The organism is Aeromonas sp. 102P (genome assembly GCF_051920345.1).
Lineage (GTDB): Bacteria > Pseudomonadota > Gammaproteobacteria > Enterobacterales > Aeromonadaceae > Aeromonas > Aeromonas veronii.
This window is the reverse complement of sequence record NZ_JBQBCZ010000001.1, coordinates 2,471,515-2,586,857: the sequence shown is the minus strand read 5'-3', so window position 1 is coordinate 2,586,857 and position 115,343 is coordinate 2,471,515. Positions and strand designations below refer to the sequence as shown.

The 115,343-nt window shown below is 60.0% G+C and carries 95 protein-coding genes, 4 pseudogenes and 1 riboswitch (2 of these 100 only partly in view); of the genes and pseudogenes, 55 read left to right on the top strand and 44 right to left on the bottom strand.

Annotation, left to right across the window (positions count from 1 at the left end; translation table 11 throughout):
* From ACTG1K_RS12215 to ACTG1K_RS12205, 3 genes are all read left to right on the top strand, one after another.
* Positions 1-487: the 3' portion of a DsbE family thiol:disulfide interchange protein gene (locus ACTG1K_RS12215; protein WP_440005512.1), read on the top strand. The gene continues 140 nt to the left of window position 1, outside the view; the window shows 487 of its 627 coding nt (coding positions 141-627); the start codon falls outside the window, past its left edge; its stop codon occupies positions 485-487.
* A complete protein-coding gene (gene nrfF, locus ACTG1K_RS12210) occupies positions 484-1,689 on the top strand; it encodes a heme lyase NrfEFG subunit NrfF (protein WP_440005510.1) in 1,206 nt (401 codons plus the stop codon). The genes ACTG1K_RS12215 and nrfF overlap by 4 nt, the downstream gene beginning before the upstream one ends.
* Positions 1,690-1,812: 123 nt before the next feature.
* Positions 1,813-2,265 carry an NUDIX hydrolase gene (locus ACTG1K_RS12205; protein ID WP_429147824.1) on the top strand — a complete coding sequence of 151 codons (453 nt, stop codon included), beginning with the start codon at positions 1,813-1,815 and terminating at the stop codon, positions 2,263-2,265.
* Positions 2,266-2,363: 98 nt separating this feature from the next.
* On the opposite strand, the gene phnX is transcribed toward ACTG1K_RS12205, so the two are convergent.
* Genes phnX through phnW form a run of 3 tightly spaced genes read right to left on the bottom strand, consistent with a single transcriptional unit; the run spans position 2,364 to position 5,759 of the window.
* Complete coding sequence (gene phnX / locus ACTG1K_RS12200) at positions 2,364-3,203, bottom strand: phosphonoacetaldehyde hydrolase (protein WP_440005507.1); 840 nt, start codon at positions 3,201-3,203, stop codon at positions 2,364-2,366.
* On the bottom strand, positions 3,196-4,620 hold the full coding sequence (locus ACTG1K_RS12195) for an aspartate aminotransferase family protein (protein WP_440005506.1): 1,425 nt from the start codon (positions 4,618-4,620) through the stop codon (positions 3,196-3,198). The genes phnX and ACTG1K_RS12195 overlap by 8 nt, the downstream gene beginning before the upstream one ends.
* A complete protein-coding gene (gene phnW / locus ACTG1K_RS12190) occupies positions 4,620-5,759 on the bottom strand; it encodes a 2-aminoethylphosphonate--pyruvate transaminase (protein ID WP_440005504.1) in 1,140 nt (379 codons plus the stop codon). The genes ACTG1K_RS12195 and phnW overlap by 1 nt, the downstream gene beginning before the upstream one ends.
* A 265-nt stretch (positions 5,760-6,024) precedes the next feature.
* Here phnW and phnR point away from each other — a divergent pair, with 265 nt between their 5' ends.
* The 6 genes from phnR to ACTG1K_RS12160 all read left to right on the top strand — a co-directional run bounded on the left by phnR (position 6,025) and on the right by ACTG1K_RS12160 (position 13,374).
* Positions 6,025-6,732 carry a phosphonate utilization transcriptional regulator PhnR gene (gene phnR / locus ACTG1K_RS12185; RefSeq protein WP_219263784.1) on the top strand — a complete coding sequence of 236 codons (708 nt, stop codon included), beginning with the start codon at positions 6,025-6,027 and terminating at the stop codon, positions 6,730-6,732.
* A 120-nt stretch (positions 6,733-6,852) separates the two neighbouring features.
* Positions 6,853-7,872 (top strand): putative 2-aminoethylphosphonate ABC transporter substrate-binding protein, encoded by a 1,020-nt coding sequence (locus tag ACTG1K_RS12180; protein WP_440005502.1) that lies wholly within the window; start codon positions 6,853-6,855, stop codon positions 7,870-7,872.
* A 272-nt stretch (positions 7,873-8,144) separates the two neighbouring features.
* On the top strand, positions 8,145-9,239 hold the full coding sequence (locus ACTG1K_RS12175; protein ID WP_440005500.1) for a putative 2-aminoethylphosphonate ABC transporter ATP-binding protein: 1,095 nt from the start codon (positions 8,145-8,147) through the stop codon (positions 9,237-9,239).
* Positions 9,236-10,972: a putative 2-aminoethylphosphonate ABC transporter permease subunit gene (locus ACTG1K_RS12170; RefSeq protein WP_440005498.1), complete on the top strand. Its 1,737-nt coding sequence runs from the start codon at positions 9,236-9,238 to the stop codon at positions 10,970-10,972. The genes ACTG1K_RS12175 and ACTG1K_RS12170 overlap by 4 nt, the downstream gene beginning before the upstream one ends.
* 18 nt (positions 10,973-10,990) lie before the next feature.
* Complete coding sequence (locus ACTG1K_RS12165; RefSeq protein WP_440005497.1) at positions 10,991-12,397, top strand: FAD-dependent oxidoreductase; 1,407 nt, start codon at positions 10,991-10,993, stop codon at positions 12,395-12,397.
* 278 nt (positions 12,398-12,675) lie between these two features.
* Positions 12,676-13,374, top strand: a complete 699-nt coding sequence (locus ACTG1K_RS12160) for an SDR family NAD(P)-dependent oxidoreductase (protein WP_440005495.1) — start codon at positions 12,676-12,678, stop codon at positions 13,372-13,374.
* A 107-nt stretch (positions 13,375-13,481) separates the two neighbouring features.
* On the opposite strand, the gene ACTG1K_RS12155 is transcribed toward ACTG1K_RS12160, so the two are convergent.
* The 9 genes from ACTG1K_RS12155 to sdhC form a co-directional block, all read right to left on the bottom strand.
* Complete coding sequence (locus tag ACTG1K_RS12155) at positions 13,482-14,072, bottom strand: PIN domain-containing protein (protein ID WP_376887987.1); 591 nt, start codon at positions 14,070-14,072, stop codon at positions 13,482-13,484.
* Positions 14,073-14,327: 255 nt separating this feature from the next.
* Positions 14,328-15,200, bottom strand: coding sequence for a succinate--CoA ligase subunit alpha (gene sucD, locus ACTG1K_RS12150; RefSeq protein WP_005346088.1), 873 nt, complete (start codon positions 15,198-15,200; stop codon positions 14,328-14,330).
* Positions 15,200-16,366: an ADP-forming succinate--CoA ligase subunit beta gene (gene sucC / locus ACTG1K_RS12145; RefSeq protein ID WP_005361097.1), complete on the bottom strand. Its 1,167-nt coding sequence runs from the start codon at positions 16,364-16,366 to the stop codon at positions 15,200-15,202. Before sucC ends, sucD begins: the two co-directional genes overlap by 1 nt.
* Before the next feature lie 171 nt (positions 16,367-16,537).
* The gene (gene odhB, locus ACTG1K_RS12140) at positions 16,538-17,728 is read right to left on the bottom strand and encodes a 2-oxoglutarate dehydrogenase complex dihydrolipoyllysine-residue succinyltransferase (protein WP_101531334.1); all 1,191 of its coding nucleotides are present in this window, start codon (positions 17,726-17,728) and stop codon (positions 16,538-16,540) included.
* 35 nt (positions 17,729-17,763) lie between these two features.
* Positions 17,764-20,571, bottom strand: a complete 2,808-nt coding sequence (sucA, locus tag ACTG1K_RS12135) for a 2-oxoglutarate dehydrogenase E1 component (protein ID WP_335854254.1) — start codon at positions 20,569-20,571, stop codon at positions 17,764-17,766.
* Between the two features lie 115 nt (positions 20,572-20,686).
* Positions 20,687-21,403 carry a succinate dehydrogenase iron-sulfur subunit gene (locus ACTG1K_RS12130; protein WP_005333549.1) on the bottom strand — a complete coding sequence of 239 codons (717 nt, stop codon included), beginning with the start codon at positions 21,401-21,403 and terminating at the stop codon, positions 20,687-20,689.
* Between the two features lie 16 nt (positions 21,404-21,419).
* A complete protein-coding gene (gene sdhA / locus ACTG1K_RS12125; RefSeq protein WP_013723668.1) occupies positions 21,420-23,186 on the bottom strand; it encodes a succinate dehydrogenase flavoprotein subunit in 1,767 nt (588 codons plus the stop codon).
* 1 nt (position 23,187) lies between these two features.
* A complete protein-coding gene (sdhD, locus tag ACTG1K_RS12120; RefSeq protein ID WP_005333558.1) occupies positions 23,188-23,532 on the bottom strand; it encodes a succinate dehydrogenase, hydrophobic membrane anchor protein in 345 nt (114 codons plus the stop codon).
* Entirely contained in the window at positions 23,526-23,903 is a 378-nt protein-coding gene (gene sdhC / locus ACTG1K_RS12115; RefSeq protein WP_021231296.1) for a succinate dehydrogenase cytochrome b556 subunit, read from the bottom strand. The genes sdhD and sdhC overlap by 7 nt, the downstream gene beginning before the upstream one ends.
* A 442-nt stretch (positions 23,904-24,345) precedes the next feature.
* Between sdhC and ACTG1K_RS12110 the strand changes: the two genes are divergently transcribed.
* A complete protein-coding gene (locus tag ACTG1K_RS12110; RefSeq protein WP_005333572.1) occupies positions 24,346-25,632 on the top strand; it encodes a citrate synthase in 1,287 nt (428 codons plus the stop codon).
* Between the two features lie 92 nt (positions 25,633-25,724).
* A complete protein-coding gene (locus ACTG1K_RS12105) occupies positions 25,725-26,045 on the top strand; it encodes a DUF4377 domain-containing protein (protein WP_005352532.1) in 321 nt (106 codons plus the stop codon).
* Between the two features lie 77 nt (positions 26,046-26,122).
* Here the strand turns inward: ACTG1K_RS12105 and ACTG1K_RS12100 are convergent, their stop codons facing one another.
* Together ACTG1K_RS12100 and ACTG1K_RS12095 are read right to left on the bottom strand one after the other, a co-directional pair.
* Complete coding sequence (locus ACTG1K_RS12100; RefSeq protein WP_425855289.1) at positions 26,123-26,563, bottom strand: acetyltransferase; 441 nt, start codon at positions 26,561-26,563, stop codon at positions 26,123-26,125.
* A gap of 58 nt (positions 26,564-26,621) precedes the next feature.
* Entirely contained in the window at positions 26,622-27,467 is an 846-nt protein-coding gene (locus ACTG1K_RS12095) for a DUF5718 family protein (RefSeq protein WP_425855287.1), read from the bottom strand.
* Positions 27,468-27,766: 299 nt separating this feature from the next.
* On the opposite strand from ACTG1K_RS12095, the gene ACTG1K_RS12090 reads away from it, so the two are divergent.
* The 3 genes from ACTG1K_RS12090 (at position 27,767) to ACTG1K_RS12080 (ending at position 30,341) form a co-directional block, all read left to right on the top strand.
* A complete protein-coding gene (locus ACTG1K_RS12090) occupies positions 27,767-28,345 on the top strand; it encodes a class IV adenylate cyclase (protein WP_019446106.1) in 579 nt (192 codons plus the stop codon).
* Positions 28,342-28,734, top strand: coding sequence for an NUDIX hydrolase (locus ACTG1K_RS12085; RefSeq protein ID WP_019446107.1), 393 nt, complete (start codon positions 28,342-28,344; stop codon positions 28,732-28,734). The genes ACTG1K_RS12090 and ACTG1K_RS12085 overlap by 4 nt, the downstream gene beginning before the upstream one ends.
* A 488-nt stretch (positions 28,735-29,222) precedes the next feature.
* The gene (locus tag ACTG1K_RS12080; protein WP_421349623.1) at positions 29,223-30,341 is read left to right on the top strand and encodes a glycerol dehydrogenase; all 1,119 of its coding nucleotides are present in this window, start codon (positions 29,223-29,225) and stop codon (positions 30,339-30,341) included.
* A gap of 107 nt (positions 30,342-30,448) precedes the next feature.
* On the opposite strand, the gene pdxY is transcribed toward ACTG1K_RS12080, so the two are convergent.
* The 3 genes from pdxY to ACTG1K_RS12065 form a co-directional block, all read right to left on the bottom strand.
* The gene (pdxY, locus tag ACTG1K_RS12075; RefSeq protein ID WP_076491907.1) at positions 30,449-31,312 is read right to left on the bottom strand and encodes a pyridoxal kinase PdxY; all 864 of its coding nucleotides are present in this window, start codon (positions 31,310-31,312) and stop codon (positions 30,449-30,451) included.
* A gap of 172 nt (positions 31,313-31,484) precedes the next feature.
* Complete coding sequence (locus ACTG1K_RS12070; RefSeq protein ID WP_440005492.1) at positions 31,485-32,261, bottom strand: DUF429 domain-containing protein; 777 nt, start codon at positions 32,259-32,261, stop codon at positions 31,485-31,487.
* Between the two features lie 84 nt (positions 32,262-32,345).
* Entirely contained in the window at positions 32,346-32,909 is a 564-nt protein-coding gene (locus tag ACTG1K_RS12065; protein ID WP_005333596.1) for a VC2662 family protein, read from the bottom strand.
* Between the two features lie 260 nt (positions 32,910-33,169).
* Between ACTG1K_RS12065 and ybcJ the strand changes: the two genes are divergently transcribed.
* Positions 33,170-33,403, top strand: a complete 234-nt coding sequence (ybcJ, locus tag ACTG1K_RS12060) for a ribosome-associated protein YbcJ (protein WP_005361116.1) — start codon at positions 33,170-33,172, stop codon at positions 33,401-33,403.
* Between the two features lie 33 nt (positions 33,404-33,436).
* On the opposite strand, the gene ACTG1K_RS12055 is transcribed toward ybcJ, so the two are convergent.
* From ACTG1K_RS12055 to ACTG1K_RS12040, 4 genes and pseudogenes are all read right to left on the bottom strand, one after another.
* Complete coding sequence (locus tag ACTG1K_RS12055; RefSeq protein WP_429187893.1) at positions 33,437-33,910, bottom strand: DUF4442 domain-containing protein; 474 nt, start codon at positions 33,908-33,910, stop codon at positions 33,437-33,439.
* Positions 33,911-34,077: 167 nt separating this feature from the next.
* Positions 34,078-35,828 (bottom strand): annotated as a pseudogene (locus ACTG1K_RS12050) (ABC transporter transmembrane domain-containing protein).
* Positions 35,825-37,561 (bottom strand): ABC transporter transmembrane domain-containing protein, encoded by a 1,737-nt coding sequence (locus tag ACTG1K_RS12045; RefSeq protein WP_157160663.1) that lies wholly within the window; start codon positions 37,559-37,561, stop codon positions 35,825-35,827. The pseudogene ACTG1K_RS12050 and the gene ACTG1K_RS12045 overlap by 4 nt, the downstream one beginning before the upstream one ends.
* 166 nt (positions 37,562-37,727) lie before the next feature.
* On the bottom strand, positions 37,728-40,532 hold the full coding sequence (locus ACTG1K_RS12040) for a hybrid sensor histidine kinase/response regulator (protein ID WP_267517253.1): 2,805 nt from the start codon (positions 40,530-40,532) through the stop codon (positions 37,728-37,730).
* Positions 40,533-40,720: 188 nt separating this feature from the next.
* On the opposite strand from ACTG1K_RS12040, the gene trxC reads away from it, so the two are divergent.
* Both trxC and ACTG1K_RS12030 read left to right on the top strand, forming a co-directional pair.
* Positions 40,721-41,155 carry a thioredoxin TrxC gene (gene trxC, locus ACTG1K_RS12035; RefSeq protein WP_139429789.1) on the top strand — a complete coding sequence of 145 codons (435 nt, stop codon included), beginning with the start codon at positions 40,721-40,723 and terminating at the stop codon, positions 41,153-41,155.
* Positions 41,156-41,316: 161 nt separating this feature from the next.
* Entirely contained in the window at positions 41,317-42,699 is a 1,383-nt protein-coding gene (locus ACTG1K_RS12030; RefSeq protein WP_236095742.1) for an SLC13 family permease, read from the top strand.
* Between the two features lie 172 nt (positions 42,700-42,871).
* Here ACTG1K_RS12030 and ACTG1K_RS12025 read toward each other — a convergent pair.
* A pseudogene (locus ACTG1K_RS12025) lies at positions 42,872-43,865 on the bottom strand (IS5 family transposase).
* Between the two features lie 232 nt (positions 43,866-44,097).
* Between ACTG1K_RS12025 and ACTG1K_RS12020 the strand changes: the two are divergent.
* From ACTG1K_RS12020 to ACTG1K_RS11985, 8 genes and pseudogenes are all read left to right on the top strand, one after another.
* Complete coding sequence (locus ACTG1K_RS12020) at positions 44,098-44,547, top strand: hypothetical protein (RefSeq protein WP_139411427.1); 450 nt, start codon at positions 44,098-44,100, stop codon at positions 44,545-44,547.
* A gap of 4 nt (positions 44,548-44,551) precedes the next feature.
* Positions 44,552-47,554, top strand: coding sequence for a YncE family protein (locus ACTG1K_RS12015; protein WP_440005487.1), 3,003 nt, complete (start codon positions 44,552-44,554; stop codon positions 47,552-47,554).
* Positions 47,554-48,393 carry an FTR1 family iron permease gene (locus ACTG1K_RS12010; protein ID WP_236317319.1) on the top strand — a complete coding sequence of 280 codons (840 nt, stop codon included), beginning with the start codon at positions 47,554-47,556 and terminating at the stop codon, positions 48,391-48,393. The genes ACTG1K_RS12015 and ACTG1K_RS12010 overlap by 1 nt, the downstream gene beginning before the upstream one ends.
* 102 nt (positions 48,394-48,495) lie before the next feature.
* Entirely contained in the window at positions 48,496-49,920 is a 1,425-nt protein-coding gene (locus ACTG1K_RS12005) for an NAD(P)/FAD-dependent oxidoreductase (protein ID WP_440005485.1), read from the top strand.
* A 34-nt stretch (positions 49,921-49,954) separates the two neighbouring features.
* Entirely contained in the window at positions 49,955-50,515 is a 561-nt protein-coding gene (locus tag ACTG1K_RS12000; protein ID WP_421266772.1) for a hypothetical protein, read from the top strand.
* 158 nt (positions 50,516-50,673) lie between these two features.
* Positions 50,674-52,043, top strand: a pseudogene (locus tag ACTG1K_RS11995) (hypothetical protein).
* A gap of 58 nt (positions 52,044-52,101) precedes the next feature.
* Positions 52,102-53,796: a hypothetical protein gene (locus ACTG1K_RS11990; protein WP_440005483.1), complete on the top strand. Its 1,695-nt coding sequence runs from the start codon at positions 52,102-52,104 to the stop codon at positions 53,794-53,796.
* A 113-nt stretch (positions 53,797-53,909) separates the two neighbouring features.
* A complete protein-coding gene (locus ACTG1K_RS11985) occupies positions 53,910-55,121 on the top strand; it encodes a Bcr/CflA family multidrug efflux MFS transporter (protein WP_216953832.1) in 1,212 nt (403 codons plus the stop codon).
* A gap of 82 nt (positions 55,122-55,203) precedes the next feature.
* On the opposite strand, the gene nhaD is transcribed toward ACTG1K_RS11985, so the two are convergent.
* Together nhaD and ACTG1K_RS11975 are read right to left on the bottom strand one after the other, a co-directional pair.
* On the bottom strand, positions 55,204-56,628 hold the full coding sequence (gene nhaD / locus ACTG1K_RS11980) for a sodium:proton antiporter NhaD (protein ID WP_421385929.1): 1,425 nt from the start codon (positions 56,626-56,628) through the stop codon (positions 55,204-55,206).
* 107 nt (positions 56,629-56,735) lie between these two features.
* Complete coding sequence (locus ACTG1K_RS11975; RefSeq protein ID WP_005333716.1) at positions 56,736-57,203, bottom strand: DUF4357 domain-containing protein; 468 nt, start codon at positions 57,201-57,203, stop codon at positions 56,736-56,738.
* Positions 57,204-57,400: 197 nt separating this feature from the next.
* Here ACTG1K_RS11975 and ACTG1K_RS11970 point away from each other — a divergent pair, with 197 nt between their 5' ends.
* The 7 genes from ACTG1K_RS11970 to ACTG1K_RS11940 all read left to right on the top strand — a co-directional run bounded on the left by ACTG1K_RS11970 (position 57,401) and on the right by ACTG1K_RS11940 (position 63,425).
* Entirely contained in the window at positions 57,401-58,081 is a 681-nt protein-coding gene (locus ACTG1K_RS11970) for an ABC transporter ATP-binding protein (RefSeq protein WP_201905569.1), read from the top strand.
* 30 nt (positions 58,082-58,111) lie between these two features.
* Positions 58,112-60,535 (top strand): FtsX-like permease family protein, encoded by a 2,424-nt coding sequence (locus tag ACTG1K_RS11965; RefSeq protein WP_440005481.1) that lies wholly within the window; start codon positions 58,112-58,114, stop codon positions 60,533-60,535.
* Entirely contained in the window at positions 60,532-61,605 is a 1,074-nt protein-coding gene (locus ACTG1K_RS11960) for a lipocalin-like domain-containing protein (protein WP_440005479.1), read from the top strand. The genes ACTG1K_RS11965 and ACTG1K_RS11960 overlap by 4 nt, the downstream gene beginning before the upstream one ends.
* Before the next feature lie 227 nt (positions 61,606-61,832).
* Positions 61,833-62,027 (top strand): hypothetical protein, encoded by a 195-nt coding sequence (locus tag ACTG1K_RS11955; RefSeq protein WP_440005477.1) that lies wholly within the window; start codon positions 61,833-61,835, stop codon positions 62,025-62,027.
* Entirely contained in the window at positions 61,999-62,502 is a 504-nt protein-coding gene (locus tag ACTG1K_RS11950; RefSeq protein ID WP_440003232.1) for a hypothetical protein, read from the top strand. Before ACTG1K_RS11955 ends, ACTG1K_RS11950 begins: the two co-directional genes overlap by 29 nt.
* Positions 62,503-62,505: 3 nt before the next feature.
* Positions 62,506-63,141 (top strand): hypothetical protein, encoded by a 636-nt coding sequence (locus ACTG1K_RS11945; protein ID WP_440005475.1) that lies wholly within the window; start codon positions 62,506-62,508, stop codon positions 63,139-63,141.
* Complete coding sequence (locus ACTG1K_RS11940; protein WP_440005473.1) at positions 63,135-63,425, top strand: nucleotidyltransferase domain-containing protein; 291 nt, start codon at positions 63,135-63,137, stop codon at positions 63,423-63,425. The genes ACTG1K_RS11945 and ACTG1K_RS11940 overlap by 7 nt, the downstream gene beginning before the upstream one ends.
* A gap of 230 nt (positions 63,426-63,655) precedes the next feature.
* Here the strand turns inward: ACTG1K_RS11940 and ACTG1K_RS11935 are convergent, their stop codons facing one another.
* Positions 63,656-64,444, bottom strand: coding sequence for an alpha/beta fold hydrolase (locus ACTG1K_RS11935; protein WP_440005471.1), 789 nt, complete (start codon positions 64,442-64,444; stop codon positions 63,656-63,658).
* Between the two features lie 118 nt (positions 64,445-64,562).
* Between ACTG1K_RS11935 and ACTG1K_RS11930 the strand changes: the two genes are divergently transcribed.
* From ACTG1K_RS11930 to ACTG1K_RS11920, 3 genes are read left to right on the top strand one after another with little or no spacing between them, the layout of a single operon-like run.
* A complete protein-coding gene (locus ACTG1K_RS11930; RefSeq protein ID WP_440005469.1) occupies positions 64,563-64,946 on the top strand; it encodes an MmcQ/YjbR family DNA-binding protein in 384 nt (127 codons plus the stop codon).
* Positions 64,943-65,431 (top strand): GNAT family N-acetyltransferase, encoded by a 489-nt coding sequence (locus ACTG1K_RS11925; RefSeq protein WP_100645627.1) that lies wholly within the window; start codon positions 64,943-64,945, stop codon positions 65,429-65,431. The genes ACTG1K_RS11930 and ACTG1K_RS11925 overlap by 4 nt, the downstream gene beginning before the upstream one ends.
* Before the next feature lie 57 nt (positions 65,432-65,488).
* Positions 65,489-65,824, top strand: a complete 336-nt coding sequence (locus ACTG1K_RS11920; RefSeq protein ID WP_005333735.1) for a DUF3802 family protein — start codon at positions 65,489-65,491, stop codon at positions 65,822-65,824.
* 261 nt (positions 65,825-66,085) lie between these two features.
* On the opposite strand, the gene msrA is transcribed toward ACTG1K_RS11920, so the two are convergent.
* Entirely contained in the window at positions 66,086-66,718 is a 633-nt protein-coding gene (gene msrA, locus ACTG1K_RS11915; protein ID WP_005352745.1) for a peptide-methionine (S)-S-oxide reductase MsrA, read from the bottom strand.
* Between the two features lie 268 nt (positions 66,719-66,986).
* On the opposite strand from msrA, the gene argA reads away from it, so the two are divergent.
* Together argA and lysC are read left to right on the top strand one after the other, a co-directional pair.
* The gene (argA, locus tag ACTG1K_RS11910) at positions 66,987-68,315 is read left to right on the top strand and encodes an amino-acid N-acetyltransferase (protein ID WP_005345063.1); all 1,329 of its coding nucleotides are present in this window, start codon (positions 66,987-66,989) and stop codon (positions 68,313-68,315) included.
* A gap of 107 nt (positions 68,316-68,422) precedes the next feature.
* A riboswitch (Lysine riboswitch) is annotated at positions 68,423-68,646 on the top strand.
* Between the two features lie 90 nt (positions 68,647-68,736).
* Positions 68,737-70,089, top strand: coding sequence for a lysine-sensitive aspartokinase 3 (lysC, locus tag ACTG1K_RS11905; RefSeq protein ID WP_136502320.1), 1,353 nt, complete (start codon positions 68,737-68,739; stop codon positions 70,087-70,089).
* An 82-nt stretch (positions 70,090-70,171) separates the two neighbouring features.
* Here the strand turns inward: lysC and ACTG1K_RS11900 are convergent, their stop codons facing one another.
* Complete coding sequence (locus ACTG1K_RS11900) at positions 70,172-71,257, bottom strand: hypothetical protein (protein ID WP_136502321.1); 1,086 nt, start codon at positions 71,255-71,257, stop codon at positions 70,172-70,174.
* 255 nt (positions 71,258-71,512) lie between these two features.
* Here ACTG1K_RS11900 and ACTG1K_RS11895 point away from each other — a divergent pair, with 255 nt between their 5' ends.
* Complete coding sequence (locus ACTG1K_RS11895; RefSeq protein WP_136502322.1) at positions 71,513-73,768, top strand: LTA synthase family protein; 2,256 nt, start codon at positions 71,513-71,515, stop codon at positions 73,766-73,768.
* A gap of 64 nt (positions 73,769-73,832) precedes the next feature.
* Here ACTG1K_RS11895 and ACTG1K_RS11890 read toward each other — a convergent pair whose 3' ends face one another.
* A complete protein-coding gene (locus ACTG1K_RS11890; protein ID WP_136502323.1) occupies positions 73,833-74,849 on the bottom strand; it encodes a S66 family peptidase in 1,017 nt (338 codons plus the stop codon).
* Positions 74,850-75,114: 265 nt separating this feature from the next.
* On the opposite strand from ACTG1K_RS11890, the pseudogene ACTG1K_RS11885 reads away from it, so the two are divergent.
* The 5 genes and pseudogenes from ACTG1K_RS11885 to cysG all read left to right on the top strand — a co-directional run bounded on the left by ACTG1K_RS11885 (position 75,115) and on the right by cysG (position 80,667).
* A pseudogene (locus ACTG1K_RS11885) lies at positions 75,115-75,956 on the top strand (patatin-like phospholipase family protein).
* A 200-nt stretch (positions 75,957-76,156) separates the two neighbouring features.
* Entirely contained in the window at positions 76,157-77,215 is a 1,059-nt protein-coding gene (asrA, locus tag ACTG1K_RS11880) for an anaerobic sulfite reductase subunit AsrA (RefSeq protein ID WP_440005465.1), read from the top strand.
* 1 nt (position 77,216) lies between these two features.
* Positions 77,217-78,056: an anaerobic sulfite reductase subunit AsrB gene (asrB, locus tag ACTG1K_RS11875; RefSeq protein WP_440005463.1), complete on the top strand. Its 840-nt coding sequence runs from the start codon at positions 77,217-77,219 to the stop codon at positions 78,054-78,056.
* An 11-nt stretch (positions 78,057-78,067) separates the two neighbouring features.
* Positions 78,068-79,078, top strand: a complete 1,011-nt coding sequence (asrC, locus tag ACTG1K_RS11870) for a sulfite reductase subunit C (protein ID WP_040066440.1) — start codon at positions 78,068-78,070, stop codon at positions 79,076-79,078.
* Between the two features lie 197 nt (positions 79,079-79,275).
* On the top strand, positions 79,276-80,667 hold the full coding sequence (gene cysG, locus ACTG1K_RS11865; protein ID WP_440005461.1) for a siroheme synthase CysG: 1,392 nt from the start codon (positions 79,276-79,278) through the stop codon (positions 80,665-80,667).
* A 100-nt stretch (positions 80,668-80,767) separates the two neighbouring features.
* Here cysG and ACTG1K_RS11860 read toward each other — a convergent pair whose 3' ends face one another.
* The 9 genes from ACTG1K_RS11860 to ACTG1K_RS11820 all read right to left on the bottom strand — a co-directional run bounded on the left by ACTG1K_RS11860 (position 80,768) and on the right by ACTG1K_RS11820 (position 91,050).
* Positions 80,768-81,370: a hypothetical protein gene (locus tag ACTG1K_RS11860; protein WP_440005459.1), complete on the bottom strand. Its 603-nt coding sequence runs from the start codon at positions 81,368-81,370 to the stop codon at positions 80,768-80,770.
* 251 nt (positions 81,371-81,621) lie between these two features.
* A complete protein-coding gene (locus ACTG1K_RS11855) occupies positions 81,622-81,939 on the bottom strand; it encodes a heavy metal-binding domain-containing protein (protein ID WP_005333757.1) in 318 nt (105 codons plus the stop codon).
* Positions 81,940-82,110: 171 nt separating this feature from the next.
* A complete protein-coding gene (gene dedD, locus ACTG1K_RS11850; protein WP_005352757.1) occupies positions 82,111-82,911 on the bottom strand; it encodes a cell division protein DedD in 801 nt (266 codons plus the stop codon).
* 74 nt (positions 82,912-82,985) lie between these two features.
* Positions 82,986-84,245, bottom strand: a complete 1,260-nt coding sequence (folC, locus tag ACTG1K_RS11845; protein ID WP_440005457.1) for a bifunctional tetrahydrofolate synthase/dihydrofolate synthase — start codon at positions 84,243-84,245, stop codon at positions 82,986-82,988.
* Between the two features lie 2 nt (positions 84,246-84,247).
* Positions 84,248-85,111, bottom strand: coding sequence for an acetyl-CoA carboxylase, carboxyltransferase subunit beta (gene accD, locus ACTG1K_RS11840; protein WP_440005455.1), 864 nt, complete (start codon positions 85,109-85,111; stop codon positions 84,248-84,250).
* Positions 85,112-85,230: 119 nt separating this feature from the next.
* Complete coding sequence (gene truA / locus ACTG1K_RS11835; RefSeq protein WP_440005453.1) at positions 85,231-86,040, bottom strand: tRNA pseudouridine(38-40) synthase TruA; 810 nt, start codon at positions 86,038-86,040, stop codon at positions 85,231-85,233.
* A 201-nt stretch (positions 86,041-86,241) separates the two neighbouring features.
* On the bottom strand, positions 86,242-88,446 hold the full coding sequence (locus ACTG1K_RS11830; protein WP_440005451.1) for a FimV/HubP family polar landmark protein: 2,205 nt from the start codon (positions 88,444-88,446) through the stop codon (positions 86,242-86,244).
* A gap of 271 nt (positions 88,447-88,717) precedes the next feature.
* Positions 88,718-89,734, bottom strand: coding sequence for an aspartate-semialdehyde dehydrogenase (locus ACTG1K_RS11825; protein ID WP_425855238.1), 1,017 nt, complete (start codon positions 89,732-89,734; stop codon positions 88,718-88,720).
* Between the two features lie 194 nt (positions 89,735-89,928).
* Positions 89,929-91,050 (bottom strand): 4-phosphoerythronate dehydrogenase, encoded by a 1,122-nt coding sequence (locus tag ACTG1K_RS11820; protein ID WP_440005448.1) that lies wholly within the window; start codon positions 91,048-91,050, stop codon positions 89,929-89,931.
* 249 nt (positions 91,051-91,299) lie between these two features.
* Here ACTG1K_RS11820 and ACTG1K_RS11815 point away from each other — a divergent pair, with 249 nt between their 5' ends.
* The 3 genes from ACTG1K_RS11815 to ACTG1K_RS11805 all read left to right on the top strand — a co-directional run bounded on the left by ACTG1K_RS11815 (position 91,300) and on the right by ACTG1K_RS11805 (position 94,416).
* Positions 91,300-92,043: a phosphatase PAP2 family protein gene (locus tag ACTG1K_RS11815; protein WP_440005446.1), complete on the top strand. Its 744-nt coding sequence runs from the start codon at positions 91,300-91,302 to the stop codon at positions 92,041-92,043.
* 99 nt (positions 92,044-92,142) lie between these two features.
* On the top strand, positions 92,143-92,820 hold the full coding sequence (gene rnt / locus ACTG1K_RS11810; protein ID WP_005333780.1) for a ribonuclease T: 678 nt from the start codon (positions 92,143-92,145) through the stop codon (positions 92,818-92,820).
* Between the two features lie 273 nt (positions 92,821-93,093).
* The gene (locus ACTG1K_RS11805) at positions 93,094-94,416 is read left to right on the top strand and encodes a Na+/H+ antiporter family protein (protein WP_204381859.1); all 1,323 of its coding nucleotides are present in this window, start codon (positions 93,094-93,096) and stop codon (positions 94,414-94,416) included.
* Positions 94,417-94,550: 134 nt separating this feature from the next.
* Here ACTG1K_RS11805 and ACTG1K_RS11800 read toward each other — a convergent pair whose 3' ends face one another.
* From ACTG1K_RS11800 to ydiJ, 6 genes are all read right to left on the bottom strand, one after another.
* Positions 94,551-96,467, bottom strand: coding sequence for a putative bifunctional diguanylate cyclase/phosphodiesterase (locus ACTG1K_RS11800; protein ID WP_058056667.1), 1,917 nt, complete (start codon positions 96,465-96,467; stop codon positions 94,551-94,553).
* A gap of 1 nt (position 96,468) precedes the next feature.
* Entirely contained in the window at positions 96,469-96,951 is a 483-nt protein-coding gene (locus ACTG1K_RS11795) for a molybdopterin-binding oxidoreductase (protein ID WP_058058505.1), read from the bottom strand.
* Positions 96,952-97,283: 332 nt separating this feature from the next.
* Positions 97,284-99,185 (bottom strand): DEAD/DEAH box helicase, encoded by a 1,902-nt coding sequence (locus ACTG1K_RS11790; RefSeq protein WP_005337260.1) that lies wholly within the window; start codon positions 99,183-99,185, stop codon positions 97,284-97,286.
* Positions 99,186-99,365: 180 nt separating this feature from the next.
* On the bottom strand, positions 99,366-99,827 hold the full coding sequence (locus ACTG1K_RS11785) for a hotdog fold thioesterase (RefSeq protein WP_236361358.1): 462 nt from the start codon (positions 99,825-99,827) through the stop codon (positions 99,366-99,368).
* A 168-nt stretch (positions 99,828-99,995) separates the two neighbouring features.
* Positions 99,996-100,484, bottom strand: coding sequence for a hypothetical protein (locus tag ACTG1K_RS11780; RefSeq protein WP_139411404.1), 489 nt, complete (start codon positions 100,482-100,484; stop codon positions 99,996-99,998).
* Positions 100,484-103,555, bottom strand: a complete 3,072-nt coding sequence (ydiJ, locus tag ACTG1K_RS11775) for a D-2-hydroxyglutarate dehydrogenase YdiJ (protein ID WP_440005442.1) — start codon at positions 103,553-103,555, stop codon at positions 100,484-100,486. The genes ACTG1K_RS11780 and ydiJ overlap by 1 nt, the downstream gene beginning before the upstream one ends.
* 167 nt (positions 103,556-103,722) lie before the next feature.
* Between ydiJ and ACTG1K_RS11770 the strand changes: the two genes are divergently transcribed.
* The 4 genes from ACTG1K_RS11770 (at position 103,723) to ACTG1K_RS11755 (ending at position 108,936) form a co-directional block, all read left to right on the top strand.
* Positions 103,723-104,649, top strand: coding sequence for a cation diffusion facilitator family transporter (locus ACTG1K_RS11770; RefSeq protein WP_058056662.1), 927 nt, complete (start codon positions 103,723-103,725; stop codon positions 104,647-104,649).
* A 300-nt stretch (positions 104,650-104,949) separates the two neighbouring features.
* Positions 104,950-106,485 (top strand): TerC family protein, encoded by a 1,536-nt coding sequence (locus tag ACTG1K_RS11765; RefSeq protein WP_058056661.1) that lies wholly within the window; start codon positions 104,950-104,952, stop codon positions 106,483-106,485.
* Between the two features lie 196 nt (positions 106,486-106,681).
* Positions 106,682-107,803, top strand: a complete 1,122-nt coding sequence (locus ACTG1K_RS11760; protein WP_058056660.1) for an alkene reductase — start codon at positions 106,682-106,684, stop codon at positions 107,801-107,803.
* Between the two features lie 146 nt (positions 107,804-107,949).
* Positions 107,950-108,936: a zinc-binding dehydrogenase gene (locus ACTG1K_RS11755; RefSeq protein ID WP_440005439.1), complete on the top strand. Its 987-nt coding sequence runs from the start codon at positions 107,950-107,952 to the stop codon at positions 108,934-108,936.
* A gap of 111 nt (positions 108,937-109,047) precedes the next feature.
* Here ACTG1K_RS11755 and ACTG1K_RS11750 read toward each other — a convergent pair whose 3' ends face one another.
* Positions 109,048-110,112, bottom strand: coding sequence for an adenosine deaminase (locus ACTG1K_RS11750; protein WP_440005437.1), 1,065 nt, complete (start codon positions 110,110-110,112; stop codon positions 109,048-109,050).
* A 197-nt stretch (positions 110,113-110,309) separates the two neighbouring features.
* On the opposite strand from ACTG1K_RS11750, the gene ACTG1K_RS11745 reads away from it, so the two are divergent.
* From ACTG1K_RS11745 to ACTG1K_RS11725, 5 genes are all read left to right on the top strand, one after another.
* Positions 110,310-111,059 (top strand): HAD-IIA family hydrolase, encoded by a 750-nt coding sequence (locus tag ACTG1K_RS11745; protein ID WP_440005435.1) that lies wholly within the window; start codon positions 110,310-110,312, stop codon positions 111,057-111,059.
* 54 nt (positions 111,060-111,113) lie between these two features.
* Positions 111,114-112,688: a cation:proton antiporter family protein gene (locus ACTG1K_RS11740; protein ID WP_088869592.1), complete on the top strand. Its 1,575-nt coding sequence runs from the start codon at positions 111,114-111,116 to the stop codon at positions 112,686-112,688.
* Positions 112,689-112,818: 130 nt separating this feature from the next.
* A complete protein-coding gene (locus ACTG1K_RS11735) occupies positions 112,819-113,187 on the top strand; it encodes a cupin domain-containing protein (RefSeq protein ID WP_440005433.1) in 369 nt (122 codons plus the stop codon).
* Positions 113,188-113,379: 192 nt separating this feature from the next.
* A complete protein-coding gene (gene asnB, locus ACTG1K_RS11730) occupies positions 113,380-115,044 on the top strand; it encodes an asparagine synthase B (RefSeq protein WP_440005431.1) in 1,665 nt (554 codons plus the stop codon).
* A gap of 246 nt (positions 115,045-115,290) precedes the next feature.
* Positions 115,291-115,343: the start of an acyloxyacyl hydrolase gene (locus ACTG1K_RS11725; protein WP_047438955.1), read on the top strand. The gene runs 472 nt beyond the window's last position; 53 of the gene's 525 nt are visible here — the first part of the coding sequence; the start codon lies at positions 115,291-115,293; the stop codon falls past the right edge of the window.

Here is a 115,343-nt window from a genome sequence, read left to right as displayed (position 1 = left end):
CAATCTGCTGGATGGGAGTCCGATCCAGACCGCCAGCCTCAAGGGTGAGCCCTTTGTGCTTAACGTCTGGGCCAGCTGGTGCGTCAACTGCCGCGCCGAGCATCCTCTGCTCAGCGAGCTCGCAGGCACCGTCCCCCTCTACGGTCTCAACTACCGGGACAAGTGGGATGCCGCCCGCGCCTGGCTTATCCAGGCGGGCAACCCCTATCGCGCAGTGCTGGCCGACCCCGACGGCAAACTGGCGCTAGAGCTCGGTGTCTATGGCACGCCGGAAACCTATCTGTTTGACGCCGATGGCGCCCTGCTTGCCCGCCACACCGGCGAGCTCACCAAAGGGATCTGGCTGCGCCAGTTTGCCCCCCTGCTGGACCAGGCTCGCGCAGACGCGCAGATGAGGGCTGCCACGGCTGCACCATCTAGAACGCCAGCTATTGCACCATCTATTGCGCCATCTGTTGCAATATCAGCTCGGGAGACACAGCCATGATGCGCCGTTCTCTTGCCTGCACCCTGCTGGCCCTCGGCATACTGCTGAGTGCAACTGCATATTCCAGCGGGGTCGATACCTATCAATTTCGCCACCCCGAGCTGCAAAATCGGGCGCAAGAGCTGGCCCGAGCCCTGCGCTGCCCCCAGTGCCAGAACCAGAATCTGGTGGAGTCCAACTCCCCCATCGCGCGGGATCTGCGGCTCGAGGTCTACCGCTGGGTGGACGAGGGGCAGAGCGATGAGCAGGTGATCGCCCGCATGACGGAGCGCTTCGGCGATTTCGTCCGCTACGCCCCCCCCTTCAAGAGCAGCACAGCGCTGCTGTGGGGCGGTCCCCTGCTGCTGTTGGGGCTGGCGCTGTTGACCCTGTTTCGCCGCCTGACGCGCATGAAAGCGCAGGCCATCCCTGTCGTTAAGGCAACTGTTGAGGCAATCCATCAACCCGCTGCCGATCCGCGCAGCGAGTTGAATTGGTTGATCATGCACGGGGAACAGGCGGGCCTTTCGCCAGACCAACCGCTCTACAGTGAGCTGAGCGCCGCCCGTTTGGCCAATGCCATCCCGGCGGCTGAGCTGGCCCTGCGCGCACAACTGGCCAGCCAGCATAACAATCGCGGCCGCAATAGCCGACACGGGCGGGCCTTGTTGCTGCTTGCCCTCCTGGCCATCGCGGCCGTTGCCGCTGTCTATCTGAGCAGCGGCCGTTATCAGGCATGGCAGGCTTATCAGTCGCGCCCCGACCCGCTAGCGGGGTTGAGCCCGCGAGATCTGCAGGACAAGGAGCTGGGGAATCTGCATCAGAAGCTTCAGCGCAGCCCCGCCGATCTCGACAGCTGGGCGACGCTCGGTCAGCTCTATCTCTATCGGGGCGAATATGACAACGCCCTGCTCGCCTACCAGCGTCTCGCCCTGCTGGAGGGGGGCGCCAGCGCGGCAACCCAGGCCGCGCAAGCCACCGTGCTCTACTATCAGGCGGACCAGCAGCTGACTCCCGAGGCAACCCGCCTGCTGGAGAACGCCCTCAAGCAGGATGCGGGGGAAGTGAGCGCCCTGATGCTGCTCGCCTCCGATCACTTCCTGCATGGTCGCTACAGTCAGGCCATTGCCCTGTGGCAGCAACTGCTCGATGGCGAGCGCCCTCGCATCAACCGGGCCGCGCTGATCGAGGCGATCCAGACGGCAAGCATAATGGGGGGCTGACCGCCTCCTGTCACTTTGGCCCTCCCCGTCGGCACAGACCAGTGCCGACCGTAAAATCACTTGCCACTCTGACTCGTCCGCCAAACAATACGGCTCTCTTTGGCCAACCTCTGGAGTCACATCATGATCCCCATTCGCTGCAAGGCCGTCTCTGGTGTTGCCCTTACCACTGTCGATGGCGAAACCAAATTGCTGGTGATGAAACGGGTCAAGGGGGGCTTCTGGTGTCATGTGGCGGGCACGGTGGAGGCGGGTGAAACCGGCTGGCAGACCATTATTCGGGAGTTTGGCGAAGAGACGGGGATCAGGGTCACCGAACTCTACAACGGCCAGTATCTGGAGCAGTTTTACGAGGCGAGCTTGAATACGGTGGAGGTGGTGCCGGTCTTTGTGGTCTATTGTCCGCCCAATCAGGCGGTGACCCTCAACGACGAGCACACCGACTATCGCTGGTGTTCCCTGGCCGAGGCCAAGGCGCTGGTGAGTTTCCCCGGCCAGAAGGCGCTCTACGACCATATCTGGCAACACTTTGTCGACAACGCCCCCTCTCCCCTGATGCGGGTCGATATCCGCTGACCGCGCACAACTTCCCCCTTTAGATACAACACGCCCCCGGATGGGGGCGTGTTGTATCTAAAGCCAGCCAAGCGCTTTTGTTAGACCAAGCAGATGGCCTACGGCCGCTCGCCAGCGGCCAGACGGCGGTTGATATCGGCGATAACCGGGGCGATGTCGGCCAGGGTATCAATCACATAGTGTGCCCCCGCCGCCCGCAGTTTGGCCTCGGCCGGTGCGCGCCGGGCGGCGATCTCCGCCTCGCTCATGGCGGCAAACTCTTCCCAGGTGGCACCAAATTCGTTGCCGGAAACCGACAATCCCACCGTCCACATGCCCGCGTTAAGCCCTTCGCTGATGCCGGGTACGGCGTCATCCACCTTGATGCAACGATACACGGCGCTCACTCCGAGCTCAATTACGTTGGCCAGCGCCATCCAGGGGCCGGGGCGACCACCAGCCTTGAGATCGTCGGTGGCGACCCAGTGATCCGGGCGGTAGCCGTGATCGGCCGCAGCAGGTACCAGCGCCACCATCACAGGACGGGGATAACCGGAGCAGGAGCCGATTTTCATCCCCTGCACCCGCAGAGCGTCCAGCACCGGCAGCACACCGGGGATGGGGGTGGCGAAGCGGGTCACGGCGGCAATCTGCAGCGGCATAAAGGTGTGATAGAGGTGGTCCACCTCGGCGTGGCTCATAGGATGGCCGAAGCGAGCCTGCCAGCGCGCATCCACCGAGGGCAGACGGCCCAGCGCGGCGATATGATCCCACTTGCCAAGGCCCATGGGCTGGCGTGCTTCGTCCAGGGTCACTGGAAAGTCATAGGCGCGGGCGAAGGCCTCGACGAAGATGGAGGTGGGGGCGAAGGAGCCGAAATCGACGACGGTGCCGGCCCAGTCGAGGATCAGCGCCTCCACGTCGGTGGTCGGGTGGATGGCAGTCTGCAAGTCAGTCATGGTGATGTTCCTGTTTCGGTGAAAGTGCGATCTCGCCAAGGGCGCGATCGAGAATGGTGATGGCGCGCACCAGATCGGCGCGGGTGATATTGAGTGGGGGCGAGAGCTGGATGACGTTCCCTTGGGAGACCTTGAAGCTGAGCCCCAGTTCCAGACAGCGATAGAGCAGCCGCTCGGCGGCCTGGCTGTTGCGGGTGCGACTCTGGTGATCGACCACCAGATCGAGCGCCCAAAGCATACCGATACCGCGCACCTGCCCGATCAGCGGGTGACGTTCGGCCAACTTGCCGAGCTCGGCCGCCATAAAACGGCCATCCTCCTGCGCTTTTGCCAGCAACCCCTCTTCGCGGATGGTCGCGATGGTAGCGAGCGCCGCCGCGCAGCCGATAGGGCTCTTCTCGTGGGTGTAGTGACCGAGTGAAATAGCTGCGGCCTGATTGAACCGGTCGCGGGTGATGAGCGCGGCAAACGGCACCACCCCGCCCCCCAGCCCCTTGCCCAGACAGATGATGTCGGGTTCGATGCCGAACTCTTCAAAGCTGAACCAGTGGCCGGTGCGGCCCAGGGCATTGGGGATTTCGTCGACGATCAACAACACCTTGTGGCGATCGCAGATCTCCCGCACCCGCTGCCAGTAGGCCTTCGAGGGCACCTGCACATCGGTGTTGCGGATAGGTTCGGCGATAAAGGCGCCGATCCCTCCCTCCTTCTCGATGACGTACTCCAGATAATCGGCGTAGTGCAGGTCATCCCCCTCCCCGCGATACCAGACGCCGCGATAACGGGTGGGCGGCGGGATGCGCTCCACTCCGGCCATCAGCGGGCCCATACCGGCGCGAAAACAGGCCTCGCCACCAACTGAGATAGCATCAAGGGAGGCGCCGTGAAAGGCATCCCAGAGGGACACCACCTTGCTGTTGCCGGTGATGAAACGGGCAAGCTTCAGGGCAATCCCCACCACCTCGCTGCCGCCGGGGGCAAACAGCACCCGGTTGAGATCGCCGGGGGCCAGTTCGGCAAGGGTTCGGGCACAATCGATAGCAACCTGATGGGTGTAGCGGCGGGGTGCAAACGGCAGTTCGGCGAGTTGCTGCTGCACCGCGGCCACCACGTTAGGATGACCGTGGCCCAGCTGATGGACGCTGTTGCCGTGAAAATCGAGATACCGTTTGCCCGATACGCTGGTCAGCCAGCTCCCCTGAGCGCGATCAAGCAGATCGAGACAGGGGGTGGAGAGGGCCTGATGGAGAAAGTAGCGGCTATCCTCCGCCAATCCGGCCTGTACCTCTTCGCTCTGGCCCGCCCACCAGAACGCCCGCCCCTCGCCAAGGTTGATATCCCCTTCGCTGTCGGCGCGGCCGCTGCCGTGCAGCTTATGGTCGTGCTGAACGCAACCGTGAGGCGCCATGCTGGTCATCACGCAGCCCCCTGCCAGTAGCAGGCGCTGGCCATGGCGGCGAGCAGATCGCGCACCCGCTCAGGGGTCACATCACCGATATTGCCGATACGGAAGCAATCGGCTTGCGAGACTTTGCCTGGATAGATGACAAAGCCCTGCGCCTTGAGCCGCTGGTAGAAGTCGGCGAAGCGGTAGTCCGGGTGGGTCGGAGAGTAGAAGGCGGTGATGATGGGAGATTGCCACTGCTCGGGCAGCAGCGGCGCAAAGCCGAGGGCAGCCATCCCCGCCACCAGGGTGCGCTGGTTCTCGCTGTAGCGCTGATGACGGGCAGCAATGCCCCCTTCCTCGTCCAGCTCGCGCAGGGCCTGGGCAAAGGCAAGCACGGTATGGGTGGGCGAGGTAAAGCGCCACTTGCCCCCCTGCTGCTCCATGGTCTGCCACTGGGCGTGCAGGTCGAGGGAGACCGAGCGAGCACGACCGGCGCAGGCCGTCAGTGCGGCGCGGCGGGCGATGACAAAGCCAAAACCCGGCACCCCCTGAATGCACTTGTTGGCAGAGCTGATAAGAAACTCGATGCCAAGACGCCCCATGTCGATGGGGATGCCGCCAAAGCTGCTCATGGCATCAACGATCAGGCGGATGCCGCGGCGCTGGCAGAGCTCAGCCACCTCGTCGAGCGGATTGAGCATGCCAGTGGTGGTCTCGCAGTGCACCATGGCCAGATGGGTGATCTCGGGGTGGCGCGCCAGCATCGCCTCGATGGCGGCGGGTTCGGGGCGGGTGGTCTCGCCGCAATCGAGCTCATAGTGACGCAGGCCAAGACAGCGGGCCATCTCCCCCATGCGGGCTCCGTAGGCGCCGTTGTTGATGATCAGCAGACACTCGTCGGCGCCGATCGCCGAGCCCAGCACGCTCTCCACCACATAGCTGCCACTGCCCTGCAGCAAGACGACGCTGTAGTCACTTTGATATTCCGGGCCGGTGGCGAGGCGCACCAGCTCGCGGCGGATGGGCTCCACCACGCCCTGGTTGTAGTCCGCATCCCAGGTGCAGCTGTCTTGCAGCATGGCGGCACGCACAGTCGCGGTGGTCGAGAGGGGGCCCGGGGTCAGCAGCAGGTAATCAACGGCGGCGGGAGCCGCAGGGATATGGGTCATGACTTCGCTCCTTTTGGTATATACCAGAATGAGCGCATTGTGGGTAACTACCCCGCCAAGGTCAAAGGGGTGGCGCTACGTGCAACAAAAAATTCATTTTCAGCGTCGGGATCGCGATAATCTAGGAGGCCTGAACAGCAGGGGCGATGCTGGTATCTACCAATACATGTTGATGTTGCCGTGTAACGACCGGGCAGATGACCTGCCCTGTGCCCAGCCCATTGCCCAACTCATTGCACAACTTATTGCAAAACCAGGGATTTTCATGAGCAAACCGCAATATCTGCAGATCAAGGATGCCCTCGCCAACCAGATCCTGGCGGGGGGGCTGGCCCCCAACGACAAGCTCCCCTCCGAGCGGCTGCTGGGGGAACTCTATGGCACCACCCGGGTTACCATCCGCGAGGCACTGGTGCAGCTGGAGGCGAACGGCCTTATCTATCGGGAGGATCGCCGCGGCTGGTTCGTCACCCCGCCGCGCTTTCGCTTGAACCCCAGACGCACCTCCAACTTTCACCAGATAGTGCGGGAGCAAGGGGGTGAGCCGCGCACCGAACTGCTGGAGAAAAGCCGTCAGGCGGTACCGCCCGAATTGATGGCACAACTGCAGCTCAAGCCGTTCGACAGCCTGTTTCTGCTAAAACGGCTGCGCTACGCCAACGGGCGCGCCATCTGCTACTGCGAGAACCACTGCCTGCCAGAGCGGGTGCCCGGCCTGCTGGAGCTGGATCTCAACGGCAGTCTGACCGAGATCTACCAGGCCCATTACGATCTCCACTACGCCCGCATGCAGGTGCGCTTCTTCCCCACCGCCCTGCCGGACGAAGTGGCCAAGGCGCTGGGGGCCACCGCCGGCCTACCCGCCCTGCGCCTCGAGCGGCTCAACTTCGATCAGCACGGCCGGGTGCTCGACTTCGATCTGGAGTACTGGCGCCACGACAGTCTGGAGATCGAGGTGGATACCCAGGATTAGTCACGGATAAATCAGGAACGGCAAAACGTCACGGGGCTGTCACGGTCACGTCATAAAGATCCCCTAGCCTCTCTCTCGACCAATCTGGTTTATACCAAATCAATTTAACTGGAGAAGAGGATGAAACAGGGAACCCATCTGCTGGCCGTCGCCGTGCTGGCTGCCATGACCACCCCGGCACTGGCCGCGACCGATCTCACCGTCTACACCGCCTTCGAACCGGAGCAGCTCAACGAGCTGAAAACCGCGTTCGAGCGCCAGCATCCGGACATCAACATCAAGTGGGTGCGTGACTCCACCGGCGTGGTCACCGCCCGCTTGCTGGCAGAAAAAGCGCAGCCCAAGGCGGATGTGGTGTGGGGACTGGCCGCCACCAGCCTGATGCAGCTCGATCAGCAGCAGATGCTCAATGCCTATGCACCGAAAGGACTGGAGAAGCTCGACAGCCGCTTTCGCGACAGCAAGGCCGAGCCGCACTGGATCGGTCTGGACGCCTTCTTCAGCGCCATCTGCTTCAATAAGGTAGAGGCGGAGAAACAGGGGATCCCGGCCCCCACCAGCTGGGCCGACCTCACCAAGCCCATCTACAAGGGCAAGGTGATCATGCCCAACCCCAGCTCCTCCGGCACCGGTTACCTGAGCGTTGCTGGCTGGCTGCAGACCATGGGCGAGCAGCAGGGCTGGCAATTCATGAACGGCCTGCACCAGAACATCGACCGTTACACCCACTCGGGCTCCGCCCCCTGCAAGCTGGCCGCCAGCGGTGAAACGGTGATCGGTATCTCCTTCGACTTCCCGGCTACCAGCCTCAAAGCCAAGGGTGCCCCCATCGAGGTGGTGTTCCCGAAAGAGGGGTCGGGCTGGGATATGGAAGCAGCCGCCATCATCAAGGGCACCCCCAAGCTGGAAGCCGCCAAACAGCTGCTCGACTTTGCCGCCACCGAACAGGCCAACGCCCTCTACAACAAGTCGTTTGCCGTGGTCGCCATCCCCGATGTGGCCCAACCGAGAGCGGGCTATCCGGCGGATATCAAAGGCCAGATGATCGACAACGACTTTAGCTGGGCCGCCCGCGAGCGCAACACCATCCTGGCCCAGTGGAGCGCCAGCTTCGACGGCAAGACCGAAGCCAAGCAGTAAGCGTGAAGGTCGGCGGTTTGTTCACGCCAGACACACCGCTGCCAATAAACTGCCAGTCGAAGGCCAACAGCTGTTGGCCTTCGCTTTTTGGTTTTAACTTCCCGAGTTTGCATTGCCTTCAATTAGCGATGCTTAGTCCATTCGCACAGTGCCCAGCCACTTGCTGGCGACCCGATCTCATTTGACTGTCATCAAGCTGTCATCCCCCGATCACCTGACCGTCACACTTCACCCGCAAACTGGTATATACCAAATCAGTAGTGAGTCGAACCATGACCCAGCCCTATCTGGACATTCAACATCTCAACAAGCAGTTCGGTGCTTTTCAAGCCCTCAAGGGGATCTCTCTGACCATTGAGCCGGGGGAGTTTATCTGCTTTCTCGGCCCCTCCGGCTGCGGCAAGACCACCCTGCTCAGAGCCATCGCCGGGCTGGATCTGCCGGACAGCGGCGAGATCTGGCAAGGGGGGCGCAATATCTCCCGCCTGCCGCCCCAGGAGCGCGATTTTGGCATCGTGTTTCAGTCCTATGCTCTCTTCCCCAACCTGACGGTTGCCCAGAACATCGCCTTCGGCCTTGAGAATCAGGGGTTGGCGCGGGATCTCATCAAGGAACGGGTGGACCACTGGCTGGGGCTGGTGGATCTCACGGCCCAGTCCCACAAATACCCGAGCCAGATCTCCGGCGGCCAGCAGCAGCGGGTGGCGCTGGCCCGGGCGCTCGCCCTCTCCCCTGGCCTGCTGCTGCTGGACGAACCGCTCAGCGCCCTAGATGCGCTGGTGCGCACCCACCTTCGCAGCGAGATCCGCGCCCTGCAGCAGCGCCTTGGCATTACCACCATCATGGTGACCCACGATCAGGAAGAGGCGCTGACCATGGCCGATCGCATCGTGGTGATGGAGGGTGGCCGCATCGTGCAGGTGGGCACCCCGCAGGAGATCTACCACCAGCCTGCCAGCCGTTTCGTGGCAAGCTTCGTCGGCACCATGAACTTCCTCGACACCCTGGTGCTGAGCCCCACTCAGGTGCGCCTCAACGAGCAGCCACTGCAACTCGCCAACCGGGCCGTGGCCGGTAGCAAATTGCAGGTGGCGATCCGCCCCGAGGCGATCACCCTGAGTGCGCCGAGCGAGCTGTCTCTTGGCCAACATGGCATTGAAGCAACCATCGATCAGGTGGAGTTTCTCGGCGCCGCCCAGCGTCTTATCTGCACCGCCGACACCTATCTGGGCCCACAGCAAATTCTGGTGGAGCGCCCGACCCACGAGCTGCCCCGCCACGAACAGGGTGGCTGGCGCAGCGGCATGCGCTGCTCGCTGCACTGGCCCGCCGCGGCGATGCAACTGTTTGAGGGAGAGCGCCCATGACAGCCCCCTTCGCAACCTCCTCCCTGCTGCCACCAGCGACAGCCCGCCAAGACTCTCGCTGGCAGCGGCTCTGTCGCGGCTGGAGCCGGGATCAGCTGCTGCAACTGATCCTGCTGGTGCTCGGCATCGCCCTGCTCACCGGCGGCTTGCTGCTGCCGCTGCTCACCATGCTGCAAAAGAGCCTGCAGGATGAGAACGACCTCTGGGTGGGCCTTGCCAACTTCAGCGCCTACTTCGACTCCCCTCATCTGGGGCGCACCATTGGCAACACCCTCTGGCTCGGGGTGCTGATCACCGCGCTGGTGGTGACCATCGCCTTTGGCTACGCCTATGCCCTCACCCGCACCTGCATGCCGGGCAAGCCCCTGTTTCGCCTCATTGGCCTTATTCCGCTGTTGATGCCCTCCCTGCTGCCCGCCATCAGTCTGGTCTACTGGTTTGGCAATCAGGGGATCGCCAAGGGGCTGCTCGGCGGGGAGAGCATCTACGGTCCTATCGGCATCGTCATTGGTCTGGGCTTCTGGTGCTTCCCCCACGCCCTGATGATCCTTATCACGGCGCTCGGTCAGAGCGATGCCCGCCTCTATGAAGCCTCCCGGGTGCTCGGCTGCAGCGGCTGGCGCACCTTTGTCACCGTCACCCTGCCTACCGCCCGTTATGGCCTGCTCAGCGCCGCCATCGCCGTCTTCACCCTCACCATCTGCGACTTCGGGGTAGCCAAGGTGATTGGCGGCCAGTACAGCGTGCTGGCCACCGACATCTACCGGCAGGTGATCGGGATGCAGAACTTCTCGCTGGGCGCCGTTGCCAGCGTCACCCTGCTGCTGCCGGCACTCTTGAGCTTTGCGCTGGAACACAGGGTGCGCAGCAAGATGCAGGAGCAGAGCAGCACCAAGGCGGTGCCCTATCAGCCCAAACCCCATCGGCTGCGGGATCTGCTCGCGCTCGGCTGGTGTACCCTCTGGGCCCTGCTGTTTCTGGCGCTGGTGGGGATGGCCGTTTACGGATCCTTGGTGCAGTTCTGGCCTTACAACCTTGGGCTGACGCTCGATCACTACGCCTTTGACAGCAACAGCGTCTATGGCTGGCAGCCCTTTACCAACACCTTGCAACTGGGCCTCTATACCGCGCTGATCGGCACCGTGCTGGTGATGGTGCTGGCCTGGGCGCAGGAGAAGGGACGCCACTTCGCGCCGCTGCGCCAGCTGCTGCATCTGCTCGCCATGCTGTCGCTGGCGGTACCCGGGATGGTGCTGGGGCTGGGTTACATCTTCTTTTTCAACGGCAATCCGCTCTTTGGCAGCCTCTATGGCACTCTGCCACTAATGGTGCTCTCCTGCGTCATCCACTACTACACGGTGGGCCATATGACGGCGCTGACCAGCCTCAAGCAACTGCCCAAGGAGCTGGAGCTGGTGGCCATCTCATTGCGCATTCCGCTCTGGAAGGCGTTCTGGCGGGTCACCCTGCCCGCCTCCCTGCCAGCGCTCTTGGAGATCTTTATCTATCTGTTCGTCAACGCCATGACCACCACCTCGGCGGTGATCTTCCTCTATTCGAGCGACAGCGTGCTCGCCTCCATCGCCGTGCTCAATATGGAAGATTCCGGCGATACCGCCGCGGCCGCCGCCATGGCCACCCTGATCCTGCTGGCCGCCGCCACCGTCAAGCTGCTCCAGCTCTTTTTGAGCCGCGCCCTGCTGGATCGCACCCAGCGCTGGCGCCACCAATAACCTTATCGAGGAGTCATCATGTCCACTCTCCCCTTCTGGCTGGCCGAAGCCCTCGCCGCCGAACAGCCCGCGCCCCCCATCCCCCTGGTCGGCCACCACGAGGTCGATGTCTGCATCGTCGGTGGCGGCTTTACCGGGCTGTGGAGCGCCATCGCCCTTAAACAGGTCGAGCCCCACCTGCACGTCATAGTGCTGGAAAAAGATCGCTGCGGCAGCGGCGCCTCGGGGCGCAACGGCGGCTGCCTGCTCACCTGGTCGGCGAAGTATTTGACGTTAAGGCGCCTCTTTGGCGAGCAGCAGGCCGCCTGGCTGGTACAAAGATCCGAGCAGGCGGTACACGAGATCGCCCACTTCTGCGAACAGCACAACATAGAGGCGCAGCTGAGGGTCGAGGGCACCTGCTACACAGCCACCAGCGAGGCCCAGCGCGGCCTGATGGAGCCGGTATTGCAGGAGCTACAGCGCGCCGACCTTAACCAGTGGCAGGCGATTGCAGAGGGTGAACTGGCGAGCCAGAGCGGCTCCCACGTTCATCTGGAGGGGCTCTACAGCCCCCACGCCGGTTCGGTGCAACCGGCACTGCTGGTGCGTGGCCTGCTGCGAGTGGCGCGGGAGCTGGGGGTCGAGGTCTATGAGCACTCTCCCATGCAGCGCCTTGAGGCGGGTCAGCCGGCACGGGTGCTGACACCGCAAGGTGAGGTGCGTGCCCGCAAGGTGGTGCTGGCCCTCAACAGCGCCATGGTGCAGCACTTTCGCGAGTTTCGCCGCAGTATCGTGCTGGTCTCCTCCGATATGGTGATCACCGACCCCGCGCCGGATGCCCTTGCCGCCCAGCAGCTTGAGCACGGCCGCTCCGTGGTGGATGGCCGCACCTTCGTCCACTACTACCGCTCCACCCCGCAAGGGCGGCTGATGCTGGGCAAGGGGGGCAACACCTTCGCCTTTGCCAACCGCCATCTGGCCGAGTTCGATGCGCCGAGCCGTTATCTTGCCCCCCTCACCCGCACCCTGCGCCGCTTCTTTCCGGCGCTCAAAGAGGTGCCCATCGCTGCCAGCTGGTGCGGCGCCTCCGACCGCTCGGTAGATGGCCTCCCCTTCTTCGGCCACTGGCGAGGGCAGCCCAATATCGTCTATGGCCTCGGCTACTCCGGCAACGGGGTGGCGCAAAGCTGGATCGGCGGCCAGATCCTGGCAACTTTGGTGCGCGATGAAGTGCGGGAGGAGGACAAGCCGTGGCGTGACTGCGCGCTGGTCAGCGGCCCGCGTGGCTATTTTCCGCCCGAGCCGTTTCGCTGGCTGGGGGCCATGGCGGTGCGCAACGCCATCCGGCGCAAGGAGCGGGCGGAAGATGAGAACCGCCCGGTGGCCTGGTATGACAAACAGCTGGCCAAACTTGCCGATGCGGCGGGCAAGGCGGATAAATAGTTCGGCGATAACGGACAAACATTACCCATATTGCTCACACCTGATCCCACTTATTCAAAAGCCGACCAGAGGGTCGGCTTTTGAATTACGAGGCTTACTCGCGATATACAGTGATACCGCATCATCTAAATTGGTTGCTACGGCATAAGAATCTTGACACCACCAATAGCTGATAGCAGGCAACCCATGTGGCATACTCGCCACCAAACGCTCGAATACGCATCGCTACTCGAAACTGAGGATAGTGATAAATGACAATGTGCAAAATGGGACGAGTGATGAAAACTGTGTTGATAACAGGTGCCAGCAGAGGATTGGGGTTAGCGCTGGTTCAGACTTTTTACGAGCGCGGATATCAGGTTTATGCCGTGGTCAGAACCACTAGCGCTTGTGACATGCTCACTACTATCTACCCTGCCGTCTCTGTGCTGATAGCCGATGTCAGCCATGAAAATTATGAAAAACAGCTAATTGGTTTTATCCAAGACAGAGCAGTAGATATCGTCATAAATAATGCAGGCTCTGCTGGCACTCCGGGGATCGACACAAGGCATAGCACCGGCGACCAGCTGGTTTATGAATTTAAGACCCACTGTGTCGGTGCGCTATCAACCGTTAATGCCGTATTGCGCAATGAAAATTCATTACCCCCATCCTTAATCGTAAATATCAGTTCAAGGAGAGGTTCATTAAATATGCAAGCGGCAGGCGCAGCCAAAGGAGTCAAATGTTCTTTCTCCTATCGTATAGCAAAGGCTGCTCAAAACATGCTGTCGCTGTGTATGGCCGATGATCTTGAGAGCATGGGCATAAAAGTTATCTCCGTTCACCCCGGAGCATTACTTACCAAAATGGCACCTGCTGATGCGACACTGACACCAGAGCAGTCAGCAAATAAGTTGGTTGAAATGATAGAAGGCAATAATTTTAATACACGGGATTTTGTCTGTTTGGAGACAGGAAAACTGCCTTGGTAAATAGAATGTGAAAAAGCAACAGGTTAATCATGCAAAAAACCGACTAATCAACAATTTGGTATTTGCGCAAACCTTAGACCACTCCTTATAAAATATTAAATAATCAATTACTTTAAGTATGAAATCTTGACCCCATTAACTACAATAAATCCCTCTGATACCAAACTGTCAACTATATGTCCGATGTCTTGGTCAGTTAGCTTTTTCTGAAAAAGTGATGAGATTGTACTATTTAAAGTAGCAAGAGTGCTTGGCCTTGATGTTTTTAGTTGTCGAAGTTTATTAATGACAACCGACATACGTTCCATTGGCGTTATTGAATTTTGGTTTTTTATAATTGGAATATCCAGTACGTTACTCACTCTCGCAGCAAAAATCTTCTTATCCTTGAGGTGCTGAATTAAAGGATCAAATCCCTTGTCTTTAGATATTATATGAAAGAAGCCTTCAGGATCAGATGATGCAAGCTGCCCAATATAGTATGCAATATGAAAATCCAATGCATTAGGACCTGTGCCTGCTATCTTGATGTACTGAGCTCTGTCACCCAGTTGTTGAATTACTGATACCGTTTCGAAAGAAAGCCTTGACTGGTTTGCACCTACAAAGACAAATAATTTAAAGCACTCTTTATTTAGAACAATTAATTTTTCCGGCTGAACACTTTCAAAGTCGACTAGAACGTAATTTTTTCGCATATAAATGCCTTAACATTAATTCGGTAGCTTACCTCTGAGTTTCATTCCCCACTATTGATTCAAGGCATACCACAAAAAAATAGTAAATATAGATCTGAATCTCACTCCAATATGCCATATGTCTTTAACGATGAATAGACTAAAACTCGAAGCTATACAACTCACAGTTCTATTTTTGTGAAACAAAACACTTAGAATCCATTAAAAAGCCGCCCATCGGGCGGCACTTTTATTAGAGATAACGGGCTAAAGGAATTACCAGCCGGTCACTTCGCGCAGGGCCTTGCCGATATCGGCCAGGGAGCGGACGGTTTTCACGCCAGCATCTTCCAGCGCGGCAAACTTCTCGGCGGCGGTACCCTTGCCACCGGAGATGATGGCGCCAGCATGGCCCATCCGCTTGCCGGGAGGCGCGGTAACACCGGCGATATAGGAGACCACCGGCTTGGTGACGTGGGCCTTGATATAGGCGGCAGCGTCTTCCTCGGCGTTGCCGCCGATCTCGCCGATCATCACGATCGCTTCGGTCTGCGGGTCGTTCTGGAACATCTCCAGAATGTCGATAAAGTTGGAGCCCGGGATGGGGTCACCACCAATACCGACGCAGGTGGACTGGCCAAAGCCTTCGTCAGTGGTCTGCTTGACCGCTTCGTAGGTCAGGGTGCCGGAGCGGGAGACGATGCCCACCTTGCCCGGCTTGTGAATGTGGCCCGGCATGATGCCGATCTTGCACTCACCCGGAGTGATCACGCCCGGGCAGTTGGGACCGATCATCCGCACGCCGGTCTCTTGCAGCTTCACTTTCACATCCAGCATATCCAGCGTCGGGATACCTTCGGTGATGGTGACGATGAGCTTGATGCCCGCGTCGATCGCTTCCAGGATCGCGTCCTTGCAGAACGGTGCCGGAACATAGATGACGGTGGCGGTGGCGCCGGTCGCTTCGACCGCGTCACGGACAGTGTTGAACACCGGCAGGCCCAGATGGGTGGTGCCGCCCTTGCCCGGGGAGACGCCGCCCACCAGCTGGGTGCCGTAGGAGAGCGCCTGCTCGGAGTGGAAAGTACCCTGACCGCCGGTAAAGCCCTGGCAGATGACTCGGGTGTCCTTATTGATCAGTACGCTCATCAGTTGGCCTCCGCTGCTTTGACGACTTGCTGCGCGGCATCGGTCAGACTCTTGGCCGCAATGATGTTGAGGCCGCTCTCGGCCAGCTTGATACCACCCAGCTCGGCGTTGTTGCCTTCCAGACGGACCACGACGGGCACCTTGACCCCCACTTCCTTGACCGCACCGATAATGCCTTCCGCGATCATGTCGCAGCGCACGATGCCGCCGAAGATGTTGACCAGCACCGCTTTGACGTTGCTGTCGGAGAGGATGATCTTGAACGCCTCGGTTACGCGCTCCTTGGTGGCACCGCCGCCAACGTCAAGGAAGTTGGCTGGCTTGCCGCCGTGCAGGTTGACGATGTCCATGGTACCCATGGCCAAACCTGCGCCGTTGACCATGCAGCCGATGTTGCCATCGAGGGCCACATAGTTCAGCTCCCACTGGGCAGCGTGCGCTTCGCGGGGGTCATCCTGTGACGGGTCGTGCATTTCGCGCAGCTTGGGCTGACGGTACAGGGCGTTGGCGTCGATGTTGATCTTGCCATCCAGGCAGTGCAGGTTGCCCTGCGCGGTGATCACCAGCGGGTTGATCTCCAGCAGCGCGAAATCACAATCCAGGAACATCTGGCCCAGACCCATGAAGATCTTGGTGAACTGTTTGATCTGATCGCCGACCAGACCCAGTTTGAAGGCCAGTTCGCGGGCCTGATAAGCCTGCGGACCCACCAGCGGATCGATGGCCGCCTTGTGGATCAGATGAGGGGTTTCGTGGGCGATCTTCTCGATATCCACGCCACCTTCGGTCGAGGCCATGAAGACCACGCGGCGCGAACCACGGTCAACCACGGCGCCCAGGTAGAGCTCTTTGGCGATGTCGGTGCAAGATTCCACCAGGATCTTGGTGACCGGCTGGCCGTTGGCATCGGTCTGGTAGGTCACCAGATTTTTGCCAAGCCAGTTCTGGGCAAAAGCACGGATCTCATCCTTGCTCTTGGCCACTTTCACGCCGCCCGCTTTACCGCGGCCACCGGCGTGTACCTGGCATTTGACGACCCAGGTATTGCCGCCAATCTTGTCGGCCGCTTCGGCCGCTTCTTGTGGGGTAGCACAGGCATAACCTTCGGAGACCGGCAGGCCATACTCGGCAAACAGCTGTTTTGCCTGATATTCATGCAGATTCATAGATGCTCTATCCGTGTTGTAGGTATTTCCGTCCGGGGCTGGTGTTTCTCAATCCCCTGTGAATGGGGGCCTGGGCGGCCCCTCGTTATCTTTCAATCGCTCGGGTATTACTCAAACGTCCAGCAGCACGTTCGGCTCGGGGCGCAAACCCCTTGCCCGGGTGCCACGGGCTTAGACGTCCAGCAACAGACGGGTCGGGTCTTCCAGCAGTTCCTTGACGGAGACCAGGAAGCCTACCGATTCGCGTCCGTCGATGAGACGGTGATCGTAGGAGAGCGCCAGATACATCATCGGCAGGATCTCGACCTTGCCGTCAACGGCCATCGGGCGATCCTGGATCTTGTGCATACCCAGAATAGCGCTCTGGGGCGGGTTGATGATCGGGGTGGACATCAGGGAGCCGAACACGCCACCGTTGGTGATGGTGAAGTTGCCGCCAGTCAGTTCATCCACGGTCAGCTTGCCGTCACGGCCCTTGCCCGCCAGATCCTTGATGGCCTTCTCGATGTCCGCCAGGCTCATGTTGTCGCAGTCGCGCAGCACCGGCGTCACCAGACCACGGGGGGTAGAGACGGCGATGCTGACGTCGAAGTAGTTGTGGTAAACCACGTCATCGCCATCGAGCGCCGCGTTCACTTCCGGATAGCGCTTGAGGGACTCCACTACCGCCTTCACGTAGAAGGACATGAAGCCGAGCTTGATGCCGTGCTTCTTCTCGAAGATCTCGCCGTACTGCTTGCGCAGATCCATGATGGGCTTCATGTTGACCTCGTTGAAGGTGGTCAGCATGGCGGTGGTGTTTTTCGCTTCCAGCAGACGCTCGGCAATGCGCTTGCGCAGACGGGTCATCGGTACCCGCTTGTCGGTGCGACCACCCAGCGGGGCAACCTTGGCTGCCAGGGCTGCAGTTGCGACCGGTGCGGCTGCCGCAGGCTGGCTCTTGGCCTTGATGAAGGCTTCCACATCATCCTTGGTGATACGACCGCCCTTGCCGGTACCGGTCAACTTGGTCACGTCGATGTCGTGCTCGCCAATCAGGCGGCGCACCGAGGGGCTCAAGCCATCGGCGCCATCATCGGCCACCGCTTCAGCGGGTTTCTCTTTGGTCTCTTCACCGGCCACCGGGGCGGCGGTGAGGATGGCAATCAGTTGACGGGACAACACAGTCGCCCCTTCCCCTTGCAGAATATCCCCCAGCACACCGGCTTGCGGTGCCGGCACTTCCAGCACCACCTTGTCGGTCTCGATGTCGACCAGCACTTCGTCACGGGCGACCAGATCGCCAGGTTTTTTGTGCCAGGTGGCGATAGTGGCATCGGCCACTGATTCCGGCAGATCCGGTACCTTGATTTCGATAGTCATCCAATCAGTTCCTTTTTACTTCTATGCCAGAGGCTTTACAGGGTAAGGGCATCTTCCACCAAGGCTTTTTGCTGCTTGGCGTGGACAGACATGTAACCGACGGCCGGTGAGGCTGACGCGGGGCGACCGGCATAACGCAGGGTGGCTCCGGCTGGCAGCACGCCATCGTAGTGGTGACGGGTGCAGTACCAGGCGCCCTGGTTCTGCGGCTCTTCCTGACACCAGACAAAGTCGGTGACATGGCTGTAATCGGCCAGAATGGCGCGCACTTCCTCTTCCGGGAAGGGGTAGAGCTGCTCAATTCGCACCAGAGCCACATCTTGCTGCTCGGCCTTGCGACGGGCATCGAGCAGGTCGTAGTAGACCTTGCCGGAGCAGAAGACCACCCGCTTGACCGCTTTCGGATCCAGCGCATCGATCTCGCCGATGGCGTTCTGGAAGGTACCTTCCGCCAGCTCTTCAAGCTTGCTCACCGCCAACGGGTGGCGCAGCAGGGATTTGGGGGTCATCACGATGAGCGGACGGCGCATCGGACGTACCACCTGACGACGCAGCATATGGAACACCTGCGCCGGGGTAGAGGGCACGCACACCTGCATGTTGTGCTGGGCGCACATCTGCAGATAACGCTCCAGACGGGCGGAGGAGTGCTCCGGCCCCTGCCCCTCGTAACCGTGCGGCAGCAACATGGTCAGGCCGCACATCCGGCCCCACTTCTGCTCACCGGAGGAGAGGAACTGATCCACCACTACCTGGGCACAGTTGGCGAAATCGCCGAACTGGGCTTCCCAGATGGTGAGGCCAGCCGGCTCGGCGCTGGCGTAGCCATATTCAAAGGCCAGAACCGCGTTCTCGGTCAGCACAGAGTCATACACCTCGAACGGGCCTTGCTCGTCGTGCAGGTTGCACAGCGGGGTATAGGTGCTGGCATCGGTCTGGCTGTGGAGTACGGCGTGGCGGTGGAAGAAGGTGCCACGGCCGGAGTCTTCACCGGTAAAGCGGATACGGGACCCCTTGTCCACCAGAGTGGCGTAGGCCAGAGTCTCGGCAAAGCCCCAATCCACCAACTTCTCGCCAGCGGCCATCAGACGGCGGTCTTCGTAAATCTTCTCGACCTGACGCTGCAGCACGTGGGTCGCCGGATACTGGCTCACCCGCTCGCCGAGGCTCTTGAGGAGATCCATCGGCACGGCACTCTCATAGGCCATGTTCCAGTCGTGGCCCAGATAAGGGGTCCAGTCTACAGAGTGCAGCTCCATCGGCCGCCACTCCTTGCTCACCCGCTCGCCGCGATCCAGCGCTTCGCGATACTCGTTGACCAGTTCGGTCGCCCGCTCCTGGGCGAGGCTCCCCTCGGCCACCAGCTGATCGGCGTAGATCTTGCGCGGGGTCGGGTGCTGCTTGATCTTCTGGTACATCAAAGGCTGGGTGGCGCTCGGCTCATCCGCTTCGTTGTGACCGTGACGACGGTAGCAGACTAGCTCGATCACCACGTCGCGTTTGAAGGTATTGCGGTAATCCAGTGCAATCTGGGTCACCAGCACCACAGCCTCCGGATCATCCCCGTTGACGTGCAGCACCGGCGCCTGCACCGCCTTGGCGATGTCGGTGCAATATTCGGTGGAACGCAGGTCACGGATATAGGAGGTGGTGAAACCAACCTGGTTGTTGATGACGATGCGCACCGTCCCGCCGACGCCATAGGCACGGGTCTGGGACATGTTGAAGGTCTCGGCCACCACGCCCTGACCGGCCATGGCCGAGTCACCGTGAATGGTGATGGGCAACACGCTGGAGCCATCTTTGTCACCGCGACGATCCATACGGGCACGGACCGAGCCGATGACCACAGGGTTGACGATTTCGAGGTGAGAGGGGTTGAACGCCAGCGCAAGGTGGACGTTGCCACCCGGGGTGGCGAAGTCGGAGGAGAAGCCCATATGGTACTTCACATCACCGGTCCCCCAGGATTCACCATGCTTGCCGGCAAACTCGTCGAACAGATCCTGAGCGCGCTTGCCCAGCACGTTGATCAGCACGTTGAGGCGACCGCGGTGGGCCATACCGATAACGGCCTCTTTGCAGCCCTGCTCACCGGCGCGACGGATCAGCTCCTTGAGCATGGGGATCATGGCGTCGCCACCTTCCAGCGAGAAGCGCTTGGCTCCCGGGAACTTGGCACCCAGATATTTCTCCAGCCCTTCGGCGGCGGTCAGGCTCTCGAGGAAACGGGTCTTCTCTTCGAGGGTGTAACTCCCCTTCCCTTCAATGGATTCGAGACGCTGTTGCAGCCAGCGCTTCTCTTCCGTGGAGGTGAGGTGCATGTAGTCGGCGCCGATGGAGCCGCAATAGGTCTTCTTCAGCGAGGCGTAGAGGTCGGAGAGCACCATGGTCTCGCGACCGATGGCGTAGGAGCCCACATTGAAGGTGGCCTCCATATCTGCGCCCTGCAGGTTGTGGAATGCAGGATCCAGTTCGGCAACGGTTTCACGCTGCCACAGGCCCAGCGGGTCCAGATTGGCATTCTGGTGACCACGGAAACGGAAGGCGTTGATCAGCTGCAATACCCGCACCTGCTTGGCATCCACTTGCGGATCGGATACGGGGGCACTGTAGCGAGAGGGATCCTTGGCCAGACGACGGAAATAATCGCGGACCTGGGAGTGGGGTTGTTCAACCGCATGGCCATTGACCTGGGGCAGCTCGCTAAACAGGCTGCGCCACTCATCGGACACGGAGTCAGGATTTTCCAGGAAGGATTCGTACAAATCCTCGATATAGCTTGCATTCGCACCAGCCAGGTGAGATGACTCCAACCAGGCCTTCATCACGCCGTTATGCATTTCTATCCCTTGTACTTCTTGTTACTGCTGCGCAGCTTGTAGGGGTCAAATAGCCATCCTGCCACGGGTGGGATGGCTATCCAGAGGTCGGGCCAGCACCTGGCCGGCCCTGATACTAAACAGCCCGATTGAGCAACATCGACTTGATCTGGCCAATCGCCTTGGTCGGGTTCAAGCCTTTCGGACAGACGTTCACGCAGTTCATGATGCCATGGCAGCGGAACACGCTGAATGCGTCGTCCAGATTCCCCAGTCGTTCGGTGGTCGCGGTGTCGCGGCTGTCAGCCAGCCAGCGGTAGGCGGCGAGCAGCCCGGCCGGACCGATGAACTTGTCGGGATTCCACCAGAAGGAGGGGCACGAAGTGGAGCAGCAGGCACAGAGAATGCACTCGTACAGGCCGTCAAGCTTGGCGCGCTCTTCGGGGGATTGCAGGTGCTCACGCACCGGCGGCAACTTGTCATCATTGATGAGGAAGGGTTTGACCTTCTCCCACTGGGTGTAGAACTGGGTCATGTCGATCACCAGATCACGGATCACCGGCAGGCCGGGCAAGGGGCGGATAACGACGTTATTGCCCTTCTTCAGCAGGTCGGAGAGCGGGGTGATACAGGCAAGACCGTTCTTGCCATTCATGTTGAGACCATCTGATCCACAGACCCCTTCGCGGCAAGAGCGGCGGAAGGCGAGCGTGGGATCCAGCTCTTTCAACTGGATCAGTGCGTCGAGCACCATCATGTCGGAACCTTCAGGAATATCAAGACGATATTCCTTCATATGGGGGACGTTATCAACATCCGGATTGTATCTGTAGACAGAGAATGTGACGTTCATAGGGCTGGCTCCGCAATCAGTAAGTCCGGACCTTGGGCGGGAACGCCTCACGGGTCTTGGGTGACATGTTGACAGCGCGACGGGTCATGGACTCGGTGTCCGGATGATAGAGGCTGTGGCACAGCCAGTTCTCATCGTCGCGATCCGGGAAGTCGAAGCGGCAGTGAGCACCGCGACTCTCGGTACGGAAGTTGGCGGCAACCGCCGTGGCAAACGCCGTCTCCATCAGGTTGTCCAGCTCCAGGCACTCGATGCGCTGGGTGTTGAACTCTTTGGAGGTGTCATCCAGACGGGCTGACTTGAGGCGTTCGCGGATAACCTTGAGCTCGGCCAACCCTTCTGCCATCGCCGCACCTTCGCGGAATACGGAGAAGTTGTTCTGCATGCAGCGCTGCAGGTCTTTGCGGATCTGCACCGGGTCTTCACCGTCACGGCAATTTTCCCAGCGGTTGAAGCGGGCCAGTGCGGCATCCAGATCCGACTCGGAAGCATCACGACCGTGCTCCATCTCGCCCAGGGTGTTGACCAGATGCATGCCGGCAGCGCGGCCGAACACCACCAGGTCAAGCAGGGAGTTGCCACCCAGACGGTTGGCGCCGTGCACGGAGACGCAGGCAATCTCGCCCACCGCAAACAGACCGACCACCGGTACATCGTTGCCGTTCTTGTCCTGGGTCAGGCACTGGCCATTCACGTTGGTCGGCACGCCGCCCATCATGTAGTGGCAGGTCGGGATGATCGGGATCGGCTCTTTGACCGGATCCACGTGGGCGAAGGTGCGAGAGAGCTCGCAGATCCCCGGCAGACGGGATTCCAGCACCTCTTTGCCGAGGTGATCCAGCTTGAGCTTGATGTGCGGTCCCCAGGGACCATCGCAGCCACGGCCTTCACGGATCTCGATCATGATGGAGCGGGCCACCACGTCGCGACCGGCCAAGTCCTTGGCGTTTGGCGCGTAACGCTCCATGAAGCGCTCGCCATCTTTATTGAGCAGATAGCCGCCTTCACCACGGCAGCCTTCGGTTACCAGCACCCCTGCCCCGGCGATGCCGGTCGGGTGGAACTGCCACATCTCCATATCCTGCACGCCGACGCCGGCACGCAGCGCCATGCCGACACCGTCACCTGTATTGATGTGGGCGTTGGTGGTGGACTGGTAGATACGACCGGCACCGCCAGTCGCCAGCACGGTGGCCTTGGCCTTGAAGTAGACCACTTCACCGCTCTCCATATCGATGGCGGTACAACCCACCACATGGCCATCCTGGTTTTTCACCAGATCCAGCGCATACCACTCGGAGAAGACGGTGGTCTTGTTCTTGACGTTTTGTTGGTAAAGGGTGTGCAGCAGGGCGTGACCGGTACGGTCGGCGGCCGCTGCGGTACGAGCAGCCTGCTCGCCACCGAAATTCTTGGACTGACCACCAAACGGACGCTGGTAGACAGACCCGTTGTCGAAACGGGAGAAGGGCAGCCCCATGTTCTCCAGCTCATAGATAGCCTCGGGACCGGTTTTGCACATGTACTCGATGGCTTCCTGATCACCGATGTAATCGGAACCTTTTACCGTGTCATACATATGCCACTGCCAGTTGTCGTCGTGGGCATTGCCCAGCGCAACCGTGATCCCGCCCTGGGCGGAGACAGTGTGAGAACGGGTTGGAAAAACCTTGGACAACAGAGCGCAGCTCTTGCCGGACTGGGCAATCTGCAGCGCGGCGCGCATACCGGCACCACCGGCACCAATCACCACCGCATCAAATTCACGAGTTGGAATAGTCACCTTACACACCCCACAGCACGACGAAACCCGTCATCAGATAGACAAACAGCACCACGACCAGGGCAAATTGCAGCGCCCCGCGCAGCCCTACCGGCTTGATATAGTCAGTCAGCACCTGCCACAGACCAATCCAGGCATGGATCAGTACGCAGAGCAGGGTCAACAGGGTGAATACCTTGGTGAATGTTTTGGCGAAGAAGCCTGCCCACACCTCGTAGGTGATGTCGTTGAACGCGACAAAGCCCACCAGATAGAGGACATAACAGGTCATGATGAGGGCGGTGGCGCGGATCAGGATGTAATCGTGAACGCCGCTGCGCCCGAAGGTTGCAGAATTGGTTACCATACAAGCACTCCCGCCAATACAGCCAGGATCGCGGTGATCACGAAGGCCACGCGGGCGCTCTGATTGCCGGATTCCAGCTCTTCCCAATAGCCCATATCCATGACCAGATGACGCAAGCCGCCCACAATGTGGTATGCCAGCGCAGTCAGGATCCCCCACAGCACGAGTTTGACCAGGAAGTTGTCCATGATGGCAACCACGGTTGCAAACCCTTCGGGAGAGGCGAGTGAAGTACCAAGCATCCACAGCAAGATGCCCAGTGCAACAAAGGTAATGACCCCTGAAACACGGTGCAGGATGGATGCAATGGCAGTGACAGGAAAGCTGATCGTCTGTAGGTCGAGGTTGACCGGTCTCTGTTTGTTTTTCACGCTTGCCCACTCAGCTCCATTGAGCACGTTAGTTATTGTTTTAACTCACACTTGAGGGCACGGAATGGTGATTGTTGGTTTTTTGTTACCAAAACACTCTGAAAAAGCCAAAACGCGAGTTTTCGGTTTCACATCAGGCTTTGCCAAAGCGTTTCAAACACCCGCAGCCATGACCCACGTGGCGCAGTATATCGGCGGCCTTAACCGAAGACAATCAATTAGCTACAAAGAAAACACAAAACCGCAAACTCGATCGCATATTTAATTTAACATTTCATTAATGCCATTAATGGGGTTCCAGCAAAATTGACATTGATAAGGAACTCTGTTTCAAATAAGGCGCTCCAGCCACTTCGGTATGGGTAACAACCTTTGCCAGCGTCATAAAAGTCGTAATAGAGTAGGACTGGAACCAAATTATAAAGAGCAAAGGAGACGTGCTATGGCTGATAAGATAGCCACCCTACACCTGCCCGGAAAAGATCCGGTCGAACTGCCGATCCTCTCCGGCACCATCGGCCCGGATGTCATCGATGTCAGAAAATTGGGATCACAGGGGTATTTCACCTTTGACCCCGGTTTTATGGCCACCGGTTCTTGCAAATCTGCCATTACCTACATTGACGGGGATCAGGGTGTCTTGCTGCACCGTGGTTACCCCATCGCCCAGTTGGCCACCCAGGCCACCTATCTGGAAGTCTGCTATATCCTGCTGTACGGCGAAGCGCCGACCAAGGCCCAATATGCCGAATTCGAACGCCTGGTCACCCGCCACACCATGGTGCACGAGCAGATCGCCTTCTTCTTCCGCGGCTTCCGTCGCGACTCCCACCCCATGGCCATCATGTGCGGTGTGGTCAGCGCCCTCTCCGCCTTCTATCACGATGCCCTCGACATCAACAACGAGCAGCATCGCGAGATCTGTGCCTTCCGTCTGCTCTCCAAGATGCCGACTCTGGCAGCCATGTGTTACAAGTACTCCATCGGCCAGCCGTTCATGCAGCCGCGTAACGCCCTCTCCTATGCCGGTAACTTCCTGCACATGATGTTTGGCGTGCCGACCGAAGAGTACAAGGTCAATCCCATCGTTGAACGTGCCATGGATCGTATCTTTACCCTCCATGCGGATCACGAGCAGAACGCCTCCACCTCCACCGTTCGTCTGGCTGGGTCCTCCGGTGCCAACCCGTTCGCCTGTATCGCCGCGGGGATCGCCTCCCTGTGGGGACCGGCCCACGGTGGCGCCAACGAAGCCTGCCTGCGCATGCTGGAAGAGATCGGCTCGGTGGATCGCATCCCCGAGTACATCGCCAAGGCCAAGGACAAGAATGATCCGTTCCGCCTGATGGGCTTCGGTCACCGCGTCTACAAGAACCACGACCCCCGTGCCACCGTGATGCGCGAAACCTGCCACGAAGTACTAACCGAGCTGCAGATCAAGGATCCGCTGCTGGACGTGGCCATGGAGCTGGAGCGTATTGCGCTCTCCGACCCCTACTTCGTCGAGAAGAAACTCTACCCGAACGTGGACTTCTACTCCGGCATCATCATGAAGGCGATCGGCATCCCGATGAGCATGTTCACCGTGATCTTCGCCATCTCCCGCACCATTGGCTGGATTGCCCACTGGAACGAGTTCCACTCAGACCCGGACAGCAAGATTGGTCGTCCACGCCAGCTCTACGTGGGCCACCCGCTGCGCGAGTTCACTCCGCTCGAGCAACGCTAACCACTGCGCTGATATGGTTTGTTACAAAGGCGGTCATTGACCGCCTTTTTGTTTGCCGCTCTAATGCCCCCTTTCGCGTTAAGGAGTCCATTATGAAACCACTGTTTATCAGCGCAGCCTTGCTGCTGACCGCCTGCCAGAGCGCCCCCGCCCCGTCACAGGGGGAGACCCTCTATATCAACAGCCAGCTGGTCGATTGCGTCGGAGTTGGCCCGATGCAGTGCATGCAGGTTCGCAGCGATGAGCAGCAGCCCTGGACGCTGTTCTACCAAAATATTGAAGGTTTCCAGTTCGAGCCTGGCTATCGCTACCAGCTCACAGTCAGCAAGGAACAGCTCACCGATGTGCCGGCCGATGCCCCCTCCGTGCGCTATCAGCTGATCAAGGTGGTGAACAAGGTCGCCAGCAAGTAACAAACACGATCAAAAAACGGGGGATGGCTGATGCCATCCCCCGTTGGTTTATGGGTACTGCGCCTCATCAGGCACGATCAGGTCGGCGCCAGCGCCATATGCAGCAGCGGATAGGGCTTGCCCTGACCATCCAGCGGCGAACGACCCGTCACGGTGAATCCCATCTTCAGATAGAAGCCCACCGCCTGTTCGTTCTGCTCGTTGACGTCAACTTGCGTCGCGCCGCCCTGCGTGATGGCATGTGCCACCAGCAAACGCCCCACGCCACTGCCGCGCGCCTCGGGAGCCACAAACAGCATCTCCAGCTTGCCCTCGTGCACTCCGCTAAAACCCGCAATATTCCCCTCTTCTGTACGGGCACAGTGCAGTGTCACCGCATCGAAGTAGTGCTCCAGAATAAGCGGTTTGAGCGCGAGGATCTCGGCCTCCGGCAGGAAGTGGTGGGTCGCCCGCACCGAAGCCTCCCACAGCGCGATCAGGGCCGGATAATCGGCCCGCGTTGCAGTATCAATCTTCATCAATGACTCTTTGTTGCAGCCCGCAGGATGGCTGTGGCCTCCCTGCGGGCCCATCTGATTAGCGTGCCTGCACCGCTTGCAGCAGCACCGACACATCGGCACCAAAACTGCGGGTACGGATCGCTTCGCGGATATCCGCTTCGCTGTAGCGGCTGCCCGGATAGACCACCACACAGGAGGTGTCGCCGGGCTTGAGGAAGTGGGTCTCGCCAAACGGGGTATAGCGAGTGGCACCGATACTGATGAGCGCATGGGGAGGATGTCCCGCCTGCGCCAGCAGTCCCTGAATGTGCTCCGCCGGCCCTTCATCCTGCTGATGATTGAACTTGTCGATGGCCCAGTCGAGCAGCTTGCCGTGGAAGTAGCTGTAGTCGATGGCGGCGCTGTCTACCCCGTAGGCGTGCAGCTCGCCATCGCGCTCCAGATAGCAAGCGATGCGATAGTCATCGAGCTCGCAACCGGCGACAAAACCGGAAAGCGGCAGCAGCTTGGCCGCCAACCCCTTGCTCTCTTCGCCCCAGTTCTTCTTCTCGCTGATCTTCTTGGCGTTGGGACGGCGGATGGAGCAGTCGTTATAGGCACCAAAGGCGCGGGGATGGATCGCCACCACCTGCTTGTCGGCATACTCCAGCTCGCACCAGAGGGCTACTTCCGGCTCGATCTGCACCTTCTCATCACCGCTGACCGCCGCTTCCGGCAGGAAGATGGCGTTATTGCTCAGCGGAAAGACCCCGAGCTGACCCGGATGACCCGGCACGAAGAAGGGGAACAGCGCCTTGGGCGCTGTGGTGTCGCGCACGACTACGGCTACGAAGTCCGATGCTTCACCCGCCTGCTCCAGATGACCGGCGAAATTGCCCGCTACCCCGAGTCCGATAAACTTGCTCTCTGCTGTCACTTGCATCTTGCTCACCTGCATCTTGCCCACTCAAGGTAGCAGGCTCGTCGCCCACTACCGCTAAAGTGGCAAGATTAAACCACAAGGACCCCGCCTTCGCCCAGTCCGGCCCTGTCGTGATGTGCGCCAGTCCGCTTTTTTAGGGACGAGAAGGCTGTGGCGAACCAGCCATTGCGCACTCATTCAGCTACGCGGTCACCGCGCTGGAAACAGTGCGTTTCCGGCATCTCCCCTCTTTCTCCTTGGGACTCAACTTCATCTTTGTTAGGCTGCCTGCCACACAGGCTCACAGAGGGATCTTCTTGATGTCACAGGCGCACTTTCAGGGCCGCTTCGAAGTCGAGTTCAAATATCAGCTGACGGATCGCCCCGCCTTCCTCAAGGCACTGCTCGCCCTCAATCCGGAGATCATGCTGGAGGATAATCTGGAGCAGGATCGCTACTTCGACACCCCGGACGATGCCCTTGCCCAAGCTGGCAAAAGTCTGGCTATCCGCACCATGCAGCCCTCCGGCATCCAGCTCTGGATCGTCAAGGGGCCCGAGACGGATCGCTGCGAGGCGGTCGCTATCAATGATGCGGACAAGGCCGTCAGCATGCTCTTGACCATGAACTACCGGCAGATTCTCGTGATCACCAAAAGGCGCAGCATCTACTTCATTGGCCCGTTTCACGTCACCCTGGATCATCTGGCCGGGATTGGCGACTTCGCCGAGCTCGCCATCATGACCGATGACGAGGAACGCCTCCCTGCGTTTCGCCAGCAACTGCTCGCGCTGGCAGATCAGTTGGGACTTTCTCCCGATGCGCAGGAGCCTCGCTCCTACCGCACCCTGCACATGCAGGCAATACACACCACACAACCAGAGGATGCAACTCAATGATCGACAAACTCGCCTGGCTCACCTTTAAAGATCAGCAGCTGCTCTGCGCCCGCTCCCACGGCAAGGACATCTATTACATCCCAGGCGGCAAGCGGGAACCGGGAGAGAGCGACGAGGCGGCGCTGATCCGCGAGATTGAGGAGGAGCTGGCTGTCACCCTGCAGCCCGATACCCTGCGCTTTGTCTGCGAGTTCAGCGCTCAGGCCGATGGCAAGCCGGCAGGAGTCGAGGTTCGACTGCGCTGCTACACCGGCGAAGCGAGCGGCACCCCGATCGCCTCGGCAGAAATTGCCGAGCTGCGCTGGCTCGACAGCTCTCACCTCGATGAGCTCTCCCCCGTCTCCCGCCTGCTGTTTACCTGGCTCGTTGAGCAGGGGCTGATCCGCTGACAAGCCGTACTCGCGGCGAGCATAAGTACCTCCCTCATATGAACCAACGGTGGCAATCAGCCACATAACAGCGCAACGACAAGGATGTCAGATGGACATTGTGGAAGTTAATAGCGCAGCAAACTACCAAAGTGCACGCAACTCAGATGGCACTCTTGCTGCGACCGTCATCTTCTACAAACTGCTCTGACTATCTCCTATGCCTTATCCAAATACAGCAGGGCCGCACCAAGCGGCCCTGCTTGTTGCCAGCGTGACTGTTTGTTGCAGCAGTATGGCTTGCGACGGATTGCCACAATACGGCCATTGCGCCTGTATGCCTCAACACCGCCAATTGCTCGCCCCAAAATACAACCAAACAAACAGAAAGATTAATTAATGATTAAAACGCCCCCCTTTTCTTCTTCATCTATTGCCTCATCAGGCGTATCGTGAGAGACCCATTTGATAATCAAATCTATGTTGTTCACTGCCTTGAGGAATAATGGATGCCCACTTTGCCCCGTACAGTTACCTCCCCCAAAAAGTTCATCATCGGTCAGCACCTTCTCCCGCAACTCCATGAGCACGTTAAAGATTTTGGTGACTATGCGTTGCTCATCAGCGATGAGTTCATTCTGGAGCGGGTACGGGAAGAAGCTTTGGCGGGGCTCTTGCAGGCAGGCCTCAGGGGAGTGGTCGACAAGTTTCGCTACGAATGCACCGAACAGGAGATCCACCGCCTGACCCACCTTGCAGAGCAATATGGTGCGAATGTGATTGTCGGGATCGGCGGCGGCAAGACGCTTGATGTCGCCAAGGCCGTGGCCTTCTATCTGCGCCGTCCGGTTGTACTGTTCCCGACGATTGCCTCCACGGATGCCCCCTGTACGGCGCTGGCGGTGATCTACAACCAGGCGGGTGAATTTGAACGCTATCTGTTCCTGCCGCAAAATCCGGACGTGGTGCTGGCTGACACTGCCATCATTGCCGCCGCCCCTCCCCGCTTCTTTTCCGCAGGCGTCGGCGATGCCCTGGCCACCTATTTCGAGGCGCGCGCCTGCTATCGGGCGGACGGGCTCAATCTGGTCGGCAAGCGTCCTTCACGCACTGGCCTTGGCCTGGCACAGCTCTGTTACGAGCTGCTTGGTGAGAACATCGAGCTGGCCATGGATGCGATACGCCACCATGTCTCGACTCCGGCGCTGGAGCAGGTTATCGAGGCCACCATCTACCTCAGCGGGGTCGGCGCCGAAGCCGGTGGACTGGCCGCCGCTCATGCAATCAACAATGGCATGTCACTGATCTCGGAGCTCCATCGTGCCCAGCATGGCGAGAAGGTGGTCTTCGGCCTGCTGACCCAACTTGTGCTTGAGCGCGCCCCGCAACATGAACTTGATGAGGTGTTTCGCATCATCGACTGTGCAGGTCTGCCCATGACGCTGCAAGAGCTGGGGCTCACCCACTTTGATGAAAGCGAGTGGCGCAAGGTGGCGCAGCTGGCCTGCGATCCCCTAGATACCATGGGCAACATGCCGATGACAGTGAGTGAACAGGATGTCTACGCCGCCATGGTAGCGGCCAATGCCATGGCTGAGCGTTATCGCCTCCGCCATCCCCGCATCTGATTGCTTGCCGCACTAAATAGGCAAACAGTAAAAAGGCTTGCCCATTGGCAAGCCTTTTTCATCTGCATCCCACCCCCTTGTCGGGATAGACGAAAGTCCGCGTTGACTCAGGGCAGTTTCACCGCTCGCACTGCAACCTCTGGCAGGGCGAAGGCATCTTGCGCGGCGATGAGTTGCAGCTCGTAAGCCTGCTGGCGCCAGGTCTCCTGCAGTACCGCATCCACCGAGGCGTTGGTGCGCTCGAACGCGCTGACCGCATCGTGACCGGCCAGCAAATTCGCCAGCATCAGGGCGCTGATAAGATCGCCAACCCCCACCGGCTGGCGGGCAAAGTCATAAAGCGGACGGGCAATCAGGTAATCCCCTTGCGGGGTGGCCAGCAGCATCTCGAAGCGGCTGGAGTCCTGCGCCGCACGACCGAGATGCTTGACCAGCACCAGCTTGACGCCGCGGGCCAGCAGCTGATGGGCAGCCGCGCGGGTCTGATCCAGATCCGCCAGATGGGTATCACAGAGGGTCTCCAGCTCCAGCAGGTTGGGGGCCATCATGTCGGCCACCGGCAACGCCTGCTCGGTCAGGAAACGGGTAACGCCGGGAGCGACGATACACCCCTTCTCCGGATGACCCATCACAGGGTCGCAGAAGTAGATGGCATCGGGGTTGGCCGCCTTGACGGCGTTGACCACAGTCAGGATCTCGTCTCCCTGTTCGGCGGAGCCAAGGTAACCGCTCAGCACGGCATCACACTGGCTCAACACCTCGATATTGCCCAATCCGTTCACCAGTGCACTGATATGGCCCGCCGGCATCGCCATTCCCTGCCACCCCTGGGCATATTGGGTGTGGTTGGAAAACTGCACCGTGTTGATGGGCCATACATCCATGCCGAGGCGACGCATGGGGAAGACAGCCGCGCTGTTGCCGGCACAACCAAAGACCACGTGGGACTGAATAGAGAGAACGGATTTCATCGGGAATACCACAGCAAAGGATCAGCAAGGTGGGCAATATATCGGATGAAGATAACGATGCGCCACCTTGGCGCGGGATGAACAGGCAATTTCCTGACTAAAGACAGGTTTTTTACGCCATTTGCCCCGCATCGACAGGATGAGCGGCGCCATGATGCGCCGCGTCCGTCCGTCACATCCCGTTGCGTTCAACAGCATGACGGGCAAAGTGATAGACCCATCCCTCATCACACGGCATGTCACTGGGTGGCGAAATCAGCTCAGGCAACACAGTCACCTTGCCACCAGCGGCATATTGCAGCGCCATCAGGGCACAGAGCGCCGCATCATAGCGATCGGTGCCGACCAGCACGTCCGCAGGCAGCAAGGCCGCCAGCTCGGGCCGTGCCGGGGAGGCCTTGCCGCCCACTTTGGCCAATGCCGGATAGACCTCCAGCACGGCGCGACTGGCCTTCGGGGCAACGGTCGGCACCAGTTGCAGATCCGAGAGTCGCGGCAGCATGGAGAGCGCCAGGGTCGCATTGTTACCGAGCCGGTCGAAGGTGGCCGAGAGCGGCTTCTTGCCGTACTGCTGATACAACCAGCGCTCGCAGTCACGATAGGCGTAGGGGTTGTCTATCTCCCGCTCGGGAGCGGCGCAGCTATGTGGCTGGCCGTTGAGCAGATCCCGCAAGGCGCGGGGAAAGGCGAGCGGCGCATCGATACCGAGCGCCAGTTGCGGGCAGGCTTCTACCTGCACCTGGGTCAGCTCATTTTGCAAGGCGGGACGCAACAGGGCGGCCAGATCCGGCGCCACCCGCGAGCTCAGGCGAAACAGCGGCGACACCCCGAGCCAGTGCAGGCGGTTGGATTCGGCCTGCCAGCCCACCACAGCCACCGCCTGGGCACTGCCCTGCCAGCCACGCACATCCCAGCCGATCCCGATTGCACTCATTTGCCCTGCCGTCATCAATTACCTCTGTTCGCCTATCACAAGTTGCAAGAGGCACAGGGTAATCAGCAGAGGCCCTTAACGCAAAGCGAACTGCCTTGGTCAGAACGATTTCTGGAAGTTCACCAGCGGCAGAATGGGGAACACGCCGTTGGCGGCATAGTTGGCCAGCCCGATCTGCAAGCCGTCGAGGTGCTTGGTCGCATTGATAAAGCCAATCTGGAAGGTGGTACGCTCGGCATAGTTGACGAAGCCGACGTTGGCCAGCGCATTGCCCTTGGCGATATTGACCGCCCCCCAGTTAAGCCCCTGTACATTGTTGGTCAGGTTGACCAGCCCCAGATTGACGCCGGTATCCTGCCCTTCGTGCCAGTTGATGGCGTTGATAGCGACCCCGCCAAACTGGTGACGCACCCGACCAGCACCGAGGAAAATCCCGAGCTGCAGACCGCTGAACTGATCCACATCGGAGAGGGCGAAGATCGGCAGATCAATGCCCTTCACCTGACCGGTCCGACCGTAGAGCAGCGAGGCGCGCGCCCCTTCCACCTGATGGGACGCGGGCAAATTGACCCCGGGCAGCGAGACCTGCACCGGAGTACTGGCCTGCGCAACACCGCACAGAGTAAGGGCGCTGCATGCCAGCAGCAGGCGGGAGAGTGTCATGGAAAGTTCCTTGGGCCATTGAGAGTGGCCCGATCCTAACAGTCAGGGGCGAGTGTGGGCACACCAGCAGGGACGAGGTGCGTCACGATACGTCACGGGTGGCCCTCTCACCTCTCCATCAGGTCTTGCGAAAGCGCCACCTCAAGGACAATCGGCCACTTTTTCGCAGCGAGTGGCCCCTCTTCCTTTCTTTGCCTGAGCGAACTGCCTAAAATAGTCGCCCTGCTGTATCCGGCATTCATCCATCTAGAGGATTTCCCATGGAGACGTTTCTGCTCGAAGGTCACCCCTTCGTTGCCTTGTGTGACCTTATCAAACATCAGGGGTGGGCCGATTGTGGCGGCGCCGCCAAAGCCCTCGTTGCCGAAGGGCTGGTCGAGGTGGACGGTCAGGTGGAGACCCGCAAGCGCTGCAAGATCGTGGCCGAACAGGTGGTCAACTTCAACGGCATGAAGGTCGTGGTGAAAGAGGGCGTCAGCCCGGAGATTGGCTAAACCCGTTTCGGGGAGCCACTCTCCGGCAACCCGCTAGCTGGCCTTGATCGACAGGGTCAGCACAAAACGCGCCATCGCCTCATCCCCGTTCAATGACGGACAGGTTGCCACCACTTGGATGGGGCGATTGATGCGCTGACCGCTTGCCAGCGATTCGTTGATCATGGCGTCAATCTCCTCCCCCGCTGCGCAGTCGAACTGCACATCCCCCTCCGGTCGTTTCAAAAACTCCCCCTGCACATCCTTGAAGGCGAAGTGCACCTTCTTGCGCCGCTGCCGCCCCTTCTCCATCACCAGTAGACCACCCACCAGATCGGCGCCGGTCGCCAGCGCGCCAAAATACATGCTGCCCAGGTGGTTGCGGGTACGCCAGCCAAGGGGAATGCGAATGCGCAGCGCCTTGGCGTTCATCTCTTCGATGATCGGGGCACAAAACCCGATGACGGGAATATAGCGCCAGGCAAACAGCCGAAGTGCCAGATTGGCTTTGAAGCGTTGCAAATCCATATGCGAACTGATCCGATGAGTTAATGTAAACAACATGTTGCCTGCATCTGCGCCATTCGACAAGCACAGGGATCACGGTTACGACCTTTTGCCCAACCCAAAAAAACAGAGGGAACCGCACCGGTTCCCTCTTTTCGCTCATGTCGCTGTTACAGCAAATGTGCCGATCAGGCGCGCTTCTCTTCGAGCCAGGCCCCCTGACTCTGCATCTCGAACAGCTGGGCATAGTGACCGCCGAGGGCCATCAACTCACCATGGGTACCCCGCTCGCTCACCTGACCGCGGGAGAGCAGCAGGATCTCGTCCGCATCGACGATGGTCGAGAGGCGGTGGGCGATGGCGATGGTGGTGCGGCCACGACGGGCAGCAGAGATCGCCTGCGACAGCGCCAACTCGGTCTGGGAGTCCACGCTGGCCGTCGCTTCATCCAGAATGAGGATACGCGGATCTCCACCAGTGCACGGGCAAAGGAGAGCAGTTGCCGCTGACCGGCGGAGAGGTTCTTGCCACCCTCCTCCATCAGGGTGTTGATCCCCTGTGGCAAGCTGCGCACAAAGTCGGCCAGCTGCACCTCGCTCAGCGCCTGCCAGAGCCGCGCGTCATCTATGCCGGCGCGGCCGAGACGCAGGTTCTCCGCCAGGGTGCCGACGAAGATAAAAGGATCCTGCTGCACCAGCCCGATGCTGCGGCGCACCGCCGCCAGCGACAGGGTATCCAGTGCGTGATCATCGAAGCGGATCTGCCCCTGATCCAGCGGATAGAAGCCCATCAGCAGGCTGATAATGGTGGACTTGCCGCTGCCGGTATGGCCCACCAGCGCCAGCATCTGGCCCGGTTTTGCGGCAAAACTGACCTCCCGCAGCACCTGCTGCTCACCATCGTAGGAGAAGCTCACCCGCTCGAAACTGACCCGCCCTTCCAGCGGGCGCAGCTCGCCCTCGGTGCTCTCGCGGGTTTCATCGAGCAGGGCAAAGACCCGCTCCCCCGCCACCATCGCCTGCTGCAGCTGGTTGAGCTGGTTGGTCATCTCGATGAGCGGCTCGATCATCCGCCCCAGATAGCTGATAAAGGCGTAGAGCACCCCTACCTGAATAGCACCCGCGTGGCTCCCCCCCTCATGGGCAAACAGCGCCAACAGGCCGATCAGCACCATCATGTAGAAGAGATCGATGAGCGGACGCAGCAAAATGCCGTTGATCTTGAGGCTCTTGATCCGTGCCGACCAGTGTTGCTGGTTCACCTCGGCAAAGGCGTTGGCAAAGTGGCGCTCCTGCACCATCGCCTGGATCACCGGCATCCCCTGCAGCGACTCGTTGAGGCGGCTGTTGATGTCGGAGAGCAGGCTGCGAGTCGCTCGCACCACCGGCACACTCAGTTTCTGGTAGAGCCACATCACCCCGCCCACGGCGGGCAGCAGCAGGGAGCAGACCAGCATCAGCCGCAGATCCAGCAGCGCCATGGAGATGAGGATGCCGCACAACAGCACCACCTTTTGCACCAGCAAGCCGATCACCTGCACATAGAGGTTCATGATCGCCTCGGTGTCGTTGGTGATGCGGGAAATCAGCGAGCCGGAGCGATGCTTGTCAAAGTAGCGGGCCGGCAAACGGATGGCGGTAGCAAATACCTGCTCGCGCAGGGTTTGCACCACCGCCTGAGCAATGCGATTGAAGCGCAGGGATTGCAAATAGAAACCCGCCGCCGACAGCACCTGCAAGCCCAGATAGCCCGCAGCAATCAGGGCTATGGTGGGCAGCACGATATTGCGAGGCGCCAGATAGTCATCGATAAAGAGCTTGATCAGCAGCGGCCCGGCCACTTCGGCGCCGGTGGCAAGCAGCAAACAGATCCCCGCCTGAATAAGCCAGCGAGGATACTGGGCGCAGTAAGCGAGCAGTCGTTTAATGGTCGGATTCACAGGCTCTCCTCCACCGCTTCTTCGAGACGCTGATAACGCACCATATCTGCATACCAGCCATTGTGTGCCATCAGGGCACCGTGATGACCCCGTTCGCTAACGGCCCCCTGCTCCAGCACCAGGATCTCGTCGGCCTGCTCCACCGCCGTCATGCGATGGCTGACCAAGATCAGGGTGCGACGATGGGCTTTGAGAGCGTGCAGAATTTGCTGCTCGGTGTGGGCATCCACCGCCGAGAGCGCATCATCGAGCACCAGAATGGGCGCATCCAGCAGCAGGGCGCGGGCAATGGCCAGCCGCTGTTTCTGACCGCCGGAGAGGGTCACCCCTTTCTCCCCCACCTCGGTCTCATAGCCTTTGGGGAAACGCACAATATCATCGTGGACACAGGCAATGCGCGCCACCCGTTCGACCTCCTCGCGGCTCGCATCGGGTTTGCCGAGGGCGATATTGGCGGCGATAGTGGTGGAAAACAGGAATGGCTCCTGCGGCACATAGGCAAACTGGCTGCGCAGTGTGGCGAGCGGCAACTGGTCAATCGGTACGCCCCCCATGACAATCGAACCGTGAGTCGGATTGGCAAGGCGCATCAACAGCTTGAGCAGGGAGCTCTTGCCTGCCCCGGTGCGCCCCACCACCCCGAGCATCCCCCCTTGCTTGAGGGTAACGTCGATATCCGCAAGCAGGATGCGCTGCTCAAGTTGATAGCTCACCCCTTTGATCTGCAAAGGAAAGGCAGAGGTAAACACCGCCGGCTGGGCGGGCTCTTCGATATCGCTGCGCTCCCCCAGCAGGCTTTCGATACGGGAGTAGGCGGCGCTACCCCGCTCGATGATGTTGAACAGCCAGGCGATGGCAAACATCGGCCAGATCAGCTGGCCGAGGTACATGGTGAAGCTGGTGAGCTCACCCAGAGTCAGCTCACCCTGCAGCACCAGCACACTGCCCCCCGCCACCGCGAGGAAGTAGGAGCAACCGATACAGAGGTAGATGACCGGATCGAATTTGGCATCGATGCGGGCCACCGCCATATTGCGCTCCCCCGCCTGTTTGGTCAGCTCGGCAAAGCCTTCATCTTCCAGCGATTCAACCGCATAGGATTTCAACACCCGCACACCGGAAAGGGCCTCCTGGGTCTTGTTGTTGAGCCTGGAGAAGGCCCCTTGCGCCGCCTTGAACTGGGTGTAGATCTGGGTGCCGAAGCGGTTCATGAAATAGGCCATCACCGGCAGCGGCAGCAAGGAGACCAGCGTCAACTGCCAGGAGTACTGGCTGCACATGATGGAGAGCACCAATACCCCGACCATGATGGAGTCCACCAGAGTCAGCACCCCTTCGCCAGCGGTCATCTCTACAGCCTGAATGTCATTGGTGGCATGGGCCATCAAATCGCCAGTACGGTGGCGCTGATAAAAATCGGGGCTCATCCGGGTGAAATGGCTGAAAAGGCGATTGCGCAACACATAGGCCAGACGGTAAGAGGCACCAAATAGCATCACCCGCCAAACGTAGCGCAGCAGATAAATCAGCACACCCAGACCAAACAGCCCCGCCAGATAGCGCATCAGGGTACCATTGTCGAGACCGCCCTTGGTGATGCCATCCACCACCCAGCCCACCACTTTGGGCGGAATCACGGTCAACAGGGCCACCATCAGCAGCAGGGAGATGGCGGCCAGATAACGGGGCCACTGCTCCTTGAAAAACCAGCTCAATCGTAGAAATACGCTCACACCACCAACCTTTAGCGCTCTCTGCCCGTGACCGCTCCAAGGAGCGGCCATCAGAGAAGCCACGCAGAAATAGAAGAATGAAAACAATCGCCTCCGGCTGGAGGCGATTCGAACGAAAGCTCATCATATCCCGAACCGGGATGGTTGAGAATAATTACTATTTAATTCACTGTGACATGCGATCATCCCCTGATGAATAGGGATTATACGAATTTTCATGCTGCTCACCGGTCAACAGGAAGTGTGACACCTCTTCTCGGGTTTGGCTAAAGACCTGTTGCAACTGCTCCAGATCCGTCTCGCTTAGCACCTCGTTTTGCCGCAGGCGCCACTCCAGCTCGCCAGCCACCAATTGCAGACGGGACGCCGAGATATTGGCCGACACCCCCTTGAGGGTGTGCAGTAGCTTGCTGGCCACCTCGGGCTGCTGACGGCGCAGGGCGGAGCGGATCTCCCACAGATCGTCCTTGTGCTCCGACATGAACAGCTTGAACAGGATCTGCAATGCCTCCTTGTCCTGCTCCAGCCGCTTGAGGGCATCCTGCAGATCGAGGATCCCGATCATATCCGGCGGTTTAACCTCCATGATCCCCGCCTGCTCCACCCCTTGCGGCTTTACCCACTGCAGCAGGTTGTTGTAGAGATCCAGCTTGCTCACCGGCTTGGTGACATAGCCATTCATCCCCACCCCCAGACAACGTTCCTTGTCACCGGGCATGGCACTGGCGGTGAGGGCAATGATGGGCACATCGTGTTTGTCGACCATCTTGCGGATCTGGCGGGTGGCATCGAGTCCGTCCAGCACCGGCATCTGCAAATCCATCAGGATCACGTCAAAAGGCTGCTCGGCGACCCGCTCCACCGCCTCCCGACCATTGCTGACCACACACACCACCGCATCGACGCGCCGCAGATACTCGATGATGAGCTGCTGATTGACCCGGTTGTCTTCCGCCAACAGCACTCGGGTACCCTGCAACAGGGATTTGAAGTGTTGCTGATCCCCCTGAGCCTCGGCCTTGCGCAGGTTGAGCTCGTAGGAGCTACCGTTGAGCAGTTCATCCACCTTGGCCAGCAGGGCATTTTCGGTCATCGGTTTGGGCAGAAAATGGGTCAGCCCCATGCTATCCATCCGGGCGTGCAGCCCCTCTCTGGCCCAGGCGCTGATCATCAGGATGGGGATCCGCCGCCACTGGCTGTGCTGATACATCTCCAGCGCCAGATCGAGCCCATCCTCCTGACCCATGCGCCAGTCGAGGATCGCCAACCGCAGATTCGGTCCCTCTTCACGGAGCAGCTGACGGGCGCGGGAAAGGGAGTTAACCGGCAGCACTCGCACACCTGCCCGAGTCAGAATGTCCCGGGCCAGATCCAGCACCAGTTCGTTGTCATCCATCACCATCACCAGCGGCTGGTTTTCGAAGAAGACTTTCCGTCCAGCCACGCCGTAGACCGCCTGCGCCATCGGGATATCGAACTTGAACAGAGAGCCGACGCCAGGCTTGCTCTCTACGGTGATCCGCCCCCCCATCAGTTCCACCAGCCGCTGGGAGATGTTGAGCCCAAGACCCGAGCCGCCATATTTTCGGGTATTGCCCGCCTCCAGCTGGGTAAACGCCTGAAACAGTTGGGTCTGCTTCTCTTCGGCAATGCCGATTCCGGTATCGCGCACACTGAAGCGGATCCGCATTGGGTGAGGATTGGCCAGCTCGATGCAGACTTCGACTTCACCGCGTTCGGTAAACTTGATGGCGTTGTTCACCAGATTGACCAGCACTTGTCCCAATCGCAAGGGATCCCCACGCAAGAAGACCGGCACCTCCGGTGATTTGCGAATAACCACTTCCACGTGTTTGCGCTCCGCCAGATCGGCAAACATGCCCGCCAGCGAATCGAGCTGCTCGCTGAGATCGAAGTCGATCTCCTCCAACGTCAGCTTGCCGGACTCCACCTTGGTCAAATCAAGGATGTCGTTGATCAGCAGCAGCAGGGTATCGGATGAGGATTTGATCTTGCCCAGATAGTCCCGCTGTTGCTGATCCAGTTCGGTCTGCAGTGCCAGCGAGCTAAAACCTATGATGGCATTCATGGGGGTGCGGATCTCATGGCTCATGTTGGCCAGAAAATCGCTTTTCGCCTGGGCCAGCAAGCCGGTCTGGCGCGACAACTCGCTCAGCTTCTGGTTGCGGCGCCACAGGGTGAAGGCCACCAGCGCAAAGCAGATCAAGGCCCCGCACAACACCATCAGATAGAAGCGGTTCATCAAAGAGGAGGCGCGCTCCAGCTTGTCGAGTTTCCAGCGCACCAAACTCTCGATCACATGCATGTCGATGAGCTGGTAACGCAAGGTGTGATAGGCCATCACCTGCTGACTCACCTCCCTGCTCAGGCGGATCAGGGTAGCGATCTCCGGCAAATCGCCATAACGGGATTGCAACTGTTGCTGCAACTGGTTCAGCGCAGTCTGTTCACGTTTGTCCCAACTGCGCTGTAAATAGCTACTCAGTTGCGCAAGCTCCTCCAGATCGCGATGAAGCGCACTGTCTGACGGGCTTATCCCCCGCACCTTTTTAATCTGGGCCTGCAGGGGCGCATTGAGATACTCGATAGCCATCTCAATGGCATGAAGCTTGGCCAGCGCCATCAGATAGGTGTCCATGTCTTCAAGCAGAACCTGGGAGAGCTCCTCTTGCACCAGCTCGGGATCGCTTCTGACTTCCCGTACAAAACCGTCAAGGGTGATGGATAACTGGTTCAGGCGCTGCTGGACATTGCTGTCATTGGCCTGCTCCCGCCCAAGCAGATAGACGGTATCGGCGTTGATCCGGTTCAGCACCACCTCGGCCGCGTCATTCAGGTCGTGGGCCTGTTGCTGCTGACTGAGCGACTGCCAGCAGTAGCCCGAAAAGGCGAGCAGCAGGGCAACGATCAGCCCTGGCACAGCACGGTTTTTCCGTGATCCTTTATTCATCCCGTCTCGACTCTCATCTGGTGGTCGCTGAATTATCCGGTTAGGCAATGAACCCAGGGGGAATTATCCACTCCCGCTGGGCACTGTGTTACCGTTATTGCTCTGATATTTCGCTATTGTTTCGCGATTGCTTCATTCTGGCTTCTCATCATATCCCCGGCCAGAGCTTGATTTAGAAGGAACCAATTATGTCATTTATCACTACTTATTGTAGCCACTGCTTTACTAGGAACCGCCTGCCCGGTACCCATATCGATACATCTGCCAAATGCGGGCGCTGCAAAGCCCTCCTGTTCAGCCAGACCCCTTGCCTCGGGAAGGCGGATAACTTCGATACCCTGATCAACTCAGATATCCCGGTCGTAGTCGATTTCTGGGCCAGCTGGTGCGGCCCCTGCCAGCAGTTTGCTCCGGTATTTCATGAGGTTGCCCATGAACTCGAACCACGGATGCGCTTTGTCAAAGTCGATACGGAGCAGCAGAGCACCATTGCCGCCCGTTACGCCATTCGCAGCATCCCCACCCTGATGGTCTTCAAACAGGGCAAACTGGTGAACCAGATAAATGGCTCCTTGCCCAAGAACATGTTCAAGCAGTGGCTGGAACAGTTCATGGATGTTTGATTTATATTTCGCACATGTTTTATTTATGTGTTCATTTCCTCATTTTTATCAATGAGTATGTGAGTAGAGGCTGATTTTCAACATGTGAGTCTGTTTCAAACAAGTGAATGGATGTAATCTCGGCAACACAAAAACAACCATAAATTAACCGAGAGAACATTATGCACACATCAGCTGTACCCTCTGCTCCATCTCGCTGGCTGGACATCAAATCAGGGATCGTCATCCTAGATGTTTTGCTACTTTGTGCCATGCTCGCCTGGCTCCCGTTTGACCCCATGGTCAACAAGGGGCTGGGCATTCTGGTCTTTATCGCCATCCTCTGGCTGACCGAAGCACTGCACGTCACCATCACCGCGCTGCTGGTACCCCTGCTGGCTACCGTGCTCGGGGTGTTTGACATGAGCAAATCCCTCACCGATTTTGCCAACCCGATCCTGTTCCTCTTTTTTGGCGGTTTCGCCCTCGCGGCAGCCCTCTCAAAACAGGGACTGGATACCCTGATGGCAGGCAAGGTGATGCACATGGCCAATGGTCATCTGGGTTGGGGCGTCATCCTGCTCTTTACCATCACAGCCGCCATGTCGATGTGGATCAGCAACACCGCTACCACCGCCATGATGCTGCCACTGGCGATCGGTATGCTGGCACGCCTCGATAGCAAAAAAGAGCGCGCCACCTTCGTCTTCGTATTGCTGGGAATCGCCTACAGCGCCAGTATCGGCGGCATCGGTACCCTGGTGGGTAGCCCACCCAACGCCATCGCAGCCGCCCAGATGGGGATTGGCTTCACTGACTGGATGAAATTCGGTGTTCCAGTAGTGCTGATCCTGATGCCCTGCGGCATTGCCCTGCTCTATCTGGTAACCCGCCCGCGTCTCAGCCACCGAGTCGAGATCCAGGATGTCACCATCAACTGGACCCGCGAGCGTAAAGTGACGCTGGCAATCTTCCTGACCACCGTTGTGCTCTGGATCGGATCACAACCCATCTCCAACGCCTTTGGCGGTATTCCGCAACTCGACACCCTGATTGCCATGGGTGCCATCGTAGCCATCGTGGTCAGCCGTGTCGCCAGCTGGGATGACGTCAACCAGAACACCGACTGGGGCGTGCTGATGCTGTTTGGCGGCGGTCTGACCCTGAGCGCCATTCTCAAGGCCACCGGTACCAGCGCATTCCTGGCCAGCCATCTGTCGGCCGTGCTCTCCAACGCCAACATTTTTGTCGTGTTGCTTATGCTGGCCGCCTTCGTGGTATTCCTGACCGAGCTGGTCTCCAACACCGCCACCGCCGCGCTGTTGGTTCCCCTGTTTGCCGGTGTCGCCGAGGCGCTGGGGGTATCACCTGTGGTGATGTCGGTGTTAATCGCTATCGGTGCCTCCTGTGCCTTTATGCTGCCGGTCGCCACGCCGCCCAATGCCATCGTCTTTGCCAGTGGCCACATCCGCCAGAGGGAGATGATGAAAGCCGGTATGGCTCTGAACGTTGTCTTTACCGTGTTGCTCGCCCTGCTGGCCTACTTTGTTGGCGATATCCTCTGATCTACCTCCCCCCCAATAAATAAAAGGCTATGTCCTAAGGAAGGTGCGAACAAGTGGATCGCACCTTCACCACGAACTCTTTGTCCGCATTTGAAATGCCCATCACTCCAAAAACCTGACTTTTGCCGCAAGTATTCGGCTATTAAGCGCCATTTAGCCTCATTTTCGAGGCTTATCTCGATTTTTGGGCGCAGTTATCCCATGTCCGTATCATCTGGTCCACGCGAAACAGATTCGCCAGCGTAAACAACATCGCCAGTTGGTTGTCGTTCTTGCGCAGCCCCTTGAACCGCGCCTTCACAAAGCCAAACTGACGTTTAATGATACGAAACGGGTGCTCCACCTTGGCGCGGATGCTGGATTTGAGCCTCTCAAAGGCAATCACAGCCTTGTTTTTGCGCGGATGCTTTTTGAGCTCCTTGAGCCTGTCTGGTCTCATCGCAATCGCCCATTGTGCCTTTACATCCGCCAGCTCTTCACGATTTTCCGCACCCTGATATCCTGCGTCAGCGAACACAAATGCTTCCTCGCCATGGAGCAGATTTCCCACTTGATTGAGGTCATGCTCATTGGCTGCCCCGTGGCCTCCAGACTGTGCGTCAGGCCACTCTTGGCATCGACAGAGATATGAGCCTTCATGCCGAAGTACCATTGATTGCCTTTCTTGGTCTGGTGCATCTCGCCGTCACGCTCGCCACGCTTGTTCTTGGTCGAGCAAGGGGCTCAATGAGAGTGGCATCGACCAGCGTGCCTTGCTTCATCATGATGCCGGCGTCAGAAAGCCACAGGTTGACGGCGTCGAAGAGCTGCCGGGCCAGCTGGTGCTGCTCCAGCAGATGGCGGAAGTTCATGATGGTGGTGCGGTCGGGGATAGCCTGGTCCAGTGAGAGCTTGGCAAACAGACGCATCGAAGTAACCTCGTAGAGCGCATCCTCCATGGCGCCGTCGCTAAGGCTATACCACTGTTGCATGCAGTGAATGCGCAGCATGGTATCGCGTGGGTAGGGGCGACGGCCATTACCTGCCTTGGGATAGACGGGCTCGATGACCTCCAGCATCATTGCCCATGGAAGCAACGCCTCCATGCGAGCCAGGAATAACTCCTTACGGGTTTTGCGGCGTTTACCATTGAACTCGCTATCCGCGAAGGTGAGCTCATGATTCATGCTGAACCTCATCACAGGCGCCAAGTAGCACTCACGATCTCACATCAGAGACTTGTTCTCACCTTCCCTATGCAGTGACCGAGCGGATGGCGGAGCATAAATAGTCGAGCTTGATCACTGTGCTTGTTCAGCCCTGATTCACCAGCAATACAATTGATAACACTTTTCATTACTCTTACTGCGTTATAAACTTGCTCCCCCCGGGCTGCCCCGCCCGGGTGCTGGAGCCTTTATGACAAGCCTTTCTCTCTCACCCCGACAATTCTGGCAGTGGCTGGCCTACCACCATCAGGCCGCCGAGGGCACCCTCTATCTGATGTTCTTCTCCGGCCTGCTGCTGTGGGAGCCGCTGACCCCGCTCTGGTCGCTGGCACGCTGGAATCTGTTTTTCCATGTGATGCTCTCGCTCACCCTGTTTCCCCTGCTGTTTGGCGCCTTCTGGCTCTCCCACCGCAGCTTGTTGAACCGCAGCAACAAACCCTTTTTGCGCACCACGGGGCGGATTATCGAAGCCCTGCTGCTGATCTGTCTGGCCAGTGGCCTGCTGCTGGTGCTGCACGGCACTCCGGGCGATGCCATGGGCAACCTCGCCAGCTGGGCCCACTGGCTGAGCGCTTTGGCGTTAACTCCTCTGGTGCTGCGCCACGCCTGGCGCTGGACCATCTTGAAATGGCGCGCCTGATCCCATGTTGAAGTCTTCGTTCTCTGCATATTTGTCACCCCTGCTGGCTCTCCTCCTGCTGCTGACCAGCCCCTTTGCGTTGGCCCAACAGATGGGCACAGGGATGCTTGCCTATGAGGAGGGGCAAAGCCCGCGCCTCGTCACCGCCAACCTGAGCGCAGGTTCCGTCACCCTGCTTGAGCGCGATAGCGGCAAGCGCCTCAAAGAGGTGCCGCTGGGGGGCGATCTACGCCAGATTGCCCGCGCCGATGACGGCACCCTGCTGGTCACCGATTACAGCGGCGATCGCCTGCTGCTGCTGGATGATGATCTCGATCTGGAAAAGGCGATCCCCACCGGCCATAGACCCTACGGTGTCATCTTCGATGCCAAGCGGCAGTGGTTCTGGGTCACGCTGTTCGAATCCGCTCGCCTGCAGGCCTACGACACCACAGGCAACCTCAAGCTGGATGCAGAAACCGCCGAGACTCCCCGTGGACTGGCATTGACCAACGACGATCGCCTGCTGCTGACCCACGCCATGACCGGACAGCTCGCCATCTATGATCTCGCCAAGCTTGGCCACAGCGCCAAGGGATCTTCGCTTCCCAAGCCCAAACTCATCACCCTGGCCGAGACCCATAGCGACACGCCGAGCGACTCCCAGGGATTGCCGCGCCTGCTGGACGGCATCGCCCTCTCCCCCGATGGCAGCGAGGCCTGGCTGCCTCATGTGCTGTGGAGCTTCGATCACCCCTTCCAGTTTCAAAGCACCGTCTTTCCGGCCGTCTCCATCATCGATCTCGATGAGGAGAAAGAGCGGGTCGATGAAAGAAAACAGCTCTTTTTGCAGATCAATCTGCCCAGCGTCGGCAACCGCAGCCAGATCGTCTCCAACCCGTTCGCTGCGCGCTTCGCCGCCGACGGGAAACGGGTCTATCTGACCCTGGCGGGCTCGGAAGATCTGCTGGTGTTTGACCTCTCCCGCAGCGGCAAGTCCAACAACAACCGCCACCGCCGCAAGAAGTTTCAGGGGGGAGCCAAGGCGACCCAGCTTTTGCGTCACCTGCCGGGCCAGAATCCGCGGGATCTGCTGATCGACGGTGACCATATTCTGGTGCACAACGCCATGGGGCAGGATCTTACCCGCCTCAATAGTGGCGGTAGCGGCCCGTTTGCCCGAGTCACCGTCGATGTGCCCCACTTTGCCAAGCTGGTAGAGACAGATCCGCGCCCCGAGCCGCTTCAGCGCGGCGAGCGGCTGTTCCATCTTGGTAACACGCTTGGCAACAACGGCGCCAACTCACGCTTCCCCATGGCGGGGGACAACTGGATGAGCTGCAACTCCTGCCATCTGGACGGGTTCAACTTCACCAACCGCTATCTGATGGCGGCCCATCGCCAAAAGAGCGGCGACAACGCCATCAACGGCCACGCCAACCTCACCAACATGGTGGCGGGGGATTTTGTCGGCGAATACCTGCGCATGACCCAGCAGACTCAGGGTGGCATGGGCCATGACACCCGAGATGGGGCCGAGGCAGTTGACCCCGCGAGGCCCCAACCGGAAGTGAAGGCGATGATGGAGGACTTACACGCCTTCGTCACCGCCGATGGCAACCTCCCCTATCTTGCCAACTGGCTGCGGCTCGATGCCCCGCGCACGGATCCCGCCAAGGCGCCGATCACTCACCCGAAGGCGTGGCTCAACTCCGCCTCCTGCCAGAACTGCCACCAACAGGCGTTCGAAGATTGGAGCGAGAGCAACCACCGGCTGATGGGCAACTCCCACCCTTACTACAAGGTGGTACAGGCGCTGGCCCGCGAAACCGAAGGGGAAGCGTTTGGCCAATGGTGTCAGGGCTGCCACATGCCCCAGCAGGTGATGACAGGCCAGCTGGATCTACCCAAGAGCTCCCACATGTTCGAGCAGGGTGGTGCCTCGCTGATTGCAGCCCACAAGGCGGGCGAACCTGTGGTTGAAGAAGGGACCGGCTGCGTACTCTGCCATCGCATTACCAAAGTGGAAGATGCGGGCGGCAACAGCGCCTTTACCGTCAATTTGAAAGACCGCGAGAGCTATGTGTTCGAGGATGCCCCGGGCGGCAGCCTCCAGCACTGGATGGCCGAGCGGCAGATCAACGCCCGTCCGGCGGCCCACAAAGCCTCCTATCAGAAGGATTTCTACCGCGACGCAGCCCTGTGCAAGTCGTGCCACAACGAGTTTGCCCCGGGCTCCGGCGCCAACATCGTCAACACTTGGGACGAGTGGGAAAAATCCAGCTTCGCGAACGCGGAGGATCCCGCCAAGCGGCGCACCTGTATCGACTGCCATATGAACCCGGAGCCGGGCAATGGCGGCGCGCCGGTGGCGGGCCAGTCCACCAAAAACGGCACCATGAAGGCGCGGCTCTATCGCCACAACTTTACCGGCGCCCAGCACCAACTGGTGGGGCTGCGCAATCCTGAACTCGAGCAGGAAAGTCTGGCCCTGCTGCGCTCCAGCGCGACCCTCTCCGCCCGTATCGAACAGACTGCCGATAGTCAGCAACTGGTGGTGCGGGTCGCCAATACCGGCGCGGGCCATGCCCTGCCCACCGGGGTGGCCGATTTCCGTGAACTCTGGCTGGAGCTGACCGTCACCGACGCCAGCGGCAAGGTGGTGCTTGCCAGTGGCCAGCCGGTGGATGGCGCAGTACCAGAAGATGCGCGACTGTTCCGCAAAGTGTTCGGCGATGCCGAGGGCAAGCCGGTAGGGCTCAAGTTCTGGCGTTACGCCAAACTGCTGGAAGATACCCGCATTCCGGCCGATGGCTGGCGCGATGAAGCCTGGCCGCTGCCCGCAGATGCCCAAGGGCCCTTCAAGGCCGATATCAAACTCAATTTCCGCACCTACCCCAAGTGGGTCAATGATGCGGTGCGCGCCGCCGAGCCCAGCTTGCCGGAGCCACCCATAGTGCAACTCAATCGGCTGCAACTGACCCTGCAGCCTCTCCCCGTCACGCCCGCTACGGAGCCTCAATCCTGATGTTTGCAAGTTTTCTGATTACCCTGCGCGAGGGGCTGGAAGCCTTCCTGCTGGTCGGCATCTGCCTCTCCTACCTCGCCAAGCTGGGGGCGAGCCGCTACAACAAGTTCATCTATCTGGGGGTGGGGCTTGGCCTTATCGCCTCCCTTGTGGTCGCCTTCCTGTTCCAGGTGGTGGTGAGCCAGTTCGAGAGCGAGCGCTACAACCACCTGTTGATGGCGGGGATCCTCATCTTTGCCACCTTGGTGCTCACCTATATGGCAGTCTGGATGCAGAAGCAGGCCAAATCCCAGGTAGGGGCCATGACGGCGCGCATCGATGCGGCCATCGATGGCGGCAACCTGTTTGGTCTGGTGCTGCTTGCCTTCCTTGCTGTGATGCGCGAAGGGTTTGAAACCGTGCTCTTCTTCTCCGCCCTGCTCTACTCCGGTCAAGGGGTGGATCTGCAATCCGGCCTGATGGGCGCGCTGGCGGGGCTGCTGGTCTCCATCGCACTGGTGTGGGGACTGCTGCGCTCCACCCGCAAGGTGGCGCTGGCTCCCTTCTTCCGCTGGACTGGGCTGCTTATCATCATCATCGCCGCAGGCTTGCTCTCATCTGCCGTCAACATGTTGCAGGCGGCAGAGATCATCACCTTCTGGACCACGCCGGTGTTCGACATCAGCCACATTCTCGACGATCAGGGGGTATTTGGTACCTTCCTGCGCGCCCTGTTTGGCTACAATGCCTCACCCGCTGGCTTGCAGCTGCTGACCTGGGCCCTCTATCTGGCGATCTTCGTTACCCTCTGGCAGCGCAGCTACCGCCCGCAGGTAAGTGCCGCGACTGGCAAGGGCTGAGCAAACATGCCCTGTGGCAACAAGGCCACGGGGTAACAACACCATTCGGGAGCCGCGCCTTGGCGCGGTTCCCTTATCTATCAAGCAGTTTCGGAATAGGTCATGAGCGATAACAACAAGAAAAGCATTGCAGTGCTGGGCGCTGGCCCCGCCGGTTTGATGGCGGCCTGGCGCCTGCGCCGCGCCGGTTTTGCCGTCACCCTGTTCGAGCAGGAGCCGGTGGTCGGCGGCATGTGCGCCACCCAGACTTTCAAGGGGCGTGATGGGGAGTATCGCTTCGACTACGGCGGCCACCGCTTTATCACCAAGAACCCCGAGCTGCTCGCCTTTATCGACGAGCTGATGGGGGACGATCTGCTCCACGCCGAGCGCAAGAGCGTCATCCGCTTTGGCGGGCGCACCTATGACTACCCATTGAACCTGCCCAACCTGCTCAAGACGGCGCCGCTGGCCCTGATGGCCGGTGCGGTAAAAGACTTGCTGCTGTTGCCCTTTAGCAAGAAGCCGGATGATTTTGCCAAGGCGAGCTTTGCCGAGTGGATCCAGAGTCACTTCGGCCGCACCCTCTACCGTCAGTTTTTCGAGGGCTACACCGGCAAGCTGTGGGGCATCAACCCGGACAAGCTCTCCGCCGACTGGGCCGGTCAGCGCATCAGCCTGATCGATCTCAAAGACGTGGCCCGCCGCCTGTTGCCAAGACGCAACGGCAGTATCTCGGTGCGCACCTATGCCCGCAAATACCGCTACCCCAAATATGGCTTCGGCCAGATCTTTACCACCCTGGGGGAGCGGCTGGTTGCCGAAGGGGTGGAGCTGAAAACCGGCGCTACCATCACCCGCCTTGAGCAGGCCGATAGCCGCATCGAACGGGTTTATTGGAAACAAGATGACGTTGAGCAGAGCGAGCGCTTTGATCAGGTGATCTCCACCCTGCCGCTGCCGCTCACCTGCCAGCATCTGGGCTTGCCGTGCGATCTGCACTACCGGCCGCTTCGCTTCGTCAATATGCCGCTCAAACAGGAGAACCTGTCGGACAACACCTGGCAGTACCTCTCCGACCCCCATATTCTGGCCACCCGCCTGCAGGAGCCGCGCCGCCGCAGCCCCTTTATGGCGCCCCAGGGCCAGACCTCGGTGATGCTGGAGATCCCCTGCAATCCGGGGGATGCCACCTGGCAGGCGCCGCTCTCTGATCTGCGCGGTCGGGTTACCGCCGATCTGGCGAGCCTCGGTGTCGATACCGCCAAGCTTGGCGATGAGACCTTCGAAGCCCGCAGCGAATACGCCTATCCGCTGATGGATCTCGGCTATCAGGCCCGCCGCAACGAAGCCATCAAGGCGCTGATGCCCATCACCAACCTCATCATGACCGGCCGTCAGGGGACATTCCGCTACATCTTCACCGACACCGCCATGGAGATGGGAATGATGGCTGCCGACATGGTGATCGACGGGGTGGACAGACGCCACGCCATCTTTAACCATCGCAACGAAAACACCGTGATTGAAACCCAGAGCGTGGCCTGATGGCCGCGCCATTGGCATAAGTAAGGAGAACAGGATGACCATCCGCCCGGGTTTACTTGCCCTCACCCTGCTGCTGGCCCTGAGCGGGCAGGCACAGGCTTACTCCTACGCCGCCGCCGGCAAGGAGCCGCTGATCGACGCCCGCGAAGCGCTGCTGGGCGCCGCCACTGACGGCAAGGATGCCAGCGCCACCTTGAGCGAGATTGCCGAGGAGCTGACCTATCTGGAACAGCACCACAAGGTGGAGCTGCAAGCACCGCTGGCCGCCGCCATCAAGGCCAAAGATGCCGCAGCCACCGCGGCCCTGCTCAACCGGGCCTACAAGGCGGAGATCGAGCGCCGCCTCGAAGGGGCCAGCCAGAATCTTGGCGACTACCAGACCGCCAAGGTGCTGGTGGTCAAGAGCAAGCGCTTCCTCGACTTGATCCTCCCCTCCCTCAGCGAAGGGGATCGCAAGGCGGCCGAGCAGGCGCTGGCCAGGGTGCTGGATGCCATCGGCAACCCGGGGGTATTCGGGGTGGGCACCAAGCCTGCCGATGCAGCCGCCTTTAGCGATGCAGAAAAAGCGCTGATGGCCGTGCTGGCGCCGCTTTGATGGCAACCTGCCAATCATTGCGCCACCTCGCTGTGACAAACGGTGGGTTTCGCTGCGCTCTACCCACCCTACGCACGGCCTACCGATAAATGCATCCGGACGCCGGTTTGCCCCCTTCTCCCCTTGCGGGAGAAGGGCTGGGGATGAGGGGGAAGGTAATGGCCCGGCGTTGGCCTTCCCCCTGCTCCACCACCATTTGGCTGCTCATTCTGCTGCAACTGGCCTGGCTTGGCTGGTTGCTGGCCTTCCCGGTCTCCCTCGATTCCGACGATGCCCTCAATTTTGCCCACGGGGTGATGCGCTTTAGCGTGCTGGAGTTCTCCCCCACTTTCCGGGCTACCCCGCCTTTATCTGGCTGGCGCGGCTGATCAATCTGCTGGTGGACGATCCGGCCCGTGCGGTGCAGTGGGCAAGCCTGCTCGGTAGCAGTTTGCTGGCGCCGCTCGCCGCCTTGCTGGCGGTAAGGCTGTGGCAACGGCCAAACCTTTTGGCACCCGTCTGGCTACTGGTGCTGGCACTGCCGCTCACCCCGACGCTGGCGCTCTCCAGCCTCTCGGACGGGCCAGCGCTCGCCGCCTGGCTCGGGTCGCTGCTGGCCTTGCAGCAGCGCAGAATTGCGCTGGCGGGTCTGCTGCTGGGCCTTATGCTGGCACTGCGCCCCTCCTATTTTGTGCTGGCGCTGCTGCCGCTGTGGCTCGGGCTGGCGCAGCAGGGCACGCGCGTCAGGTTTGTGCTCCCCATCGTGCTGGTGGGGCTTATCAGCCTGCTGTTTGTCTGGCAAGCCGATGGCTGGGCCTATTTCAGCGAGGGGCGGCGCTTTACCGACGGCCACTTTACCCTGTGGGGCAACACGGCGGCGGCCCACGGCGATCGGCTGCTGAGCTGGGCGCGCACCTTCAACGATCAGCTCACCCCGCTTTGGCCCCCGTTGATGGGGGCTTTGCTGGTGCTGCCGCTTTGGCAAAGATCAAAAAACCACCCTGCCGCCCTCCCCCCACTCTGGACACTCTACTGGCTCGCCCTGCTGCTCTGGACCCTGTTTGGCCAGAATCCCGACAATCCCCGCCATCTGGCCCCCGTCACCCTGCTCGGTATCGTGCTGCTGGCAGGTTGGCTGCCGCGCCGTGGCGAGGGGGTGGTCGCGGTGGCCGGATTGCTGCTGCTCGGAGTAACCTTTACCCTGCCCCGTCCACCCGCCATGGTGCAGGCAGCAAGGCTCGCAGAAAAAGCGTGTCCGGCATTGGTGACCCAGTGGGGAGTGCGGCTGCTGCGGGAGACCACAGCCTTGGCCGTCACCGATGGCTGGTACAAGGGGGATGCGGCGCTGGCATTCTCTCAGGGAGCCTGCCGCCTCAGTCGCCGCCCCATCGCCGCGAACGAAATGCCCAGCGCGGTGCGCCAGCACTGGTTTGCCCCACGCTTTGCCGCCGAGCCCGGACTCTGGCTCGCCATTCCCTCGCGGCAGACAACCCATGGGGAAAGTGACAAGAAACATATAAAGAGCACAAAAATCCGCCAAGGCAACTAAAAAAGAGGGGAACAACTCGGGTACACTCACAGCGCATCCATAACAGACGAGTCTCCTTATGCGTGTAACCAGAGAGTGGCTGTGGGTTTTGTCGGTGCTGACCGGGGCCTGTGCCCTCCTGTTGCTACCATTCTGGCTGCGCGGCGGCAGTCAGGGCCATGATCTGTTTCACCACCTGCTCTCCGGTCACTTCTTTGCCGTGCAACTGTGGCAAGGTGAGCTCTATCCGCGCTGGTTGATGGAGATGAACGGCGCCTTCGGCAGCCCGGTCTTTTTCTTCTATCCCCCCCTGCCCTACTATGTGAGCGCCCTGTTCGCCGGCCCCACCCCACTGGCCCACGAGGCGATGACGCCGCTGCTCTGGAGCAGCAGCGTGGCACTCTGGCTCTCCGGCCTGTTTGCCTATCTCTGGTTGCGCCCCTTTGCCGGCCACGGACGGGCGCTGGCGGCCAGTTTGCTCTATATGGCGCTGCCCTATCATCTGGCCATCGATATCTACGCCCGCTTTGCCCTGGCGGAGAGCTGGGCCTTCGTCTGGGCACCGCTGGCACTGCTGGCGCAGGATCGCCTCTGCCGCGGCGCCCCCTTTGCGCTACTGCTGCTCGCACTGGCCGTCTCCATGCTGACGCTTTCCCATCTACCAAGCACCCTGCTCATTCTGGGCTTGCTCACCCTGCGCAGCCTGCTGCTGGTCTGGCGCTACAAGGGGAGCACAACGCTTGTCAGTGTCCCTGTCACCGCCGCCCCGCTTATCGGCACCCTGCTGGGCCAGCTCTGGGGGTTGGCGATGGCCAGCCTGTTGCTGCTGCCCGCTCTGCTGGATCAGGGGGGGATCTCCATGGAGCAGATGCGCACCGGCATGTTCGAATTTCAGCGCAACTTTCTCGATCGTTTGCCCCAAAGCCGTGATGACTGGCGCTTTCGCGGCCATCTCGCCTGGCTGACGCTGCTCACCCTGGCTCTGCTGCTGGTAGCTTGGGCTGCCGCCCGCGAGCCGCGCCATCCCGAGTTGCTGCTCTGGGGGGTCATTGGCACCCTGAGCTTTCTGATGATGCTGCCACCAAGCGAGCCCCTGTGGCGCCTGCTCACTCCGTTGCAACTGGTGCAATTTCCCTGGCGCCTCAATCTGCTGCTGGTCATCGCTACCGTCGCCGTGGTGGCGCTGGGTACCCCCACCTATCGCCCGTGGCAGTGGCTCTGGTGGTTACTGCTTGCCCTCACCCTGCTCTCGCAGGGACTCTATGTACGCGAGGCGCCGCTCACCCAGGCTCCCGTAAAGAGTCAGCTCGACGGGGAGTTCGACAGCAAGCGCAGCGCCCGCGAATACCGACCAAAGCAGGTGCCACGCGGCATGTTTGCCCCCACCCTGCTGGCCTGGAAAGAGGAATTCCAGCCCGCCATCACCAGCGACCATCAGGGGGTGAACTGGCAGATCCAGCGCTGGCAGCCTCGTCATATCGAATTGACGGTGGATGCCCCGGCACCCGCCAAGCTGGTCCTGCACCAGTTTGATTACCCGGGCTGGCAGGCAAGGCTCGACCAGCGCCTGCCGCTGAGCGTCAGCAGCACCCGCAACGGGTTGGTGCAGGTCTGGGTGCCCGCCGGACAACACAGCCTCACCTTCACCCTCACCGCCCGCTGGCCGGAGCGGCTCGGTTACGCCATCTCGTTGCTGGCCTGGCTGCTCTGGCTGGGGGGAGTGATCCGCGCAGCGCGCCGACATGACCGAAAGCTTGATCCCCAAGGTGCCTGAGCGATCGGACACCTCCCCCTTTTGAGGGGGTAGGAACGTCATGCCGAGCGGGGGCAAACCTGATAGACTCGCCCTTCTCCCTTTTTCAACCAAGGTTCATCAGCGGATACCCTATGCCCCACGCACAGTCCCCCCAGGCCACCATGCTCTCTCCCCGTTTCCTGTTTATCCTGCTCGGCGCTCTGGCGGGTCTGACCCCGCTGGCGGTGGATATGTATCTACCCGCTATTCCGGCCATCGCCCGGGATCTGGCCACCAGCATCGACGGCGCCCAGCTCACCATCAGCGCCTTTTTGGGCGGCTTTGCCATCGGCCAACTCTTCTACGGCCCGCTGGCCGACAGCTATGGCCGCAAGCCGGTGATCTTGGCGGGGCTGGTGATGTTTGCCATCGCCTCGGTGGGCTGCGCCATGGCGGACTCCCTGCCCGAATTGCTGGCCTATCGGATGTTGCAGGCAGCGGGCGGTGCGGCGGGCTCGGTGGTGGTCAATGCCCTGCTGCGCGATCTGTTCGAGAAGGATGCGTTTTCTCGCGCCATGTCGTTCGTCATTCTGGTGATGACCTTGGCGCCGCTGGTAGCCCCTGTGGTGGGGGGCTATATCAGCGCCCACGCCGATTGGCGGGTGATCTTCTGGCTGCTGGTGGGGATCAGCCTGCTGATCTGTCTGGTGATGCAGTGGAAAATTCAGGAGACCCTGAAACCCGAGCACCGTCAGCCCCTTAATCTGGGCCAGATCCTCAAGAACTACTGGGGGGTACTCTCCCATCGCGGCGCCATGGGCTACGTGCTGTGCGGCTCCCTCTCCAGCTCCGGCATGTTCGCCTTCCTGAGTGGCTCCCCTTATGTCTATATCGAGTATTTCAAGGTGCCGACCGAGCACTACGGCTGGCTGTTTGGTCTCAATATTTTGCTGATGATGGTGGTTACTTTCGTCAATAGCCGACTGGTAAAAGGGGTGGGTGCCGAGCGGATGCTGCAATACGGCCTGCTGGTGCTGCCCTGCGCTGGCGCCCTGCTGATCTACAACGCCTGGAGCCAGACCGGCGGTCTGTGGGGCATCGTCATTCCGGTGGTACTCTTTATCGGCCATATCAGTCTGGTGGGGGCCAACGCCATGACCGGTCTGATGGGCCACTTCCCGCAATCTGCGGGTACCGCCTCGGCACTGGCGGGTACCCTGCGCTTTGGCATCGGCGCCCTGGTCGGCATTCTGGTCAACCTCAATCCGCCCCAATCGCCGCTGCCCATGGCCATCGCCATCGCATGCTGTGGCGTGGGTTCCACCCTGAGTTACTGGCTGCTGGCGGGCAAGCGGGGCGATTGACCCCCCCCCTATCCCCCTCGGCCAGGAAAACGAAAGAGGCTTCCATCAACGGAAGCCTCTTTTCGTACTGGCGGGCAGACGTTCAGAACTGGGCACTGTTGAGCCAGAGGTGCGCCCCTATGCTCACCAGATAGCCGAGCAAGATAGCCGGCGACCATTTCAGGTGGCCAAAGAAGGTATACATGCCATGGGCCTGCCCCATCAGGGCAACACCGGCGGCAGAGCCGATGGAGAGCAGGCTGCCGCCCACTCCGGCGGTCAGGGTCACCAGCAGCCACTGCCCCAGCGCCATATCCGGGTTCATCGACAGCACGGCAAACATCACGGGAATGTTGTCGATGACAGAGGACAAGACCCCTATGAAGACGTTGGCCATGGTGGGATCCCCAGCGTCATACAACCAGTGTGACACCAGCTCCAGATAGCCCATAAAGCCCAGCCCACCGACACACATCACCACCCCGTAGAAGAACAGCAGGGTATCCCACTCCGCCTTGGCCACCTTGTTGAACACGTCAAATGGCACCACAGAACCCAGACTGCGCAACCGCACCTCATCACCATTGCGTTCGTAGAGCGCACGCTTGCGGGCAAGGGATCGCGGCAGCGACTTTCGCAGATAAAACCCGAAAAACTGCAGATAACCGAGCCCCAGCATCATGCCTAGCACGGGTGGCAGATGGAGGAAACTGTGGCATAGCACCGCCGTGATGATGGTCAGCAAGAACAGCGCGACGATGCGACGGGCACCCCGCTTGAGATCGACCACCTCGTTATCAGCCTCCGGCACATGACGCGGCACCATCAGGCTCATCAGGATGGCCGGGACCAGAAAATTGAGCAGAGAGGGAATAAGCAGGGTGAAGAACTGGCCAAATTGCACCTTGCCCGCCTGCCACACCATCAGGGTGGTGATATCGCCAAAGGGACTGAACGCCCCTCCGGCGTTGGCGGCGATCACTATGTTGATGCAGGCAAGATTGACAAAACGCCGATCACCGTTGGCCACCTTCAACACCACGGCGCACATCAAGAGCGCAGTGGTCAGGTTGTCTGCCACCGGCGAAATACAAAAAGCAAGCCCGCCGGTCAACCAGAACAGGGTGCGCAAGTGAAAACCGGATCGCACCAGCCAGGCGCGCAGGGCATCGAACAGCCGCCGGTCCTCCATGGCGTTGATATAGGTCATCGCCACCAGCAGGAACAACATCAACTCGGCATATTCCAGCAGGGTATGGCGAAATGCCTGCTCGGCGACAGGGCTCATCCCCTGCTGTGCATAGGCGATACCGATCAGGATCCAGATCACCCCGGCGGCCACCAGCACGGGTTTGGACTTGCGCAGTTGCAGATACTCTTCAGCCATCACCAGGGCGTAGGCCAGCACAAACAATCCGACACAAAAAAGTCCGATTGAGGAGGATGTCAACAGAACTGGGCCACTACTGGCATGGGCGGGAGGGATAAACAGGGACAGCAGCAAAATAACAGGGGTGAGCGCAGACATGGTCTCTTCCTTTTAGAACCATCTGGCAATGATGCTAGCACCTGGATGAAAAGAAAAATTCATCCAGGTCAATTAACGCTTAATTGGTTTGCTGTCGAAACGCGGGATTATTTCTTGCCGAAACCCGACTGCTTGAGGGTATAGCCTGCGCTGTTTTGCCAGGCATCCAGACCGCTGCGGTTATTGCCCGCCACCAGACTGGCGGCCAGACTCGGGCTGTTGAACAGTTGATCGGCGGTAAAGACAAAGCCGCCCTGACTACGGGGCACTATGACCCCCTTCTCCAGCAGTTCGTGACGCAGCTCGATCACCGCTTCACGCAAAGAGGCGGCATCCTCGCCATTGGCGGTGGAACCGGCCAGCACCATAAAGCCCGGATTTTGCCGCTTGCCCACCGGATAACCGTGGGCCTCGGCCCCCTTGCCGTTGAAGTGGTAGAGCTCGCGCTCCCCCGGCCGGTTGTCGGAGAGTGCCTTTTGCAGGGTCATCAGCTCGTTGTAGATCTCGATGGGGACGACGGCAGCCTGCTTGTTGCCCTTGCTATCGATGATAAAACTGACTTGCTTGTGTAACATCCTTGCTCATCCTGTGACCCATGGAAGCCCCTATTCTAACCACCTCGGGCAAGCGGGATCCAGCGAGGATCCACTGCTCTTTTGCCGCCTTGATCACTAACTGGCACTCTTGATCAACCGTAAGGGGTGTTGATCAATGCTGGCCGTGCTAGCGTACCAAGCATGATGAAAGCCATTGACCATCAAACGGTTATCCCATGCTGACCCTGCGCAACCTCTGCAAGAGCTTCGATAACGGCAGTGAACGACTGCCGCTGTTCCACCATCTCGATCTCGCCCTCCCCGCTGGCGAGATCACCCTGCTGCTGGGCCAAAGTGGCTGCGGCAAGTCCACCCTGCTCAATCTGATCGCCGGGCTGATTGCACCGGATGAAGGGGAGATCTGGCTGGGGGAGACCCGGATCGACACCCGCTCCCCCGACGAGCGGGCGCGCCTGCGGGGCCGCCATTTCGGCATCGTCTATCAGGATTTCAACCTGCTGCCGACCCTGAACGTGGCCGAGAATCTGGCCCTGCCGCTGGCCATCAACGCTCTGCCACCGGATGAGACAAAGATTGACCAGTTGCTGCATCGGCTCGATATGAGCCACAAGCGCCATGCCTGGCCAGAGCAGCTCTCCGGCGGCCAGCGACAGCGGGTGGCGCTGGCCCGCGCCCTTATCCATCAACCCAGTTGGCTGCTCGCCGACGAGCCCACCGGCAGCCTCGATGAACACAATGCCGAACAGGTGATGGCGTTGATGGTGGCGGCGGTTCGCGATACCGGCGCAGGCTTGCTGCTGGTGAGCCACAACCCGGCCTATGCTGCGCTGGCCGACAGGGTGCTGCGCCTCGAAGGGGGCCAACTTATCGAGCTCAAGGGGCCCCGTCATGACTAAGCGGCAACTGCGCAAGCCGGAGACACGCTGATGCTGCCACTCAAAGCGCTGCTGCGCCTCTATCGCAGCCACCCCTGGTTGCTGCTGATGAGTCTGGCCGGGCTGGTATTGGGAGTATCGCTGGTGGTGGCCATCGAGCTGCTCAATCACAGTGCCCGCACCAATTTCGTCGCCGCCCGCAGCCAGCTAGCAGGAGAAGCCAACTACCGGCTGGCCCCCGCTGGCGGGCTGGATGAGCAGCTTTACGTGCAGCTGGTGACCAGCCAGCCCGCCCTCGATGCCATGCCCCAGCTCCATGGCTGGCTCAAGGATGAAGAGGGGCGCAGCTTTCAACTGCTGGGAATGGATCTCTTCAACCCCGGCCCCCTGCGCCAGCTGTTTGGCGCCCAACCCGCGAGCGAACCCGCCTTTTCCTTGAACCGTGCCGACAGCATCTGGCTGGCGGCCCCCGAAGCGGAGCGCCTTGGCTGGCAAGCGGGCCAGAGCCGCCGTTTTGTATTGGGCGGCAGCGATGGCGCCCGAACCCTGACCCTGACGCTGGCGGGCACGTTTGAACCGGGCGCCGTGCCCATGGAGCGGCTGCTGATAACCGACATCGGCCTCGCCCAGCCGCTGCTGGGCAAAGCGGGTCGGCTCGATCGCATCGTCTTCAAGCTAAGCGAATCAGAAGCTCGTACCCTGCAGGCCACTCTGCACACCCGTTACCCCAACCAGCCTTTGTGGCTTGAGCCCATCAGCCCGGCGCTCGATGCCAGCCAGCTTGGCGATGCACTGGCCCTCAACCTGACGGCGCTCTCATTGCTCGCCATGGCAGTGGGACTGTTTCTGGTGTTCAACGCCCAGCGATTTGTCCAGAGCGTGCGCCGCCCCCAACTGGCCCAGTTGATCATTCTGGGAATGGGGCCAAGCCGGGTGCTCCGCTGGCTCATTCTGGAGCTGCTTATTCTCGCCACCATCGGCACCCTGCTAGGGATACTGCTCGGCAGCCTGTTGGCGCTGGCGCTGATGGGGCAACTGACCCAGGCGCTGGCCGATCTCTATGGGCCCAACCCCATCGATCTGTTGCGCCTCTCCCCCGTGAGCCTGCTCAAGGCGCTGTTGATCGGACTGCTCGGCACACTGGCCGCCAACCTGCCCGGCTGGTGGCAACTGCTGCGCCAATCCCCCCTCGAACTGCGCGCTGGCAGCAGCCGTCCCCCCGCTCACCCGTGGCGACGGCGCGTGCTGGCCATCGCCATCTTGCTGCTGTGCGCTCTGTGCCTGTGGTTGCCGCAAACCGGTCTCACTGGCGCCCTCTTTATCGCCGGCGGCTGGCTGCTGGCCATGGCGCTCTGGCTGCCCGATGCCCTGCGCGGCCTGCTTGGCTGGCTGCGACGGCGCGCGGGCAGCCCCCTCACTGCCCTGCTCGGGGTGGCCGAGACCCTCTATCACCTCGATCGCACCGCCATCGCGGTGATGGCGTTGCAGCTCGCCATCGCGGCGGCCATCGGCATCGGGGTCATGGTGTCGAGCTTTCGCTCCAGCGTGGAGATCTGGCTCGGCCAGCGTCTGGCCGCCGATCTCTATGTCACCGCCCCCAAGGGGGTGGCGGGCAACAAGGGCACTTTAAGCGACACAACCCTTAAGACCCTGCTCGCCAACCCGCTGGTAAGCGCCGCCTCGCGCCGCTCGGTGCACCCTGCCCGCTGGCGGGGGCAGCCCATCGAGTGGGCGCAGATGGACTTTATCCCCCAGCTTAAAGCGGCCTATCCGCTGCTGGCCGGACGCTGGCCAACCCGCCCTGACGAGGTGCTGGCGAGCGAACCGTTGACGGTGCGCCTCGGGGTCAAGGTGGGCCAGACCCTTGAGGTGAGCGGCGAGCAGGGGCCAAGGCAGTTCACCGTCACCGGCGTCTATCAGGACTACGGCAGCGACAAGGGGCAGATCCTGCACGCCTTCGAGGCCGGGGCGGTGCAATCCCTCGCCCTCTTTAGCAACGACCCTGAACAGCTGGCCGACCGCCTGCGCGAGCGCTTTGGCGAGCAGCTCAATCTGCTCTCCGCCCCTGCTATTCACAGCGCGGCGCTCAAGGTGTTTGACCAGACCTTTGTAGTGACCGAGCTATTGAAACTGCTGATCCTTGGCATCGCCTTTGTCGGTATTGGTTCGGCCTTTATGGTGCTGGGGCTGGCGCGCCGTGGCGAGCTGCAGACCTTGCAGAGTCTGGGCTTGAGCCCCCGCCACTGCCGCCAGCTGCTGGTGTGGCAAGGAGCGGGATTGGGGCTGCTCACCGCCCTGCTGGCCCTGCCGGTGGGGTATGGCCTCGCCTGGGTGCTGATCGAGGTGGTCAACCCTCGCGCCTTTGGTTGGCGCCTCGCCTTCGAAGCCGCCCCCCTTCATGCGGTCACCGCCCTGTTGCTGGCACCGGTATGTGGGGCACTGGCCTCCTGGTATGCGGCAAGGAGAGTGGTATGAAACAGATCACAGGGTGGCCGCTGGCGCTGGGTATGCTCTGGACGCTCTATAGCGGGACTATCACCGCCAGCGATCTGGGCGTCCTGCTCGGTGGCGGCAGCGACAGCTTTAAAAAGGTGCAGCCGGGGCAAACTATCCAATTGCCGGAGGATCACGCGGCCCACCCCGATTACCGCTCCGAGTGGTGGTATCTCACCGGCAACCTCAAGGATGAACAGGGGCGCGAATATGGCATGCAGTGGACCCTGTTTCGCCAAGGGATCGAACAAGAACTCCGCACCGGCAACCCCTGGCTCACCCCCCAGCTCTGGCTGGCCCAGTTTGCCATCACGGATCTCGACCGTGGCAGCCACCAGCAAGATGAGCGGGCCAGTCGGCAGGGGCCGGGACTGGCGGGGGCAAGTGGTGGCCAATATTGGCTCAGGGAGTGGCGGCTTGCCTCCCAAGGGGCCGCGCTGTTCCCCGCCACCCTCAAGGTGCAGAGCAAGATTGGCGAGCTAAACCTCACCGTCACTGCCGCCAAGCCGCTGGTGCTGCAAGGCAAGGCCGGTTATAGCGAGAAGAGTCCGGGCAACGCCTCCTTTTACTACTCCTACCCGCGCCTCACTCTGCGCGGCACCCTGACTCGCGATGGCGAGACCCGCACCGTCACCGGACAAGGGTGGTTTGATCACGAGTGGAGCAGCTCGGTATTGGCCGAGTGGCAATCGGGCTGGGACTGGTTTTCGCTCCAGTTGAACGATGGCCGCGAGCTGATGCTGTTTCGCCTGCGCACCAAGGCGGGCCGCCCCGAACCAGAAAACCGTTACGGTATTTTGATTGAGCGGGATGGCAGCAGCCGGGTGCTCGCCCCCGACGCGATTCACCTTACGCCGGGCAACACCTGGCGCGGCCCCAAGGGGCAGGATTACCCCGTCGAGTGGCAGCTAAACGCCGCCGGGATGAACCTCACCATCAAGGCCCGCCAGCCCAATCAGGCCATGACAGGTCGCTTTGACTACTGGGAGGGGGCGGTCTCTGTCTCGGGGGATGCCAAGGGGGTCGGCTATCTGGAGATGACGGGATATTGATACTTTGAAATCTGATCAGCTTCAAAAAATCATTCAAATTCCATTCGCTGGGTGAGTTTTCACTCAACAGAGCGACGGCTGTTTGATACCATCTCCAACTGGCCCCTTTATTGCCTTGTTGCATATGATTTCTACCATCGGCTTATAAGGCCAAGAAAAATTCGCGAAATCCGATTACGCTTCGCTAATCGAACCTACCGCGCTTGTTATGTAAAAAGAGAGGTTTTATGGAGAATTTCGATAATTTAGTTAAGTTATTTTCAGATAATATTGAGTGGTTTTTTAGTGGTGTTGGAGTTTTTGTATTGAGTTTGTTTTTTGTTAATAATGGTGTAAATAAAAAACAGAGCGCGGGAAAAAACTCGAATAATTATATGGCTGATAGAGATATTAATGTTGGCACCAAAAATGATAACAAATAAGAAACAATCAGCTGGAGATTACTCTGTTAACTATATGGCTGATGGTAACATTACTGTTCATAATGGGTTTAGTAAAGAAGACATTATAGATCTACTAAAGCAACTTTCGGAAAAAACGGAAATTAAATGTGATGAATTGGTAGCCACAAGGAAAAGTGTTAAAGAAGCCATCCAACCATACTTCATCGATAACAAGAAAATCTTCGACACCTATGGTCCTATGACTGAAGAGAGATTTAATCCTGAAAGCGAAATGCCGGAAATCTGGCTTAGAAAAATTCAAAGCCTTATTATTCCTAATAATGAAAAAATCGTAGAATTAATTGATAAAAACAAACACTTGCTACTAGATTGGGAATTTGAGGTGTTTGCTGAATATAAACAACATGTGGATGATTTTGCAGCAAAGCATACTGGAAAAACCAAATCTAATGGAACTATGTTTCCTGCTAAAATTTTGAGTATTTTGGAGTAAATCATGAGTCTAAACAGTTGGTGCATTGAAAAATTAAACAACCACGATAAAGTCGAATACGTGGAAGACGTTGGAGATAATTTACTCAAAATCATCAATGATGAAGGAGATGAGTTTATTGTCTTCACAAGGTCTGAAGACCGTTTGACAATAGACTCTGTTACAGGTGTAGATATAGAGCAACTTGACTTCCTACTTAATATTAAGAAAGACGCCTATATTGATGGACCATTACTTAAGCTTGCTTCGAGTGCTCAGTTTGCAATTGGTGGTTTGGGCGATATTTTTAGTGCTCTTAATGGTCGAAACATCTCAGGTTATATTAGTGCCGAAATGTCATTCATTATCCGTGGTTTATCACAGCATACTCGAGTAACGGGCTTAGAGAGACTGGATAATCGCCGTTTTAGGATTCAGAGGACAGGCCTTCATAGTGTAACTGTACTGGCCTTAAATGATTATGACTTTACTGCTGAGTCTGTCAGGTCAGGCATTGAAAAATATGGCGACTTTGACGCAATTTTAACATCCAACCCGAACTGTCGACGAACTGGAAACAGTGAGATGGCAGCCGCCAGTGCTGGTGTAAGAATCCTGTCGTGGGGTGAGCTTTTGGGTCAGTTAAATCGAAGATGGTAAATTTGCAATCTCTTTTTCTTTCATTGAAGAAAGCTCTATTACAACAAGAGCTATCAATTGATGTATATATATTTGGTTCTGTGTTGCATAACAATTTTCCAAGCGATATAGATATCTTGATCATCTATAGCATTCAAGATGAACTCTCAGTGATAAAGAATCAACTTTTTAAAATTAGCATAGAGTATCCGCTGGATATTTACTATATGACACCTGAAGAGGCTAGTGAGCTCGACTTTATCAACGTAACTAAAGCTGTAGCGCTAGCGAGTTTAGGGCCGTAGTTCGCGAAACGTCCATTGATATTAAAATAAAGGGGGTGTAGTTATATATTAATCTGGGTAAGAATAATCCCCCAAACTAATTTTTCCTTCTCGTGCGTTCGATTACACTGCGCTAATCGAACCTACTCGAAATGCTCCAAACCGACGGTTAACTGGTTGAAAATAACCTCCCCATATTTGGCTTCGCTTTACTCAACCCAATCTCCGCCCGACTCTCCTATTAAATAGCTTTACGCCGCGACCGTCTGACTGGAGATAAACGCCAACGACTGCCGATTAAAGTGCTCCGGCTGCTCCACATTGCAGACATGACCGCAGTTTTCGATGATCTCGAGCTGGCTGTAAGGGTCGCGGGCCACCTGTTCGCGCACTGGCGCCAGAAACATATGATCATCCTCCCCCATCACATAGAGGGTGGGTATGGGCAGGGAGCGTTCGCGGAAGTAACGCATCAGCGGGTTAACCTCGGTGGCGAGGCGGAACCAGCGTTTGAACTCTTTCTGGCAGAGCTTGCGGGCCTCGCGCACAAAGAGATTGCGCGACTCCTGATGGTGCTGGCGCGGCATGATGATGAAGGCAAACAGCCGGTAGAGCCACATATAGGGCAGGAAGTGCTGGCCGAGTCGGCCCAGTTGCACCAGTACCCGCGAGCGGATATCGAGCCGCAAAATGGCGCCTCCCAGCACCATGCTTTTCACCCGCTCCGGGCAGAGCTCGGCCAGATGGCGAATAAGGATGGTACCAAGGGAGATGCCGACGAAGTGGGCGCGGCGGATATCGAGATGATCGAGCAGCCGAACGATATCTTCGGTCACTTCCCGAAAGCTGTAGTGGCCCTTGACCACCTGTTGCAGCTGGTGGGACTGGCCGTGGCCGCGCAAGTCCAGCAGCAGCACATTGAAGTGCTCGCGATAGGCGCGCAGCTGCTTGAACCAGATGGAGGAGCTGCCACCGGCGCCGTGGACAAACACCACCCAATCCCGCTCGGGACCCAGTTCGAAAGTCTTGTGATACAACATCCAATAGGCTCCCTTGGTGATGGGGGGTATACTCGGCTGCGCGCATATTAACAGAACAGGCCCGCCGATAGATATGCGCCTGACATGACCCGGATCACCCCTTGCGCGAGAACTTTCCATGGATTTGACCCGTTTGCGCCACTTTCTGCTCTCCCTGCCGGGCGCCACCGAAGATACCCCGTTTGGCCCGGAGATCCTGGTCTACCGCATCGCGGGCAAGATGTTCGCGCTGGTGGATTGGCAGGCCGAGCCGCTCACCATCAATCTCAAATGCGAGCCCGAACTGGCGTTGCTGCTGCGCGAGATCCACCCCGAGGTCAAACCGGGCTGGCATATGAACAAGCAACACTGGAACACAGTGACCCTGACCAGCACCTTGCCAGATGATCTGTGGCAGGGCTGGGTGCACCACTCCTATGAGCGGGTTGTCGCGGGTCTGCCCAAAGCCAAACGGCCACAGGCGCAGCGCCCCCTCTCCCCCACTGACGACCCAACCTTATGACGCCAGCACTTAGTCCAGCACTTTGCATTGTCCCCCTTGGCGAGGCACATATCCCCGCTCTCGTGACCCTGTTTGAGCAGGCGGTGCGACGCTGCGGCCCCGAACACTACAGCGCCGAGCAGGTGGAGCAGTGGGCCCTCGGTTCACAACATCCGGGCTTTGTCAGCCAGCTGCGCGAGCACCACGGCTGGGTAGCGGAGCAGGCAAATGTGCCCCTCGGGTTTGTCACCCTGAGCCCCGATGGCCACCTCAGCCTGCTCTATGTCAGCGCCGACCATCAGCGCCAAGGGCTGGGCAATCTGCTGCTCACCACAGCGCTCGCGGGGGCCAGAGGGCTCGGTATGACCCTCATAACCACCGAGGCCAGCGCCTTCAGTTATGAGCTATTTTTACGACATGGCTTTACGTTGACCGGGCTGGAGTGCGTGGAGCGGGGCGGAGTCAGTTTTACGCGCCATCGCCTGCACTGCTGCTTGCCAAGCTAGGGCAAGCCACTAAAATACGCTTAATTTTCGTATTGTTACTGTATTGAGGCAGCAACCATGGTGGTAGAAAGTGAAGGCTATATCTCGCTGATCGAGTATCTGGTGGAGAGTTTGGGATTGTTTGAATCCCAGCAGCAGAACGATGGTGAAGAGACCATCGAAGATCTGGTCAGTGGCCGTGTTGCCAGCAACCTGATGGCCATTTGCGAGCAAAATCCCCAGCTCGATCCCAAGGTGCGTTTCGCCATCATGCAGGAGGCCGACGCCGTGGTCGCCGATCTGGAAGAGGTGCTCTCTGCCGTCTGGCTGCGCGCTCCGACCCCGGAACAGAAAACCTTCCTCATCGAGTTTATCGATCTCATCAAGAACCTGTTCGACAGCGCCATCGGCTGATCTGCCGTCCGGTTTTCCCGCCCAACGCAAGATTTCAAAGCAGCAGATAAGGAAAAGGGCCGCCTTGGTGGGCAGCCCTGCTTGCTATCATTTTCAACCCGCCAGTGCGTTCATTCATCAGGCGGTTATCAAGGCAAGAAATGTGTCTGGACTTTGCATCCGATCCCTGGACGCTACCTAGTTAGTCCCGACTGGTCGCAATAAGTTCCCTCCTCCGACCATTTATTTTCACTTTTATTAAGAAATCGACTACAAACCTGTTCAGCGGTTCAGGCTGGGCGGCAAGCAGACTCCAATGCCACCCAATCCGCAGTAGCCATCCGGATTTTTCTCCAGATATTGCTGATGGTAATCCTCGGCGTAATAGAAGGGTGCCAGCGGCAGAATGCGGGTGGTAATGGCACGACTGTCGCCGCTTGCCGCCATCGCCTGCTGGTAGGCCGCCATGCTCTGCTGGGCAATGATCTGCTGGCTCTCGTCGCCATAGAAGATCACCGAGCGATACTGGGTGCCAATGTCCCCGCCCTGACGCATCCCCTGCGCCGGATCATGCTGCTCCCAGAACAGTCTAAGCAGGTCGCCGTAGCTGATCACCGCCGGATCAAACACCACCTGCACCGTCTCGGCATGACCGGTCAGCCCGCTGCACACCTCTTTGTAGGTGGGATTCTGGGTCACGCCGCCCTGATAGCCGGCTGCGGTGGAGTAGACGCCCGGCTGCTGCCAGAACAGGCGCTCCACGCCCCAGAAACAGCCCATACCAAACCAGGCGATCTCCATGTTCTCTGGCCAGGGGCCCTGAGTCGGGTTGCCATTCACCGCATGCTGCTGACCAATCACCATCGCTTCGCGTCGTCCCGGCAGGGCATCTGCCGGTGAAATAATCTGTTCCATGAATTCTGTCCTTGTATAAAACCCTGTGAAATCACACAGCTGACGAAAAGGAGCATCGAAGATAGCAGTTTATCGCGCCGGATCAACCGGCGGGCCCCTCCCCGCTCGCTCCGGCGGCCATCTGCACCGTCCGTCACTCTTTCCCGATCCGCACGGCCAAGCCGCCCCTCGTAGACCAGAAACGGCCAAAATCAATATTTAGTCTTGATTTGTGAATTAATTTTCATATATTGAGCCAATCGCTGTTTTTTTATGGAAGAAATATCAAGTGCGTGAACGCGAACCCAGTCTGGTCAATGCCTTCCGGCAATCCACCCCCTATGTCAATGTGCATCGGGGTGCCACCTTTGTGCTGATGATGGGGGGAGAAGCCATCTGCCACCCCAACTTCGCCAATATCGTCAGCGATATCGCCCTGCTGCAGACACTGGGCATACGCCTGGTGCTGGTGTTTGGTTCACGTCCGCAAAACGATGAAGCGCTGGCCCGCGCCGGTATCGAGGCCCAGTACCACAAGCGGATCCGGGTCACCGATGACGAGAGTTTTACCATCATCAAACAGGTGTGTGGCGGCCTGCAATACGACATCACCGCCCAGCTCTCCATGGGGCTCGCCAACACCCCAATGCAGGGGGCGCGGATCAGCGTGGTGAGCGGCAACTTCGTCACTGCCCAGCCGCTGGGTGTGGATGATGGCATCGACTTTTGCCACAGCGGCCGGGTGCGCCGTATCGACGTGGAGGGGATCACCCGCCAGCTCGACCAGAAGAGTCTGGTGCTTATCTCCCCCATCGGCTGCTCTGTTACCGGCGAGAGCTTTAACCTGAGCTCGGAAGAGGTGGCCCGCCGGGTGGCGGTCGATCTCAAGGCGGACAAGCTCATCTGCTTTAGCAGCACCCAGGGGGTGATGGACAGACGCGGCGAAGCCATCTCCGAGCTCTTCCCCGAACAGGCCGAAGAGCTGCTGGTGGAGCTGGAGCAGGCGGGCGAAGAGATGTCCGGCACCGCCCGTTATCTGCGCGCAGCCATTGCCTCCTGCCGTGGCGGGGTGCCCCGCTCCCATCTGGTGAGCTATCAGGATGATGGCGCCATGCTGCAGGAGCTGTTCAGTCGCGACGGCCTCGGCACCCAAATCGTGCGGGAAAGTGCCGAGCAGGCCCGCGCCGCTACCATCGAAGATATCGGCGGCATTCTGGATCTGATCCGCCCGCTGGAGGAGGAAGGCATTCTGGTGCGCCGCTCCCGCGAGCAGCTGGAGATGGAGATCGACAAGTTCACCATCATCGAGCGCGATGGCCTCATCATCGGCTGCGCGGCCCTCTACTGCTTTATGGAAGAGGCGATGGCGGAGATGGCCTGCGTCGCCATCCACCCCGACTATCGCAACTCCAACCGGGGAGATCAGCTGGTGGCCAAGGTGGCCGAGCGGGCCAAGCGGCTCGGCATTCGCCGCCTGTTCGTGCTCACCACCCGCTCCATCCACTGGTTCCGGGAGCGGGGCTTCGATCCGCTGGAAGTGGAAGATCTGCCGGTGGCGCGTCAGCGTCTCTACAACTGGCAGCGCCGTTCCAAGGTTTTGTCAAAGACCATTGCCTAAGTCATTGATCCTGCGTTGAGTTCGCTGACACTTTGAACTTTTTCACAAACTCGATTGACAGTGCAATCCAACGCAGGGTATTTCTAAATGCACTCCACCGCCCTGGTGGAGCCAGAAGAGGAGCGCTGCCCAGGCAGCCCAAGGGAGGACGCCAGCGTCCGGTGAACTTGGGTCAGGGGGAGCAGCGCCGAGACGAGTGAGGAGACTGGTAACCTCAACGTCGGCTGCGGGGGCTGAATCCCCCGGGTTGTCATCGGTAGTGATCATCCCCCACCGCGCCCTGTCAGGGGCGGTACGGGATGGGCTCTGCAGGTGGAGTGCTTCTGGCCGGGATAGCTTCGTTCATTCCTGCCATTTTCAGCCTCCTCCTCTCTTTTTTGCCCGATGGAACCGGAATCTTAAAATAAGACAGGAGTAAGCAATGAGCCCGATCAATGTCGCCAAGTTTGGCGGAACCAGTGTCGCCAACTTCCCGGCCATGAATCACTGCGCCGATATCGTGCTGGCCAATCCCGCCACCCGGGTGGTGGTACTGAGTGCCAGCGCCGGTGTCACCAACCTGCTGGTCGCCCTGGCACAAGGGGAGCTGGACGAAGCGGGCCGCGACGAGCAGCTGGCCAAACTGGCCGGGATCCAGCAGGCCATTCTGACCGATCTCGGCAACCCTGTTGATGTGAGCGCCCTCATTCATGGCCAGCTGGACGAAATTCGCCTCATGGCCCAGCAAGCCCACCAGCATACCGATGCGGAGCTGGCCGACCGCCTCATCGCCTGCGGCGAGCTGATGTCTACCCGCCTCTTTACCGAGCTGCTGCGCCAGCGCGGCGTCAAGGCCCACTGGCAGGATGTGCGCCAGCTGATGCGCACCGACAGCCGCTTTGGCAAGGCCACCGTCGATCTGGCCACCACCCGTACCCTCTGCCAGCAGACGCTGGGCCCGCAGCTTGGCGACAGCCTTATCATCACCCAGGGCTTTATCGGTGCCGATGGCGATGGCCGCACCACCACGCTGGGTCGCGGCGGCTCTGACTACAGCGCGGCCCTGCTCGCCGAAGCGCTCGATGCCGCCAGTATCGAGATCTGGACCGATGTGCCCGGCATCTACACCACGGATCCGCGCCTCGTCACCCGCGCCCGCCCCATTCCCGAAATCAGCTTTGTCGAGGCGGCCGAGATGGCCACCTTCGGCGCCAAGGTGCTGCACCCCGCCACCTTGCAACCGGCTGTGCGCCAGAATATTCCGGTGTTTGTCGGCTCAGCCAAGGATCCTGCCGCCGGTGGTACCTGGATCCGCGCCAGCACAGATTCAAACCCGCTGTTTCGGGCCGTAGCCCTGCGCCGCCAGCAGGTGCTGGTGACCCTGCACAGCCTCAACATGTTCCACGCCTACGGCTTTCTGGCCGAAGTGTTCGGCATTCTGGCCCGTCACCGCATCTCGGTCGACCTCATCACTACCTCGGAAGTGAGCGTGTCACTGACCTTGGATCACACCGGCAGCCAAAGTAACGGCGAGCCGATCCTGAGCGACAAGGTACTGGCTGAGCTGGGCCAGCTTTGCAAGGTGGAGGTGGAAACCGGTCTGGCACTGGTGGCGCTCATCGGCAACCGGATGAGCGAAGTGAACGGGGTGGGCAGTCAGGTCTTTGACGCCCTGCGCGAGCACAACATCCGGATGATCTGCTACGGCGCCAGCGCCCACAACCTCTGCTTCCTGGTCAAGGAGAGCGAGGCGGGCAATATCGTCAACCGCCTCCATCAGGAGTTGCTGGACTGACCCTCACCGCGAGGAAATTCCGGCCATGCAACAGGGCGCCAACACGGCGCCCTGTTCATTTGTACTCCGCAAAGGTGTTAGCTCAGGCAAGGCTGGTGGCAGGCAGCTGACAGGCCACGGCTTCCCGACGTAGCTGCTGCAAACGGGCCAGCAGCCCGGTCTGGCCCAGCTCCGTCTCCTGAGGCGAGAGATTGTCCACCAGCAGCGGATAGTGATCCGTCACCGCCTGCATCAACCAATCGAGGCGACGCAGGGTGAGTGGGCCGCAGCTCTGGCCGCTCAGATCATCGGCCACATCGAGCCGGTGGCTGCGATACATGTCCCGCCACCAGTTGGCGACCAGCGCCTCGTCGCTCGCCAGCGCGGCGCTCCACACCCCTTGCAGGGCGTGCAGGCGGGCCAGCACGGGCGCGCTGGCCCCTTCGCGGATCAGGTGGTGGATCTCCCGTTTCACCCATTTCAGACAAAGCTCGCGCCAGTAGCGAAATTGCGGCAAAGGATCGGCCTCATCGAGCCAGAGTCCGGAGAGGGTACGGGTCTCCAACCGTTCCGGCACATGGAACTGCGGGTCGACCAGACCATTGGAGTTGTATTCAAAGCGGGGATCGAAGGTCCACATATAGCCAAAGTCGAACACGCAGATCTGCTCGCCGTCATCGAGCAGGTTGCCCGGGCTCGGGTCCCAGTCAAACCAGCCCCAGCGGGCCAGCTCACCCTGCACCTCCAGCATCTGGGCCAGATTGCGTTCGTTGAGCTGATGGACCGGCACGCCCCGCAACCAGGGGGAGACCAGCACACCGGCCCGCGCCGAGCCGAAGCTGGTGCAGACCACGTGGGAGAGGACAGTAGGATGCAGCTCGCGCAGCGCCTCGATTTCGCGCCGCCGCTCCAACTCGGTCAGAAAGGCAGTCTTGCCATCGAGGTTGGCCACCAGTGAATCCTGACGGCGCCGCTTGAGGCACCAGTGATGCCCCTCCACCTTGAGGTGAAACACCTCGGCGGTGAGACCGTGGCGATAGACCTTGACCACAGCCGGATGGCTATCCTTCAGCTTGACCAGTTGGGCCAGCGGCAGCGGGCAGTCGCGCTCGCGTCCGATCCGGATCTCTTCCTTGCTCTCCAGCATGCGCAGCAATCTGGCCTGACGTGCCATCACTTTGGGATTCATACATGTACCTCCAGTCGCTATCGAGAGACTAAACAGCAGATCCCTCCCAAGCCAGTGGCAAAACCCCATGATGACGCTTTCATCACATATTCCGAACAATCCCTCGACCGGGATCACAATTTGCAAGGTTGAACTGTAACCAAATATTCATTAAGTGGTCATTAAATTGACAAGCTGAAGCAAGGCCCGCACCATCGGGTCAAACTCTATGCGGATGAACGATCTCTCCCTCACTCGCTCAAAGGATGAGCTTATATGAATCGCCCCTCCTCAGGCAGCCCCCGCGTCCTGAGTCTGCCCTCTCTGCTGCTTGCCCTGCTGGGCGGATTGCTGCTGCTGACCCTGTTGTTGCCGCTGATCAATCCCGGCAGCTGGCTGGGCCGTGCCCAGCCGCTGGTGCTGGGCCCCGCCGACAATCCGCTGGCCACCCTCACCCGCCACGCCCTGCTCTATAAAAGCGACAGCCGCGGCCTCTATCTGGTGGTGCGCAGCCAGTGGCAGTTGCGAGGGCCGCTGCAAGCGGGGGACAAGGTGCGAGTGGAGCTGCTCAACGACAAGGGGGAGCGGATCGACCAGCTCAGTCAAGCGGTGGATAAGCGTCAGGTGTGCCGCAATAACCGCTGCTCGCTGGATCTCAACAGCACCCTGCGTGCCCCGGACGATGCGCTGGCCAGCCGTTATCAGCTGCGCATCGGTCTGCTGCTCAAAGATCGCCCCGAGAGCGGCGATTTCAGCCAGATCCTGCAAACCCTGCCGGAGCAGGGCTTCAACCTCACCTATCTGGTAGTGAGCCTGACGCTGGTGCTGGCCCTGAGCGCCGCCGTGCTCAAGACGGTGCTGCCAAAGCTGCGCCGCAGCCTGCGCTGGCGGATCATCGGCAGCCTGCTGCTCGGCAACCTCACCTTCGTGCTGCTGCACGGCTTCGTGGTGTTCAAGCTGGGGGAGTTTCTGCTCTGGTCAGGCTTTCGCCCAGAGCACTACTATCTCGCCTGGGGCAGCATGGTGCTGGGTTGGAGCCTCTGTGCGCTGGCGGGCTTCAACCTCTATATGGGGCTGGTCTTTACCGCGCTTTCCGGTATAGGACTGCTCGCCAACTTTATGAAGATCGCCATCTACGGCGTGCCGCTCGGCGGGGATGATTTTGGCAACCTGCTCGCGCTGCTGCGGATCCTGCTCGACCAGCACCCCATCCTGCCCATCTTCACCGTGTTGCTGGCACTGTTTCTCTGCTGGCGCTTTGCCCTGTCACGCTGGGTGCTGCGCACAGCCGCGGCCACCGTCGTCTTCTTTGCCCTCTGCGTCTTTGCCACCCAGACCGGCAACAAGCTGCTGGGGGCCAACATTCGCTACGTGGATCGCGCGGTCAACTACCACAGGGACATCATCCGCTCCGGCCCCGGCCTCTATCTGTTCAATCTGGTGGACGAGATGCTGCAAAGCGGCAGCGTGTTTCGCTACCCCTTGCAGATCAACGAGCTGACCCCGCAGCTGAGCTATCCGCCCCAGGGCATAGCGCCGCGCTGGGATCTGGTGATCGTGCTGCAATATGAGTCGCTCTGGCTCGACTGGAAGGGGCGGATCTGCGCCCCGGCTCCCACCCTCTCCCTGCCCGCCAGCGTGCAGCAGTGGCAAAAAACCATCCACTCCCCCACCACCGGCGGCATGACGGTACTGGCGGAGTTCGAGATGAACACCGGCCTGCCGGTGGGCTTGCTCAAGCAGGGGGTGGTGCCCTACTACTACCTCTCGCAGCAGGTGCCGGGGCTGGCCCAGAGCGCCAGACAGAGCGGCTACCAAACCCTGTTCGCTCACCCCTATGTGGAAAAATTCTGGGGCCGCGCCAAGGCGATCCCGGCACTTGGCTATGAGGAGCGCTGGTTCGATACCCGCTTCACCACCCTTGAGCACAAGGGACTCTATATCTCAGATGATGCCCTCATCGACCACATACTCAAGCGCAGCGAACAGGATGACAAACCGCTGTTTGCCTATGCGGTCACCATGCAGGGGCACGGCCCCTTCGATGGCCCCCGCTATCAAGGGCAGGAGCGCAGCGGCGCCTGCCCGAACCAGAGCGAGAGTGACACCCAGCTGCTCAACACCTACTACACAGGGGTGGTGGATGCCATGGCCTCGCTGGAGCGGCTGCTCAAGACCCTCGACCAGTCGGGCAAGCGCTATCTGGTGGTGGCCTTTGGCGATCACCAGCCGTTTTTGATGTCCGCCGGCAAGGGGATTCACGGTGACAAGCCGGCGCGCGATGCCACCTACCAGATCCCCATGATGGCCTTCACCCGCGCCGATGACCCCCTCAATCTGGCGACCCAGTTTGCGCCGGTGCGCCAGCTCTACCAGATGGGTCAGGCGACTCGCCAGCTGCTGGCGGGGGATATCACTCCCATCGAAGAAAAGCCCCTGCTTCATCCGGTGCTGGGCGAGGAGAAAGGGTTCGACCCATCAAGCCTGGTGCCGCAGATCCGCGCCAGCTTCCGGCCCGATGCCCTGCCCTGATCACGCCCCACAAAAACAGACAAGGCCGCATCAGCGGCCTTGTTGTTGGACATTCATTTCGCACTCATTCTGCTCGCCACCAGGGCTCCAGCAAGGTGAGCTGCTGGCGGTCGAGATCGAGTGCCGCCTCGATGCCCAGCGGCAACGTCAGCATGGGGTGGGTATGGGCGCAATCAAACTCCGCCAGAATGGGGAAATCCGGCTCCCCCACCACCTCCAGCAGGATATCGAGGGGGCGCTTGCCGCTCCCCTGATCGTTGAACAGCTCGTGCTTGCCGAGGATAAGGGCGCCGATCCGATCAAACACCCCGCACAGCTTGAGGTGGGCAAAGGAGCGCTCCACCGTCTCGGCAGATTTCAGGCTGTCCTCCAGCAGCAAAATGTCACCACGCTCGATGACGGGCATATAGGGGGAGCCCCAGATCCCCGCCATGGTGTTGAGGTTGCCGCCAATCAGCCGTCCCTCAACCCGGCCTGAGCCGACCGAGATCAGCCGATTGGGCTGGCACTGCTTGGCCCGGGTCTGGTTCTCCCAATCCAGCCGTTCATCGCTCCACTGCGCTGGCGTAGGCAGCGTGCAGGGGACGCCAGCGTCATCGGCCAATGCAATCTGTAAAAAACTGGCCAGCGTCTCATCCACCAGCGGCGGCAACTCGCCAAAGGAGGCCACCAGCGCCGGGCCATAAAAGGTAACCAGGCCAGTTTGGGCATGGATGCCGAGCAGCAATGCCGTCACATCGGAGTAGCCAACGATGATCTTGGGATCGCGCTTGAGCGCCTCAACATCGAGGTAAGGGAGCAGGGAGTTGGAGTTGCTGCCGCCAATCACCGACATGATGCAGCGCACTTCTGGGTCGCGAATAAGGGCGTTGAGCTCCTCGGCCCGCGCGGCGATGGAGCCGGAGCGCCAGTGCTCCTGCTGGCCGGTGAGGCTGCCCGCCTTGAGCCTAAAGCCCTGCCCCTCAAGAAAGGCTTTTGCGCGGGCAAAACGGTTGGGTGCCCAGGCGGTCGCCGCGCTGGAGGGGGAGAAAAAAGCGATGGTATCGCCACATCGGAGCTGCGGGGGAACCAATAACGTCATGACACACTCATCCTTGCCAATATCCAGCCATCACAGAGTCGTTGAGACTCCTACACAACCCCTTTGATCACAACGGGTTTATCAGTGTCGTTTAGAAATACAAAACACTTGATTCATTATTAACAGATATTCTAAACACTATCCCCTTCCTAGAATGACCTCATTGCGATGGCCAACCCCGGTTGGTTGTCAGAACGGTCGGCCTGACAGCCCGAACGTTCTCTTTCCCACTTTTTCTCTCTGACTTATCAATGAGGTGCCTGTCATGAACAAAAACGCATCCCCCAGCGCATTGGTTGTAGAAGGCGGCGCCATGCGCGGCATATTTGCCAGCGGCGTGCTGGATGCGTTTATCGAGCATGACTATCGCCCCTTTGACTTCGCCATCGGCGTCTCGGCGGGGGCCACCAACTTGCTGGCTTATCTCGCCAGCCAGCATGGCCGCAGCCACGAGATCCTGACCAAACTGGCATGCAGCCAGCAGTTTATGGATCCCCTGCGTTTTGCCAAGGGGGCAATCTGGTGGATATCCACTGGCTGTGGAACACCAGCTGTCGCAAGTATCCCCTCGACATTCACGCCTACCGGGAGACCGGCATCCCCTTCTATGCGGTGGTGACCAATACCCTGACCGGCAAGGCTGAGTACATCCGGGTCAAGCCGGAGAACATGAACGAGGTGCTGCCCGCCAGCTGCGCCATTCCCCTCGCCTCCCACGAATACCCGGAGGTGCACGGGGTACCGATGACAGATGGCGGGGTGGCCGACTCCATCCCGGTGATCGAGGCCTACCGCCGCGGTGCCCGTCACCTGACGGTGATCCTCTCCGAGCCGCTCGGCTATCGGCTCAAGCCGATGCCCTTCCCCTGGATGATCCGTACCCTGCTCAAGACCCGTCCCGCGCTGGCACAGGCGCTGGAGCAGCGGGATCGCAGCTACAACGAGGCGCTCGATTTTATCGCCAATCCGCCGGAGGACTGCCAGATCGAGGTGATCGCCCCGGCCGACTACTTCCCCGTTTCCCGTTTCACCCGCGATATCAACAAGCTGGAGATGGGATACGTGATGGGCAAGTGCGCAGGCTATCAGGCCGCCCTGCTCAATTGATAAGGGTTTTACAGGCATGACCCGACCTGCCGCGACGCACGCGCCGCCAACACAATAACAATCGGGTCAGTTGAGCAACATGAGTCATAAAAACAGACCGTGGCGAGGCAAGCGCGGCCAGAACCGGTGCCAGACACTCTTAGCGGCTTGCGCCTCATCCCTATGCCAGGGCATCTCACCCTCATACAAGGTGTTTATTTATGTCGTTTCTTCTCACCCATCCCGCGCTGGCGCAGCTGTTCGAGCGGCTGCTGCCCGATTACCGGATCATGGCGCCCGCGGCCGAATATCGGGGAGGCCGCTTCTCCGACACCGACAACGTCACCTACCACAGCATCCGCCATCCGGCCGATCTGGTGTGGCAGGAGAAGTCCCACTTCTCCCCGAAAGAGGTGGTGCTCCCCATCACCCAAACCCTGTTCCACTTCGACAATCTGGAGCTGTGCGAATCAAAGGTGGAGGCCAAGCCCACCCTGCTGTTCTTGCGCAGCTGCGATATCCACGCCCTGCGCAGGCTGGATCAGGTCTACCTGAAAAATGGCCAAAACAGCGACGTCTACTACGCTCGGCTGCGCAGCAAGCTCAAGCTGGTGCTGCTGGAGTGCCGCGAGAGCTTCGAGAACTGCTTCTGCGTCTCCATGGGCAGCAACGAGACCCAGGACTACGCCGCCGCCATTCGTCTGAGCGATGAGGGTGCCCGCATCGAGGTGAAGGATCCCGAGCTGCTCGGCTACTTTGCCGAACTGGGTGAATCCGATGACTTCACCCCGGAATTTGTCCAGAGCAATCCGGTCAAGGTTCGCACCCCGGACAGCGTCTGTGACGACCCCCAGCGGATCCGCCAGATCCTCACCGCCCATCCGGTCTGGGCCGAGTACGACAGCCGCTGCATCGGCTGCGGCCGCTGTACCACCTCCTGCCCGACCTGCAGCTGCTATAGCGTGCACGACCTCACCTATGCGGAGAATCCCCAGCAGAGTGAGCGCCGTCGCCAATGGGCCAGCTGCATGGTGGATGGCTTCAGCGACATGGCCGGTGGCCACGGTTTTCGCGCCAAACATGGCGAGCGCCTGCGTTATCGCGCCCTGCACAAGGTCAACGACTACAAGGCCCGTCAGGGAGAGGAGCACATGTGCGTCGGCTGCGGCCGCTGCGACGATCGCTGCCCTCACTACATCTCCTTTAGCAACATCATCAACAAGATGACCGATGTGGTCGAACAGACCATCGCAGCCGACAACGCGCAGGGGGCGAACTGATATGTGCCAGTGCCAGCAAACCGCAACAGCAGAACCGCAGCAGGACGTGGTCGAAAACCGCCTGCTGCCCAAGGCCTACACCATTCTGGCCATCGAGCGCCACACCGAGCTTGAGTGGAACTTTCGAGTATCACGCGACTTTGATGTCCACTACGGCCAGTTTGTGGAGATCTCCCTGCCCACCGTGGGCGAAGCGCCCATCTCGGTCTCCGACTATGGCGATGGCTATGTGGATCTGTTGATCCGCAAGGTCGGCAAGGTGACCGATGCGCTGTTTGCCCTCGATGTGGGCGACAAGGTGTGGATGCGCGGCGTCCACGGCAATGGCTACCCGCTGGAGACCTATCGCAACCAGCACCTCATCGTGGTGGCGGGCGGCACCGGCGTCGCGCCGGTCAAGGGGCTGCTGCGCCGCTTCAGCAAACATCCGGAAGAGGTGAAGTCTCTCGACATGATCCTCGGCTTCAAGAACGAGCAGGCGGTGCTCTATCACCACGAGATGCCGCTCTGGGCCGAGCAGCAGAACCTCATCGTCACCCTGGACGAGGGCAAGGAGAGCGAGCAGTTTCGCATCGGCCGGGTTACCGACTACATCGACCAGCTGGATCTAGCTGACAAGGAGGATATCCAGGTGATCGTGGTCGGCCCCCCCATCATGATCCGTTTCGTGGTGCTCGCCTTCCTCGAACGGGGCATCCCCAAGGATCGCATCTGGGTCGACTACGAACGCCGCATGGCCTGCGCCGTGGGCAAATGCGGCCACTGCCGGATGGGCGACACCTATATCTGCGTGGATGGACCGGTCTTTCGTTTTGACCAGGCCCAGCATCTGATCGACTGAGGGAGAACACCATGAGTCTCGATATCGACATCATCAAGGCTCGCGCCAAGAACGAATACCGCCTCTCCAAGGTGCGCGGCGAAGCGATGATCAGCGTACGCATTCCCGGCGGGATCATGCCCGCCCACCTGCTGGCAGTGGCCCAGCAGATCGCCGAACAGTATGGCAACGGCCTGATCCACCTCACCACCCGCCAGAAGCTGGCGATGCCCGGCATCAAGTATCAGGACATGGACAAGGTCAATGCCGCCCTCGAGCCCTTTATCAAGGAGATCGAGGTGGAGACCTGCGGCATCGAGGTAGAGGACACCACAGCCGGTTACCAGACCATCGGCGGGCGCAATATCGTAGCCTGTCAGGGCAACACCATCTGCCAGAAGGGCAATATCGACTGCACCGGACTGGCCCAGCGGATGGAGAAACACCTCTACCCCAACCCCTATCACCTCAAGATGGTGATCGCCGGCTGCCCCAACGACTGCGCCAAGGCCAACATGGCCGACTTCGGCATCCTCGGCATCGCCAAAATCCACTTCAATGCCGAGCGCTGCATCGGCTGCGGCGCCTGCGTCAAGGCATGCAGCCACCACGCGGTGGATTGCCTCGCCATCAAGCATGGCAAGGCGGTCAAAGAGGAGAGCAAGTGCATCGGCTGTGGCGAGTGCGTGCTGGCCTGCCCGACCCTGGCCTGGCAGCGGGATCCCAAGCAGCTCTACATGGTCAAGCTGGGGGGGCGCACCAGCAAGAAGACCCCCCGTACCGGCAAGCTGTTCCTCAACTGGGTGACCGAAGAGGTGCTGCATGCGGTGATCAAGAACCTGTTCGAGTTCGAGGCCGAGATGCTGGATGGCAAACCCATCTATCTGCACATGGGCCACCTTATCGACCGGGCCGGTTATCACAAGTTCAAGGAGCGGGTGCTGCGCGGCGTCACCCTCAACCCGGAAGCCATGGTCGCTGACCGCATCTTCTGGGCCGAAGATCAGTACGTCGCCAACATGCACGTCAAAGCGGTGCAATAGGAAAAACCTCGTTTGGGGAAGCGTGATCAAGTGGCCGACACCGGTGGGGATCTGTCGTTGGCCCGGGCGTAGATCACCCTTCCCCTTTTTTATTCCCGTCGGGGGATCTTTCCCCCGACCATCCGGGGTGCGTCATGGCGCGCCCTGCTATCTCGCCCGGCGCGGCATTGCGAGCGGGCCAGCATCCGGAGCCTGTTATGGACTTTCTCCCTCTCTTCTGTCAGCTGCAAAACAAGCCGGTCCTGATCGTCGGCGGCGGTGAGGTGGCGGTGCGCAAGGCGCGCCTGCTGCTCGATGCCAAGGCGAAGATCACCATCAATGCCCCGCACCTGGAACCCCAACTGATGAGCTGGGCCGAGCAGGGTCGCCTGACCGTCTGCGCCGCCGGCTTTCATCCCGAACTGCTCGATGGCAAGTGGCTGGTGATAGCCGCCACCAACCAGCCAGAGGTCAACCATCAGGTCTTTCATGAGGCGAGCCTGCGCCAGATCTTCTGCAATGTGGTGGACTCTCCGGCCCACTGCAGCGCCATCATGCCCGCGATCATCGACCGCTCGCCGCTGATGGTGGCCATCTCCAGCGCAGGCGCGGCGCCGGTTCTAAGCCGCCAGCTGCGGGAAAAATTCGAAGCGTTGCTGCCGCAACACCTCGGCCAGCTCGCGGCGCTGGCGGGCAAGCTGCGCGAGCGGGTCAAACTCATTCCGGACAAGCTGGCCCGCCGTCGCTTCTGGGAGCGGCTCTTTAGCCACGATCGCCTCGCCCGCCAACTGGCCCGCGGCCAGCAGCAAGGTGCCGAACAGAGCGTCGCCGAGCTACTCGATGAGCAACAGCAGAGCAAGGGAAGCGTAACCCTGGTGGGCGCCGGCCCCGGCGATGCGGGGCTGCTCACCCTGAATGGCTTGCAGCAACTGCAGCAGGCGGATGTGGTGGTCTATGACCGGCTAGTGTCGCAGGAGGTGTTGGCGCTTGTTCGCCGGGATGCCGAGCGGATCTTTGTTGGCAAGGAGGCGGGCCGCCACTGTGTACCCCAGCAGGCGATCAACCAACTGTTGCTGGAACAAGCGCTGCTGGGCAAACAGGTGGTGCGGCTCAAGGGGGGCGATCCCTTTATCTTTGGCCGGGGCGGCGAGGAGCTGGAAACCCTGGCCGAGGCGGGCATCCCCTTCTCGGTGGTACCGGGCATTACGGCAGCCTCAGGCTGCGCCGCCTACAGCGGCATTCCCCTCACCCACCGCGATCACGCCCAGCGGGTGCAGTTCATCACCGGCCACGACAAGGAGGGCAATATCGCCCAGGAGTGGTCGGCGCTGGCGGCCCCCCGCCAGACTCTGGTGTTCTACATGGGGCTGGCCCACGCCGCCCGCATTCAGGATGAGCTGCAAACCCACGGCATGCCCGGTCATACCCCGGTGGCGCTGGTGGAGCAAGGCACCCAGCTCAGCCAGCGGGTGGTGCGCGGCGAGCTGCAGCAGCTGGCCGAACTGGCCCGTCAGGTGAAGAGCCCGAGTCTCATCATCATCGGCTCGGTGGTCACCCTAGCCGACAAGCTGGATTGGTATGGGGAAGCCAATGCCATCCACGGCATCTAACCCCGCACGGCGATCAACCAATGTAGACAACAAAGCAGAGAGCGGCCATGCCGCTCTCTGCTTTTTGCATCAATGACCCAGCCGTGGCACGGCGCGTCTGTTACTCGAGCCGGATGGGGCCGGTATTCTGAACATCGCTGTCATTCCAGTCGCTCTCATCGCGAATACGCGGATCCCCCTGCAAGGTGTAGAGGATGGTGCCCTTGCGAAACTGCAGCGCACCATCGGCCCGTTTCGCCTTCACCTTGACTCCGTTGACCCACACCTGCTCCTTGCCATCCACCTGAATATTGGCCACCGTGGCGCCGGTCTCGCGGTTTTTGGCTACCCACTTGCCCTGATAGGGCGAGTCCCCCTTGGCCATCGGCAGTGCGGCTGCCTTGCCCGCCGACCAGGCGTGCACGGTGCAAAAGCCGTGGGCCCGGCGATCATGCTTGATGACGTAATCCAGGGTGGGTTCGCTGGCGGGCAGATCGAAGGTGATCCCGATGACCACCTTGCCGCTTGTGGCCGAATAGGCGGCGGGCGCCAGCGTTTTCAGGGTCGCCTTCTTGCCATTGATAAAGACGTTGCCCCCTTGCGACTTGACCCGGATATCGGTGGGACAAGTGGCGCTGAAGTTGGGCAGCGCCGCGAGGGCACTGCCGGCATGGGCGATCATGGCCAACATGACAAGGGTCAGCAGAGCAGGTTTTTGATTCATAGTGATACGCCTTCAAGAGAAGAGAACCTCGTCCGTGAGCGGTGTCGTTCCTGATGGCGGCACTCTAGCTTGACCCTCTCGGGCCACCCAGTTAAAAAAAATAAAACCGGTCAGTGGAATTATTAATAAATATAAATATTTAAAATCAATGGGTTGAGTGATAACCCTGCCAGCCGCCACGTATCAGACAGCAATAAAAAAGCCGATAACCCGGTTATCGGCTCATTGCCCATGCAGAGGCGGAAGCCCGATCAGACCACCACGGCGGTGCCACTGATGCTGACCATCAGCATGCTGCCGTTTTGCCCCACCACCTCGTAGTCGATATCGATGCCGACCACCGCATTGGCGCCAAGGGCGGCGGCACGCTCTTTTAGCTCATCGAAGGCGATCTCGCGGGCACGGGCCAGCTCTTTTTCATAGGCGCCAGAGCGGCCGCCGATGATGTCGCGGATCCCGGCGAAGAGATCCTTGAAAATGTTGGCGCCGAGAATGGCTTCGCCAACCACGATGCCGCGGTATTCACGAATGGTTTTGCCTTCCAGCGTGGGGGTCGTCGAGAGGATCATCTTGAACTCCTGTGAGTAGCAGAAGGGCTCAGACTACCCCAACTGCCCGAAAATCCCAACCGGGGGGTGACCTGTACGACGTCGACCTTAAAAATCACGGCAGCCAGATAAAAAAACACCGCGCACGGAGCGCGGTGTTTGTTTCAAAGGGCCATTGCCAACTGCAAGCCGTCACGGATTGTAAGAGACCACCGAGCCACTGAGGCCGGTCATCTGGGAGATCCGCCCCTGCATCCCCTGCAGTTTGGCCTTGGAGACATCCGGCCCGATAAAGACCCGGTTGAGCTGACCCTGAACCGGTGTGCGCGGCGAGGTGTGGGCAGAGTAGCCCGCCGCCCGCAGCTTGCTCACCAGCGCGTTGACGCTGTCGACGTTCTTGAAGGCGCCAAGCTGAAGGATCCAGCTACCCTGTGCCGGTGCCGCAGCAGGCGCGGGTGTGGTCGGCTGAGTCATCTTGCTTTCAATCAGATCGTCGAGGGACTTGATCTGACCCGCCTGCGGCTTGGCCGGCGCGGGCGCCTTGGCCACTTCAACCGGTTTGGCTGGCGTTGGCTTGGGTGCAGGCTTGGGCGGTTCGACCGGCTTTTTGGCCACCACTTCCGGCTTGGGCTGTGGCTTGGGTTGGGCATTCTGTTGCGGCTGAACCGGCGCCGGTGCGGCAGGGGTTGTGGCCGGCTGCGCACCGTTGCCCTGACCGGCGAGGGTCATGGGGTCAGCCACCTCTTCCACTTGCCACTGCTGGGCCGCAGAGGCCTGTTGCTGGCTGGCCAGATGATCGGCGGGCAGGCTGCTGGCTGCCGAGACCTGCAGCGCAGGCTTGGCAGGCTCCAGCTCGGGGCGCAGCGGGATCTTGGCAAAGGCCTCCTCCTTTTGTGCCAGCTTGTGACCATCCAGCAAGTCCGGCAGGAAAATAACAACCAGGGCCACCAGGATGACGGTGCCCACCAGACGGTTTTGAAACTTCGAGGCCAAGTTGAATCCTACCTTTACGTAACTCAATATGCGATTTGGCTCCCCGCCCGAGGGCCGGGGAGCCGGGGTGTGGCCTAGACGGCGACACCCGCCAGAATGTCGGCGACAGTGTAAAACGAACCAAACACAATGACCATATCGTCCGGACTCGATGCGGCCAACGCTGCCTGATAAGCGACGCTGACATCATCAAACTCTCTGGCAGGGCCCTTTCCCTCCCCCAGCGCCGCAGCCAGTTGCGCAGAGGTGGCGGCGCGCGGGCCGGTGAGGCTGGCCAGATACCACTCGCCGATCAGACCATCGAGTTCGGCAAGGGAGCCCGCCATGTCCTTGTCTTTGAGCATGCCGACCACGGCGCGGCGTACACCCGAGCAGGGCATCTTGCGCAATTGCGCGGCCAGATAGGCCGCCGAATGGGGGTTGTGGGCTACATCGACGATCACCAGCGGCGCACTTTGCAACTGCTGCATCCGGCCAGCCAGCCGGGCATTGGCAAGCCCGTCACGAATGGCGGACTCCGGCAGCGGCAAGCCAAGGGATTCCAGCGCCGCCAGCACGGTCACCGCGTTCATCAGTGGCAACGCCGGTTTTGGCAGATCCCGCCACTGGTTCAGGCCGTGATAATCCCAACCGCTCTCGTGCTCATCGCCACGAAAATCGATACCGACCTGACGCAGGTTGGCGCCAAGACGCTGGGCTTCGCTGGCAATAGTCGCGGGCGGATTAGGCTCACCGCTGATGGCGGGCTTGCCAGCGCGATAGACTCCAGCCTTCTCCACCGCCACTGCTTCGCGGGTATCCCCCAGCCAGTCGCAGTGATCGAGGGCAATGGAGGTGATCATGGCAACATCGGACTCCACTACATTGGTGGCGTCGAGCCGACCGCCCAGTCCCACTTCCAGCAGCAGCACATCGGGGGCGGCGCGGCAGAAGAGCCACAAACCGGCCAGGGTGGCGAACTCGAAGAAGGTAAGGGCAATCTCGCCACGAGCGGCTTCCACCTCGGCAAAGGCGGCGCAGTGATTGCTGTCGGCCAGCTCTTGCCCGTTGACCCGCACCCGCTCGGTAAAGCGCAGCAGATGGGGCGAGGAGTAGACGCCGACCTTATAGCCTGCGGCCATCAGAATGCTGGCCGCCATGGCACAGCTGGAGCCCTTGCCGTTGGTGCCCGCCACCGTGATCACCTTGAACGGCAGTTGGGTGAGCCCCATACGGCGGGCGACAGCACCGACCCGATCCAGCCCCATGTCGATATTGACCGGATGGATCTGCTCCAAATAAGAAAGCCAGTCGACAAGCGACCGGCTTTGGGATTGTTGCATGTTTGAACTCATCTTCACTCTTCGATGACGTGAGTATTCAGCATTTTGGCGAGCAGGCTGGCCAGACGGTTACGCATTTCACGGCGATCGATGATGATATCGATGGCACCCTTTTCCAGCAGGAACTCGGAGCGCTGGAAGCCTTCCGGCAGCTTCTCGCGCACGGTCTGCTCGATAACACGCGGACCTGCAAAGCCGATCAGCGCCTTGGGCTCGCCCACGTTGATGTCACCCAGCATCGCCAGACTGGCAGAGACGCCACCCATGGTGGGGTCGGTCAGCACGGAGATATAGGGCAGGCCCGCCTTGGTGAGTCTGTCCAGTGCTGCACTGGTTTTGGCCATCTGCATCAGGGAGAACAGCGCTTCCTGCATGCGAGCACCACCAGAGGCGGAGAAGCAGATCAGGCCACGGCCTTCCTTGATGCACTCCTCGACGGCGCGTACAAAGCGGGCACCGACCACGGAGGCCATGGAGCCCCCCATGAAGGAGAATTCGAACGAACAGGCGACAACCGGTACCCCTTTGAGGGTCCCTTTCATCACCACCAGCGCATCTTTCTCCGCCGTCTCTTTCTGAGCGGCAGACAAACGATCCTTGTAGCGCTTGGAATCCTTGAATTTCAGTACATCCTGCGGCTCCAGCTCGGCACCGATCTCGGTACGACCCTGCTCATCGAGGAAGCTCTCGAGACGGGCGCGGGCGCTGATGCGCATATGATGATCACACTTGGGGCACACTTCGAGGTTGCGCTCCAACTCTGCCCGGTAGAGCACCTGTTCACAAGCACTGCACTTGGTCCACACCCCTTCCGGAATGTTGTGACGACGGGGCGCAGTGATCTTGCTCTTGGGAAGAATCTTCTCAAGCCAGCTCATGGAATTCCTTAATGCTTTTGTGCCTGACAAAACGCATCGAGCCTAGATTGTTCAATGACTTAATAGCTCGATGGCAACAAATGACGGGTCATTAAACCACAATTTTTCGGGCGCAGTTACTAAAAACTGGTCGTACCCGGTGCCGAGTCCGGCAGCCACAGCGGGCCGAGCGGCAACTGCGGCAGAGCAAACTCGGCCGGGTAATCCACGTCCACCAGATAGAGGCCACCGGCCTTGGCGGTCGGCCCGGCCAGATTGCGATCCTTGGCAGCCAGCACCTCGGCAATCCACTCCACCGGTTTGAGCCCCTGCCCCACCAGCAGCAGGGAGCCGGTGATGTTGCGCACCATATGGTGCAGGAAGGCGTTGGCGCGAATATCCAGCACGATATAGGGCCCCTGACGACTGACGCAGAGGTGCGTCACATTGCGCCACGGGGTGTTGGATTGGCAGGCGACGGCACGGAAGGTGCTAAAGTCGTGCTCCCCCAGCAGGCTCTGGCCCGCCTGATGCATCAACTCCGCATCGATGGTCTCGTGGTAGTGGCTGACGCCACTGCCGAGGATCGCCGGACGAAAATTGTGGTTGTAGATAACATAACGGTAGCGACGGGCGGTGGCGCTGAAGCGGGCGTGGAACGTCTCGTCCACCTCCTTGACCCAGCGCACGGCAATATCCGGCGGCAGGTTGGAGTTGAGCCCCAGGGTCCAGGCCCCTTCGGCACGGCTCGCCTCGGTATCGAAGTGGATCACCTGGCCGGTCGCATGGACACCGGCATCGGTGCGCCCGGCACACTGGATGGAGACAGGGTGGTTGGCGATCCGGCTGATGGCCTTCTCCAACTCCTCCTGCACGCTGATCACTTCACGCTGACGCTGCCAACCGAAATACCGGCTGCCGTCATATTCAATACCTAGGGCAATTCGCATGGATAAACTTGTCTTGTTGTGAAAACGCAATGAAAGAAACGGGGCGGATTATACGCGCTCAGCCTGAAAAGTCCCACCACACGCCGCAATTGGCCAGGATGGTCAGCCTGCGAGGCCATGCTCACCCCATAACAAATCGCCAAAATAAGAGGGCAGCCTGCTGGCTGCCCCCGTTTTGCTGATCCCGTGATGGGAAATGCTTTAGCCCAACCGCTTGAGCAACTTCTCGGCTTCGGCGCGCTGGTGATCGCTGCCCTGCTCCGCCGCCTCTTGCAGCAGCTCGCGGGCGCTATCCTTGTCGTCAATCTCGAGGTAGGCACGGGCCAGATCCAGCTTGGCCCCAACACCGCCGTCGTCAGCATCCACGTCAAATCCGGTGGATTCCGGCAGCACCTCGGGGAAGCCATCCAGCCCCACATCCAGCGAGAAGCCCTGATACGGCTCCTGCTCCGGCGCAGTGGCATCCGCTTCAGCCAGCAGCTTGTCGATCTCGACGTAGCCGCTCTCCTGTGCCTGCTCACGGGGCTGGAGATCTGCCGGATGTGATTCCACCTCGGCAAACGCATCTTCGAAATCGGAGAGCGCCAGCTCGTTGGGATCCCACTCCAGACCCAGCTCGGCGTCCTTCGCTTTGACAGGCTCAAGACCGAGCTCGGCCAGCATGGCATCCGCACTTTCGTCGGCGTCCTCTGCGGCACTGAGATCAATGGCGTTGTCATCTTTCCCTGTGGCTGGCTCGTCGAGGGCATTGTCGAAATCACCGAGATCGAAGCTGGCCAGATCGTCGTCAGCGGCGCCGACTTCGTCGATGGAGCTCAAATCGGGCTCGAGGTCGGCGGAGAGATCCGCATCCAGCTCGGCAAACAGGGCTGCCTGCAGCTCCTCTTCGCTCATGATCTCGTCAGCGGCCTTGGGCTTGGGATTGAACTCGCTGGCCAGATCCATGGCGGGCTCGTTGGCCAGCGCGATGGGCTCATCCAGCGAGAGATCGAGATCCGGCACCAGGTCCGGGTCACGACTGGCTGGCTGGGTAGCCATCCGCTCGGGCTCGAAGCCCTGCAGCTCCATCTCGCCCTCGTCGCTGAACACCAGATCGACATCCGGCTTGGCGGCCGGCTCGTCAGGCTCCATCGGCATAAAGCCATCCGGGGTGTTGAGATCCGGCACCGGGCGCACCGGCTCGTTGTCGGTCACATCAACGCTCAGCAGATCATCAAACTCGCTCTGCTCCTGATCCATCATCATGGCGGTGGATTCGGAGAGGCTCTTCTCCTGCTCTTCCAGCTCTCGGCGGGCACGGGCACGCAGCCACAGGGTCACCAGCGCCAATACCAGCAGCACCGGCAGCAGAATGATCATGGCGAGGTTGAGCGGTGAGGAGAGCAGATCCATCAACCAGTTTTTCTCAGGCTCAGGCTCGGCTGCCACCGGCGGGACCGGTTGGGCCTTGAGCTCGGCAATCTCTTTTTGCAGCGCCGTCTGATCCTGCAGCTGGGCCTTGAGGGTCTCCACCTCTTCGGTCAGGGATTGCAGACGCAGCTTGAGCCTGTGGTTCATCTCGGTCACCTGGCCGAGCTGGGCATTGGCATCTTCCAGTGCCAGCGCCATCTCGGTAGCCGGTTTGCCCACCGGTTTATCCAGATCGGAAGGCAGAGGCGCCGGGGTGGTGCCTTCTGCAGCGCTAGGAGCAGGTGCTACCGCCTCTTTCGGCGCAGGCTCGCTCACCTTGGCCACTTCTTTGGTTTCGGCAGCCGGTTGCGGAGCCACCACCGGGGCGGGAATGGGGGCGGCTTTCGCCACTGGCAGCGGCGCAGGCGCAGCCTTCACCGGCTCGGTCTTGGCGGCTTCAACCTTCGCGGGTTTGGCGGCAGCCGGCTTGGCGGTATGGGCCTGCTTGTCAGCCAGATATTTGGGGCTTAACCCCTTCCAGCTGGCGTTGTCGCTGCGGAACTTGGCGCGGGCCTGTGCATCAGTGATGACGCTCGCCTCGGCCGCGGTCGGCAGCAGAATGCGGGAACCCACCAGAATGTGGTTGATATTGCCATCGGCAAAACTGCGGGGGTTTTTCTCGTAAATCGCCACCATGGTCTGGTAGACGCTGACCCGATTGGATGGGCGATATTTGCTCGCCAGGCTCCATAGGGTATCGGTCGGACGAACAGGGCCATAGCTACCGGCATTGGCAGTGACCTGACGCACCACCGGCTGGGCGGTTGTACGCACCGGTTGCGCGGCGGGTCTGGCGACCGGCTGCGCCAGCGGCTGGGAATTGACGGCGGGAGGTGCGGGTTCGTCAGGGCCTTTTAGCTCGACAAAAAAAGGCTCCCGCGCCGAGTCTTCAGCCTGGACGGTGCCCAGCAGACCCAATGCGAGTAGCGTTGCCAATGTTATGCGGGAATGTCCCATATTCGTTCCTTCGTATGACGGCCCTATCACATTGAAAAATCTGGATAGTTACCCCAAAACAGTCGGTTCAATATAAATCAGGCTCGCCTGGCAAGCCAGCAGTCCGACACATTTAGCACCCAACTTGACCCTGAGTGTAGGAAAAAACTTAATCAGTTGATATCGCAACAGAATCTTGAAGTGACGGAGTGCGGCATGGGTCACACCCCGGTTTGATCACAGGCCGGATGCGCAGCACTCCCTGCTGCGCATCTGTGGCATATGACCTGCCTTACAGATAGTCGCGAACCAGCAGCTCGGCAATCTGTACACTGTTGGTTGCCGCGCCCTTACGAACGTTATCGGCCACGATCCACATATTGATACCACTTGGATGAGAAATATCCTGGCGCACCCGACCCACCAGCACCTCATCCTTGCCGGTTGCGTCACGCACCGGGGTCGGATAGTCCCCTTCGTCATCAAACAGGGTCACACCCGGCGCATTGCGGAGCAGCTCCTTGACCTGTTCGGCATCGAGCGGCTGGTGCAGTTCGACGTGTACCGCCTCGGCGTGGCCGTAGAATACCGGCACCCGCACGCAGGTGGGGTTCACGGCAATGCTGGCATCCCCCAGGATCTTCTGGGTTTCCCACACCATCTTCATCTCTTCACGGGTGTAGCCGTTGTCGGTGAAGCTGTCGATCTGCGGGATCAGGTTAAAGGCGATCTGCTGCGGATAGAGGGTCGGTTCCACCGGACGACCGTTGAGCAGATGAGCAGTTTGTCCCGCCAGCTCGCTGACACCCTCTTTGCCGGAGCCTGACACGGATTGATAGGTGGCCACGTTGATGCGGACAATGCCCACTTCGTCGTGCAGCGGCTTCAAAGCCACCAGCATCTGGATAGTGGAACAATTGGGGTTGGCGATGATGTTGCGATTGCGAAAATCAGCCAGCGCATCCGGGTTCACTTCCGGGATCACCAGCGGGATATCTTCGTCGTAACGGAAGCAGGAGGTGTTGTCGATGACGATGCAGCCGTGTTCGGCAGCAATCGGCGCCCACTTGGCCGAGACCTCGGCACCGGCGGAGAAGAGTGCGATCTGCACCTGGCTCCAGTCAAACTCCTCCACATCGAGGATCTCGAGGTTCTTGCCGCCAAAGCGCACGGTATCACCGGCGCTGCGGCTGGAAGCCAGCGGATAGAGGGTCGCTACCGGAAATTCGCGCTCTTCCAGGATCTCGATCATCGCCTGACCCACGGCGCCGCTGGCACCCAATACCGCTACGTTAAACTGCTGGCTCATTCTGTTCTCCTCTGATAATGCTGCAATGGCGCCGGGTGGCGCCATGGTCGGCAGGCGCTCGCACGGCGAGATAACGCTGCCTGATATGGCTGAGCCAGCGCAGTAGTATCTGCGCCAGCTCAGTAAAAAAATGGGGGCGAGGTAGCCAGTACGGCTCACCCCTTCCGGTTATCTTCCAACTCCTAGGCCCCGATTCAGGGGCGTGACAGCGCAAATCCCAGCTCGCCCAGCTCCTGGCCGGCAAACGCACCCTCAACCTGCAGGGAGGATAGTTCACGGCGCTCGGGATAGTGTTTGCGCTGCTCGTCAAAGCTGCCGGGCAGGCCGAGTCGGGCCCGGAAACGGGCATCATCGCGGCGCACGTCATAGACCAGATGCACCAGCTGCTTGATCAGCGCCTGATCCGGTGTGCGACCCGGCACCACCGCCTGCACATCGGGGGCGGGCAACAACCCACTCAAATCCTGACGAGGCTGGCGTCCCAGCTGCAGGCAGAGCGCCTGATAGAGCATCCAGGTACCGCGCGCCTTCCCCTCCAGGCTGTAACCGGCAATATGGGGGGTGGCAATCTCGGTATGGGGCACCAGCGAAGCCAGTGGCTCGGGCTCGTTCTCCCACACATCCATCACCAGTCGCAATGGCGCATCGCCCAACTGGCGCGCCAGCAGGGCCCAGTTATCCCACACCTCGCCACGGGATGCGTTGATCAGGATCTGTCCGGCAGGACGCGCGGCAATCTGTTCGGCATCGAGCAGATGGTAGGTAGCATCCGGCCCTTCACGGGTGATGGGCACGTGAAAGCTGACGATATCGGCGCCAAGGGCGGTCTGGTAATCGACAAAGCCCGCATCAGGATTATCCCGCGCCCTGGGCGGATCGCAGCGCAGCACCCGCATGCCGAGCGCTTGGGCCTTGCCAGCCACGCACTCGCCGGTATTGCCCGCGCCAATCACCGCCAGAGTCATGGCCGAGAGCTCGAGTTCGTAACGCTCCGCCAGCACCAGCAAAGCGGAAAGCACATAATCCCCCACCGAATACTTGTTGCAACCGGGGGCGCTGAAGAAGGGAATATTGCGGCTTGCCAGCAGGGCCTTGTCCACATGGTCTGTGCCTATGGTGGCGGTGCCGACAAACCCGAGTTTGGGGCTGGTCGCCAGCAAATCGCCGTTGACGCGGGTGACCGAACGCACCAGCAGCACATCGGCATCCAGCAGATCGCGGGCCTGCATCTGCCGTCCGGGCAAGGGGATCACCTCGCCAAATTCGGCAAACAGCTCCACGGCATGGGGCATATTCTCATCAACGACTATCTTCATCGGGCTCTCTTTGGTCACAACCGCCACGGGGGCGCCATTCTAGCGCAAAGCCGCCCGAGATTTCAGCCTGTGATGCAATCCGGCGCGAAACGGGACCACATTGCGCGGCAGCCGCTCCATCCGCCCGCTCAAACAGAGGATGTGGCCACAAAATGTGTAAGCAGAGGTAACAAACGTGCTGCTCGGCTTTGTCCGAGCATGTCACGGTGGCACAATGCCCCTCTTTTTTCGCGATCGCCCATACCCACCATGCCGCCACACGCTCCGCCGCTCCCAATGTCAACCGCCTCACTCACCCGCAGTCAGGTGCTTGGCTTCACAGCCCTGTTAATCCTGCCCCTGTTACTACTCGCCACATTGCCCTGGCAGCCTTTTCTGACCGGTTCACTGCAATCAGGCTGGCTATGGTGGTCATACGCCCTTACCCGCATGGTCGATATTCCCGGGATCGGGGTCAGTGGCGCCCTCTTGCTGCTGCTGACCCGCTACAAACTCAAACTGGAGCTGTCCCCCTTCATTGCACTGGGGTGTGCGCTGGCAGCCCTGCTCGCCAGCGACTGGGTGCTCAAGAGCCTGATCAAACACCTGACCGAAGAGCCCAGACCCTATCTGCTCTGGCTGGAGAGTCAGTCGCTGATCCCGGCCATCAAGCACTTCTACGCCACTAGCATCGATGTGCGCAGTGAACAGGTTCATGCCGCCAGCCAGTTGCTGGCCCTGCCTGAGTGGCTCGGCCACCACTGGCAGGCCGAGGTGAACTACGCCTTCCCCTCCGGCCACAGTATCGCCGCCATCAGCCTGGCCCAATTTTTCGGCCTTATCTGGCTGGCCCGAGCCCCCACGGGCGTCTGGCTGCTGCCGTTGTGGGCGCTGGGGGTTGGTCTGTCGCGCATGGTAATGGGGATGCACTGGCCGGTGGATGTGCTGGCCAGCGCCCTGCTGGGGTCGCTCACGGCGCTGATTGCCGCCCGCTGGTGGCTGCACAGATATTGAATCCTGCGCCATCTTGGCGCGGCATCCTGCGTGGGATGGGAGGACAAGCCAGCGCTTTTTTGCCATAATGCCGCCTCATTTTATCCCGACCGAGATCCCATGACCGACGCAGTTCATACCCTCAAGGGCCGTTTCCGTGGTTTTTACCCCGTCGTCATCGATGTTGAAACAGCCGGGTTCAACGCCAAGACCGATGCCCTACTCGAAATCGCGGCTTACACCCTGAAAATGGATGAGCAGGGCTGGCTCGTTCCCGATCAGGTATTCCACTTTCATGTCGAGCCTTTCGAAGGGGCCAACCTGGAAAAGGCCGCGCTGGAGTTCACCGGCATCGACCCCTACAACCCGTTGCGTGGCGCTGTCTCGGAAAAAGAGGCGCTGACCGAGATCTTCAAGGGGATCCGCAAGGGGATGAAGGAGCAGGATTGCGGCCGCGCCATCATAGTGGCCCACAACGCCACCTTCGATCACGGCTTCGTGATGGCTGCCGCCGAGCGCGCTGGCCTCAAGCGCAATCCGTTCCACCCGTTTGCCACCTTCGACACAGCTGCTCTCTCCGGATTGGCGCTGGGGCAGACCGTGCTGGCCAAAGCGTGCCAGAGCGCCCGCATCCCGTTTGACAATAAAGAGGCGCACTCTGCCCTCTATGACACCGAACGCACCACAGAGCTGTTCTGTCATATCGTTAACCGCTGGAAGAGCATGGGGGGTTGGCCGCCTGCACATCCGGATGATGACACAACCGATGCCCCTGCCGACGATGAGGGACAAGAATAAACGGACGAAGGCTGCCACTGGCAGCCTTCGCTTTTTGGGGAAGTGATTGATTGCACTGCGCACCGGAAATCGCTATCAACGTCACTATCCACCGCTGCGCACGGGATGCACGGAGACAAACAGGTCACAAACCCTCATGTTGAGCAACCTTGTGCCACATGCTGCTGCGATATGAGGGGTTTGACTGATTTTTTTCTCGACATTTGTCACATTTTTCGCAAACTAACTCCCCTTCACATGACAGACAGCAATAACAAACTATAAGGAAATCAAATGAATCCAGTTGTTATCGCAGTCGGGCTGATGCTGGTGCTCAGTCTGCTGCGGATCAATGTGGTGGTCTCGCTGGCGCTGGGGGCCATTGCTGGCGGCCTGGTCGGTGGGCTGTCGTTAACCGATACCCTCACCACCTTTAGCGGTGGCCTGGGCGGTGGCGCCGAGATTGCCCTCTCCTACGCCATGCTGGGCGCCTTTGCGGTTGCCATCTCCCGCTCTGGGATCACCGACCTGCTGGCCCGCAAGGTGATCAACCAGTTGGGCAAGGATGCCAGCTCGACCCGCATCATGTGGGTCAAAACCCTGCTGCTCTCTTCCGTGCTGGCCGTGGCGATCTCCTCCCAGAACCTGATCCCGGTTCACATCGCCTTTATTCCCATCCTGATCCCGCCGCTGCTGCATGTGATGGCGCAGATGCAGATAGACCGTCGTCAGGTGGCCTGTGTCATCACTTTTGGTCTGACCGCCACCTACATGGTGCTACCGGTCGGCTTTGGTGGCATCTTCCTCAACAACATTCTGGCCAAGAACCTGATCGATAACGGCGTGCCCATCACCACCAGCCAGATCCCGCTGGCGATGGCCATTCCGGTCGCCGGTATGGTACTGGGCCTGCTGATTGCGGTATTCATCAGCTATCGCAAACCGCGCAAGTACGATCTGGCCAAGATCCTGGATGCCGAGCCCGAAGCGGTCGAGCTCAACCTCACCCACATCTGGGTGGCCCTGCTGGCCATTGGCGTGGCGCTGGGGCTACAACTGATGACCAACAGCATCGTACTGGGTGCGCTGGCCGGTTTTGTCATCTTCACCTGCGGCGGCGTCATCAAGTTTCGCGAAAGCCAGGATGCCTTCACTCAGGGGGTACGGATGATGTCGCTGATCGGCTTCATCATGATCTCTGCCGCCGGTTTTGCCGCCGTGATGAAGGCAACTCACGGGGTCGACTCTCTGGTTCAGGTGGTCGCCTCCGGCATCGGCCAGCACAAAGGCATCGCCGCCTTCCTGATGCTGCTGGTGGGTCTGCTCATCACCATGGGGATCGGTTCTTCCTTCTCCACCGTGCCCATCATCGCCACCATCTATGTGCCGCTCTGTCTGCAGCTTGGCTTCTCACCAATGGCGATCATCGCACTGGTTGGTACCGCTGGCGCGCTGGGGGATGCGGGTTCACCAGCCTCCGACTCGACGCTGGGCCCCACCTCCGGCCTCAACGCAGATGGTCAGCACGACCATATCTGGGACAGCGTGGTGCCCACCTTTATTCACTACAACATCCCGCTGGTGATCTTCGGCTGGATTGCCGCCATGGTGCTCTGATAGCCCCTCGGGCTGCGAACTCTGCACGTCACAATGCACAACAAGAAGGCGACCAGATGGTCGCCTTCTTGTTGTATTCGACTAGATAAACAACAGCACGTTAGCTTGTGGTGACGGTAAAAAGGTACCGCTCGCTAACCCAGCGCAACCTCCTGCATGATGCTCCGATTGATAAAGTAGCGATGGCAGAACAGCAAAAAGTCCTGCAGCGGCAAGGGCCTCGAGTAGAAATAGCCCTGAATTTCATCCACCCCTATGCTCAGCACCGCCTTCAGCTCATCATTGTTTTCCACCCCTTCCGCCACCACCCGCACACCGAGTTGATGAGAGAGGCTGGTGATCGCCTCGACGAACAGGGCCTGACGGGTATCGTTGTCAATGGCAGTGATAAATGAGCGGTCGATCTTGAGCTTGTCGAAATAGAGTTCTCGCAAGTAGGAGAACGATGACCAGCCGGTACCGAAATCATCGAGGGCAACCCGTACTCCAATCTGGCGCAAGGTGTCGATGATCTGCTTGCTCAGCTCGATATCATCCAGAGCAATCGTTTCGGTCAGCTCGACGATCAGCTGTTGCAGGCTTAGCGGCCCCTCCCTCATGTTCTCATCCAGCTGGGCTGCCAACTCCATAGTGAACATGGAACTCGAGAGGTTGACCGAGATCTCCAGCGGTTCAATCAAGTCGCTCGGGAAAGTAGCGAGATCAAGCTGCAAGCGCCGGAAGATCCATAACCCGAGCGCCTCCCCCAGCCCGTTATCTTCCGCCAGCGAAATGATATCGAGGGGCGGAATAAAACCGTACTCCGGGTGATTCCAGCGGATCAGTACCTCGGCTCCCAGTCGCACCGTGCCTTGACCACGGACAATCGGCTGATAGTAGAGGCTCAACTGCAAATTGCTGTGGTGCTGGATCAGCTCGCGCAACTCGGTCGACAAACGGCGGTTACGCAGATAGTGCTGATACATGCTGCTGGAGAAAACCACGTAACGATTCAGCCGCTTGCGCTTGGCACTGTCGAGGGCGATATCGGCAAACAGCAGCATCTCCTCCGGCGTGTGTACCGGTCGCACGTACTGGCTGACCCCCATAAAGACCCGCACCCGGTGGGCGGGATCAGTCGCCAAGGCGAGCCCGGCAAGTTCGTTACGCAGCTGCTCCAGAAATGGAAAGCGCAAATAGGTGGGCATAACGCCGGAAATAATGATGGCAAACTCATCGCTACCGGTACGGGCGGCAAAGAGACCGTCAACCGATACCGCGCGGATCCGCTCGGCCAGTTGCGTCAGCAATGCATCCCCCACCTCGTAGCCCAGGCTGTCATTTACCTCCCTGAAATGGCCAAGATCCACCAGACAGACGGTCACGCTACTGCGCCCCCCTTTATGTCCCGTCAGCTGCTTGAGGTGTTTGATCAAGGAGGCCCGGTTTGGCAAGCGGGTTAGCGCATCATTCCACGCAAGAAAGTGCTGGTGGCGCACTTCGCGAAACAGCATCAGCAGCATCACCACGGTCGCCAACATCAAGAAAGCCAGAATGAAGAAGTTCTGAATACGCGACGAGTTGAGTACCTCCCGCTGGGCAATAGCGGATGGGCCGGTGAAATTTTTCACCATCACATCGCGGATCGCAGCCAGATCCCGAGCCAACTCCTCGGCAAAACGAGCAAGTTCTTTTGAATCTCGCTCTCCGCTAACCACGGCCTGCTCATACTTCTCGAACAGGGCCATGATCTTGCCTGCTGCCTGTTCAGCCCCAAAGCGGGTTCTCACCGGCTTGGCCTCCTCCCCGTGCAGGAAGACATCGAGGCGGTTCCAGGCAATGTCAAAGCGCTTGTTCATCTCTTCCTGACTGGTCGAACCGGTGCGATAGAGAGAGAGCGCTTCATCAAAGCCATGGATTTCCAACTCCAGCTGCGCCAACGCCCAGGCGGAGAGCTGGGTATAGCGAGTCACTGCATTGAATGCACGGTCATAGTTCCAGACCGACCAGATGGCAACCCCCAAAAAGGTAGTCACCATCAGGATCAAGCTCAGAAACTTGCCGCGCAGCATCTTATTTGCTCTCGATCGCCGTCAGTTGCCACACCATCCGGCTGTGATAGAGCTCCTTGTTCAGCTCCGGGTGATCAGAGAGGGGATAGATGATCCAGAGCGGCCCCTTGTTGCGCAGGGTCAACGCCTTGCCATCCTGCTTCTCGGCCAGCAGTACCGCATACTTATCTCCATCTTCCAGCGGCACCGCCGCCCAGTAGTCATTGATGGCGACCGCCTTGACCTCCCCACTCTTGAGACCATATATCTTGACCAGCTCTCGCAGCAGCACGCCACGATAGGTGTGGTCCCCCTCGGTCCAGGGGGTCTGGGTCTTGACCTCTGTCTGAGGTAAAGCCTCAAACTCGGCCCGGGTCAACACGACCTCCCCTTTACCATTGCAACAGCCATCCCCCTTGATCTTGAGAAAGGGATCATCAGCCAACACCATGCCAGAAACGAGACAGCCGGATAACAGCAGTATCCTGCCAAGCCATCCACCCATGATAGACCTCCGTATCGTACTGTTTATTTTATTGGTTTCACTCTGCTCACCCACATGACAACGGCAGAGTCACAATGTAAAACCATGTTGCTGCAACCAGCTCACCACAACAGGCAACCAGCATCAGGCTGTACCCGAATGCCACCAAAAGCATGGCATCCTGGCTCCGAATGTCACAACTGCATCGGAAAATATTCATGTCCCTTTGGCTCACGACTTGGGTTATGGAACAGATATATGACCCCCACACAGACAAACTGACGGTGCAGTCCCTATCGCAGATACAAAAAAGGCCGCTCAATGAGCGGCCTTCTTCATAACGGGATCAGCAATCAGCTTTCGCGACGCTTGCCACCGAATTTGCGATCTTTGTTGAAGCCACCTTCACGGCGCTCCCCGCTCTTGTTGAACGGACGGTCACCCTGGGGACGGCGATCCTTGTTGAAAGGACGGTCGCCACGGAACGGACGATCACCACGGGGCGGGCGGCTGCTGGTGTTACCACCGGCTGGCACTTCGGTGTAGCGGGTGATTTGCAGCGGACGCTGGCAAACACGGGCTTTCTTGATCACTTCCAGTACATCTGCGGTCATGCCTTTCGGCAGATCGACGGTGGAGAAGTCATCAGCGATGTCGATGTTGCCGATGAAGCGGCTCTCGATGTTCGCTTCGTTGGCGATGGCGCCTACGATCTGGCCCGGCTTGACGCCGTGATGCGCACCCACGTCTACGCGATAGCGCTCCATCTCCACATCCGGGTTGTCTTTCAGCGGACGCGGTTCGAGGGACGGCATGCGACGGGCAGGACGATCGCCACGGTCACCGAAGTCACGACCACCACGGTCGTTGAAGTCACGGCGCTCGAAGCCACCACGATCGTTGCCAGCATTCAGCAGCGGATCCGGAATGGAGTCATCCAGCAGCAGCGGTTGGTCACCCTGTACCAGCTTGGCCAGTGCGGCAGCCAGCTCCAGCGGATCGGCAGAATCCTCTTCGATCAGCTCGTTCACCAGGTTGTGGTAGATCTCGAGCTCTTCACCCATCATGGTTTCGCGGATGCGCTCCTTGAACTTGGCCAGACGATGCTGGTTGATGTCCTCGGTGCTCGGCATCTTCATCGGCTCGATGGCCTGACGGGTTGCGTGCTCGATGGCGCGCAGCATACGACGCTCGCGGGGAGCGACGAACAGGATGGCTTCGCCTTTACGACCGGCACGACCGGTACGGCCGATACGGTGTACGTAAGATTCGGTGTCGTACGGAATGTCGTAGTTCACTACGTGGGTGATGCGCTCAACGTCCAGACCACGGGCGACAACGTCGGTGGCGATCAGGATATCCAGCTGGCCTTGACGCAGCTTGTCGACGGTACGCTCACGCAGTTTCTGCGGGATGTCGCCGTGCAACGCTTCACAGGCGTGACCACGGGCCGCCAGCTTGCCAGCCAGCTCTTCGGCAGCGTTCTTGGTACGCACGAACACCAGCAGTGCTTCGTAGGATTCCACTTCCAGCAGACGGGTCATGGCGTCCAGCTTGTGCAGACCGGTTACCTGCCAGTAACGCTGGCGAATAGTGGTAGCGGTAGCAGTCTTGGAGGCAATTTTGATCTCTTTGGGCTGCTTCAGGTGCTTCTGGGCCACGCGACGGATCTGCTCCGGCATGGTGGCAGAGAACAGGGCAACCTGACGAGTGCTCGGGCACTGCTCCATTATCCAGTCCACGTCGTCGATGAAGCCCATGCGCAGCATTTCATCAGCTTCGTCCAGTACCAGAGCTTTCAGGCCGGAGAGGTCCAGGTTCTTGCGACGGATCAGGTCCATCACGCGGCCCGGAGTACCCACGACAACCTGGGCACCACGACGCAGGGCGCGGGTCTGGGTTTCGTAGGAGGCACCGCCGTAGATGGGCAGTACGTGGAAATCAGGCATGTGGTGGGCGTAGCGTTGGCACGCTTCAGCCACTTGCAGCGCCAGTTCGCGGGTAGGCGCCAGCACCAGGATCTGGGTGTTGCGGTTACCAGCTTCCAGACGAGACAACAGAGGCAAGGCAAAAGCAGCGGTCTTCCCTGTACCGGTTTGCGCCTGCCCCAGCAGATCGTGTCCCGCCATCAGGTGGGGAATTGCTGCGGCCTGGATCGGTGACGGGCGCTCATAGCCCACGTCCTGCAGCGCTTTCAATACAGGCGCGGCCAGTCCAAGCTCACTAAAAAGGGGCAGTTGTTCGGTATCAGACATAGATTCTTCCAGATTAAGGCAGGCGGCTAACACCGCGGAATAGCAAAAAGGCGGCGATTATAGCGCCACTTTGTTCTGCTGTCTTGAAAAATGTGATAAGCCTCTCAAGACGTTGGCAATTATAGAGGGATCTGACGAGTATGGCTTGCTTATTTTGCACTCATAGTGCGTTATTGCAGATCACTCCTCGCTGAAGTCCTTGCCCCGCTTGTGTTTGAGCACCGCCATGGTCAGTCGACTGGTGCACAATAAACGCTCACGTTCGTCCCGAATTTCAATCTGCCACACCTGGGTTGTTGCTCCCAGATGGAGCGGCGTGCAACGCCCGGTCACCACCCCTTCCCGTTTGGCCCGCAGATGGTTGGCATTCACCTCCAACCCCACACAGTAGCTATCTGGCCCCACCGCCATATTGGCCGCCAACGACCCAAGCGTCTCCGCCAGCACCACGGATGCGCCGCCATGGAGCATGCCAAGGGGCTGGTGAGTGCGATGATCCACCGGCATGGTCGCTTCCAGCCAATCGGCGCCAAAAGCGGTGTAGACGATATCGAGATGGGCCATCAGGGTGTTGCGAGAGGTGGCGTTGAGCCCCTCCAGACTCATGGGTTTACGCCAGATGGGCGCAATATCGTGACTCATTGCGAGCAGACTCCTTATGTAAGCGATGAATGCGTACCGATATGGGTGAAACGCCCTCCATCGGCAAAATGGTTCGGTTATGTGAGTTGTTGGTTACCGGGTGACGTGGTAACAACGCAGCACCGACCCGGAGCTGCGTTTTACACAATCATGCCATTAAGCGGGATGTCACCAGGGGTAGGTAACGCCGGGCCACTCGGACCAAGGCACATCTCGCCCCGGCAAGCGGGGTTCTGGCCACTGCCACACCCTGGCGAGCCAGTCGCGCAGCTGAATCTCCAGCTCCTCATCCGTGATAGGCGCCTCGGCCATCTTCCAGAAGAAGAGCTCCACCGCTACCTCAGGCAACACCGAGGGGTAGAGATAAACCCCGCCCCAAAATTGCGGCTCCCGATCCGGGCTCCAGAGGCCATAGGCAAAGGAGCGCTTGGCCAGAAACTCCGACTGCTGCCACTCCAGATCTCCTTCGTGCTGGCTCAGGCTGAAGTTGGCTGAGGGCCAGAGATCGTTCGGGCGAAACAGCTGATGGAGCTGCTCGCGCTCGCGCAACATGGCGACAAACTCCACCACCGCCTGAGCGGGAGTGGTGGGTAACAGCAAGAAACGTGGGTGCCGATAGGCCTTCGGCACCCGAAACCGCTTGGGAAACGTCAGCATCAGAGCAGCTCCAGCAGGGCTTGCAATGGATGTTTGAGCTTTTCCCCCTCCATCCGCTTGACCTGACTGCGACACGAATAGCCGGTCGCCAGACAGCGCGCTCTGGGCAGGCGGGCGAGCGGGTCGGCCCAGCTCAACCCATAAATCCCCTTGGAGTTCTCCACCTGTTTGACGTCGTGACCATAGGTGCCCGCCATACCGCAGCAACCCACAGAGACTGGCTTCAAGCTGGCCCCGAAGCGGCCAAACAGGGTGCTCCAGTCGCCGTGAGTGGAGGGCTTGGCGGTCTTCTCGGTGCAGTGGGCAAAGAGATACCAGGGCTCGCCCCCCTCCTCGCTCTTGGTCTTGTCAGTGCGAGCAGGCAGTTGATCTGCTGGCAGCGAGAGCAGCCACTCCTGCGGCAACAACACCTGAAAATCACCGCGGGCCGACCCCAGCGCCTTGGCATACTCGTCGCGATAGCAGAGCACCATGGCCGGATCCACCCCCACCATAGGAATACCAAGCGCCGCCACCTTGTTGAGGAACTGGGCGCTGTTGGCGGCGGTGCGGGCAAAGGCGCGCAGGAACCCCTTGATATGCTGGGGTTTACCGTTGGGTTTAAAGGGCAGCAAGTAGGGCTGGAAGCCGAGCTTGCTGGCGAGTTTCACCAGGTCGCGCACCACGGGGGCGTCGTAATAACTGGTGAAGGGATCCTGCACGATGAGCACTACCTGCTTGCGCTGCTCGGCACTCATCCGCTCCAACCCCGGCAGATCAAAATAGCGGGCGCGGTTGTCATGCAGGCTCTCGGCCAGGGTCGGCACCGAGAGCAGCGGCACATCGACCATACCGATACTCTTCTCGGTCGCCTTCTGGGCCCACTCTTTTTCGAGGAAGAAGTTGACCAGCTTCGGCGCCTTGGCGAGCAGCGGCGCATAGCTTTCAACGGTGCCGACGAAGTAATCCTTCGGCGCACGCAGGTAGCGGCCGTGATAGAGCTGCATAAAGCGGGCGCGAAAATCGGGCACATCCACCTTGATTGGGCACTGACTGGTGCACGCCTTGCAGGCAAGGCAGCCCGCCATCGCCTCCATCACCTCATGGGAGAAATCATACTCGCCGCGCTGTTTAGCCCAGCTGTTGCGCACCTTGTCCACCAGCTGTTTGAAGCGCACACCACCGGATTGCAGCGCCACCTCTTCCGCCAGCGGATCGAACCCCTGCTCCGCCAGCTGACGCAGCCATTCGCGCATCAGTCCCGCCCGCCCCTTGGGGGAGTGGCGGCGATCGCGGCTGATCTTGACCGAGGGGCACATGGGGGAGTCGGTCTCGAAGGTGAAGCAGAGACCGTTGCCGTTACAATCCATGGCGCGGGTGTAGCTGGTGCGCACTGCGAGCGGGATCTGGCGGTCATACTTGCCGCGCTTGGGCCCATCCACCGACACCAGCTCGGCATCGCTGCCATAGGGGATACAGATCTTGCCCGGGTTGATACGGTTGCCCGGGTCGAACGCCCCCTTGACCCGCTGCAGCTCTTCCCACAGCTCGCCAAAGAAGGCGGGGCTGTATTCGGAGCGAAAGCCCTTGCCATGCTCGCCCCACATCAGGCCGCCATATTTGGCGGTGAGCGCCACCACCTGATCGGAGATGCGGCGCAGTAGCACCTCCTGCTCGGGATCGCACAAATCCAGCGCCGGGCGCACGTGCAGCACACCGGCATCGACGTGGCCAAACATGCCGTAGTCGAGGCCGTGGGCGTCCAGCAGGGCACGAAACTCCATGATGAAATCGGCCAGCGACTCTGGCGGCACGGCGGTATCTTCAGTGAACGCCACCGGCTTCTTGCGTCCTTCGGCGTTGCCCAGCAGCCCCACCGATTTCTTGCGCATGTTGTAGATGGTCTCGATGCTCGGCAGGTGGTCACATACCTGATAGCCGATAATCCCGGCTTCACTCTTGGCCAGCAGCTCGTCGATACGGCGGCAGAGCTCAGCCACCTTGGCCTTGTGTTCTGCCTCGTCGGTATCGGCAAACTCGACAATGTTGAGCCCCTGCAGATCCTTGCCGGGCACATCCTGAATAAGTTCTTTCACCGAATGCCAGATGATGTCGGCGCGGGCCAGCCCGAGCACCCGGGAGTCCACCGTTTCCACCGAGAGGGCCTGCGCCTGCACCATAAAGGGGGCATTGCGCAGGGCGGAGGGGAAGCTGTCGTACTTGACGTTGACCAGAGTGCGATAACGCGGGATGGGGGTGATATTGAGTTTGGCTTCGGTGATAAAGCCGAGAGACCCTTCAGATCCGCACAACACCCGACTCACATCCAGCGTGTCGGTATCCGGTTGATATAGGTGCTTGAGATCGTAGCCGGTCAGAAAGCGGTTGAGCTTGGGGAAGGTCGCCTCGATGTCGGCGCGGCGCTCCTTGCCGATGCGATAGAGGGTACGATAGATCTCCCCTTCCCGATTCTCCAGCGCCAGCTTGTCGGCCAGTCGCTCACCGGTCAGCGGCTCGGTGGCCATGATGTCGCCATTCTCCAGCACCGCTTTGAGCCCCAGCACGTGATCCGAGGTTTTACCGTAAACGAGGGACCCCTGCCCCGAGGCATCTGTGTTGATCATGCCCCCTAAGGTGGCGCGGTTGGAGGTGGAGAGATCCGGCGAGAAGAAGTAGCCGTGAGGCTTGAGATAGGCGTTGAGCTGGTCTTTTACCACCCCGGCCTGGGCACGTACCCACCCCTCCTCCAGATTAATTTCCATGATCTGGTTCATATAACGGGAGAGATCGACGATAATGCCGCCGCCCAATGACTGACCATTGGTGCCGGTACCGCCACCGCGAGGGAAAAAACTCAAGGAGGCGAACGCCGGCTCTGCGGCCAGCTTGAGCATTGCTGCTATGTCATCCGCACTGCGCGGATAGAGAACCGCCTGAGGTACTACCTGATAGACGCTGTTATCCGTCGCCATCGCCAACCGGCTTGCATAAGACTTTTCGATATCACCACGAAATGCGCTGCGCTCTAGCAACTCAAGAAACTGCAGGGTTGCGGGTGACAAACTGTCCTGGTAATCGAGTCTCGGGATCATGAATCCTTGTTCCCATCCTTTGCTTGATGCCGGCACGCCGGCGACAACGACTGGCCAGCCGCCTGTCAATGGCAGTCAGGCCAGTCCGCTCACATGTGAGCGGGCAGTATATCAGCTAGAAAACCGCTTGCGCTTGGCAATATTCACCATTTGAAAGGAGGACTTTTATGGCTCACCACAGCCATGTTATCAGTACGCTGGTCACCACCGAAAAACAGGCGCTTACCCTGTCGCTGTTCGGTTGTATCACCTTTGCCATCTTCGGCATCGGCTACGGCCTCTTCGTCGGTTCCAACGCCATCATGCTCGATGGTATCTTCACCCTGTTCAGCATGGGCATGACAGGCCTCGGTCTTGTTACCGCCTATCTCGTTACCCGTCCTTCCGATGCGCGCTTCCAGTATGGCTACGCCCACTTCGAGCCCATCACCAACGTTATCAACGGCTCCATTATTCTGCTGCTCTGCCTTGGCGCTCTCTATAGCGGCATCACCACCCTGCTGGATGGCGGACGAGAGATCGATCTCGGCCACGCCCTTATATATGCCGCCGTCTCCACCTTCTTCTGCGCCATCATCTATCGCATCGAAGCCCAGGTCGCCGAGCAGGTAGACTCCGAGCTGGTGCGGGTCGACTCCAAAGAGTGGCTGGTGGATACCCTGCTCAGCGCCACCCTGCTTATCGGTTTCGTGGTCGCCATTGGCCTTGATGCCATCGGCTACGGCCAATACAACCGCTACATAGACCCGGTGCTGGTCTCGCTACTGGCCCTCTGTGCCACCCTCATTCCCATCAAGGTGCTCGGTCGCAACCTGCGGGAAGTGTTGAAGATCGCCCCCAAGGGGGATGTGCCACGGCAAGTCGAGCAGGAGATCGAGGCGCTGCGCCAGCGCCACGGCATCGAGTGCTACAGCCATCTGGCCAAAAGCGGTCGCCGCTTCGATCTGGAATTGAACATTCTGGTGGCGCCGGGTCAGGAGTGGCCCGTCGAACGTCAGGATGCCCTGCGTCAGGAGCTCTGGTCTCGCCTTGGCGACACCCTGGGGGATGCCTGGCTCTCGGTCTGTTTCACCCGCGAAAAGCGCTGGTTGTAACGACCGCACGGGGGAGCGTGGCACGGCCGCCTCCCCCTGTCGCATCACAACCCCATCACGCCCCGCTGACACTGCTCTTGCCAAATTGGCGCCAGCCGCTATCATCAGGGCTCATTTTTCACCCGAGGTTTTATTGCCCATCATGGACAATCCCCGAAGTTGCCCTTCGTCTCTCTCTGTCAAAGCCTATCTTTTTCTGCTTAATCAGCGCCTCTGAATAACACCTTTGCCTTGCTGTTACTGCGGCCATCTTGCGCCGTGCTCACTCTTTGCTCTGTCTGTTTTTATTGAGGTCATACAATGGAATTGCTGCTGGATCCCCATATCTGGATTGGTCTGTTTACCCTGATCATTCTGGAAATCGTGCTGGGGATCGACAACCTGGTCTTTATCGCCATTCTGGTGAAAAAACTGCCCCCCGCCCAACGGGACAAGGCACGCGTCATCGGCCTGTCGCTGGCCCTGCTGATGCGACTTGGGCTCTTGAGCGTCATGTCATGGCTGGTCACCCTGACCACCCCGATTTTGCACCTGTGGGATCACCCCTTCTCCGGTCGGGACCTGATCCTGATGGGGGGCGGCCTGTTCCTGCTGTTCAAGGCCACCTCCGAGCTGCATGAGCGGCTGGAAGCCAAACCCCAGGATGACGGCCCGGTCGGCGCCTACGCCAGCTTCGGCGTGGTGATCGCCCAAATTCTGGTGCTCGATGCGGTCTTCTCGCTCGACTCCATCATCACTGCCGTCGGCATGGTGGAACACCTTGGCGTGATGATGGCCGCCGTGACCATCGCCATGGTGGTGATGGTGCTCGCCTCCAAACCGCTGACCCGCTTCGTCAACGCCCACCCCACCGTGGTGGTGCTCTGTCTAAGCTTCCTGCTGATGATCGGCTTCAGCCTGGTGGCGGAAGGGTTCGGCTTCCATATTCCGAAGGGCTACCTCTACGCAGCCATCGGCTTCTCGGTGCTGATCGAGTTTTTCAACCAGCTGGCCCAGCGCAGCGCCATGCGTCACGAATCCAAGCAGCCGCTGCGTGAGCGCACCACCGCCGCCATCTTCAAATTGATGGGCAGCAAGGCCTATCAGGATCAGCCGGATGACGATCTGGATGCCCCGGCCGTAGCGCCGGTGAGCTTTGGCGAGGAGGAGCGCTATATGGTGACCGGCGTGCTGTCGCTAGCCGAGCGCTCCATTCGCACCATCATGACCCCGCGCTCGGAGATGGCCTGGATCGATATCAACGACTCCAGCGACGAGATCCGCGCCCTGCTGCAGCGCGAGCCCCACAGCCTCTTCCCCATTTGTGACGGGGATCTGGACGAGGTGATCGGAGTGGTCAAGGCGCGGGACCTGCTGTTTGCCTTGAATGAAGGGCAATCCTTAAGTGAACTGGCCAAGCAGAACGACCCCATTATCGTGCCGCAAACCATCAACGTGATCCGTCTGTTGGCGGAGCTGCGCAAAGCCAAGGGGAGCCTTATTCTGGTCTCCGACGAGTTTGGCGTCATTCAGGGGCTGGTCACCACCCACGATCTGCTGGAGGCCATCGTCGGCGAGTTGCCGGACGAGGACGAAACCCCGGATATCGTACGCGATGGCGAAGGGTGGCTGATCAACGGCAGCACCAACATCCACCATGTGGAGCAGGTGCTGGAGCACGAGGGACTGGTGAGCGAGAGCGATGAATACGTGACCCTGGCGGGCATGCTGCTCTCCCACTTCGGCACCCTGCCCACCCCGGGCCAGCAGTTGCAACTGCAGCAGCTCAACTTCGAGGTGATCGAGGTGAGCGAGCGGCGCATCGAGCGGGTGAAAGTGATGCCCGCCGCGGCTTGAGCCTGCCACCAGCAGAAAACAGAAGAGGGCCAGACGGCCCTCTTTTTTATGCTTCAACTTTATGCCTCAACGCCTCCTTTCCCGACGGTTTGTGCTGATTGCTGCATCAAGCACAATTCTATTGTGCAATTACCCCTCTTTTTCACAACAAGATAGCGGCATAAAGTGGCCTCACTTCCACCATGAGGAACTCAAGATGAGCCACGATCACCTGTTCTGCCCGCTGCGCCTCGGCCAGCTGCACCTTGCCAACCGCATCGTCATGCCCCCCATGACCCGCTCCCGTGCCAGTCAGCCCGGTGATGTGGCCAACGCCATGATGGCGAGCTACTACGCCCAGCGCGCCGAGGCGGGCCTGATCATCAGCGAAGGCACCCAAATCGACCCCATGGGCAAGGGCTATGCCTGGACGCCGGGCATCTACAGCGCCGAGCAGATCGCTGGCTGGAAAATGGTGACCGATGCCGTGCACGCCAAGGGGGGCACCATCTTCGCCCAGCTCTGGCACGTGGGCCGGGTCACCCATCCGGATAACATCGGCGGCGCCCAGCCCATCTCCGCTTCAGCCCTGCCCGCAGTGGGCGTCAAGGTGTTCGTCGATAACGGCAGCGATGCGCCGGGCTTTGTCGAGACCGTCACTCCGCGCGCCATGACTCAAGCCGATATCGATGCGGTGGTGGGCCAGTTCCGTCAGGCAGCTCGCAACGCCATCAGCGCCGGTTTTGACGGCATCGAGCTGCACGCCGCCAACGGATATCTGATCAACCAGTTCCTCGACTCCGAATCCAACGCCCGCACCGACAATTACGGCGGATCGCTGGAAAACCGGCTGCGCTTTCTCAAAGAGGTGACCGAGGCAGTCAATAGCGAAATCGGCGCCGATCGGGTCGGGGTGCGTCTTGCGCCGCTCACCACCCTCAACGGCACCGTCGATGCCAATCCGCAGGAGACCTATCTGGCCGCCGCCCGCCTGCTGGGCCAGCTCAATGTCACCTACTTGCACATCGCCGAAGCGGACTGGGACGATGCCCCCCTGATGCCGGAGAACTTCAAGCAGGGTCTGCGCGATGCCTTCCCCAACACCCTGATCTACGCCGGTAAATATGATGGTGATCGCGCACGCGCCGCCCTCGAAGCGGGCTGGGCCGACATGATTGGCTTTGGTCGCCCCTTCGTTGCCAACCCGGATCTGCCGAACCGGCTGCGCCACGGCTATCCGCTGGCCCCCCACGATCCGGCCACCCTGTTCGGCGGCGGCGAGAAGGGGCTGACCGATTACCCCGTCTATCAGGCCGATGACGCAACCGCCAGCCGCTGATTGTCGATGGCCAACCGGCTACGTAACGCAGGCCCCACAGGTTGGGGCCTGCCGATTGTTGCGCATTAGCAACAGTGATATGACTGACCGAATCACTGTTGCAATAATCTCGTTGTTCTCTCCCCTCGCTTTCACAAGGAGTCATCATGAATCACACCCAAGCCTGGTGCTGGCATGCCCCCGGTGAACCGACCCAGCTTACCCTCGCCGATCTGCCCCTGGCACCGCTCGCCCCTGACGAGGTGCTGGTGGCAAACCGGGTCATCGCCTTCAATCCGGTGGACTGGAAGCTGATCGAATATGGCCACTCCAACTGGCTGGACGGTCAGGTGCCCGGTGTCGATGGCATGGGCACTATCGTGGCCCTCGGCGCCAACGTCAGCCATCTGCGTCTCGGCACCCGGGTCGCCTATCACACCGACCTGCGTCACCACGGCAGCTTTGCCCGCCACACCAAAGTGGCCGCCTGCGCCCTGCTGCCGGTGCCCGATGCCCTGAGTGACGAGGCGGCCGCCGCCCTGCCCTGTCCCGGCCTCACCGCGTGGCAGGCGCTGGCCAAGTTGCCGCGCCTGCACGGGGAAGCGCTGCTCATCACAGGTGCTGGCAGCAGTGTCGGCCGCTTTGCGGTGCAGCTCGCCCTCCAGCAAGGAGCGCGAGTCTTTGCCAGCGCCAGTCCACGTCATCATCCGTGGCTCAAGCAGATAGGTGTGCAGGGGGTGGCCGATTATCGGGATCCCGACTGGCTGGCCGCCTTGCAGGTGGCCAACGGCAACGAGCCGTTTGAGGGGATCATCGATCTGGTCTCCAGCCAACAGGCAGAGAGCCTGCTGCCTGCCCTTGGCTACTACGGTCACATGGTGACTGTGCTGGGGCGCATCCCGCACAACCCGCTACCCGCCTTTGCCCATTGCCATTCGTTGCACGAGATTGCGCTGGGCGCCCAGCACGCCTTTGGCACCGACAAGCAGTGGAGCCGACTGGTGGCCGCCGGTGTCGCCATGATGGAGCAGATGGCGAGCGGCGAGCTGACCCTGCCGCCGCTGATGGTCGGCAATTTCGAGGCACTGCCGACCCTACTCGAGCGCTTCAAGCGCGAAGGACAGGGCGAAAAGTTTCTGGTGCGAGTGGCGTAATGCCGCCCTCCTCCAGCAACCACGCCAGCCTTTGAACTAAGAAAGGCCCGCCAGTAATGGCGGACCTTTCTTTATATAGTGCATGTCATCTCGACTTCATTGACTCCTGACTCAATGCAGGATCACCCCGTGGGTCTCGGCATAACTGCGGATCTCCCGGGTCAGCCGCGCCTTGTCGGCCAAGCTCAGCCAGCTCGCCTCCACCGCATTGAGCGACAAGCGGCAGAGCTGACTCATGGTCGCGCCAAGGCCATCTGCCAGCGCCACAAAGTTGGCGTTCATATAGCCGCCAAAGTAGGCGGGGTCGTCCGAGTTGATGGTGACGCAGAGCCCCTGCTCCAGCAGCCGCAACACATTGTGCTGGGCCATATCGCCGAACACCTTGAGCCGGGTGTTGGAGAGGGGGCATACGGTGAGCGGCAGCCGGGTATCGGCCAGATAGCGCAGCAGCTCGGGATCGTCTGCCGAGCGCACCCCGTGATCGATGCGGCATACCTTCAGCTCGTTGATCGCCTGCCAGATGTAGTCGGCAGGGCCCTCTTCACCTGCGTGGGCCACCACCGGCAGCCCCAGCTCGCGGCATTTGGCAAAGACCCGGGCAAATTTAGTGGGCGGATTGCCCCTCTCCCCGGAGTCGAGGCCGATGCCGTGAATGTGTGACAGGAAGGGCTCCGCCTCCTCCAACGTAGCGAACGCCTCCTCTTCGCTGAGGTGGCGCAAAAAGCTCATGATAAGGCGCCAGCTGATGCCAAACTCCTTCTCCCCGGTCTGCAGCGCCCGCTCGATACCGCCGAGCACGGTAGCAAAGGAGATACCGCGGGCAGTGTGGGTCTGCGGGTCGAAGAAGATCTCCACATGCACCACCTTGTCAGCGGCGCACCGCTCAAGATAGGCCCAGGTGAGGTCGAAAAAGTCCTGCTCGGTAATGAGCACGCTGGCGCCGCGATAGTAGAGATCGAGAAAGGATTGCAGGCAGTCAAAGTCATAGGCGGCGCGCACGCTGGCCACGTCGGGCCAGGGCAATGGCACGCCGTTGCGGCGGCCCAGCTCAAACATCAGCTCGGGTTCGAGGCTGCCCTCGATATGCAGGTGCAGCTCCAGTTTCGGCAGTCCGGCGATAAATTGCGCGGCGGTGAGGTGTTCGGGGGTGACTGGCTTGGGAATCGGGGTGTCCATAGCGACGGCTCCATCAGCAAAGTGATCCGGCGTCAGCCCCTCCACCAGACTGACCCGACGGCAGCTTTATTGTGCACCGAAGTGGCGAGACAGGGGAGACTTGTCATCAAACAGACTTATAATGGCGTCACAAAAATCATAAACGATTGAACATCTTAACGATTGGCGGCTCGCCTGCGCCCTGACAAGGAGTTTTCATGAAGAAGAACGTCATCTGCGATATCGACGGTGTCATCCTGCACAACAACGATCTCATTCCCGGCGCCGACCGCTTCGTCCATCGCCTGCTGGAGCAGGGCAGCAAGCTGCTGTTTCTGACCAACTACCCGGCCCAGACCCAGAAAGATCTGCAAAACCGCTTCCGCTCCGCCGGGATCGAAGTGCCGGAGGAGTGCTTCTATACCTCCGCCATGGGTACCGCCGACTTCCTCAAGCGTCAGGATGGCAAGAAGGCGTATGTGATCGGCGAAGGGGCGCTGACCCACGAGCTCTACAAGGCCGGTTTCACCATCACCGATATCGACCCCGACTTCGTGGTGGTGGGCGAGACCCGCAACTACAACTGGACCATGATGCAACAGGGGGCCAAGTTCGTCGATCAGGGGGCCCGCTTTATCGCCACCAACCCCGATACCCACGGCCCCATGATGCACCCGGCCTGCGGCGCCCTGTGCGCCCCCATAGAGCGAATGACCGGCAAGAAGCCGTTCTATGTCGGCAAGCCGAGCGCCTGGATCATCCGTGCGGCGCTCAACCGGATGGAGGCCCACTCCGACGACACCATCATCATCGGCGACAACCTGCGCACCGACATTCTGGCGGGCTTTCAGGCCGGTCTCGAGACGGCGCTGGTGCTCTCCGGGGTGAGCAAGGTCGCCGATATCGACCGCATGCCGTTTCGCCCGAACCATATTTTCGACTCCGTGGTCGACATCGATATCGTCTAATCACCACCCAAGCGTTAAACAGGGCAGGTCTCTCCTGCCCTTGCAGGATCTGTTATGGAACCCATTCTGATCGCCGTGGCCTTTGGCTGCGGCATGGTAGTCAATCTGATTGGCCTGCCCCCCCTGCTCGGCTTTCTGGCCGCCGGTTTTATCCTCAACGGCATGGGATATGAAAATACTCCCGCCCTGAGCGAGGTGGCCGATCTCGGCGTCACCCTGCTGCTGTTCACCATCGGCCTCAAGCTCAATATCAAGACCCTGATGCGGCGCGATGTGTGGGGCACCACCAGCCTGCACTTGCTGCTCTCCACCCTGCTCTTTACCGTAGTGCTGCTGGTCTGCAAGGGACTGGGACTTGAACTTGCCCTCTCGCTGGACTGGAAACTGGCGCTACTACTGGGCTTTGCCCTCTCCTTCTCCAGCACCGTCTTTGCGGTCAAGGTGCTGGAAGATCGCAGCGACATGAATGCCCTCTACGCCCGCATCGCCATCGGCGTGCTGGTGATGCAGGATGTGTTCGCGGTGGCCTTTCTGGCCTTCTCCAGCGGCAAGTGGCCCAGTATCTGGGCGCTCTGGGTGCTGGGACTGCCGCTGCTGCGCCCGCTGCTGTTCAAGCTGCTGGAGCGGGCCGGTCACGGCGAGCTGCAGGTGCTGTTCGGAGTCTTTCTGGCGCTGGTGGTCGGGGCTGCCGGTTTTGAAGTGGTCGGCCTCAAGCCGGATCTGGGGGCCCTCATCATCGGCATGCTGCTCGCCTCCCATCCGGCTGCGGCAGGGCTTGCAAAGGCGCTCTTCAATCTCAAAGACCTGTTTCTTATCTGCTTCTTCCTCACCATCGGCCTCAACGGCCTGCCGACCCACGACACCATGTTGCTGGCACTGGCGCTGGTGCTGGCCCTGCCACTGAAAAGCGCGCTCTACTATCTGGTCTACAGCGGCGCTCACCTGCGGGTACGTACCGCCCTGCTCTCGACCCTGGCGCTCACCAACTTCTCGGAGTTTGGCCTGATCGTCGCCGCCATCGCCGCCAAGGCGGGCTGGCTCTCCCACGAGTGGCTGGTGGCGGTCTCGCTGGCACTGGCGGCCAGCTTTATGATCTCCGCTCCCCTCAATGCCCAAAGCGAGCGCATTTATCACCGCATCGGCCACTGGCTGCGGGGATTGCAGGCGAGCAACCTCCATCCGGAAGACAGGCCCATAGAGCTGGGCGATGCCGAGGTGATCATCCTCGGTATGGGGCGGATCGGTCAGGGGGCCTACTTCGAGCTGGAGAACAAGTACGGCAACGTCATCCTCGGGGTGGAGAACGACAGCGAGAAGCTGCCCACCCTGCGCGCCCAGGGGATGAACGTCATCGAAGGGGATGCCACCGATACCGACTTCTGGGACAAGGTGCTGCTCTCCAATCAGGTCAATCTGGTGCTGCTGGCGATGCCCCACCACTCGGGTAACCTCTACGCCATCGAGAAGCTGCGCAGCCACGGATTCAACGGCAAGATCGCTGCCATCGTCCGCTTCGAGGATGATATCGCCTCCCTGCAGGAGCAGGGGGTGGATGCGGTGTTCAACGTCTACAACGAAGCGGGCAGCGGCTTTGCCCGCCATGTGATCCGCCGCTTGCAGCCGCTTTGAGTCGTCGGCCAGCAGCCCTTGGCAAGGGAATGCGCATCGTTTAAGTTATGCACAACCTCGTTTAATAAAACGAACAAACGCGGGGCCGGGATGGCCCCGCTTTCCTATCTGACGAAGCCAAGGAGGCACCATGAAGACCCTCAACGACTGGATCCTGCTCGATCGCCATAAGGCGGTCCCTACCCCGCTGATGCCAGCCCCCGAGCGCATTAAAGCGGGCAACCCGGCGCAAACGGTGTGGAACCACTACTCCGACCCAAGCCAGCAGTTTCACGTGGGCTTCTGGGCTTGCGAGCCGGGCCGCTGGACCATTCACTACACCGAGCACGAGTATTGCCAGCTGCTGGAGGGGGATGTGGTAATCCACGACAGTGAGGGCGGCCAGCTGGCCCTCAAACCCGGCGATCAATTCGTGATTCCGGCCGGCTTTGTCGGCGAGTGGGAGACCCTCACCCCCTGTCGCAAGGTCTATGTGATCTTCGAACCCGCCTCGACTTGACGTTCACGTCACCCTGCCCCGTTGAAGCAACCCTTATCCTGTTGATCTGCTTGACGCTTACGGCATGATTTTCTGCGGTTTTCCCGCTTGCAAAAGGTTTTTCCGCTAGGCATTGTGTCTGACGAGGAATGTAAATGGAATTTCGAGCCCAAACGTGGGGGGCTCATATAAAAATCAAGAGGATTACCGCCAATGTGTTCAATTTTCGGCATTCTGGATATCAAGTCCGATGCAGTAGCCCTGCGCAAATCGGCGCTGGAGATGTCCAAGCGACTTCGTCACCGCGGGCCTGACTGGTCCGGCGTCTACAGCTCCGACAAAGCCATTCTGGTGCATGAGCGTCTGGCCATCGTCGATCCGGGCAATGGCGCCCAGCCGCTCTACAACCCCGAGCGCACTCACGTATTGGCCGTCAACGGCGAGATCTACAACCACAAGGAGCTGGAGAAGAGCCTCAAGGTCGACTTCCAGTTCCAGACCAAATCCGACTGTGAAGTGCTGCTCGCTCTCTACAAGGAGAAGGGCCCGGCGTTTCTCGACGATCTCAACGGCATCTTTGCCTTCATTCTTTATGACGCCGAACAGGATGCCTACCTGATTGGTCGCGACCACATGGGGATCATCCCCCTCTATACCGGTCGCGACGAGCACGGCAACTTCTATGTCGCCTCCGAAATGAAGGCGCTGGTGCCGGTCTGCAAGAGCGTCGAAACCTTCCCGCCGGGACACTATCTGTGGAGCAAGGATGGCGAGCTCAAACAGTGGTACAAGCGCGACTGGATGGAATACAGCGCGGTCGAGCACAACGTCAGCGACAAGGCCGAGCTGAAAGCCGCGCTGGAAGCGGCGGTCAAACGCCAGCTGATGTGTGACGTGCCTTATGGCGTGCTGCTCTCCGGCGGACTGGACTCCTCCGTCATCTCCGCCATCACCAAGCTCTATGCGGCGCGCCGCATCGAGGACGATGGCAAGAGCGAAGCCTGGTGGCCGCAATTGCACTCCTTCGCCGTCGGTCTGGAAGGGTCTCCGGATCTCGCCGCCGCACGCAAGGTGGCTGATCACCTCGGCACCATCCATCACCAGATCCACTTCACCGTGCAGGAGGGTCTGGATGCCCTGCGCGACGTCATCTATCACCTCGAGACCTATGACGTCACCACCATCCGCGCCTCCACGCCCATGTATCTGATGGCACGCTACATCAAGGCGATGGGGATCAAAATGGTGCTCTCCGGCGAAGGCTCTGACGAGCTGTTCGGCGGCTATCTCTACTTCCACAAGGCGCCCAACGCCCGCGAGTTCCACGAAGAGAACGTGCGCAAGCTCGCCTCCTTGCACCTCTATGACTGCCTGCGCGCCAACAAGTCGATGGCCGCCTGGGGTGTGGAGGGTCGCGTGCCCTTCCTCGACAAAGAGTTCATGGACGTGGCGATGCGCCTGCAACCTGCCGACAAGATGTGCGGCAAGGGCAAGATCGAGAAGCACATCCTGCGGGAAGCCTTCGAGGATCTGCTGCCCCACGAAGTGGCATGGCGCCAGAAGGAGCAGTTCTCCGACGGCGTAGGTTATTCGTGGATCGACAGCCTGAAGGCGATGGTCGAGACCGAAGTGACAGATCAGATGTTCGAAGCGGCCGCATTCCGCTTCCCCATCAACACCCCGCTCACCAAGGAAGCCTACTTCTACCGCGCCATCTTCGACGAGCAATTCCCGCTGGAAGCCGCCGCCCGTACCGTGCCCTACGGCAAGTCGGTCGCCTGCTCCACTCCTACCGCGCTGGAGTGGGATGCCAAGTTCAAAGAGATGGCCGATCCGTCCGGCCGCGCCGTAATGGACGTGCACCAGCAGGGCTACTGAGCCTGCACGCCAAACCGAGCGGATAACGTCAGATAGCAAAAAGCCCTTCACCATGGTGAAGGGCTTTTTCATCTCCACGCGGTCACGCCTACCAAATCACATCAGACCATCGCAGATAGTTGATTTTTCATAAATATTTAATTTTTTTACCGAGTGGCCATGCATTGACAGTGAGCGCGTCAATTGACTATGCCTGAAGGGTGATCAACAGGATCACCAAGATGACAACAAGGATCAGGAGGGGGCATGGACGCTAACACTCTATCAAGGATCGCCCTGCTGACAGCACTGCTTGCCAG

Bases quoted from the DNA above. Each gene is read 5' to 3' on its own strand.
- nrfF (WP_440005510.1), top strand. From the start codon at position 484: ATGATGCGCCGTTCTCTTGCCTGCACCCTGCTGGCCCTCGGCATACTG.
- ACTG1K_RS12205 (WP_429147824.1), top strand. From the start codon at position 1,813: ATGATCCCCATTCGCTGCAAGGCCGTCTCTGGTGTTGCCCTTACCACT.
- phnX (WP_440005507.1), bottom strand. From the start codon at position 3,203: ATGACTGACTTGCAGACTGCCATCCACCCGACCACCGACGTGGAGGCG.
- ACTG1K_RS12195 (WP_440005506.1), bottom strand. From the start codon at position 4,620: ATGACCAGCATGGCGCCTCACGGTTGCGTTCAGCACGACCATAAGCTG.
- phnW (WP_440005504.1), bottom strand. From the start codon at position 5,759: ATGACCCATATCCCTGCGGCTCCCGCCGCCGTTGATTACCTGCTGCTG.
- phnR (WP_219263784.1), top strand. From the start codon at position 6,025: ATGAGCAAACCGCAATATCTGCAGATCAAGGATGCCCTCGCCAACCAG.
- ACTG1K_RS12180 (WP_440005502.1), top strand. From the start codon at position 6,853: ATGAAACAGGGAACCCATCTGCTGGCCGTCGCCGTGCTGGCTGCCATG.
- ACTG1K_RS12175 (WP_440005500.1), top strand. From the start codon at position 8,145: ATGACCCAGCCCTATCTGGACATTCAACATCTCAACAAGCAGTTCGGT.
- ACTG1K_RS12170 (WP_440005498.1), top strand. From the start codon at position 9,236: ATGACAGCCCCCTTCGCAACCTCCTCCCTGCTGCCACCAGCGACAGCC.
- ACTG1K_RS12165 (WP_440005497.1), top strand. From the start codon at position 10,991: ATGTCCACTCTCCCCTTCTGGCTGGCCGAAGCCCTCGCCGCCGAACAG.
- ACTG1K_RS12160 (WP_440005495.1), top strand. From the start codon at position 12,676: ATGAAAACTGTGTTGATAACAGGTGCCAGCAGAGGATTGGGGTTAGCG.
- ACTG1K_RS12155 (WP_376887987.1), bottom strand. From the start codon at position 14,072: ATGCGAAAAAATTACGTTCTAGTCGACTTTGAAAGTGTTCAGCCGGAA.
- sucD (WP_005346088.1), bottom strand. From the start codon at position 15,200: ATGAGCGTACTGATCAATAAGGACACCCGAGTCATCTGCCAGGGCTTT.
- sucC (WP_005361097.1), bottom strand. From the start codon at position 16,366: ATGAATCTGCATGAATATCAGGCAAAACAGCTGTTTGCCGAGTATGGC.
- odhB (WP_101531334.1), bottom strand. From the start codon at position 17,728: ATGACTATCGAAATCAAGGTACCGGATCTGCCGGAATCAGTGGCCGAT.
- sucA (WP_335854254.1), bottom strand. From the start codon at position 20,571: ATGCATAACGGCGTGATGAAGGCCTGGTTGGAGTCATCTCACCTGGCT.
- ACTG1K_RS12130 (WP_005333549.1), bottom strand. From the start codon at position 21,403: ATGAACGTCACATTCTCTGTCTACAGATACAATCCGGATGTTGATAAC.
- sdhD (WP_005333558.1), bottom strand. From the start codon at position 23,532: ATGGTAACCAATTCTGCAACCTTCGGGCGCAGCGGCGTTCACGATTAC.
- ACTG1K_RS12110 (WP_005333572.1), top strand. From the start codon at position 24,346: ATGGCTGATAAGATAGCCACCCTACACCTGCCCGGAAAAGATCCGGTC.
- ACTG1K_RS12105 (WP_005352532.1), top strand. From the start codon at position 25,725: ATGAAACCACTGTTTATCAGCGCAGCCTTGCTGCTGACCGCCTGCCAG.
- ACTG1K_RS12100 (WP_425855289.1), bottom strand. From the start codon at position 26,563: ATGAAGATTGATACTGCAACGCGGGCCGATTATCCGGCCCTGATCGCG.
- ACTG1K_RS12095 (WP_425855287.1), bottom strand. From the start codon at position 27,467: ATGCAAGTGACAGCAGAGAGCAAGTTTATCGGACTCGGGGTAGCGGGC.
- ACTG1K_RS12090 (WP_019446106.1), top strand. From the start codon at position 27,767: ATGTCACAGGCGCACTTTCAGGGCCGCTTCGAAGTCGAGTTCAAATAT.
- ACTG1K_RS12085 (WP_019446107.1), top strand. From the start codon at position 28,342: ATGATCGACAAACTCGCCTGGCTCACCTTTAAAGATCAGCAGCTGCTC.
- ACTG1K_RS12080 (WP_421349623.1), top strand. From the start codon at position 29,223: ATGCCCACTTTGCCCCGTACAGTTACCTCCCCCAAAAAGTTCATCATC.
- pdxY (WP_076491907.1), bottom strand. From the start codon at position 31,312: ATGAAATCCGTTCTCTCTATTCAGTCCCACGTGGTCTTTGGTTGTGCC.
- ACTG1K_RS12070 (WP_440005492.1), bottom strand. From the start codon at position 32,261: ATGACGGCAGGGCAAATGAGTGCAATCGGGATCGGCTGGGATGTGCGT.
- ACTG1K_RS12065 (WP_005333596.1), bottom strand. From the start codon at position 32,909: ATGACACTCTCCCGCCTGCTGCTGGCATGCAGCGCCCTTACTCTGTGC.
- ybcJ (WP_005361116.1), top strand. From the start codon at position 33,170: ATGGAGACGTTTCTGCTCGAAGGTCACCCCTTCGTTGCCTTGTGTGAC.
- ACTG1K_RS12055 (WP_429187893.1), bottom strand. From the start codon at position 33,910: ATGGATTTGCAACGCTTCAAAGCCAATCTGGCACTTCGGCTGTTTGCC.
- ACTG1K_RS12040 (WP_267517253.1), bottom strand. From the start codon at position 40,532: ATGAATAAAGGATCACGGAAAAACCGTGCTGTGCCAGGGCTGATCGTT.
- trxC (WP_139429789.1), top strand. From the start codon at position 40,721: ATGTCATTTATCACTACTTATTGTAGCCACTGCTTTACTAGGAACCGC.
- ACTG1K_RS12030 (WP_236095742.1), top strand. From the start codon at position 41,317: ATGCACACATCAGCTGTACCCTCTGCTCCATCTCGCTGGCTGGACATC.
- ACTG1K_RS12020 (WP_139411427.1), top strand. From the start codon at position 44,098: ATGACAAGCCTTTCTCTCTCACCCCGACAATTCTGGCAGTGGCTGGCC.
- ACTG1K_RS12015 (WP_440005487.1), top strand. From the start codon at position 44,552: ATGTTGAAGTCTTCGTTCTCTGCATATTTGTCACCCCTGCTGGCTCTC.
- ACTG1K_RS12010 (WP_236317319.1), top strand. From the start codon at position 47,554: ATGTTTGCAAGTTTTCTGATTACCCTGCGCGAGGGGCTGGAAGCCTTC.
- ACTG1K_RS12005 (WP_440005485.1), top strand. From the start codon at position 48,496: ATGAGCGATAACAACAAGAAAAGCATTGCAGTGCTGGGCGCTGGCCCC.
- ACTG1K_RS12000 (WP_421266772.1), top strand. From the start codon at position 49,955: ATGACCATCCGCCCGGGTTTACTTGCCCTCACCCTGCTGCTGGCCCTG.
- ACTG1K_RS11990 (WP_440005483.1), top strand. From the start codon at position 52,102: ATGCGTGTAACCAGAGAGTGGCTGTGGGTTTTGTCGGTGCTGACCGGG.
- ACTG1K_RS11985 (WP_216953832.1), top strand. From the start codon at position 53,910: ATGCCCCACGCACAGTCCCCCCAGGCCACCATGCTCTCTCCCCGTTTC.
- nhaD (WP_421385929.1), bottom strand. From the start codon at position 56,628: ATGTCTGCGCTCACCCCTGTTATTTTGCTGCTGTCCCTGTTTATCCCT.
- ACTG1K_RS11975 (WP_005333716.1), bottom strand. From the start codon at position 57,203: ATGTTACACAAGCAAGTCAGTTTTATCATCGATAGCAAGGGCAACAAG.
- ACTG1K_RS11970 (WP_201905569.1), top strand. From the start codon at position 57,401: ATGCTGACCCTGCGCAACCTCTGCAAGAGCTTCGATAACGGCAGTGAA.
- ACTG1K_RS11965 (WP_440005481.1), top strand. From the start codon at position 58,112: ATGCTGCCACTCAAAGCGCTGCTGCGCCTCTATCGCAGCCACCCCTGG.
- ACTG1K_RS11960 (WP_440005479.1), top strand. From the start codon at position 60,532: ATGAAACAGATCACAGGGTGGCCGCTGGCGCTGGGTATGCTCTGGACG.
- ACTG1K_RS11955 (WP_440005477.1), top strand. From the start codon at position 61,833: ATGGAGAATTTCGATAATTTAGTTAAGTTATTTTCAGATAATATTGAG.
- ACTG1K_RS11950 (WP_440003232.1), top strand. From the start codon at position 61,999: ATGTTGGCACCAAAAATGATAACAAATAAGAAACAATCAGCTGGAGAT.
- ACTG1K_RS11945 (WP_440005475.1), top strand. From the start codon at position 62,506: ATGAGTCTAAACAGTTGGTGCATTGAAAAATTAAACAACCACGATAAA.
- ACTG1K_RS11940 (WP_440005473.1), top strand. From the start codon at position 63,135: ATGGTAAATTTGCAATCTCTTTTTCTTTCATTGAAGAAAGCTCTATTA.
- ACTG1K_RS11935 (WP_440005471.1), bottom strand. From the start codon at position 64,444: ATGTTGTATCACAAGACTTTCGAACTGGGTCCCGAGCGGGATTGGGTG.
- ACTG1K_RS11930 (WP_440005469.1), top strand. From the start codon at position 64,563: ATGGATTTGACCCGTTTGCGCCACTTTCTGCTCTCCCTGCCGGGCGCC.
- ACTG1K_RS11925 (WP_100645627.1), top strand. From the start codon at position 64,943: ATGACGCCAGCACTTAGTCCAGCACTTTGCATTGTCCCCCTTGGCGAG.
- ACTG1K_RS11920 (WP_005333735.1), top strand. From the start codon at position 65,489: ATGGTGGTAGAAAGTGAAGGCTATATCTCGCTGATCGAGTATCTGGTG.
- msrA (WP_005352745.1), bottom strand. From the start codon at position 66,718: ATGGAACAGATTATTTCACCGGCAGATGCCCTGCCGGGACGACGCGAA.
- lysC (WP_136502320.1), top strand. From the start codon at position 68,737: ATGAGCCCGATCAATGTCGCCAAGTTTGGCGGAACCAGTGTCGCCAAC.
- ACTG1K_RS11900 (WP_136502321.1), bottom strand. From the start codon at position 71,257: ATGAATCCCAAAGTGATGGCACGTCAGGCCAGATTGCTGCGCATGCTG.
- ACTG1K_RS11895 (WP_136502322.1), top strand. From the start codon at position 71,513: ATGAATCGCCCCTCCTCAGGCAGCCCCCGCGTCCTGAGTCTGCCCTCT.
- ACTG1K_RS11890 (WP_136502323.1), bottom strand. From the start codon at position 74,849: ATGACGTTATTGGTTCCCCCGCAGCTCCGATGTGGCGATACCATCGCT.
- asrA (WP_440005465.1), top strand. From the start codon at position 76,157: ATGTCGTTTCTTCTCACCCATCCCGCGCTGGCGCAGCTGTTCGAGCGG.
- asrB (WP_440005463.1), top strand. From the start codon at position 77,217: ATGTGCCAGTGCCAGCAAACCGCAACAGCAGAACCGCAGCAGGACGTG.
- asrC (WP_040066440.1), top strand. From the start codon at position 78,068: ATGAGTCTCGATATCGACATCATCAAGGCTCGCGCCAAGAACGAATAC.
- cysG (WP_440005461.1), top strand. From the start codon at position 79,276: ATGGACTTTCTCCCTCTCTTCTGTCAGCTGCAAAACAAGCCGGTCCTG.
- ACTG1K_RS11860 (WP_440005459.1), bottom strand. From the start codon at position 81,370: ATGAATCAAAAACCTGCTCTGCTGACCCTTGTCATGTTGGCCATGATC.
- ACTG1K_RS11855 (WP_005333757.1), bottom strand. From the start codon at position 81,939: ATGATCCTCTCGACGACCCCCACGCTGGAAGGCAAAACCATTCGTGAA.
- folC (WP_440005457.1), bottom strand. From the start codon at position 84,245: ATGAGTTCAAACATGCAACAATCCCAAAGCCGGTCGCTTGTCGACTGG.
- accD (WP_440005455.1), bottom strand. From the start codon at position 85,111: ATGAGCTGGCTTGAGAAGATTCTTCCCAAGAGCAAGATCACTGCGCCC.
- truA (WP_440005453.1), bottom strand. From the start codon at position 86,040: ATGCGAATTGCCCTAGGTATTGAATATGACGGCAGCCGGTATTTCGGT.
- ACTG1K_RS11830 (WP_440005451.1), bottom strand. From the start codon at position 88,446: ATGGGACATTCCCGCATAACATTGGCAACGCTACTCGCATTGGGTCTG.
- ACTG1K_RS11825 (WP_425855238.1), bottom strand. From the start codon at position 89,734: ATGAGCCAGCAGTTTAACGTAGCGGTATTGGGTGCCAGCGGCGCCGTG.
- ACTG1K_RS11820 (WP_440005448.1), bottom strand. From the start codon at position 91,050: ATGAAGATAGTCGTTGATGAGAATATGCCCCATGCCGTGGAGCTGTTT.
- ACTG1K_RS11815 (WP_440005446.1), top strand. From the start codon at position 91,300: ATGCCGCCACACGCTCCGCCGCTCCCAATGTCAACCGCCTCACTCACC.
- rnt (WP_005333780.1), top strand. From the start codon at position 92,143: ATGACCGACGCAGTTCATACCCTCAAGGGCCGTTTCCGTGGTTTTTAC.
- ACTG1K_RS11805 (WP_204381859.1), top strand. From the start codon at position 93,094: ATGAATCCAGTTGTTATCGCAGTCGGGCTGATGCTGGTGCTCAGTCTG.
- ACTG1K_RS11800 (WP_058056667.1), bottom strand. From the start codon at position 96,467: ATGCTGCGCGGCAAGTTTCTGAGCTTGATCCTGATGGTGACTACCTTT.
- ACTG1K_RS11795 (WP_058058505.1), bottom strand. From the start codon at position 96,951: ATGGGTGGATGGCTTGGCAGGATACTGCTGTTATCCGGCTGTCTCGTT.
- ACTG1K_RS11790 (WP_005337260.1), bottom strand. From the start codon at position 99,185: ATGTCTGATACCGAACAACTGCCCCTTTTTAGTGAGCTTGGACTGGCC.
- ACTG1K_RS11785 (WP_236361358.1), bottom strand. From the start codon at position 99,827: ATGAGTCACGATATTGCGCCCATCTGGCGTAAACCCATGAGTCTGGAG.
- ACTG1K_RS11780 (WP_139411404.1), bottom strand. From the start codon at position 100,484: ATGCTGACGTTTCCCAAGCGGTTTCGGGTGCCGAAGGCCTATCGGCAC.
- ydiJ (WP_440005442.1), bottom strand. From the start codon at position 103,555: ATGATCCCGAGACTCGATTACCAGGACAGTTTGTCACCCGCAACCCTG.
- ACTG1K_RS11770 (WP_058056662.1), top strand. From the start codon at position 103,723: ATGGCTCACCACAGCCATGTTATCAGTACGCTGGTCACCACCGAAAAA.
- ACTG1K_RS11765 (WP_058056661.1), top strand. From the start codon at position 104,950: ATGGAATTGCTGCTGGATCCCCATATCTGGATTGGTCTGTTTACCCTG.
- ACTG1K_RS11760 (WP_058056660.1), top strand. From the start codon at position 106,682: ATGAGCCACGATCACCTGTTCTGCCCGCTGCGCCTCGGCCAGCTGCAC.
- ACTG1K_RS11755 (WP_440005439.1), top strand. From the start codon at position 107,950: ATGAATCACACCCAAGCCTGGTGCTGGCATGCCCCCGGTGAACCGACC.
- ACTG1K_RS11750 (WP_440005437.1), bottom strand. From the start codon at position 110,112: ATGGACACCCCGATTCCCAAGCCAGTCACCCCCGAACACCTCACCGCC.
- ACTG1K_RS11745 (WP_440005435.1), top strand. From the start codon at position 110,310: ATGAAGAAGAACGTCATCTGCGATATCGACGGTGTCATCCTGCACAAC.
- ACTG1K_RS11740 (WP_088869592.1), top strand. From the start codon at position 111,114: ATGGAACCCATTCTGATCGCCGTGGCCTTTGGCTGCGGCATGGTAGTC.
- ACTG1K_RS11735 (WP_440005433.1), top strand. From the start codon at position 112,819: ATGAAGACCCTCAACGACTGGATCCTGCTCGATCGCCATAAGGCGGTC.
- asnB (WP_440005431.1), top strand. From the start codon at position 113,380: ATGTGTTCAATTTTCGGCATTCTGGATATCAAGTCCGATGCAGTAGCC.